Here is a 115343-nt window from a genome sequence, read left to right as displayed (position 1 = left end):
CTCAATTTATCAGATTTCTTTGAATGTGGATCAATAAATGATCTCTTTGAAAAATTAAGAATAAAATTATCTCAAACAAATTTAAACAGAATATATGATCTATCTCCATACCAGTGGAAATATATTGCAAATCAAACAGAGTTTGTCTATAAATCAATCTTTTAAAATAAAATATGATTTAGATAATACATGTCAATATTGTTAATCACACAATTTCATATAATATTTATTTTCTATCTTTACACATCATCATATTATTATCTACCAAAATGAAAAATATATTCTTATGTCTATTAATCATTACTTTTATTATAATTCTACAAAGCTGCGAAAAAAACATATCATCACAAATAGAAGGCAAATGGCAGTTACAAGAAGTTGACAATATAAATAATAAAAACTATAATGACTCTATATTTTTTAATTTCAACTTAAATGTCTTTAAAATTCAAATTCTCCCCCAAAATGGTATTCAAACTACAGATTCTTGGGGAATATACAACTTCCAAAATGATTCTCTCTATATAACACTAAAAAATATAGAAGACCTAAACGCATTATTAACACACCCAATATGCGGGTGGAATACCCTTTCAAAAAAATATAAAATTAAACAACTAAATCGTACACAACTTGTCCTATCTTGTAACGATACAATTTATAGTTTTAGAAAATTCTAAAGATTATGACCAAAATAAAAATTGTTATATATATTTTTTTTCTCCTCATTTCACAAATAGTATCCGCTCAATTCGCCTTACAATATAATATTGAAACAAATATCATTACAGGAAACGGAAAATATACCCCCTTTTATCTAATGAACAATCGGCAAGGCAAAATTTCTTTCAAGCCTAATAATGGATACTTACAAGCTTTGATACACAGGGATATTGATACTAATAAACGCTTTTCTTATGGCTTTGGCCTCAATATTATCGGTGCATATAATAACGGCTCACCAATATATTTACAACAATTATATGGAGACATAAAATACCGTTGTCTTGGGCTTTCAATAGGAGCCAAAGAAACCGGAAATCTCATACAAAACGACCAACTAAGCAGTGGGAGTATGATTTGGTCTGGCAATAGCCGTCCTATACCTCAAGTCTCCATCGGGATTCCTAATTTTGTTGAGATACCACACACTAATGGATGGATGCAAATAAAAGGAGAAATTGCATATGGGATATTTGTAGATAACAAATATCAAATAAAAAATAAGGCAGAAGGTATGCAATACTCCAAAAATGTTTTATTTCACAGAAAATATTTACTCATAAAAATTGACAATAAGAATAAGCCTTTTTTCGGCTCAATAGGAATTGATATGGCTGCTCAATTTGGTGGTACTGAGTGGGATACATATGGACGAAAAATACAATTTTCATCCAATCTAAAAAGTTTTATACATATTTTTATTCCAATGGCAGGAGGAGATAATACTCCAGATATAGATCAAGTTAATATAGAAGGTAACCACTTAGGATCTTACTTAATGGAATTCGGATACAAACAAAAAGACTGGAAATCTAAGATATATTATGAACATTTCTTTGAAGACCACTCTGGCATGATTTTTAAAAATAAGCTTGATGGATTATGGGGGCTTGAATTTTCAACACAACACCAATGGCCAATAACCGGATTTGTCTTTGAGGTAATGAACTCTACGAATCAGAGTGGACCATTTTTATGGGATAAAACAGATGAAATTCCCATCCAAGTCAGTGGAGGGGATTATTACTATGGTCATGCATGTTATAATGGGTGGACACATCAAGGTCATACGATAGGCAACCCATTCATAACCTCTCCAGGATACAATACCGACGGCTATCTAGGATTTAAAAGTTCAAGGGTAAGAGCTTTTCACGTTGGCTTTAATGGTTATGTAATCCCCGAACTGAAATACAGAGTTTTAGCTGGGCATCAACGAGGTTGGGGCACTCCATTTGTACCATTTACTCATATTGCACATGAATTCTCAACTTTAATTGATTTTGATTATCAGCCAAAGAAATTAAAAGGTTGGAATTTCAATTTGGCCGGAGCTTTTGATAAAGGGTCTCTTTTCGGAAACAACTGGGGAATACAAATCGGTATCCGAAAAGAAGGAATTTTATTTCAAAAAAAACAATAACTGGAGAAACAAGCATTTTAATATTTTCAATAAAAATAAAGGTGTATCAAAATTCAATTTTTGAAAATATGAACTTATAATTTGAAATTTGAGCATCCTAAAAGACTAAAGAAAGGGGCGTATCAAACTCTGTATTGAGTAATGATACGCCCCTTTTAAATGGTATAGCTACAATCTGTAACTTTTTGGAGTGGACATTTTAGTTTTGATACACCCCCATTTTTATTTCTCTCCTTCTTTTAACAAAAATTTTTCTGCACGCCCCGGTGTGAACAATTCCCAGAGAGAGGCAACTGTCCAGCCTGGTGCAAAAATATCATTATAAAAGCCTTTTCCATTTTTCCCATAATCCCAATGGGCATGCTGTACTACCTCTGGATAATATCCCTCACGGGCGATTCCGCATAGATGCCCACTGTATGGAACAAGTTGTCTCATTGAAGTCGAAATTACTTCAGCAAAAGATGAGAAACGTGGCTCATTATACTGTTCTGACAGCCATCTTAAAACATCAACAAAATCAAATATAAATACATCTATATGATTATTTTCGACCGATACATTACCCCAGCCTCGGCTCTTGAAAGAAAGATCTCCCAACATCTGTCCTTCAGCAAAAGGTACATCCCAAAGATAATACCAAGAAAGGGCAAAATAAGCAGCTTGACGTGTCAGTTCAGCATAATGTTTTCTCTCTTTTTCCTTTGTCACCAAAGCCAAATAATATGTTGCTGTCGCCGCATATAATGATGCCTCCTTATCTTCGCAATTAGCATCCAATGTCGATGAAAAATAATCGGCTTTAGAAATTATCTCATTTTCAAGATAAGAAGCTGCTTTTTTAGCAGCATTCAAATAATCTTTATCTTTAAAATAGGTATATGCCATAACTAACGGCAACACTGCCGATGGTGTACTTCCTCCACTATTATCAACAATTACTTGATTGTCTCTAAACTTTCGCGGGAAACTACCATCTTCTTTTTGAACTTCAAGTATCAATTTCAAAATATTTTTTACCCTTTTCTCCCAGTCCGGATGTACTCGGCCAGCATTACGTTCATACTCTAAATAATATAAAGTCGCAAAAATACCTTCACTTTGCCGACGGATACTTAAATTTTGCTCTTCCGTATTATCGTCAAAATTAACGAATTCACGAAAAAAACCGGTTGTGGTAAAACCATTCTGAAGATAACTATCAAATATTCTCTTACCATTACTAACCAACTCTGGCCGACCTATCTGTTCTCCATATTCAAGAGAATTAAAAGCATTCAATAACACACGCCCTACAAAACCTATTTCAGATATTCCATTTGGGCAGCAATCATCTATATTCAAATGAACACCAGAATTGTACTTTAACGAATGATTTCCAACATAACTTTCAACAAAATACTTACTAAGTATATTTTTCATATACTCTACTGTATAAGCGGTTTTCACTGGTTGTGGCGCCATGGTATCATAGCAATATTCCCACATATTTCGAACAAATGTAGAATAATCTTCTGCTTTACCATTTTTCACTTCCCACTTTAATGTAATGCTCTCCCCCTTATCAAGCTTATAAAAAGCCTTTGCCTCCGAAGCAAGAGTTAATTTACGTATATAAGAACGAGGAGTTTCCCAATAGGGAAAAGAGACACTGAGAGAGGAAATACCATCCTCATTTACAAATCCTGTAGCTCCAATTGAACTTTTACCTGACAAAATGACTTCTCCAGTATCATGAGTCGTCAAAGCATCACCATTCAATTTATCCAAACGCAAAACCGATATATATTCTCCATCTTTTTCATTAAAAATTCCCGTTAAAGGAGCACTCAACCTATCCTCTCTCACAGTCCAACTATCTGATGTATGAAAAGAGGGAGCCTCTTTAGGTGACCTCAAATTTTTTCGATACCAAAATCCTGGCATATAAAATAGACAATCATTGTGCCGGAATGTAGATTGTATTCTTTCAGAAAAGTTAAACCAAACTTTCTCTGACGCATTTATTTGTACTTCAATAGAACTTTTCCCATTTTCTGAAATGACTTTCTGTATAATAGCTACAGGTAACTTTTCTGACGAATCCAGCTCATAAACACCATTGTTTCTCTCTAAAAACGTCAACGGATAACTAATGGATTGATTACCCGGCATTTTAAGAGAAATCTGTGCATTCATCTGTTGTGGAACAAGAGTAATACCCCAAACAGGCATAATACTCAAAAATAAACACCCTAAAATAAACTTCTTCAGCATAATGCTCATTTTATTATCAAAAAAAGAATTTATCTTTCAACTCAATTATTTCGTGCCAGAAGGCAGTGCCAATACTTTATTTAAAGGTTTCGGTTTTCCAAAGTAAGGCATCCCTTTTTTATCAAAAGTAAATTTTTGTAATCGTATATCCCTATCCCATCCTGGAACTTTATCTTTTTTAGAGTGGTAAAGAATATAATTTTCTTTGCCATCCGGTGATGTTGTAAAACAAGCATGACCTACCCCATATACATCCTCGGTACCTTCAAAAATCGGAGACTTTCCCTTAACCCAACTTTCCTGTAACAAAGGATCTCCATCTTTTTTCAATTTCAAATACGCTAATTTATATGTATCAAGCCACGATTGTCCACAAGAGTAGATAATAAACACATCCCCATTATGAATCAAAACCTCCGGCCCTTCATTTAGAGGGAGTTCACCTTGTTCATAATACTTATCTGGAGAACTAATTTTTACTCTACTTGAACTGATTGTCCACGGGTTATCCATACGTGCAATATAGAGATTCTGAGATGTCTTATCTGTCTTTTCATTCTTATCCCAACCAGACCAAACAGCATACAATACTTTATTATAATAAAATACGGTCATATCTATTGCCCATATATTATTTTCCAAATCCGTTGGATTATCTCCTGTAAATATCATACCCTTATCCACATATTCACCCATCGGATCATCCGTCATAGACTCAAGAACACCTGTTCGTTGGTGTATAAATGGAGGTCCACCATATCCTCCCGCATAATAAATATACCATTTATTGTTAAGGTAATGAAGTTCCGGAGCCCAAATACAACTCGAATTCCATTTATTTCCTTCCGGGGCTTTCCATATTTGCTTTGGAGGATTTATCTGATGTAGATTTTTGGACTTGGATATACCTATACCATTATTCATACTACAACAATAATAGTAAAATCCATTTTGTTTTATTATCCAAGGATCTGCCCCCGAAAATATAACAGGATTTTTATAATGACCGGACGTTTTGCATCCGGTCATTATAAAAATATTGATACCTAACAAAATAAGCAGTCTAACCATATTTTTAATATATAGCTACTTTACTCGTATGTGTACTTCTTCCATCTACAGTCTCAACGATATATATACCTTTAGTCAAAGTCGTTGTAAACATATCCACATCATTAGCAGAAGAAACTAATACACCACTCGTATTATAAACATTAATACGAGATAAAATACCTGCAGGACTTTCTACTCGCAGTTCAGACCCAACAGCCACAACCTTTACTTGTTCAGCAACAGATAAAGATTCTATCGATTGGGGTGTTCCTAATGTAAATGTCTGAAATTTAGCAAAAGCTCCTCCCACACGGTTATAATTTATCGCTTGCACACTCCACTCATAAATTCCATCGGGCAATTCATATAATTCCCATCGCTTATTCGTAAATACATTACCTTGTTCCGAGACTTGACGAAAACCGTTATTTTCCCCATCAAAAACAGCTTTTGGATAATACAACCACTTACCAGTAGTTTTATTTCTCAATGCTACATTGTAAGTTTCGGCACCATTTGCTGCATTCCAAGATAGGGTAACCATACGCATCTCTCCTGAACCTTCAACTTCAGCATTTAAATTAGCCGGAACCTCAGGTTTCGAGCCAGATACAGCTGTTGTATTGGTGTAAATACCGCAAATATTCTTATTATATCCATTTGTCCCACAAAATCCCATCATCAAAAGATCCGGTTTTCCATCATTATTCAAATCTGCAATATCATAAGATTGCTCAGATATACCTGGGATTTCATTGCTTACAGTTTCATCTTTAGTAAATGTAAAACTTGCCGGATCATTCGTTTTATATAAGTACGTTGCCTGTCTGGCATCCGTTTCATTCCAACCACCTACAATGATATCCAACTTACCGTCATTATCCCAATCAACGAAACAGTTTCCCCCTCCTACACTGTTTTGACGGAAAGGCTCAAATGTCTGTTTTGCCACCATTGTCCCATTCTCATTTTTATATAACCGAACAATATTATTTGAACTTTCTCCATCTGCACCTCCATCACCATTTAACAACAAATCCAAATATCCGTCTCCGTCGACATCACCCCAAACAGCAGAACCATATCCTTTACGAATAATATTAGGTTGTGGATAAACAACAAATTCTCCAAATCCGTCATTCTTCCATGTTGATGAATAGCGACTACCTCCTACTTCATCCCATCCATTAACAAACAAATCCAAATACCCATCGTTATTAAAATCCATAACCGTTACATCCGGATCCGTAAAATGAGCATCTTTAAATAAATTTTCATTTACATTAAACGACCCATCAGCTTGTTGATAATAAACAAGAATACTGGGTGAACCTTCTGGTTTCGTATTCCCAGAAAAATAATAATCTAATAACCCATCATTATTTAAGTCTGCAAAACCACATGAAATGGTAAGAGCTACCTCCGGAACAGGATATTTATCTACAGGAGCCAATGTAAATACACCATTCCCATCATTTAAAGCAATACCATTAGATGCAGGAATACCATCACCCCCATTCCCATTAAAAATAATATCAAGGTCTCCATCTCCATCTATATCTCCAAATTGGAAACGTGCAAAATGTCCTACATTTAAGAAATCCATCCCGCTCTGAGCTTCATATACCCCATTACCTCTATTGATAAAAACCCCTCCCTTTACAACATTCTCTGTACGACCACTAAAAACTATGTCCAATAGTCCATCATTGTTAATATCTGCAGCGACAATATCTCCAGTCTGAGGATCTAAATCCGAACTAATTTCTGCAAATTGAGCCTGAGCTTTACCCGACAACAGCACAAATGCTGTAGCCATTAAAAATGTAATCTTTTTCATACACATTAAATTTAAAAGTCATAAAAAATTTATATATAAAACATTTAATATAGGATACCAGTAGACTCTATCTAGTATCCTATAAAAGAAAATTCTTACTCAAAATATGGCGCACGCTGCCGAGTAGTACTCGGAACTCCATTAGTAATCGTAGGCCACCCATCTACCCAATGAATTTCATCCATCATCAGTGGCCTGCGTGTTGCTCCCCCAGGTAACAACGGATTTGCAACATCAACAGCATGGTACAAAAAATAATCATGGCCTTTATCATCAGTAATAATTTCTGCATTATGACCTGGACCAACCCATTTTACTCGGCCATCACCTTTAAGGAAAGGTGAACCTTCCTGTCCATCATTAAGAATCGATTTACCATCTTTGGTCAAATAAGGGCCTTTTATGTCATCAGCAACAGCAATAGTTACATGATACTGACTATCTGCCCCATCACAACAAGAACCGCACGAACCAAAGAAATAAAATTTTCCATCTTTTGGATAAATATAACTAGCCTCAAATGCATTTCCTGCAATCTTAAATTTTTCTCCAGTGGTAGATTTTAAATCCTGTGTTAATTCGATTCCATATATACCTTGGAAACTTCCCCAAAACAAATATCTCTTTAAATAACGGCCTACTTTAAGCTCCAAGAAAAAAGGGTCAATACTATTCGCTACTCCTATACTTTGAGAGTCAAACAATTTTCCCTGATCTTGAAATGGACCATAGGGCAAATCTGATACAGCCACCCCTATACCCGGATTAGAATCTCCCCAGGTAGAAAAGCTATAAAACATATAATATTTACCATCATAATCATAATGGATAACACAAGGAGCCCATATACCACCATCATTTTTCCATGTCGGCCTTGTTGTAAATGCATCGGCCGCATATTCCCATTTCACAAGATTTTTAGATCTTAAAATCGGGACGAGCCTATTAATTCCGGTTGACCATTGATTTTCTGTTCCATACGCATAAAACCAGCCATCTGAACCTCGCACAATTGTAGGGTCTGCTAAATCGGGTTCAAAAAGTGGATTCTGGTACAGCGTATCTGCTGACGTAGGAGGCTCATTCCAAACCAATACCTCTTTATCTTCTTTGCAGGAAATAATAAAAGTACCAAGTAAAATAAGTATTCCTGCAGCCATGCTCAATATTATTTTTTTCATATTCTATATTCTTTTAATCAACATGCCATTACTATTATTAATATCCCGGATTTTGAGTCAAACCTTCTACAAGAGGTATTTCTCGATAAGGAATGGGGAATCGATTATGCACTCCTATTTTAAAATTACTGAAATCGTCATCACGACTTTTTAGATAAGCTATTTTTTCGGCAGACTCAAAATAACCCCACCGTTCCAAATCAAGCCATCGCCAAGACTCTCCGCACAATTCCGTCATCCGTTCGTGCATAATCTGTTCACGCATTTTTTCCTTATCATTACCAATACCAGTAAAAACTTTCGAATTTTCCAAATTACATAGCCCTACACGATTGCGAACTTTATTGATATAATCATAAGCCTCAGAAGTACGATTCAACTCATTTAATGCTTCTGCATACAATAGATAAATATCGGCAAGGCGAACCACCCGAAAATTGATTCCAGAATTATAGTCCTCATAAGTTTGTGTATCCCAATTTGTATATTTTCTCCAATATATATTATTCTGATCAAGTCCCCATTGGGTCCATGTTTTTCCATAAAACTTTTCATCAGGAGTAGACGCATCATAAAAGGCAAGTGTAGCTTTCAACCGAGGATCTACTTTCCCATCAGTTGTTTTCTCTTGCTCAAAATCTCCTTTTAATGCGGTCCGAGGTGTAGAATCATCCCAAGAGCAGCCATCTACCGGTAACCCCATAAATTTGGCCCTATTACAGCCAAGTTCATTTCCTGCTTGTATCCCATAAGCATATTGTACTTCAAATAAAGATTCTGAATTATTTTCATTTATAGCTGTAAAATTATCCGTATAATTATCGACCAACTTATAAATCTTCAAGTTAAATATTTCTCGGCACATAGCTTCTGCTTCTGCCCAATTATGCTGTTGCATCAAAACTTTTACCATCATTCCCAAAGCACTACCTTTAGTTGCTCTTCCCAAATCCGAAGAATTACTGTACTTCTCAGGCAAACGGTCTCTCGCATCCTTAAAATCTTTTAGTGCTTGGTTATACAAATCTTCTTGTTCACCAATAACAGGAGCATCTTCTCGAGCATAAGAAGTTAAAGTAATCGGTCCCCGTCCAAAGACTCCAGCCAAATTAAAATACTGCAAGCCTCTCAAAAAATAGGCTTCACCCATAATTCTGTCTCTTAATGTTTCATCCATCTGAATATTAGGTGCATTATCTAATACTTGGTTGGCCCAAAATATTCCTTTATAATTATCAAGCCATGTATAAAATACAGCTTCGGCCGAATCATCATTATAGCTTCCTATCTTAAAATTGGAATAGGCTTGAAAATAAGCATTAGGAGAATGGCTATAACCTTCATCAGAACGAGCAACATACAAAATATGTAACCAACGTGAATACTCACCATTAAATCTCAATGCCCGATAACAGGCATCAATACCTTTTTGAAGTTCTTCCTGTGTCTTCCAATAATCTCCGGTCGTCTGTTCATTAGGATTACTTAATTCCAAAAAACTTTCAGAACACGACGGAAATAACCCAAAACACACAAACACTATAAATAATATTTTGTTTTTCATAATTAATTCTCAAATGAGTTAAACATAGATGTTAAAATGAAACTTGTGCTCCGATAGAAAATGTCCTTACTGGAGGGAAATGCCCATTATCATTTCCTTGTCCAAACACATCTCCTCCTGAAATTTCAGGATCATAACCTGAATAACCCGTAATTGTCCACAAATTTTGAGCACTTACATACAAACGGGCAGAACCAATGAATTTAGTCTTTCTTAACCAACTATCTTTAAATGTATATCCTACTTGCAAATTCTTAATACGGAAATAGTCCCCCCGTTCAATCCATCGGTCTGTATAAGCTAATGTATTATCTGTGGTACCGATTACTGGGCGGGGAGTAGTCGTAGAATGATTTTCCTCTGTCCAAGGTTTCAAATCTTTAGGATAATTACTTGTTTCATCCATTCTTTCCAGCCAATACTTCCCAACATTATATATCTTATTTCCGAACACTCCAGTCATGAACAAAGAAAAGTCAAAGTTCTTATACTCAGCTGAAAATGTAATTCCCATTTCAAATTTAGGCAGAGGACTACCGACATACTGACGGTCATCCTTATCTATTTTTCCATCATTATTTGCATCTATATAGCGTATGTCCCCAGGATGAGCATCTGGTTGGATCAGTTTGGTAACCGTCTGTCCATTTTCTGTAACAGTTGTTGTATGTGCATAGACTTCATCCCAACTCTGAAAAATACCATTGGTTTTAATAACATAAAAATCTCCAACCGAACGCCCTTTTTCTGAACGGTTTACTCCATTCGTTCCCCCTTCTCTGAAACTTTCACCTAACTCCAATACTTCATTTTTAACATGGGAAAGGTTCAATCCAATGTTATATTTAAAAGCTCTTTTTGTCTCACGATATCCTAAATTAATCTCAACACCTGTATTTTTTAATTTTCCATAATTTGACCAAGGTGTTATATCTGTTCCTTCTGTCCACGAAATCGGAAGTTTCACCAATAAATCTTTTGATTTTGAATTAAAATATTCCACACTACCATAAAAGTGCTGATCAAACATAGAAAAATCTACCCCAATATTAAATGTAGCTTTCTGTTCCCAACGCAAATTGGGGTTGGCACGCCCTTTCTGAATAGCTCCAGGATAAAAAGTTTGGTCTGGGCCAAAAATAGCACCCTCTCCTACCGTTATATATGTGGCATAATCATAGTCTCCAATAGCCTGCTGATCTCCGATAACACCATAACTTGTCCTTAATTTAAGATCATCAACGACATTCTTGATAGGAGTAAAAAATTTCTCTTCGCTCATCCTCCAACCTAATGAAAAAGATGGAAAGGTTCCATAACGATAATTTTTCCCAAACCTGGAAGAACCATCGCGACGAATATTGAATTGAAATAAATACTTATCGGCATATGCATAATTTATCCGACCTAAAATAGAAGTCATTGCATAATCAGAGTCGGTACCAGTAACCGATGGTTCGGTTTTTCCGGCACTCAACACCCAATACCCTTCCGTCAGGTTTTTCACACTGGCCTCATGTTGTTTCCACTGAGTCTTCTCTGCCGTATATCCAAGTAATGCTTCTATACTATGTTTCCCAAATTTTTTATTGAAATTCAAAGTATTCTCTGATATTATCGTAGTAAAATCACCTTTACGTTCCAATAACTGATTATCATAATTTGAAACTTCAAGATAACGTATTTGCTTATAGGTTTCCTTCTCCCGGTCAAACCAATTATGGTATTCAACTCCTAAATTTGTCTTTAATTTCAAACATTTGAAAAACTCAAGTTCTGCAAACACATTACCGATAATCCGGTTTGATGTCTGACGATAATCTCGAGTTTCCTGTTGCCCAATAGGATTAGTTCCATAAGTCTGATACTGAGTACTACCAGTACCATATCCTCCAGCCTTCGTATCATCATATACAGGTATTACCGGAGGCATACGCAATAAATCAATAAAAGAAGTTCCTGTCATCGGACGAGTTTCCGTACGAGAAACTAACATATTCTCTCCAAAAGTAAATATGCCTTTTTTATATCCCGTATTCACACGTAAAGAATACCGTTTATGCCAAGGACCTTCAACAACTCCGTCTTGTTTAAAAAAGTTCCCACTCACCAAATAATTGCCATTCATATTACCTCCTGAAAGAGTCAAATTATAATCTTGAGTTGTACCCAATTTAAAAAACTCATCCTGCCAATCAGTATTAGTCAATATTTGGCCCTGCTCAGGTTCTCCCGGCCATTCCATATCAGCATTTTCATATGCTAAACGATTTATTTTCAAGAACTCAAGACTATTCATCATCTCTATTCTTTTAGCGATCTGTTGCACGCCAAAATTAGCCGAAGCCTCAATACGAGTAGGTCCCTCTTTTCCTTTCTTAGTCGTTATTATAATAACCCCATTAGCTCCTCGAGCTCCATACAAAGCAGTTGCAGACGCATCTTTCAATACCTGCATACTTTCTATATCATTCACATTAAATTCTCGTTGAGACCCATTTATAATCATACCATCTATAACATATAATGGTCCCACATTAGAAAAGCTTCCTATACCACGAATACGCACATCTGCTGATGTCCCCGGCTCGCCAGAAGTACTTACCGATACACCGGCAACCTGTCCTTGTAATGCTTGGCCAATATTGGGAGCATTCATCTTTTTCATTTCTTTTACATCAACTACACCAACAGCCCCTGTCAAGTCCTTTTTCCTTTGCGTACCATATCCCACAACTACTACTTCATCAAGAATCTCTACATCTTCCTTTAAAATAAATCGTATAGGCTTACCTGCCTTTGCCCTTATTTCAGCTTTTTGATATCCAATACTACTTATAACCAAAGTGACATTCTCATCATCCGGAACAGACAATGTAAACTTACCGTCAATATCAGTCGTAGCACCAACTGTTGATCCTTTTACCAAAATACTAGCCCCAATTACAGGTTCTCCCTTTTCATCGATAATAGTACCAGATATCACTCCTTTCTGCATAATTTCTGTTTCTACAGCTTTCGCATTAATGCTACCCAGCAATAATAACAAAAGCCATAATACATCTTTGAGAAACAGAGTTCTCAGCCTTGCACCATACATTCTTGCTTTCATGATGATTCAATTATTAATTTAAAGATTTATATACATATTTCATTATATCCTTTACAAAATTCCTCCTTAGTCTCCAATATGGAGAGACAAATTCTCTATGTAACTAAAGTTCCAAAGTTGTATTAGTTTTAACCGTAAGCCTCCAGATTCTCATACTATAATTCTCATCTATTCAAATTTTGATTTCCAGGCTCTACTCCTTCATATGAGGACTCAAATGCAGCTAATAACATTATTAATAAAAAAAACGTCTCATTCATAATTTCAGAGATTTAGATTAACTCTCGCAAAACTATGATAAGCATATAAAAAGAAGTAAAAAAATAATTTCAAATGATGAAACTATCGTCCCATCCCTATTGAAATTTCTCCATTAAGTCTTTTGGTAATACACCAAATTGTTTCTGGAAACATTTCGCAAAATATGAAGGCGAACTAAAACCTACCATATAGCATATTTCATTGATACGATATTTCCCTTCCTGCAATAATTGTGCAGCTTTTTTCAAACGCTCAAGTCTAAGGTAATCATTTGGAGTCATATCTAAAGCACCTTTTATCTTACGATAAAAACTGGAACGACTCATATTTAATGTACCGGCAATATCATCCATACTAAATTCCGGATCACTTAAATTAGCCTCTATAATTTCCTTCAAATTTCTGACAAATTCTTCATCCGGTTGAGATGTAGCCACCGTATTTACTGTAATAAAAGGCGAATTGGCAAAAGCTTCACGCAACTTTTCCCGATTTTTCAATAACCCTGCAACACTCGTAAGTAAATATTCTGTAGAAAACGGTTTCTCTATGTAAGTATCTGCGCCTACTTCTATTCCGGTTATTTTGGATTGCAAATTAGTCTGGGCTGTTAACAATATTACGGGAATATGACTATAATTTATTTTTGACTTTAAATGCTTACACAACTCAAATCCATCCATTTTGGGCATTACAATATCGCTAATAATCAAGTGGATATAATTATTATCCATTATTTCCAAAGCCTCTACCCCATTCGATGCTGTAAGTACTGTATATCTGTCTGATAACTGCCGTGCAATAAAATTCTGCATCTCCAAATTATCTTCAACAACCAATATCGTATAATACCCCGAAACTTTTTCTACACCCCCAAAGTTCTCTCGAATCTCTTCTTTATCATTTGCAACAGGTTCTAAAACATTTATGATATTCTTTTGTTCTTTAGGTAACGAAAGACAAAAACTATTACATCCCGGTTTTGGCTCTAATATTAAAAAACCAGAATGAAGTTCCGCCAAAGAACGAGCTAAAGGCAATCCGATTCCCGTCCCTGCAACAACCTTATCTGTCTCATTTTTATTATATTGCACAAAAGGCTTGAAAATATCTTCAGCTTTTTCGGCAGGAATAAGCATCCCATCATTTTGAATACGTACAGAAAAATACCCAATATTATTTTTACTTTCAAGCAAAAGCCAAACATATATATAAGTATCAGAATATTTCACTGCATTATTAAATAAATTACTGAGAATCTTGGTAAACGCCTCTTTATCCACATCTGCGAAAAAGTCTTTTTCAGGCAAAAAAATTGAAAAGTTCAGCTCTTTCTGTCGAACCATAGAAGAGAACCTGTGATATGTATTACGCAATATCTCCGAAATATTACAACGAGTAAAATTAAGACTAAAGCCCAAAGTTTCCGCTTTACGAAAATCCAATAATTGATTGGTCAAATTAAGGAGACGGTCAGTGTTCTGACTCATGATATCCATATCCTCCTTCAATGTTGATGTTACCTCACCTTTACCTAATATATTATCCAATGGCCCCTTTATTAAAGTAAGAGGTGTTCTGATTTCATGAGCAATATTAGTAAAAAAATCTATCTTAGCATTATAAATTTCGCGTTCCTTTTGTCGCTCAAAATCTTCTATTTGACGAAGTTGTTTGATTTTATTTTGCTTTCTAATAAAATAAATTGCCAGTAAAATGATTACAATAGCAAAAACGACATAAAATATATAAGCCCATATAGAGAGATAAAACGGTGGCAAAATATGAATATATAACATTGTGTATTCATTATGCCACAAACCATCTGCATCTTCTGATTTTATTTTTAATATATAATTTCCATAAACTAAATTAGAATAAGTAATTACTCCACTCGAAGGACGAGGATACCATTCCTCATCAAACCCTTCAAGTTTATAACTGATAATGTATCTATCAGGTGCTTGATACCCTAAAGCAGCAACTCGTAACGAAAATGAATTCTGGTCTGAAGCCAACTCTATACTATCAGAGAGTATAATACTCTTATTCAAAGGAGAATTTTTTTCTCCGACAACAGCTCGTTTATTAAATATAGAAAAATCTGTAATAACAATCGGCGGAATATATTTATTTTCACCAAAATCACGAGGATTAAACGAAATAAAACCTTCTATACTACCTAAATAAATAGTTCCATCTACAGATTTATACCCTGAACGATAGTTAAACTGGTTTACCGGAAGACCATCCGCAACTGTATATATTTTCATATCTTCTGTCTCAGGATTAAATCGAACTAACCCGCCATTTGTAGTTACCCAAAACATGCCGTCATTGTCTTCTATTATTTGATAAACAACATCATTAGGTAAACCTCTATTACTATTGTATGTAGTAAAAGTATCCGTATTCTGATTATATCTGCAAAAACCTCCCCCCTGAGTAGTGAACCATAAGATTGAACGGCTATCCTCGAAGATACTAACAACTTTATTATTAGGAATCTCCCCAGCTTGATTTCCTTTATAGGCATAATTTTTCCACCTCTTCCGAGATATCTCATATTTATATATTCCATTTGCATAGGTAGCCAGCCATATATTACCATGAGAATCTTCTTTAATATCATAAATAAATTTTCCCTCTAATTCTGGAATTCGTGTAAAATCATCAGTTTCTCTATTATAAAAATGTAAACCGAACAATGTTCCTATCCAAATATTGCCTGATACTGTTCTGCAAATCGCAAAAACACTATTCTCATTTAAGGTATTTTTCTTATCTCCTTTATAATAAGAGCGGACAATTTTATTAGTTCGAGTATCAATTACTTTCAAGCCTTTTGCAAAAGTTCCAACCCATAACATATCTCCATCCATACACAATGCATGTACATTACGAAAAGACTTACTTGGACCAAAAAAACAAAATTGACTTGTTTTCGGATCGAAACGATTCAAACCACCATCCTCTGTTCCAATCCATATTATACCCTTATTATCTTTACAAAATTCCCTTATCCGCATTCCATGAAGGCTATTGGAATCATGACTAGGATAATATTTTTTAAAATAACTATATTGCTGAGTCAGATAATTAACTCCTCCAAAATACGTACCAATCCAGACTCCTCCTTCTTTATCTTTACATAAACAATACACCGCATTATCAGAAAGAGAATAACGATCTCCCAATATATTATAATGATGACTATACTTATGCTGCCTAAGATTATAAATATAAACTCCAGACTCGGTTCCGATCCATAATTCATTATTAGAAAAAGGCAATATATCTCTTACAAATAGCTCTTCCCCTTTCTCATCTGTTTGTATAAGACTTTTTAATTGTTCTGAAGATAAATTTATTTCATATATACCTTTTGCCGTACCTACATATAAACAGTTATAAGCACCTTCAATGATTTTATTCACTATTCCTCCTTCAAAAGGTTCTTTTCCATTCGTCAAAAATGGACGTAAAGTTTTCAAATTATCTTTAGAATAACTTAAACCATCCTTAAAAAAACCTATCCATATAGTTCCATTATTATCAATAAAAAAAGATTGTATATTTGCTCTTCCTCCATTCAATTGAGTTAAAGTATATCTTATCAAACATTTTTTATTCAAATCAAAATAAAATAAGCCTTGTTCATCAACGGCTATCCATACCCCTCCCTTCTGATCACCATAAATCACCGTAATAGATTTGTCAATGACCGTGCCGTCTGCAGTCCTATATTCAAAAGCTGTGAACGATTCTTTTTGAGGATTATATAAATATAAGCCCGCATCCGTACCCACCCATATAATATGGTCTCTGTCTTCAAATAAAACATTTATAAAATTGCTTTTTAATCCATTTTTATCTCCTATTTTCTGTTTGAATACACGAAAATCAAGCCCATCATAACGATTTACACCATCTTTGGTCCCAAACCACATAAATCCAAAATGATCTTGTATAACAGTATTTACAGTATTCTGGGACAAACCTTTATGAATATCCAAAGTTTCAAAATAATATCTTCTATCTTGTGCCCCAACCTGTAAAAATCCTACAATGCACAATATATGTAATAATATATATTGTTTTAATTTTATAAGCATATACAATGAATACTTTTTATTCAAAATAAAGAATCTCATACGTTACAAAAATAATAAAAATCTACTTTAAAAATAAAATAGACCAACAATGGTTTTTCACTCTTATCATTAATAATATTTGATTATATTTCATATTTATTTTATTTCAAATAATTGCTATATATATAATATAGTTTTTCTTTGTATAAAAAATGATAATCTAATTTGTAAACACAATATCACACATGAAACTCATCAAATTAACTACTGCTATTTTTGTTTGTATACAACTAAGTACCTATACATCAACAGGAAAAGAAAATAAAATCCTTTATAAGGATTCCAAAGCTCCTATTGAAGCTCGTATCAATGATCTATTGAATCGTATGACATTAAGAGAAAAAATACTTCAACTCAATCAATATATCGTCGGTAAAAATACAAATGAAAATAACATCGGAGAAGTTTTAAATTCATATCCTAAAGAATCCGGCTCTTACATTTATTTCTCTGATAATGCTACTTTACGTAACCAAATACAAAAACAAGCTGTTGAAGAAACTCGATTGGGCATACCTGCCCTTTTTGGATATGATGTCATTCACGGCTTCCGAACAATTTACCCCATATCCTTGGGACAAGCTTGTTCATGGAATCCTGATTTAGTAAAAAAAGCATGCGCTATGGCTGCACAAGAAACTCGAATGTCCGGAACAGAGTGGACATTTTCTCCCATGATAGATGTTGCACACGATGGACGTTGGGGTAGAGTATCTGAAGGTTACGGTGAAGACCCGTATACAAATGCAGTTTTTGGAGTTGCATCTGTTTTGGGGTATCAAGGCAATGACTTGTCAAGCTCCAAACAAGTCGCAGCCTGTCTGAAGCATTATGTGGGATATGGAGCATCGGAAGGAGGTCGAGACTATCGAGCTACTGACATTTCCAATCAAACTCTATGGAGCATTTATATGCCTCCTTACGAAGCTTGTATAAAAGCAGGGGCAGCAACCGTCATGAGTGCATTCAACGATATAAACGGAACTCCAGCAACGGCAAATTATTACACATTGACCGAGATATTAAAAAAGCGGTGGAAACATGACGGTTTCGTTGTATCTGATTGGAATGCTGTAGAGCAACTGATAAATCAGGGAGTAGCTGTTAACCGAAAAGAAGCAGCATTAAAGGCTTTTTCCGCTGGGACAGAAATGAACATGACTGATAACTGCTATGCAGAACACATGGAAGAATTAGTAAATGAAGGAAAAATAAAAATATCTCAAATTGATGAAGCTGTCGGTCGTATATTAAGAATTAAATTCCGTCTAGGACTATTCGAAAAACCTTATACACCTGAATATCCTGAAACTCAAAGAGTACTTTTACCCGAAAATCGAAAATTAGCAGAAAAACTAGCTGAAGAAAGCATGGTATTGCTAAAAAATACAAATCAGATCTTACCCCTTAATCAAAAAAATATAGCCATTATCGGTCCTATGGTAAAAGACAAAGATAATATAATCGGGTCATGGACAGCACATGGGCGTACAAAAGATGTAGAAACTCTTTGGGATGGCTTAGAAAAAGAATTCACAGGAAAAGCAACTCTTTCTTACGCAAAAGGATGTGAATTTGAAGGAAACGATAACTCTAAATTTAACGAAGCAATAGAAATCGCAAAACAATCAGATATCATTATTCTATGTCTGGGAGAAAAAAGAGGTTGGAGTGGAGAAAACGGTTCAAGATCGACTCTTGCATTACCGATTATTCAAGAAAAGTTAGCAGAAGCTTTATACAAAACAGGAAAGCCAATAATACTCGTCCTCTCAAGTGGTCGTCCTATAGAACTTTGCCGTTTAGAACCTATGTGTGATGCCATCATTGAAATCTGGCAACCGGGAATTTGTGGAGGGACACCCCTTGCCGGAATATTATCTGGCCGTATAAATCCTTCTGGGAAATTAGCAATAACCTTTCCCTATTCTACCGGACAAATTCCTATATACTACAACATGAGACAAAGTGCTCGACCTTTTGACAAACAAGGCGATTATCAAGACATACCAACAACTCCTTTGTATGAGTTTGCTCATGGATTAAGTTATACCAACTATGAGTATGGAGAACTAAAAGCTTCAACTACACATATCAAAAAAAATGAAACAGTAAATATCTCAATTCCTATTACTAATATTGGGAATCGAGACGGAAAAGAAACTGTACACTGGTTTATATCTGACCCTGTATGTTCTATTTCCAGGCCAATAAAAGAATTGAAACATTTCGAGAAACACCTCATTAAAAAGGGTGAAACTATAACTTATACATTTACCATAAATCCAATAAGAGACCTCTCATATGTTGACTCTGATGGTAAACCTTTTTTAGAATCAGGAATATATTACATCTCAGTAAAAGATAAGAAAATCGCTATTGAAGTTGTCGAATAATCAAAAACAAGATAAAAAAGAACCCTGTAGTAACAACGATTACTACAGGGTTACATATAAAATCTAAATACAAAATGTCTATAAACAAAAAAAGGTTGTCTCACGACAACCAATCTTCATTAACCTTAAATCTAATACCATGAAAAACACAGTGCAAATATAAGTACAAATTCTAACTTGTCAATAGGTTTAGTAATAAAAAAATTATATATTAACTCATTTTAATATCTATATTCATACTACACCAATATTGGAACATTCTTTAAATGAATCTACTTTCCAATAAACAAATATTAAAATTTCATTTAATAACCTAAATATCAGCAAATAAAAAAATGCTCCATCATTTCTATGCACATACGACTATTATGATAGGGGCATTTCCAAAATCCAGCTTTATCATCCATACGATTTACTGTGTTATCGGCATATATACTCCAATACCACTCTCCTGTTGCTGCATCTATCAATCGTTGCTGCACATAATTCCACACATCACAAGCCCTTTCTTTAAATAAAATATTCTCCGAATTTTTATATGCATACATAAAACCTACTATCGATTCTGCCTGTACCCACCAATGCCGGTCCTTATCTTTTCGTCCAAATTCAGATTCATAAATCATACTACCATCAGGTTCCAAACCTTCCAATGCAGCCATAGCTATTTCTATCGATACCGGCATAACATTCTTTATCATCTGAGAATCACCTAAAACCAGAGCTGCTTCATACAGAAGCCATGACGCTTCTATATCATGCCCAAACGATATTGTAGACGATTTTTTATTCCATCTTTCATCGAAAAAAAGCTCCAAATGTCTGGTTTCAGCATTTAAAATATGATTCAAAAATATCGTTATCAGTTCCTGTTGTGCCACTCTAAGACGCTCGTCCGGCCATACTCGAAGAAGATTGGTATATGGCTCCAATATATGTAAATGGGTATTCATAGACTTCTTTTCATTAGCATCTTTATCACTTAGTCTCATATCATCTATCGGCTTCCAATCATCCGTAAATGCCTCAAAATATCCTCCATATTGCTTATCCTTATGTTCTTCTATAAGTTCAAACAATTGTCTTGCCCTTTCCAAAGCCATAATATCTTTCGTTGCCCGATAATACTCAGTAAAACCATACAGGGCAAATCCTTGTGCATAAGTCTGTTTCTTCCGATTCACAGGATTTCCCTTACAATCGAGCTCCCAATACACCCCGCCATATACCGGGTCAATAAAATATTTACAAATATAATTATAGGCTCTTTCTGCCATTTCAAGATAAACCGGAGTTTTCAATAATCGATAAGCAGCTGAGAATGTCCAAAGAAGCCGAGCATTCAGCACTGCTCCCTTTGAGGCATCTTTTATCAATCGGTTATGTCCGTCCATCCGACCATAAAACCCTCCATTCTCATCATCTACCATAAAACTAATCCAAAAGGGTAATATATGGGCTGTCAATTCTTTTTTAAATCCTTCCATATCAAACTTGTCTCTTTTCATTTAAATCTTTGGTTATCTCTTTTACTTTTTTCTCGGTTAAAGGATAAAACATTATAAATAGGACTGAAAATATAGCTCCTACAGCAGGCAGTATACTTAACATCATACGAATACCTCCCTGAGCTTCATTTGATTGCGCAACATTCGCCTGAAATCCAAAAAAACTTAAAAGCCATCCTGTCAAAGCTCCACCTATAGACCATCCAAACTTCTGTGACATCGATGATGATGAAAATATAAGACCTGTCGCCCGACGTCCAGTTTTCCATTCAGAAAAATCAGCAATATCTGCATACATAGACCAAAGTAAAGGAAATATACTCCCTGCACAAGCACTAATAAGCACTTGTAACAATAATATTCCTATAATATTGTCTTTTCCGAGAAAATAGAATACAATACTTAAAACCGTAGCAATAAACATCGCAGACAAATAAGTATTCCTTTTACCTATACGAGTCGAAATCGGCGTTACCAACAAGATTCCTAAAATATTAGCACCCTGACCTAAAACAAGATAAATCGTAGTTATAGACAATGCCGACCCGACAAATCCCAATTGTAAACCGTCTGGAACGACAGCATAATATTTAAAATAATAAACGGCAGCTCCGTCACGAATAGAGTTAAATATTAATGCCGAAATACCCGCACCTAACAATATCCACCACGGTTTATTCCGGAAAAGGTCAACAATATCTTCTTTTAAAGAATTCCCCTCATCTTTAATAGGCCGTATTCTCTCTTTGGTCCAGCAAAATGTTCCCATAAAAAAGAGCACGGCAACAACAGCAAAAGTAGCAGCAGCCATCGACCAACCAATTTGTAAATTGGTCATACTACTGTATAAATTTACCAATGGCTCTATAAGCAACAGCGCAAGCATACTTCCTAAAAACGCAAAAATCATGCGATAAGATGAAAGAGCCGTTCTCTCCTCAGGCTCAGCAGACATAACCCCCAATAAAGATGCGTATGGTACATTAATCAAAGAATATACCATCATCATTAATGAATAAGTGACATAAGCATAAATGATTTTACCTGTAACAGAAAAGTCCGGAGTAGTAAAAGTCAACACTCCCATAACACTAAATGGTATGGCTATCCAAAGCAAATAAGGTCGGAATTTTCCCCAACGGCTTTCGGTCCTGTCAGCAATAACACCTACAACCGGGTCGAAAAGAGAATCCCAAACCCGAGTAATTAAAAACATTGTTCCCACTATAGCTGCATCTATACCAAACACATCAGTATAAAAAAATAATAAATACATACCAAACAACTTCCAGAACATAGAAGAAGCTGCATCTCCAAGACCATACCCGACTTTTTCTTTCAGAGTTACTTTATCTGTCCTCATAATATTTTTTATAATTATACGAAAATATTTTATAATAACATTTTTACGTATTTACAAAAGTATCAATGCAATATTCATATTACAAATATTATTTTATCTAAACATAATACTTTTTAAACTCAATAAAACAAATGGAATTATTTTATACATAACAAAAAAATTAATAATCAATAATATATTAGCTATATCCACTCAAATACAGGGATATACTTTATTAACCAGAACGTATAATAGTAAAAAAGCGAACCGAAATAAATTCCGACCCGCTTCACACTATACCAATAATATACACAATCTTTCTATGCCATACGATTTTTATAATCTTCATAACCAAACTCCCGCCAAAGTTTCAATTGACCATCTACTGTCCATAATGCCAACGATGGATGGGGAATGCCATTAAACATATTTGTTTTTACGATAGTATAATGTATCATATCTTCAAATACAATACGTTCTCCAATCTGAAGCTCATGGTCAAAAGTCCAATTTCCCATATAATCTCCACTTAGACAAGAATTTCCTCCCAGCCGATAAGTATATTTCCCCGGCATATCAATCATAGCCCCTCTCACAACAGGCTTATAAGGCATTTCAAGACAATCGGGCATATGACATGTAAAAGAAACATCAAGAATAGCGGTTTTTATTCCATGATTTTCCACGATATCAACAACCGAAGATACCAGTACTCCCGTTTGCCAAACAAAAGCGCTTCCGGGTTCCATAATAATCTCTAAATTCGGGTACTTTGATTTAAATCCTTGCAATAATCCAATCAAGTGGTTTATATCATAGTCTTTCCGAGTCATCAAATGTCCTCCTCCCATATTTAGCCATTTCAAATCGGGCAAAAATCTTCCAAAGCGTTCCTCCACCTGAGATAACGTATTCTCTAAGTCATAAGACGAAGATTCACAAAGTGTATGGAAATGTAACCCTTCGATTCCATCCGGTAATGTATCGCCCAATAAATCAGAAACGACACCTAAACGAGAACCCGGAGCACATGGATTATATAACTCCGTTTCTACATCTGAATACTCCGGATTAATGCGTAAACCACATGAAATGGCATGTCCTGCAGTTTTTGTCAAAGGATAAAAACGTTCGAACTGAGACAGTGAATTAAAAGTGATATGGCTACTACAATGCATAATCTCAGGAAAATCTGCTTCCGTATAAGCAGGAGAATAGGTATGTGCACGACTGCCCATTTCCTCCAAAGCTAAACGGGCTTCAAACTTTGAACTGGCTGTAGAATATGGGATATACTCCCGAACAATAGGAAAAGCCTTCCAAAGAGCAAAAGCCTTAAATGCCAATATAATATTCACTCCTGTACATTCTTTCACGGAACGTATCAAAGTCAAATTCTGTCTCAAAAGTTTTTCATCAAGAACATAACAAGGCGACGGTATCTTATCTATATTCATATAATCAATTTATATTATTTAATAATGGTAAACTTAGCAAACTTAAGCAAAAGCTGCTTTTTACCAACCTGTTCAAACTCTACTCCAATTTTTCGATTATCCCCTTCTCCTGATATTTCTGTCACAATCCCCGATCCAAATCTATCATGTCGAATCCGAGCTCCAACGTCCAATCCTGTAATAGAAACCGACCCTCCGGATACAGACGAAGTATTCACAGCATCTAACCGTTTCAAACGAGGAGAATATGATTTAAGAGGCAAATCTTGTTTCTTAGAAGGTAAAACCGGCTCTTCCCGTTTAAAAAAAGATGAACGAGAAGAACTATACATGCCCAATGAACGAGAAGAAAAGCTATAAATACTATCTTCAACATTTTGTTTGGACTTCAATTCTGAAGGCATATTCAAATATGTCGGATCAATATCCTTTAAGAACCTACTAGGGGGCATTGCCGTAGGTTGTCCATTACGATAACGGGTAGCCGCATACGAAAGGGCACAATTCTCCTCTGCTCGAGTAATTGCTACATATAACAGCCTCCGTTCTTCTTCCAGTTCTCGCTCACTATTTTTGCTCAGTGCTGCCGGAAACAAATCTTCTTCTAATCCTACTACAAAAACATTCTTGAACTCCAGTCCTTTCGATGCATGAATCGTCATCATCGTAACCTTATCACTATCACCATCCTCTTTCTCATCCTGATCGGTAGCCAACGATATCTCAGCCAAAAAGTCTGTCAAAGCAATTTCTTCTACCCCTTCTTCTTGTCTCAAAGAACAAAACTCTTGAATACCATTCATCAATTCTTGAAGGTTTTCCTGACGGCTCAAATTTTCAGGAGAACGATCGGCATATATTTCTGTAAAAATCCCCGAACGTCGAATAATAAGTTCTGCGATGTCCATAGCATTCATCTTATTATTTGCATCGATAAACTCTTCAATAAGTTCCTTAAATTTTTGAATTCTATTCAATGTACCATTATTTACCGGTAAAGCATACTCTAATGGCGTAGCAATAACTTGCCACAGGCTAACATCATTATGTATACCACATTCGATAATCTTACCAAGAGTTGTATCCCCAATACCTCGTGCAGGATAATTTATCACCCTTTTTATAGCCTCCTCATCATGAGGATTAATTGCCAAACGAAAATAAGCAATTACATCTTTTATTTCTTTTCTCTGATAAAAGGATAAACCTCCGTATATACGATAAGGTATATTCTTCTTGCGTAATGCCTCTTCAAAAATACGTGATTGGGCATTTGTGCGGTACAATATCACAAAATCATTATATGCATATTTTGATAATCTTTTCATTTCCGACACACGGTTGGCAACCATATATCCCTCTTCAAAATCGGAATAAGCACTCAACACATCTATTTTATTTCCTACCGCGTTCTCCGAATATACTTGCTTACGTATCTGTTCTTTATTCTTATCAATCAAACTATTTGCTGCCCTGACAATGTTCTGAGTAGAACGATAATTTCGTTCCAACTTAAAAGTCTTGCATCCCGGATAATCACTTTTAAGATTCAATATATTACTTATATTCGCTCCCCTAAAAGAGTATATACTCTGAGCATCATCTCCTACAACACAAATATGATTATGGCCTTTCGACAGCTGATGTATAATAAGATGCTGGGCAAAATTAGTATCCTGATACTCATCTACCAGTATAAAACGAAATATCTGACGGTATCGTTCTAATACATCCGGATGATCACGAAACAATATATTTGTATACAACAGCAAATCATCAAAATCCATAGCTCCTGCTTTCTGGCAGCGATTCCAATAAGTCTGATAAATATCCTTTATCAAAGGCCTCTTTGCACGCTCATCAGATTCCACTAAATCTTTATTCTCCCGATAAGCTTGCGGAGTAATAAGAGCATTCTTTGCATTCGATATGATTGCTTGTACCGACGCGGGCTTATATATCTTATCGTCCAAATCCTTTTCTTTTATAATACTTTTCAACAAGCTTCTCGAGTCAGAAGTATCATAAATCGTAAAATCTGAAGTAAATCCCAAACGGTCGGCATTTACTCGTAATATCCTCGAAAAAATAGAATGAAAAGTCCCCATCCACAGCCGGGCAGCAGTCGGGCCTCCCACAATAGACGCAATCCGTTCTTTCATCTCCCTTGCAGCTTTATTGGTAAAAGTCAATGCCAATATATTATATGGAGCATAACCCGACTCGAGCAAAAAAGCAATCTTATATGTAAGTACACGAGTTTTACCTGATCCCGCTCCAGCAATCACTAGTGACGGTCCCTCATTATATAGCACAGCCTGCTGCTGGCTTTCATTCAAGTCCTGCAAAAATTCTTCCACTGCTCTTTTTCTTTTACTACAAAAGTACATAAAAAAGTAGAACCGGAAAATATGAAAAAATTGATTTAGGAAATAATGTGTTCAACTCATTTTAAATTCTCCATAAATTGAAAAACATAAAAATATTCTATTTTTTCATAGAAATCTATTTTATTTTTATCATTCTCGGATCATTAAATTACAAAAAATTTATATCTTTCTGAACAATATAAAAACAATACTGTTATATTAATGTAACAATTTCAATAAAGGCATAAAAAAATGTTTCGACAAAAAAAATTGCAAAAAATCGATTTTTTCCCGAACTTTTTTATCAAAGAATTGTTTATTAAATACAAGACATTAAAAACCGAACGTTATGAAATATGAATTACCTAAACTGCCGTACGCCGAAAACGCTTTAGAACCAGTTATCAGCAAACGGACCGTGGAATTCCATTGGGGTAAACACGAACAGACATACATAAACAATCTAAATAAACTGATTGAAGGTGCAAAATTTGAGAATGCATCACTTGAGAGTATAATAAAAGAAGCTGATGGTGCATTGTTTAACAATGCTTCACAAGCTTGGAACCATATATTTTACTTTTTCTCTTTTTCTCCTGACGGAGCAAGAGAACCCAAAGGTGAAATAGAAAAAGCCATCAAAGAACAATGGGGTACTGTTGAACAATTTAAGAAAGAATTTGTTTATACAGGTGTTGCCCAATTTGGCTCCGGCTGGGTATGGTTAGTAAAAAATAAAAACGGCAAACTGGAAATCATAAAAACAGGTAATGCAGGAAATCCCATGACTGATGGACACACTCCTTTACTTACCTTTGATGTCTGGGAACATGCCTATTACTTAGATTATCAAAACCGTCGGGCAGATCATCTACACGAATTGTGGAAAATCGTCGATTGGTCGATAGTTGAAAAAAGATACTTATAATTCGCACTTTTCTAAAAACAGTAGCGCGTGACGCGTAACTTATCTAGCACTTTAAAATAAGCATAATGTGATGAATTCTAAAAGAGAGGAATACTATGTGAATAGTCCCTCTCTTTGCTTTTTTATATACCTTTCTCCCAAAATAAAGTTTTATACTTGCAAAAAAAGATTCTTTTTTGTTTCTTTGCTTACAATTGATACGATTTATATATCTTTTACTTGCATTTTGCATTGATATAAAATCTGATATTTTTATATTTTCATAAATACGTCTCTTATTATGAGTACAAAAAAATTTTTATTAAGTGAGAACGATATACCTCGTGCGTGGTATAACGTAGTTGCTGACATGAAAAACAAGCCGATGCCACCCTTGCATCCTGGTACAAAAAAACCGCTCAAACCAGAAGATTTATATCCCATCTTTGCAAAGGAACTTGTGCATCAAGAATTGAATACAACAGACGCCTGGATAGAAATTCCTGACGAAGTTCGAGATTTATACAAGATATGGCGTCCTACCCCTTTAGTTCGGGCATATGGATTAGAAAAAGCATTAGATACTCCTGCCCATATATATTTTAAGAACGAAAGTGTAAGCCCTGTTGGTTCCCATAAATTAAATTCGGCTATTGCCCAGGCTTATTTTTGTAAAAAAGAAGGGGTTACCAATATTACAACAGAAACCGGAGCCGGACAATGGGGTGCGGCATTATCCTATGCCGCAAAATCTTTTGGCCTTGAATTAGCGGTATATATGGTAAAAGTAAGTTATCATCAGAAACCCTACCGCCGCTCTATCATGCAAACTTTTGGGGCGCAAGTAATAGCCTCTCCAAGTATGTCAACAAAAGCCGGCCGCAAGATATTAACTGAAAATCCGAATTATCAAGGAAGTTTAGGCACGGCTATATCTGAAGCCATAGAATTAGCGACACAAACTCCTAATTGCAAATATACTTTAGGCAGTGTACTTAATCACGTCATGCTACACCAGACAGTTATCGGTCTCGAAGCTGAAAAACAAATGGAAATGGCTGGAGAATACCCCGATATCGTTATTGGATGTTTTGGCGGCGGATCCAACTTTTCAGGTATTTCATTTCCCTTTTTACGTCATAAGCTTACAGAAGGCAAAGATATACGTATCATTGCTGCCGAACCAGCCTCTTGCCCTAAATTGACACGCGGTGTATTCCAGTATGACTTCGGTGATGAAGCCGGCTACACACCACTCCTACCCATGTATACTTTAGGTCATAATTTCGCTCCGGCTCATATCCACGCTGGAGGACTTCGCTATCATGGAGCCGGCTCTATTGTCAGCCAGCTAAAAAAGGATAATCTTATGGAAGCTGTAGATATACAACAACTCGATACATTCAAAGCTGCAACCATATTCGCCCAATCAGAAGGCATTATCCCTGCTCCAGAATCATCTCACGCAATCGCAGCTGCCATTCGAGAAGCTCAGGCAGCAAAAGAATCCGGGGAAAAGAAAGTTATATTATTCAATCTTTCAGGCCATGGGCTTATTGATATGGCAGCCTATGACCAATATCTGGCTGGTGATCTTACAAACTTTGAAGTTACAGATGAAGATGTCGCAAAAAATCTGGAAGCAATAAAAGATTTATAAATACAAAATCCTATTACTTAAAAGGCTTTCAGAGTTTGATTCTGAAAGCCTTTTAAGTATTCTATCTTTTCTCTTACTTATACCATTAAAAACTAAAGATTATTTTTCTGAACCTTTAGAACTCGGCTTGGCAATCGCTTCTCGCATCGTCGTGTCAGCCTCTATATTTTTCATCTTATAATAATCCATAATGCCCAAATTTCCAGAACGGAAAGCATCAGCCATAGCTCTCGGAACTTCTGCCTCCGCTTCAATCACTTTTGCCCGAGCTTCTTGAGCTTTTGCCTTCATTTCCTGCTCAAGAGCTATTGCCATAGCCCGACGTTCCTCAGCTTTAGCCTGTGCAATATTCTTATCAGCCTGAGCTTGATCCATTTGCAATCCGGCACCAATATTTTTACCTATATCGATATCAGCAATATCAATAGACAAAATCTCAAAAGCTGTACCAGAATCAAGACCTTTTCTTAAAACGAGCTTCGATATAGAATCAGGATTTTCAAGCACAGTCTTATGTGACTCTGAAGAGCCGATAGATGAGACAATACCTTCCCCTACACGAGCTAAAATAGTATCTTCTCCTGCACCACCTACCAATTGACGAATATTTGCTCGAACCGTAACACGCGCCTTAGCAATCAACTGGATACCGTCTTTAGCCACAGCAACAACCGGTGGTGTATCTATCACTTTAGGATTCACAGACATTTGCACAGCTTCAAAAACATCACGCCCCGCTAAATCTATAGCCGTTGCCATTTGAAAGCCCAAATCTATATTAGCTTTTGAAGCAGATACCAATGCATGAACCACACGTTCTACATGACCTCCAGCTAAATAATGCGCTTCCAACTCATCGCGAGTAATTGCTTTCAGTCCTGCTTTATGAGCTTCAATCATAGCACGAACGATAATTTGAGGCGGTACTTTACGTATCCGCATCAGGAAGAGTTGCAGCAAAGAAATATTTACACCCGAAACTCTGGCCGATATCCACAAAAGGAAGGGTACAAAGTAAAAAAATAAAATTACTAATACCACAACGGCTACTAACAGAAAATAACTGTATCCCAACATACTTACATTTATTATAGTTTATATTCAATCATCTTTTTTACGAACAATTACCGATGTTCGCTCAACACGTTCTACTATTACGGAAGAACCTTCATCAATAAAATCTTCCCGCGTCTTTCCCTCCACTTGTACCGTACCAATAAGGACAGTACCCATAGGATTCAAACGAGACAAAGCAATCCCCTCATCACCGACTTTTATAGAATCATTCACCTGTGTCGGGATAACAGAATCTATATCTGTTTTCAATGATATTCTATCCAAACTCTTTGAACGCATAAACCAAATAATACCGACAACACATGCAACAACCGACGCAACAATTGTAACATATCCCGCTGTAGTCCCAAGATTTACAAATGCATAATAAATACCTCCTCCAAAAAAAATCAGCGAACTAAAGCCTGCTACTGTAATCCCAGGAAGAAAAAATATCTCAAGAATAATCAAGACTACTCCTATCAAGACCAATAATATGATAATCAATATATCCATAACCGAACGATTATATCATTTCTTTTGCTGCTTTAACAATACATTTATTTCTGCTGCACGACTACGATTATCTAAATCTTCCGGCTGTCCATACAAAGAAACTAAAGAAGACTCTAATTTTTTTATTTCTCTCGATAAAGTTTCTTTATTCCCTTTCTGATTTACATATTGCTCTCTCAAACCAGACAATTGAGCCTCTATCTCTTCTATTTGTTTACGACATTCATTTGCTTTTATATACAAATCTTTAGCCTCTTTGCTCTCAAAATCAGCCAATAAAGTATAGACTATCTGATTATTTACAATAAATATAAAGTCTGCCTTAGGCTCATTTTCAACTACTTCTGAAGGATTATATATATGTTGCAAGATTTGTGCATAATTATTATTTTTTTTCCATGTCTGTTTTATAGAAGTTATTTTGCCCAAAGAACGAGCCCACTCTTCATCATTCCCCTGATAAACGACTTTTTCTACATTAGGAATAAACACATATATAATCACCTTATCTTCAGGCTGATATCGGTCAGAAGCAAACCATCCGATATTGTTCAATTCATCAATAGCCATCATATAATCATTAAAAGGAGAATTAAAAGGCATACCCATATTTTCCGGGGCCAAAAAATTTCCTGAATTCAGATTCATTCGGGTAACAAAAATATCATATCCTCCCAATGATTCATCTCCCGTAGATGCATAATAAAGTGTTACTCCATCAGATAATAAAAATGGAAAATTCTGGTCATCTTTATTATTTATATTCCCAGTTAAAGACAAAGCTTCTCCCCAACTGTCATCAACTAAACGACTTCGAGACATCAAATCATATCCGTTTTTTGCCGTTTTAACACCATACACAATCTTATCACCTTTTTGATTTTGATAAACTGATGAATTATTTTTAGTTTGGGATTTAAAAAAGGTATTATAGTCATGCAAACTTCCCGATTCCGGACTTAATTTATAATGTTTAAAAAAATCTTGTTTATCAACAATCATACTATCAATAATCTGTACTTCCTCAACACGTCTAACCATCTGCTCCCCCATTTTTGCTTTTGCAATTTTTGCATCTATCGCCTCGGTATCTTGCTTACTTTTTTGGAGCATCGCCTTATACTTTTCATAATTCTCAAGCGCATCGGAAAATCTATATTGCCGATTATAAAGATCACCAAGATACAAGTAAGAATCTTGTATCTTACGCGAGGCTGCCACTTTTAAATACTTTTCAGAAGCATTATACTCTCCTGTTTCATATAGACAAACTCCATACCACTGATTTAAACTCGAATTATTGGGAGATTTCTTAATCAATGTCTCAAAAATAGGTTTAGCCTGGTCATATTTACCGGCTTTATACAAATCCCGAGCCCGCTCTAAGCTCTGTGCCATTACTGTACAACCCAACAAATATAACACACCAAAAAGCAATATGAATTTTATACGACCCTTCATTATTCTTTTACTATCTCGTTTTCTTTTTGTTATTAACTTACAACATCCAAATATACAAAGTAATTTTTTTATACACTAAACCTCTTTAGAATTTATTTTCGTCAACATATGCCTATAAAAATATAGATACTCTTCATTTAGCCCAAAGGCATCTTTAGGAATATATATAAAACGACTCTTATCCGTATATAACAGGAAAGCAGCCTTTCTCATCTTAAAAAAACGTATATCGCTCCATAAAACCCGATCAAGACTTTTATCCGTAAAATGAAACACAATCTCTTTCTCATCAATTATAAGATATTTATCCAATATATTCCACCGATTCTGAGGATAAGCTATATATTCGAAATACTTTATCATTAAAAGAAATGGAAAAACTAAGAAAATCAGAATTAATAGAAGATAAAAGAAATCAAAATTCCACCATAAAGCTACAGATAATATTACGGCAATAAAAAATATCCATATTATTTTTCGACGCAAAAAAAGTATAAACAAAATCTTAAAATATTTGTCGGCAGGAAGCCTAAATACATCTGTTGTAATAGTCATATTCGATCTTTATTTTTACCCGTATAAAATTAAATATATTTTCTGCTTTCCTATAATCAAGTTTTACAAAATACACTACTTTTGCACAAAATTTACACACTTTGATATGACAATACCTGATGCTCGAGAAAAACTTTTAAAAAAGCTCGACCAAAAAATGAAAAAGGCTATCTTCGATTATCATCTGGTCGAAGAGGGGGATCGAATTCTTATTGCTCTGTCTGGGGGAAAAGACTCTCTAGCTCTCACAGAACTCTTAGGCCGTAAAGTCAAAATATATCAACCCCGATTTTCATTACTTTCAGCACATATCAGTATGAGCAACATTCCCTACCAAAGTAATATAGAATATCTACAACAATTCGCCAAACAGTATAATATCCCATTCATTCATCGACGTACCTCATTCAATCCTGAAACTGACACTCGCAAATCCCCATGCTTTCTTTGCTCATGGTATAGAAGGAAAGCCCTATTCGATATCGCAAAAGAATATAACTGCAACAAAATAGCATTAGGACACCATCAAGACGATATCCTACAAACTTTACTTATGAATATGACCCACCAAGGAGCATTCGGCACTATGCCTCCATTACTGAAAATGAGTAAATTCGAAATGACTTTGATACGCCCTATGTGCCTTATTACGGAAAAGGAGCTTAAAATATTATCTGAAATATCAGGTTATTTAAAACAGAAAAAAAATTGCCCCTATGAAAACTCTTCAAGTCGTATTCAAATGAAAACAGTCATTGAAATTCTCGAAAAAATGAATTCTCAAGTTCGCAGCAACATGTGGAACAGTATGACACATATACAACCCGATTATCTACCTTCTATAAAAAATAAATAAAAACTATGCAAGGCTTATATTCAATACTACTACTAATCATATCAAACATATTCATGACTTTTGCCTGGTATGGACACCTGAAGTTACAAGAAATGAAAATTATAAGTAATTGGCCTCTTATCGGAGTAATACTATTATCATGGGGTATCGCTTTAGCTGAATATATGTGCCAAGTTCCAGCTAATCGCCTCGGTTTTCAAGGAAATGGAGGGCCGTTTAGTCTAATGCAACTTAAAGTAGTACAAGAGGTTATTACTCTAATCATATTTACGCTGTTCTCAACCCTTTTGTTCAAAGGGGAATCTTTGCATTGGAACCACTTGGCAGCATTCATATGTCTGGTGTTAGCTGTCTATTTTGTATTTATGAAATAATCTTACCATAAAACAAGAATATATAACAAAACAAAACTTCAAGCCACATAAAATTTACTTATTGTTAGTTTTTTTTGAAAAAAAAAGACATAATAATACCTAAATAAAGGTATTGTTATGTACCTTTGTATATTGTATTTTTGTGCGAAAATAGTAACACGATTTCTTTTAACTGTATCTATTGGTCGGTAAATATATAAATATACCTTTCCTTTACTTGCATTTATTGGAGTCTCTATAATTATACTATGAATCAGGACTGTATCAAATGGAGTTTGAACGAAAGATCATAGAGCATGACATGATAGCTTTTCAAGAGCTATACAACAACAATATATCCGAATTAGTGGCTTTTGCATATCGTTTTACTTACGACATAGAAATTGCCAAAGATTTGGTACATGACGCTTTTGTATGGATCTGGGACCACCCTGAGAAGATAAATTGTCAAGGAAATATAGAGGCTTTACTATTACACATTGTCCGCTCAAACTGCCTAAATTACATACGAGATTTAGATATACAAGACAAGAACCAGGAAAAATTGGTAGAAGCAAGTATTTTTGCAGGTATGGATATAGATGATGATCCATATGGTCAAAAAGATGAACTCATAAAACGCCTGAAGAAAATTATGGGGTCATTACCCGAAAAGAGTCGTATCATTTTGGAAAAACACATTATTAATGGTACAAAGGTAAAAGATATTGCATCAGAAATGCACATCGCAGAGTCTACTGTTAAAACTCATTTAAAACGCACCATGAGAGTATTAAGAGAAAACATGGCTATCTTTTTGTTCACTTCAATTCTTTTTATCTATCTTTTTTCTTAAAAAAAAATATTTTCTTGTCCCCCATTTTTACATCTAATGTTTATTATATACAAAATGCTAATTTTAAAGTTCTGTACAGATAACTGACAAGTATGCGAAAAATTGACTGGAAAATCATTGCTAAAGATATTGACAACCAAACATCTATATCTGAAAAAAAGAAATTAAAAAAATGGTTAGATGCATCTGAACAACATTACAAATATTATAATAAAGTAAAACAAAATTATTTTAAACAGCCTTCTTTTGATAAAAAGTCTTATGAAGCTGACTTTTTAAAACTCAAAAAAAGACTGGTATCTCACTCTTTGAATATACAGTCATATAAAACATCCCGATTCCGTAATTTTATTATTTACTCTTCTGTCGCATGCATAGTAGCCGGATTGTTATGTGGAATATTCCAATGGACATCAAATCATAAACCTGATGATATTCAAATATTGAAAGAAATATCTGAACATCATTTACCCGGAACGAATAAAGCAACTCTATTCATCGACAATCACGAATACATTGCTTTGGGACAAAATCCTGTCTTGCTCGATTTACGTGGTGTAAAAATAACTAATAGTACAAAAGAAGGCCTTACATATCAGGAAACAGAAAAAAGTTCTCCTATATTAAATAAACTTGTAGTTCCTAGGGGAGGAGAATATAAAGTTATTTTATCTGACAGCAGTATCGTATGGCTTAACTCCGAATCTACTCTTGAGTATCCTTCCATATTTGAAGGAAATACACGAAGAGTAACCTTAATCGGAGAAGGATATTTCAAAATATCAAAAAATGAAAAAAAACCGTTTATTATTGAAACCGCTGACACAGAAATCGAAGTATTAGGAACAGAATTTAATGTATCGGCATACCCAGACAACTCGTATACAACTACTACTTTAGTAGAAGGTTCGGTCAAAATAGAATATAAAACAATTGACAGACAGGATATTCTCAAGCCCGGAATGCAATCCTATTACAACATCAAAGAAAATTCGAGCCAAATATCATATGTTGATACTGAATTCAACACCTCATGGAAAAATAAAATATTTAGTTTCAATGACACACCATTAGAAGATTTACTAAAAATTGTCTCCCGGTGGTATAATTTTAAATATACAATAAAAGACTCATCATTGCTCTCATATCATTTTTCAGGAGAACTAAGCCGTAAAAAAAATCTCGACTATTTATTCCGGGTACTTGAAGAGGTAGGTATCCCTATGGAAATCAGTTATAAAAATGGGACAGTAACATTAGATAAAAAATAATTTATAAATGAATATATCATATATATTACAAAAAGGTAAAAATAAGCAATATAAGCAATGGTTACAAATATTAATCATTTCTACTATCTGCGTTAATAGTTACGCCTCCGAAATAGAAACAACAAGCTCAGTCATATCACCTTACGCTATAGTATCACCAGGAGACCGAGTTATCAATTCAGACGAGCTAAAAAAGGCAAGCTTCACTAACTTGTGGGATGCCTTTCAAATACTCGAACCATCCTTAAAAGATGAAAGTCAGGATATTTATGGAGATATGCCCGGGTATCTACCATCTTCTGTCTCAATAAGAGGGAAAAAGATTTGGTCGACCAAAATAGATAATCCATACTTACCTTTATTTATCATTGATGGGGCAAGAGTACCTTTACGTCAAGCAATGAACCTCGACATCAACGATATTGATAAAATTATTATTTATAAAGACGCAGCCAGCCTTTCTCGATATGGAATTTATGGGGCAAACGGAGTTATCGAATTTATAACTCAAAAGCCCCAAACTGGAAAAATAAAAATCAATTATCTATTCGACGCAATCATACAAAATGCAGATTTGAATTCCCATAAAGTAATCGACGAATATGCTCAAAAAGAAGTTCACACCGACTGGTTACAACAGCCTATCCAAACAGCATTCCAACATAGGCATAAAATCAATATAGAAGGTGGAGACGAATATGTAAAATATAAATTCTCTACCCGATTTTCTCCTTCAGGAAATGGGGTAATGAAAAAATCGAAAAATGATATACTTGGGCTCAATTCCTACATCGAATATAATTTCAAAGCTTTACATATATCCAATGATATTGTATTCAATCAAATAAAAGGACACGCTTCTAATTATGGAACTTACGATTATTATCGTCAACTGAATCCCGAATGGAAAGCTACAGATGAAACTGGTATTCCATATACCGTATTAAATGAAAATGAAACAACAGAATGTATTAATCCGGTATATGAAGCGACATTAGGATCTTTTGACAAGACAAAATCAAACGAAATATACGATAATCTGAATTTGAGGCTTTCCTTGAGAAAAGGATTTACCATAGATGGGTCTTTCGCCTTTGTCAGAGAAACTAATCAACACGATATCTTTATATCCCCATCTTCCGGCCTATACCACAATGTTGAAAGCGGCAGTAATATAGGAAGATATGACATTTTAAGAGAAAATAGCTTATCATTCGAAGCTTCTCTTGCCTTACAATATCAGAAACATATCAAAAAATCAAATATAGGAGCGTCTGCCGGAGTACGAACATTCAGTGGAAAATATTACGACGAAGCTTATGCCGGAATAGGCATTCCTACCGATCGAATGGCTTACATATCATTCACTAAAAGTTACGATACATTAAATATGGCAACAGCTCATCGAGAATATGACAGGACCTTACAAAGCATATTATCAGGGCATTACACATATGACAACAGATACGGATTACAAGCTTCCATAAATTATAATCGCTCCTCGCTTCTATCTACAGGAGAAAGGAATGCATGGTTTTACAATACATCTATCTACTGGAATATTCATAATGAAGCATTTATGAAAAACTCCGGTATAAGTCGATTTATTTTAAATGCATCTATAGGAACCACTGGAGGAGTAGGATTCTCAGATGACGATTACAATGTAACCTATAAATCAGATATAGGCAATGAGTATATTTATAATTATTATCTTATTGGTTCATCTATACAGTCCATGCCAAACAGAAATATCAAATGGCATACTATAAACAATCGAAACTTATCTTTGCTGTTCGACTATAAAAAAATCTCTTTGACATTTAACTACTATAACAATCTTACAAAAAATATAATTGTATTTGATCTCCTTCCTTTGTCTACCGGATATGAAAATTCAATTTCAAACGGTGGTGAAATTCGAAATGAGGGTATCGAATTTTACCTTCATACCAAAATCATCGAAAACCTAAAGGGCTGGTCATTAAGTGCATTCATATCGGGGATGCATAACCATAATAAGATAGAAAAAGTTCCTGATTATTTTGCATCTAAATATAATAGTACGGTACGTAATAACTATTTACAATATGCCAAACAGTATCACCGACTTTCAGAATTACATGAAAATCAACCTTTAAATACAATATACAAATACACTGAATATCACACTGACAAAGATGGGCAGGACATTCTCGACGGAACCCCGAGCTATGTAGGCTCTACTGACGATAAATTCCGAGGGAATTTAGGGCTTACACTACAATACAAACAATGGTGGATAAATACAATCGTCAATTGTTCTTTGGGAGGTTATACATATGACTGGTTCAATCTGTTACCAATAGGNTTTAACAAATTGATTATGAAAAAGATACCATACATATTACTCCTTTTAGTATTCTATTCCTGTTCCGACTGGTTCGATATCCAATCGGACAATACAAGTGTCACAGATAAAAAGTTCTTTAAAGATGAGAACTCTTTTTATAACGCTTTGACCGATGTATATACACAACTCAGACAACCTTCTTTATACGGTGACAATCTTTCTATCGGGATGTTAGAATTTATGGGTCAAAATTTTACTCCATATGATGAAAGAACCACAGCTTTTTGTAAATACGATTACACTCAAATAGAACAGGCCGGTATCCTTTCTGATATATGGAGAGAAATGTTCAGGGCCATAGGTTCTTGCAATAAACTAATCGAAGAGATTGAAAAAACAAACGTTATTTTTTACAATAGTGGCCAGAAACAAATCATTACAGGAGAAGCTTATGCCCTCAGGGGGGCTTTACATTTTGAGCTGCTCAGGCTTTTCCATCCGAATATAACTAATGATCCCAGTTATAGAGCACTTCCATATATGACAACTTTCGGTACACAAGTAAGTCCCTCACTATCAACAACAGAATTATTAAGTAAAATCATCCAAGATCTAAAGTTTGCAGCAGAATTATTAAAACCTTATGACCCAATTCTGACTGGAATAAGTTCTTCCAGTATAAAACCGGGAGAAATAGACAGTAAACTAAGAACTTTTGAAATGAACTACTATGCTGTAACAGCAATATTGGCTCGAATTTCATTATATACGGGAAATTATGCTGATGCCTTCAGTTATGCAGACGAAACATTTAACCATATTCGAAATGTAGAAAGTCGAAATCAAGTATTTTACTATTTTACACCCGGAAAATACGGCAGTGATTTTAGCTTTTCTCGTGAACATATTTTCGGGATAGCATCTCCCCCTGAAGGACTAACTCAACTGTCCGAAGAAATGTTTAATGAAAAGAAAATCAAAACCCGCACAGGACTAAAAGATATATTTCCAGAAGCAAGCGATATCAGATATAGAGCTTGGTTCAACTCTTCAGGCAACAATGAATATATCATGTCCAACAAATTCGGAAAAGAATCTTTATTGATAGATTACAATAAAACAACTTCAGGCGAATCGACCAGCTTACCAGTAAGAATCCCTTTTATAAAATTAGGAGAAGTCGCACTTATTGCTGCCGAATCCCTAAATGAGCAAAATCAAATCGATGATGCAGCCCAATGGATTATAGATATGGAAACAAGTAAAGGAGCTTCTTATTTAACAAAAATCAAAGAGAATGGAGAACTCAACCAAAATACTTTACGTAAGATTATCCGGGAAGAATACGAACGAGAATTCTGGGGTGAAGGTCAATTGTTCTTTTTTCATAAAAGGATGAATGATACAGAAATAACATCATATGACGGAACTAAGATAGAAATGAGTAATAAACAATATACTTTACCTGTACCGCCAAATGCTTTTTAAGTAAACGATTCGGTAAAATTGTAAATCATGAAAATGAAAAGAAAACTAAAAATAGTTATTCCGGTAATACTCTCCCTATTATTCTTCTACGGAGGGAAAATACATGCACAAAAAAATATTACCGTACATATTAAAGATAAAACTTTTGCAGAAGCATTACAAATACTGAAAGAGGCATCAGGTTATCAGTTCTTCTATACCAATCAGCTTGTCGACAATAAAAAGAAAATTACAATATCTGCCGACAATATCGATTTAAGAATTGTACTAAAGCGCATTTGCCATCCGCTGAATTTACAATTTTCGGTCATAGACAATACTGTCGTTATCTCTAAAAATACACGTCCTACAGAAAAGGAAATACCAGGTAAATACAAAGTATCAGGAACCATCTTGGATGAAAATAAACATCCACTTTCAGGAGCTGTCATCATACAAGATGAAAATGGTTTTTCCAAAAATACAACTGTATCTGACGATGAGGGGAATTATAGTCTAATGCTTGACTCCCCCAATAACAAGATGACGGTCTCATTCATTGGTTATAAAAAAAGGACTTTACGTCCCAATGGGAAAATCGTACTCGACATTGAACTTGAGCCAGATGTTGTAGAAATTGACAATGCCGTTGTTATCGGCTATTATCCAAAAGCTAAAAATAGTTTTACAGGAACGGCAGTATCGGTCAAAGGCGATGAACTGAGAGCAGTAAACAACACAAATTTGTTCGAAGGGCTCAAGGTTTTCGATCCATCCTTTCAAGTCGTCGATGTACGTGGCGTGTTCGGATCAGATCCAAACCACATTCCTGACCAAATAGAGATACGTGGGCAAAACAGCTTTCCTGATATATCCCAAAGTAATTTACAAACCGTAACCAGTCTACCCATCTTCATACTCGACGGATTCGAGATTTCCGTACAAAAAGTATATGACCTTGACATGAACCGAATCCAAAGTGTCACTATATTGAAAGATGCATCAGCATCAGCCATTTATGGCTCTCGTGCAGCAAACGGTGTAATCGTTATCGAAACCAAAAGCCCTGAATCGGGAGTATTGCAAGTAAGCTATACTCTTAACAGTGGTTTACAAATTCCAGATTTAAGTTCCTATAACCTGATGAATGCCGCTGAAATGCTTGAGTTTCAAAAAGCTGCAGGAGTGTTCGACGCTACCGAACCAGGAGAAGATCCCGGAAACAAATTGAACTCATATAACTTAATAAAAAAAGAAATCATGAGCGGAACAGACACATACTGGTTGTCAAAACCCCTACAAGTAGGATTTCAACATAAACATACCATATTCATCGATGGAAGTGTAACCCGTATGAAAGAAGAAAAAGGAAATATGAGGTACTCTGTAAACTTGGGATACGGACAAACTAACGGAGTAATGAAAGGATCAACTCGCTCTACTTATGAGGCTGGAACAAAATTAATGTATAATTCTTCTAAGATATTCATTACCAATGACATGCAATTTAGTATGGTAAAAAGTACCGAATCTCCATATGGTTCTTTTTCAACCTACACTTCTGCACTACCTTACTTCAGAGAAAAAGATGAAAACGGTAATTATTATAGGACTTTGTCTCTAAATAATGTAGCCCCTCCCGGAATGGAACTCGGAGTATCCCCCATACAACAATCACCAATGTATGAAGCAAAATATCTCAACAGCTTCACCGCAGGTGAAACTATGAGTTTCACGAATAATACAGGTATCAATTGGTCGGTAACTTCTGATTTTAGAATAAAAGGAAATTTTTCTGTCTCATATGATTTCGATAGAGATGACATATTCCTTTCTCCTCAAAGCTTTACTTACATTAATAACAATGACAACAGCATCAATAATCCCGATGTCCTTTACAATCGAGGAAAATATGATTTAAGTAATTCCAATACTCTTGCCTACAACGGTAATATTGTGGCATCTTATTCACATTCATTCGGTAAACATGATATCCAAGCCATCCTCGGTGGAGAAATACGCCAGTCCCAAAGCAACAATGACGGTTATATTGTAACAGGATTCATGGGAGACGCTTTAGATTATCTATCTTATGCAGCTCAGTATGAACAATATGGGCGACCATCCGGAGTAGAATCTACGACGCGCTCTTTAGGTGCATTTACCAATTTGAATTATTCTTACGATAACCGATACTTAGTAGACTTGACCGCACGTATGGATGGTTCCTCCTTATATGGAAAAAACCAACAATCTGCACCTTATTGGTCTACCGGTATCCGTTGGAATATACACAATGAAGCATTCCTTGAAGGAAACGCCAATTTCAAAAAATTGGCACTACGAGCTAACATCGGGACCACAGGAAACCAAAATTTCAGCAAAAATCAAGCTATGAGTTTGTATTATTATCAGACTCCGGTATATGGAGGATATTTCGGAGCTATTATCAGCACTCTTGGAAATCCCGACCTGAAAGGACAAACTACATTCAATCGGAATATCGGAGTCGAAACTACTTTATTCAATAATAAATTGAACCTGGACTTTAACTACTATTATAATACTACCACAGGTAATCTGACCGATATTACCATCGCACCGTCTATCGGTTTCAGTTCATATAAAACTAATATGGGCGACCTTACAAATAAAGGTATAGATTTCAGTCTGAGCTATGCTCCTATACGTACCAAAAACATGTTATTAAACTTTACTCTCAACGGGACACATAATCAGAACAAAATCACAAAAATATCTGATACTCTAAAAAAATATAATGAAACGATAAACCAGAAAATAGAAGAAGATGAGAAAAATGAATACACTACAGTATTCCTCTTTAAAGAAGGTGAATCTATGAATACAATTTATGCTGTACGAAGTTTGGGTATAGATCCTGGTACTGGAAAAGAAATTTTTTTGGATAAAAACGGTGCTAAAACATTCATTTGGAGTGCAGAAGACCAAGTTCCCGTAGGTGTAAACGAACCAATTCTCCAAGGTTATATCGGTGCAAACTTTCGCTATAAAGCATGGGAATTCGGTACTAACTTCAACTATTCCTTTGGTGCTGATAAATACAATTATACATTACATCAAAGGATCGAAAATGTCGACTACATGGTCAATAATGATAAACGTGCTCTTACCGAAAGATGGAAACAACCGGGAGATATAGCTCGATACAAAGCAATAAACGATAACAGTGAGACAAAAGCTTCCTCCCGATTTGTGCAGAAAGAACGTCGCTTGAGTCTTACCTCATTAAGGGTAAGTTATACATTACCACAAGAACTCTTGAGAAATAAAGTATTATCAATGCTGCGTTTATCTGTAACTTGTAATGAGTTATTTTATTGGTCAACTATACGTCAGGAAAGAGGTCTATCCTATCCTTTTGCTCGTTCGGTAAATTTCTCAGCCCAAGTAAACTTCTAATCTGCGATTATGATGAAAAATATAATATACACAGCTTTATTATCCATGTTCATTTCCTTGTCATCTTGCTCATGGCTCGATGTTAACTCGAAATCCGAAGTTAGCATAGAAGATATGTTTTCTACCCGGGAAGGATATTACACTACGCTATCAGGTATATATATCAGCATGGGAGGAGAAAACTTATATGGAAATAATTTATGCTTGTACGCACTCGAACCCCTTACTCAACAGTACACCGTATCAGATACAGAAACAGATCGTACTAAATGGGTACAATTTCAATATTCGACAGACGAAGGTGAGGAATTGATAAGTAATATATGGTCCACTATGTACAATACTATTGTCAATTGTAATGTAGTCATTGAGCAACTCCAAAAAGATGATATGCCTACATTCGAACCAGGAGTAACAGATATATTATTGGCCGAGGCCCTTGGGTTAAGAGCCTACATGTATTTCGACCTTATCCGCATGTACAATGATTCTTACAAAGTAAATCCAAATTCGGCAAACGTCCCTTATAAAACCGATTTCGGTTTTTCTATCGGGAAAAAAATAACAACAATTGAATTACTGCAAGAATTGATGGCAGACTTAACCAAAGCCCGTAAACTACTACAAGATAACGATCCGATATTTACAGGAAAAAGTTTCAATGACAAATATGTATCGTACGACCGAACACAACGCATGAATTATTATGCAGTAACTGCACTAATGGCTCGTATTGAAATGTTTCGCGAAAATTATAAGGAAGCATATCTTTTAGCCGATGAAATCATACAAAGTGAAAAATTCAGGTTTATCAAACAAGATGAAATCATTGAAACCGATATTTATGGAAAGGAATTGAAAGTCGACCGTATATTCATGCCTGAAATGATATTCGGACTATATACTGAAACAGTGTTGACTGCATCAAAAGAAACTTACGAAGGACTGACTCAAGATTTTGTCAAGTCCGATGCTTGTTATGAAGAAAGTGATGTCCGGCGCAATTGGCTATACACCAATCCCAGTGCAAATAACAAAATAAACTTAATACGTTATCAACGATCCAAATTGACAGAAGATGCATCCAAATATGGACCTTCTGTAGTTCCGATGCTAAAACTCAGCGAAATGTATTTGATTGCAGCCGAAGCTACACTGAAAGATAATAGCACCGGAGGAAACTCTATATCCCTTATCAATAAAATAAAAAAAGAACGAATCTCAACAGAGCTCACGGACAACGCATCTGAAGAAAAAATACAAACAGAAATCACCCATGAATATATCTGTGATTTTAAAGGAGAAGGTCAATTATTCTATTATTACAAACGAAATAATATGACTTCTATCGATAATGGTAATTATAATGGAAACTACGTTATTATGAAATCTGAAAACTACAAACTTCCCCTACCGAAATATGAACAGGATTTTGGTTATGGAAGCTCAAACTAATAAAAATATGAAAAAATATATATTATACGTTTTACTATGTTCTGGTATTTTCTCCTGTAAAGAAGATAAACTGGAACTATACGATTCAACTCAAAAATCATTGAATTTTGCAAAAACTCTGACCGATAAAAATGGCAGTGCATTAGAAATTTTCGGTCCAGAAGAGGATTATCCGAAAGAGTATTCTTTCAATGCCCACTTTTTAGGGACAGACGCCAACGACTACATTGATACTATTCCGGTCCGACTGTCCGGACCTATAGATTATACCAATGACCGCACTTATCAAATTAGAGTCAATCCTGAAAAATCGAAAAACGCAATCAAAGATGTACATTATACCCTAAATGAAACACAAATATTCCGAAAAGGCTTATATCAAGATAGTCTGATGGTAACTATACATACAAACGCGATGGACGAAACATCCAGTTATAAACTATATATTGAATTGGTTCCAAATGAAAATTTCGAATCCGGAATCCCCGAATATCAATACGTTGAAGTCAGTTTTACCAAAAATCTTGAAGACCCACCAGCCTTTTGGACAAATTCAAATAAACTCAATAGGCTTACATATCATCCCAAAAAGTGTGCAGTATTTTTAGAGATTAGCGGTATAACCGACCCTAACTGGAGCGATAATGGAGCTACTATCCAGTTGGACTATTGGATAAGCTTGGCAACACAGTGGTTTATCGACCATGAAGAATACGATGAAAATGGAAACAGAATTTACTTTGATGAATAAATGATGAAAAAAATTATTAATATATACGGTATTATTATAGCTGCCCTATTTTTCGTCTCCTGTATAGATGACAAAGACAAAATCGGGACCTTGGAGTTTGACCATGTACTAGCTGTCGACGGAATAAAAAAGACCGAAGCTTATACTTTATATTTAGGTGATATATTTGAATGTAACCCGACTATTTCTTTTTCAGAAGGTTCTGATGAAAAAGACTTTGAATATAAATGGTTGGTCGGAAAAAGTGAAGTTATATCTACAGACAAAAATTTACATTGGGAAATAACCCTTCCCAAAAGTTATAATATCGATAAAGTGATTCCCGGAGTTTTCATAGTTCGTAACACTAAAAACGATTTAGAATTTCGGCAAACATTCAATATAAAAATTTTAACCGGATATACACCGACTTACGTCGCTTTATATGAAACTCCGGAAAATACTATCGAATGGATTTCTCTCCAGGGAGACCCCACCAACTTTACTCGGACATTCGAAAACATGATAGACCGTATTTACGGGACACAGAAAATTCAAGGGAAATATATAGGAGCCCTAAATTCTACCAACGAACTGGCCATATTTACAGATCACGCACCCGATTATGGATATTGCATTAGCATGAAAGATGCGGATCCCGAAAATGATATAACAAACAATATCGGAGAAATAATAGCACCTATATACGGGCGGGTATATCGAGGTAGTGCTCCTACACTGAACATCAAAAATGTTACCTTTGGATATGGAGCTTCAAAATACCTAATCAATAATGGGACATTACATGTATTTAACGGACTAGAAAAGAAACTACCTCTGTTTGACGAAAATACCTATGTAAAAAGTACAAATGTCGTTCAAACTATATCGTCAAAACAATTTATGAGATATAAAAAAGTATCTTTCGTCCGCCATAGCGACAATACAATCGGATACTTCCATACATATAATGACAATCTTGAACGTATCAATATAGATGGTCAGGCATTCAAATTAGACTCATTATGTGGAGAATTCACAGAAGCTACAGGATTAGGTTCTAACAAGCCCTATCACGCTTATTTGATAGGGAAAAACGGAAATGAATATAATATGTATGACTTTTATGTAAATTATATTGGCACAAAAGTGCAACCTATAGAATTAAAACAAATTATGCCATTACCTTCTCCTTGGATAAACAGTATAAAATACTGGTTCGGTTCTTTTGGAGAAAGTTACGGATTTTATGCAACTAAAAATGAAATTTATAAATTCGACTATTATGAAATGGAAGAATTCACCCCTACGGCCCAACCTTTAATTAGTTTTCCTGCGGAGTATGAAATTGTTGACATTTTTGTACAAATTGCCGGTTCAGGATTAAGAGATGAAGATTATTGCACGGTTGTGCTTCTCTATAATCAAACGAAACAGGCAACAACCATATACGTATACGATACTGTTTCAGGCATAAAACTAAACGAATATCCGGATCTGATTCCAGGCAAAGGGGTTTACTTTATTGAACGAGATATGTAATTAAAAAACAAAAAATATAAGAATCACATTATTGTATGGAAGAAACAAACTATGTAATTGAGTGTCGCAACCTGACACATTATTACGGGAAAAAACTAGTCTATGAAAATCTCAATATTGCAGTTCCCGAAGGCCGCATCATGGGATTATTAGGGAAAAACGGAGCAGGTAAAAGTACGACTATAAACATCTTGAACGGTTTTCTCGAACCTCGCTCCGGCCAATGTCTTATTTACGGAGAAGACACCCAAAACTTATCACCTGAAACCAAAAGACGTATCGGTTATTTAATCGAAGGTCATATACAATATTCTTTCATGAATGTGCATCAAATAGAAAAGTTTTATTCCGGTTTCTACAAAAACTGGAAAGCTGATGCATATTGGAATCTTATAAACCGCTTAAAAATCCTCCCCAAACAAAAAATATCGACAATGTCTTGTGGACAAAGAGCACAAGTTGCATTAGGACTTATTTTAGCACAAGACCCTGATTTACTTATCCTCGATGATTTTTCTTTGGGTCTTGACCCTGGATATCGCCGTCTTTTTATCGATTACATGAGAGAATACTGTAAAGCCAAAGGGAAAACTGTCTTTCTAACATCTCATATTATTCAGGATATGGGACGCTTGATAGACGATGTACTTATCATGGATTACAACCGCGTATTGGTACAAGGACCGGTAAAAGACTTTACCGATAAATTCAAAGGGTTTATTTTCGATTTAGAACGGGATGACATTACTTTCTCAGATTCTCTTGCGGTGAATGTAGAGCACATCAACAACCACTACGAATTTTATACTTACGGGGATGAAACTGAAGTTAAAAAATTACTTGAGGCACAAGGACTCGCATATTCCAACTTTACACAATTAGATATGACCCTTGAAGATGCATTTATTGGTTTAACCGGAAAATATTAATAACAATCATGATATTACATCTGTTTTATAAAGAATGGATTAAGACCCGCTGGGCTTTTTTAGGAGCATTGATAATAGGCATATGCATCGTATTCTATATATTCATTATGGTAGAAAACCGGATGACAATGCTCGGAGCCAAAAATTACACATTAAGTGTTTTGTATGATAATCCACCTGTAATTTATTACTCTTTATTGCAATATATCCCACTACTTACAGCTATCTGTATAGGCATATCACAATACATACCGGAAGTAAAAAACAAACGTATACGATTGACTTTACACCTTCCGATGAATAATCAAAAACTGATTGCTTGTATGGCTTTATTCGGTCTATTATTGATTACAGTCTCAAATGGGATTATCTTCGTCCTTTTTGAATGGAAAAACCAATTGCTATTTCCGGCAGAAGTGACACGACCGGTAACGGTAACGATTATCAATTGGTTCATTGCTTCATATTTGGCATACAACTATATTGCAATGACTGCTTTGGAACCAAACGGATATCGACAATTACTTTATGCAATAACCGGACTTATATTATTGTCCCTCTATTTCAACAATATAAATTTCCACGGTGCATATAAAGATTCAGCCCCCGTACTGGCTATTATTGCATTAGTATCTTGCCCTTTGGTATTATTCTCAGGTTACAGACTAAATAAAGGAGAACGATAATATGCTAAACAAATCTATACGTATCATTGCCATACTACTCACAGCACTCGCAACCTGCATTATCGTACCTCGATTTTTCAGGATGCTGTTCAGCACTCATAGTAATTATAAAGATGTAGTATATTCTGAAGTATTAAATGATTTTATCATATCAGAATACGAATATAAAAACATAAATGGAAAAATCTCCGGTATAACTATATATAAAGATAGTAAAGGTAACAGATATACTCGAGAACAAGCCGACTCATTATGTCCACTAAATAATGCTTCTCAATTGACTTACGATGGAAAATTTCCTGACTCCATTTGTGGGAAAAATATTTCTGCAAAAGATGCTGATGATGCAATTTTTCACATGAATATTGCAGGAAGATATAATGAATTATTCTACGGGCTATCTGAACTAAAAGACCAAAAAAGTTATTTATCTAACAAATATGAACCGAAAGACTTATTCCGAATAAAAGAAAACGGGATAGAGTTCATCGTCTCATCAACAAATACTATTGATGAGAAAAAAAGTAAACTATTCAATTCTGAACTTGAACAGCTCGGATTTACAGCTCCGGCAATTACTTGGTGGTCTCCTGCGGACCGAACCGATTTCGAAAAGATCGGATATTTCGTTCTTGACAGCAAAGGTGAACTATTCAGACTATCAATGAATGATGGACGTCCCGATATTCTACGATTGAACCGTCCCGATGAGAAAAAAATCCGCAACATCAATTTTTCAAATCGACCAGAATTCTTGGCTATAATTATCACAGAGGATGGAAATTCTTATGTAATGGATAGAAATTTCAACTATCAGGCTTTGCCTTTACCTTCGCTAAGAAGAGGAGCTTTTTTGCAAGGAAATCTAATGCATCTGACATTCACCACCCATGAAAAAGATGCCACAGCATATTATATCCTTGACAAAAATTACAAGTTAATAAAGCAACTCACAATAGGAGATAAGAAAGTCGCTTCTTTACAGGAAACAATCGGTTCTTATCTTTTTCCTGTCAAAATATCCCAAAACGCCAATTATGGCATACAGTTCCACTTTTCCAATCCTTTCCACTTTATTTGGCTAAATATAATACTTGCTCTCGCAACATTTTTTATAAAAAAAAGAAATGGATATCCAATAAACGATGCATTTGCTATAATTGATATCATAGTGGTACTGGTATTAGGTATATTCGGAATGGCTGGAGTATTTGCTATTCCACAACGCAAATCTAAACAAATCTAAATAAACGATTATCATGATAGAGAAATTAAAACACCTCATCTATAAAGAATGGCTCAAGACCCGCTGGTATGCAACAATAGCATTACTACTAAGCTTGGGAACAGTCATATATATATTTATCTCAATAAGAAGTGACCTCAATTTATTAGGTGCTCCACAATACTTTTCATCTCTAATTTTAGAAAAGTCTATATTTTTCGGCAAATTCAAATATATCCCTATTATCACAGCTTTATTAATAGGTCTTTCTCAATTTGTTCCGGAAGTCACAGACAAACGTATAAAACTGTCACTTCACTTGCCAATGGAAAATACGACTGTTATTTATTCTATGGTACTTTTCGGTTTCGCAATTATAACCGCAATACAACTTATCTCTGTATTATTGCTCACATTATTCATGTCGGTATATTTTCCCTCAGAAATTATAATCCCTTCCCTACAGACCATTCTTCCCTGGATATTGGGAGGTATGACTTGCTACTTTTTTATCGCTATGATTTCACTGGAACCAATCTGGAAATACCGTTTCCTATATATTATTTTCGTATACTTCGTCCTACGGTTATTTTACTACTCTTATGGATTAGGAAACGCTGTTACCATATATCCAATTTTATTCATTATTACACTTATATCCAGTGTATCGGTTATATATACATCTCATCGATTTAATAAAGGAGAACTATAATTATGGGAGCAAAAATAGTCAGAATATTACTTATACTGCTGGCGATATTTATTATGGCCTACTATCTGCCGTCTTTTTATCAAAAATCAGTAGAAAAACGGCCTTACAAAACAATGATTTATTTTAGTGAAGTGACTCATGATTTCATCATTGCCAAAGAGTCGGGAGACACGCTCAATCGGCAGGCAGAAATGCATTATTATGATGCCAAAGGCAATGAAATTCCGGAAAAAGAATATATGAAACTTCTACCTTTCAATAACACTCGCAAATTAAAATTAATGGGTGAAATGCCGGATTCACTAAACGGAATAGAATTAAACAATAAAATACTTAAAAGTGTCCGACGCAGTATACTTATTGCAGAACCTTTTTATTCACTGGCCTTGAATCCCTTATTCGAATCACAGCCAGAGCGTATAGGCGTTCAACTACCGGATGATGTTTTCAGAATAAACAAACACGGCATAGAATTTCTCAATTGTGAAAGTAATCGAATAGAACAGGAAAAAAGTAAAAAGTTCAATCAACCACTGATTGAAAAAGGATTCTCTTTTCCGGCCAAAGGCATATACGGTATACCTTCTACAATAAAACTAAAGGATGACGGATATTTCATTGTTGACAATAGTAATCGTCTTTTTCATCTAAAAATGATAAAAGGAGAGCCCTTCTGTAAAGAAATTAAATTCAATGGTACTATCAAAAATATAAAATGCCACTCTTCTGGAGACCTATTTTGCCATATTTTTGATGATAATAACCAAATATATGTTCTAACACGGGAATATGAACTTCATAAAATTCCAGTAGAAAATCCAAATGGGCGTTTCTTTGTCACATCAAATTATTTTTATAACACATACAAAGTGAATGATAAAGACAAGAGCACTCTTTATGTTCTTAGTCCTGAATATAAACTCATTGCAAAGCATACCGAAACGATAGACCATTATAGCCATTCCAAAGAAGCAGAAATCGAACGCTCTATTTTTCCGTTCAAAATTATGAGAACTCCGGGACTTGCACATTTTATTCCCATTCCAAATCCGGTGAAAGATTTCTATATCCTCAATTTGATATGTGCCGGAATATTCATTATTATAAAACTTATACGTCGCCGTAAAATATGGTTACCTGTAAATGTTGCTGATTTTACCATAATACTTTTGACAGGAATTTACGGATTCATAGGAGTATGGATATTTCCCAACAGAAAATAATAAATAATCAATAACAAATAATATGAATACAACAACAGAAAAAAAACACAGATTTATCGGATTTTCCGCTTTTATGATTGTGCTCTTTACCATGCCTTTAGGTCATGCTGTAATGATCATTATGGAAAAGACTCTTGAAAAATCATATTTGACTCCTGCAGCATTCCTTGTAGGTCTTATAGGTCTCATACTGGCTATTTGGGGATTTTATATGAAAAAAGAGACCCCCGCTACATTTGCCGGACTTTTTGGAGGATTACTCGTTTGGACAGGATGGATAGAATTTACTTTCGTATACTATGCACATCGTTATAATGTGGCTCCACTAATGGAAAACGGTGAAATTGTAACCAAGCCCGAATATCTGATTTTAATGTCATCAGTCGGGTTCTGGGCTATCATTACCCTTTTCTACATTTTCAGTGCCCGCACCGGTTGCCTATTTTATACTTGGATACAAAAAAAATTAGGGATTACACGTAAAGATGGTGCACTACATAACATTGTAAAAAATAATTCCATTACCACTTTCATGGAAACTAATATGCTATTATGGACCAGCTACCTCGTTTTGATGTTTGCTTATGACGATGTATTGCTGGGAGATCGTCACCCTGTAACAGCATTTATTGCTTTCGGTAGCTTAGCTTGGTCGGCCTATTTATTTTACAAATTGATGAAAATACAAAAAATCGGGTACGCTATTCGTTATGCCATACCCACTGTTATCATCTTCTGGACATTTGTAGAAATTCTCGGTCGCTGGGATCTATTCCATGAAATATGGGTAGAACCTATGAAATATAGTACTGAGATGATCATTATGTTTATCGTTATGATTCTATTCTGCATATTTCTATTCAAAACCAAAAAACATACAAAATAAATTATTCACTTTTAAATTTAAAAAAATGAGTATTAGATTTTTACTTTCCAGTGCTTTGGCATTATCAGTAATGACATCTGTAATGGCAGAAAGCAAAAATGTTGCAGTAACCGAAGCCGGTACTTTGCAAAGTAAGTTTACAACAGAAGAATTAACGACTGTCACAGAACTCGTTATATCAGGGCCTATCAATGCAACAGATTTGTCTTTTGTCAACAGTGAGTTAACAGCATTAGAAACGCTCGATCTTCAACAAACAAATATCGTTGAAGAAACGAAAACTGTAGATGAAGTTACAACCACCTATCCTGAGAATGAGATGCCCAGTAACATCTTTGATCACAATGCTTCTATAAAAACAATCAAGTTCCCTTCTGGCATGACAAGTATCGGAGATTACGCATTCCAATATTCTGCCATTCAAACTGTCGATTTTTCAACTTGTCCACAATTGCAATTGATCCGTGAATTTGCATTCTATTGTACTAATTATCTAAACGGAATAAATTTATCTGGTCTAAAAAATTTAGAAATAATTGAAGAAAATGCATTTAATACTAATGGACAAAAATTATCAGAAATCAATGTAAATGAAGTTACAATAGACCTATCAGGCTGTAGTTCACTAAAAACCATCTCAGACTATGCATTTACAAATACCAAAGCTGCATCTGTAAAAATTAATTTTACTGGATGTACTGCCCTTTCTTATATTGGAAATCGAGCTTTCAATAATGCAAAAGTTCAAATATTAGATTTAAGTAGCTGCTCCAGCTTAGAAACCCTAACTGGATATTCTTTTAATTTATGTACCAAAATTACAGATATAATATTGCCGATAAACCTTAAAATGATTGAAGCTAAAACTTTCCCTAATGCATCATCAAGCCTGGTATCTGTTAAATCATTAGCAACTGTTCCCCCGACATTAGTCTCTGGTGGTTTTTCAGCAACTGGAGTTACCAAGGCAACATTATCTGTACCTGTAGGAGCCAAAGCGGCTTATGAAGCTGACGAAGAATGGGCAAAATTTAATGAAATAGTTGAAGATGCAAGTCTTTCCGTTGAAAGTGCATATGCAGAAAGTCTTAAAGTATCAGCACAAAACAATATTATAAAAATATATAATATTGAAAATGGTGCCACTATAAATATTTATAATATGCAAGGAGCTCTTGTTTTCACTCAGATTGCAACTGATAACCATGCTGAAATTTCTCTTCCTGTATCAGGTATGTATATTGTAAAATGTGGAAAATCCATAGCTAAAGTCATGCTATAAATGTTTGTTAGAATTAAAACTTTAGAAGTTATATAATAGAAAGCAGGTTATCGAGCTCGATAACCTGCTTTCTATTATACCAAATATGTTCATTTATCATTTTTCGTCAACTTCCCGAAAATGAAAAGAGCTACAGCAGCTAATGCCCCAATAACAGCAAATACATACCAAATATAATGAGCATGCACAGATGCCGCCTGCCAAGCTTCATGAGTGGCATAAAGCTGCGGATCGGGACAATACTTCGACAATAAAAAGCCTGAAAGCCCAAACCCGATAAACGATGCTATACATGAATTAATATGGCTAAATCCTAAATAGAGGCCTTCATCTCCTTTAGGAGCTTGTAAAGAAAAATATTCAAGATAACGGGGCGAGATAAAAGTTTCAGCCAATGCCTGCACCCCAATACCGCATAACATCATAAAAGCCACGGGATGCAACCCCAATATATCATCAGAGCCAACAAGATTACCTGCAGCCATTAAAAGAGCGGAAAAAGGCATCAGCCACATACCTACCCCCATAGAAGTCACCGCCTTATATCGTTGCATAAGGCGAGTCACCAAATTAACACATAGCACAACAACTAAAGGATTTAAATTGGCATACCATGCAGGAGTAGCCGTATCTCCTGCCATACGCAGAACATATTTAGGCATAGTTGCATAAAGCTGCATATATATCATCCAAAATCCACTGGTAATCAATGTAATTGCAATAATACGTCCATTTGTCAATACGCGTAGCAAAGAACTTCCTATTTCTCTAATATTCTTCACATCTCCCTGTTCTTGACGACTATGATACAACATCCAGACTAAAATAAACGCTAATAAAGTCATAGCGGCAGAAAAATAATTCAGAACTACGAGTCCCTCACTTCCCATACCTCTGCGAAGGGGTTCAACAACGGTTTTCCCCGTAAAGCTTCCAATATTAACCATCATATAAAATATCGAGAAGCCTCGTGCCCGATTCGTTGTAGTCGTCTCCCTTGCTATTGTTCCGGAAATAACGGCCTTAATAAAAGACCCTCCTACTACAATAATCAAAAGAATGGGTATAACTGTCCATCTTAGCGGACTCTCTCTCAAACCGGTAAATGTCGTTATCAATCCATAATCTACCATTCCGGCACTCTGAAATAACGTGGGTAATACAGCCAACCCTAAATAACCGACAGAAAGTAATGCAAAAGCTAATAATAAAGATGAACGAAAACCAATCCGATCAGCTAAAGCCCCAGAAAAAGTAGGCAACAAAGATAATGTCGCTGAAAATATCCCAGAAACGATACCGGCTTCAATATCAGAGAAACCATATACATTAGAAAGATAAAGGGTCAAAACAATAAATACAGCATAGTATGCCATACGTTCCAGCAACTCTACAGACGCTGAAGTCCAGAAAACTCTTGTAAAACGATTACCAGAGGCCATAACAAACATTATAATTTTAATAACTAAAATGAAAAAACCACATCAAATCAGTATAAATGGTCTGATGTGGTTTCTACTATCTATATTTTAACAATTACTTTAAAATGCCAAGACGTTTGAAACATTTCTCAATCTTGTCTAAAGCAAAATCTACTTGCTCCTTGGTATGTGTTGCCATTAATGAAAAACGAATCAAAGTATCGCTCGGTGCTACAGCCGGAGACACCACAGGATTGACAAACACCCCTTCGTCAAACAAATCTCGAGTTACCCGGAATGTTTTTTCATTATCCCGAATAAACAATGGTATAATTGGAGTAGATGTATGACCTATTTCACAACCTAAATTGCGAAATCCTTCTAAAGCATAATTGGTTACCTCCCACAAATGGGCAATCCTTTCCGGCTCACTTTCCATAATATCAAGCGCTGCTCCTACAGCAGCCGTAGAAGCCGGAGTAATGCTTGCACTAAATATATACGAACGAGAGTTATGTCGCAAATAATTTGCTGTAATCGAGTCTGTTGCGATAAATCCTCCTAAAGATGCAAATGATTTACTGAATGTACCCATAATCAAATCTACATCTCCTGTAACTCCAAAATGGTCACAAGTCCCTCGTCCTTGTTTCCCAAATACTCCGATACCATGCGCTTCATCCACCATAACTGCCGCATTATATTTCTTTGCCAATGCAACAATTTCCGGCAAATTAGCAACATCGCCCTCCATACTGAAAACACCATCCGTAACAATAAGTTTAACCTTGTCTTCCGGACATGACTTCAATACTTTTTCCAACGAAGCCATATCATTATGCTTGTATTTTAATGGAGTTGAAAAAGACAACCGACGCCCTTCTATGATAGATGCATGATCAAGTTCATCCCAAATTATATAATCTTCTCTACCTGTAAGACAAGAAACAACCCCTAAATTCACCTGAAATCCAGTGGAATATATTATCGCTTCTTCTTTTCCGACAAAGCGAGCTAACCGGTTTTCCAGTTCTACATGTATATCAAGAGTACCATTCAAAAAACGAGACCCGGCACAACCGGTTCCATACTTTTTAATAGCTGCAATAGCAGCCTCCTTGATTTTGGGATGATTAGTCAGGCCTAAATAACTATTAGAACCAAACATCAATACTTTTTTCCCATTTATCAGCACTTCGGTATCCTGATCACTTTCGATTTTCCTAAAATAAGGGTAAACACCTAATGCCTTAGCTTTCTGCGGAGCATCATACTTCGCTAATTTTGCTTGTAATAGCTTCATAATATTTAAGAAGTTACAGTATTAATAATAAACTGTCTGCTTTTTCATTTAATTAAGTTTAAAGCTCTGAAAAAGCAGGCTGCAAAAATAACTATTTTATTTTAAATAACATATGATGAAGACAAAAAAAACGCTTCACAGTATATCTTAGTTACAAAATGAAAGATGTCTTCCTATTTGATGAAACAAAAAATCACAATAAGGCAATACAAAATTTATATAATAAATCTTTATTTCATACTTTAGCTTGTTAACTTCCCAAGCTGATATAATGAAAAATGGAATAAGGATATTCCTATTATTTGGAAAAAAAATACGTACTTTGCATATTATAACTTGTTTGTCGCTCACACAGCATAAACACAAACTATTAAAGTAAAATGGAATTTACAGCACAACAAATTGCAGATTTCCTGCAAGGGGAAGTTATTGGTGACGCCCAAGTAAAAGTTAATAATGTATCCAAAATAGAGGATGGAAAACCAGGGACTCTTAGTTTCTTAGCTAACCCTAAATACACTCATTACATCTATACAACCAAAGCTAGTATCGTTTTAGTAAACCGCGATTTCGAACCAGAAGAAAAAATTACGGCAACCCTGATAAAAGTTAATGATGCTTATTCCTGTATAGCTCAATTACTTAACCTTGTCAATCAAGCCCGACCAGAAAAAAAAGGTATCGATAGCAGTGCATCTATTGCAGCGTCTGTGGCTATTCCTCAATCTATATATATAGGTGCATTTACTTATATCGACGAAAATGTAAAGCTCGGTGAAAACGTAAAATTGTACCCACAAGTTTATATTGGTGAAAATGTAACTATCGGAGAAAATACGATTATATATCCGGGAGTAAAAATATATCATGATTGTGTTATCGGGAATAATTGTATCATCCACGCAGGCACGGTAATAGGTGCTGACGGATTTGGTTTTGCTCCTCATAATGGAAGTTATGAAAAAATTGCACAAATCGGGAATGTTGTCATTGAAGATTTTGTGGAAATCGGAGCTAATACAACCATTGACCGTGCTACGATGGGGTCAACAATTATACGCGAAGGTGTAAAACTCGACAATCTTATACAAGTAGCGCACAATGTAGAAGTCGGAAACAATACTGTGATTGCTGCACAAACAGGGATTGCCGGTTCTACTAAAGTCGGTAGCCATTGTATGATTGGTGGACAAGTCGGATTTGCCGGCCACATATCCATTGGCGATAGGGTCAATGTTGGAGCGCAATCGGGAATTCCTAATAATGTAAAACCCGACTCTACGATATTAGGATATCCTGCTGTACCGGCCCGCGAGTTTGCCCGCTCGGTTGTCATGATAAAGAAGCTTCCCGAATTGCGCCAGACTGTAGACGATTTGAGAAAAGAAATTGAGGCTTTAAAAAAGCAACTTGGTAAATAAAAATTTACATTGATAGTAATTTTTTTATATTATGAAGCAACGAACCCTGCAAAACAGCTTTTCATTGAAAGGAAAAGGCTTACATACCGGAATTGATATAACCATTACGTTCTTACCTGCACCTGAAAATCACGGTTATAAAATTCAACGTATCGATTTAGAAGATCACCCCATAATAGATGCTGTCGCTGAAAATGTAATAGAAACACAACGTGGCACTGTTGTTGCCAAGAAAGAAATTGCAGTAAGCACCATAGAACATGCAATGGCGGCTTTATTTGGTTTTGAGATAGATAATTGCTTAATTCAAGTAAATGCCCCTGAATTCCCCATACTCGACGGAAGTGCACGCTATTATGCCGAAGCTATAACCAAAGCCGGAATCATAGAACAAGAAGCAGAACGAGAATACTTTATTATAAAAAACAAAATAGAAGTAAAGGACGACGCTACCGGTTCAAGCTTATTAGTCTTACCTGATGAAGATTTCAGTATCAATACTCTCATTTCTTTCAACTCCCCAGTACTGAATAACCAGTTTGCAAGCCTCGACAATTTACAAAACTTTGCATCAGAAATAGCTAATAGCCGTACATTCGTATTTGTCCGTGAAATAGAACCTCTTGTAAAGAATAATTTGATAAAGGGAGGAGACTTAGACAACGCTATCGTCATTTATGATCAAAAAACATCCCAAGAAGAACTCGACCGTCTGGCAGACCTCATGGGTGTACCTCATAAACATGTTGACGAATTAGGCTATATCAATAATAACCCGTTGGTTTTCGATAATGAACCGGCTCGTCATAAGTTACTGGATATATTGGGAGATATTGCTCTTGTAGGTAAACCTATCAAAGGCCGAATCATTGCAACTCGGCCAGGACATAAGATTAACAACCAACTGGCTCGTATGTTGCGAAAAGAAATTAAACGCCAGGATATTCAAGCCCCTATATATAATCCAAACGTTGCTCCGATTATGGATGTCAACCGTATTAAACAGCTACTTCCTCATCGTTACCCGATGTTATTGGTAGATAAAATCATAGAATTAGGAAAAAATCATATCGTCGGTGTCAAAAACTTTACCTCAAACGAACCATTCTTTCAAGGACATTTTCCCAGTGAACCTGTAACTCCAGGAGTGTTACTTATAGAAGCAATGGCCCAAACTGGAGGATTATTGGTCCTGAACTCAGTAGAAGACCCTGAAAAATATTCTACTTACTTTTTGAAAATAGATAATGTCAAATTTCGGCAAAAGGTCGTACCTGGAGATACAGTAATATTCCATTTATCATTTATGACCGAACTCCGCAGAGGGTGCGCATATATGAAAGGATATGCTTTCGTAGGAGAAAAAATTACCACCGAATGCGAATTTATGGCCCAGATCATCAAAAATAAATAATATACTATATTGTATTCAAAATGAAACAACCATTAGCTTATGTACATCCCGAGGCGAAAATTGCGCCGAACGTTGTAATAGAACCATTTGTCACAATCGACAAAAATGTAGAAATCGGCGAGGGTACTCGTATCGGATCGAACGTAACCATTCTTGAGGGTGCTCGTATCGGTAAAAATTGCCAGATATTTCCCGGTGCTGTCATTGCAGGAATTCCCCAAGATTTAAAATTCAAAGGAGAAGACACAATTCTCGAAATTGGAGACAACACAACAATACGTGAATGTGTCACAATAAACCGAGGAACGGCTTCAAAAGGGAAAACGATTGTTGGCTCGAATTGCTTGTTAATGGCTTACGTACATATTGCCCATGATTGCATAATAGGAAATAATATCGTAATGTCCAATGCCACTCAAATAGGAGGCGAGGTACAAGTAGATGACTACGCCATCATCGGAGGAGGTACACTGGTACATCAATTTTCCCATATCGGATCTCATGTTATGATACAAGGAGGTTCTCTTGTAAATAAAGATATCCCTCCTTTTGTAAAAGCAGCTCGCAATCCCATTTCTTATGCAGGCATTAACTCCATCGGATTACGGCGTAGGAATTTTACAAACGAGACTATACGTGATATTCAAGAAATTTATAGATATCTCTATCTTTCAGGAATGAATAATTCTGATGCCATTGAGCGTATTGAAGCAGAACTTCCTGCAACGAAAGAACGAGACGAAATTATACTCTTCGTAAGAAACTCTCAAAGAGGAATTATCAAAGGATATCTATAAAAAACATCTGCTACATAAAAAATGATATGGAACTTCTGTTCCATATCATTTTTTATGTAACATACAGGATTCCGATACATCAAGAAAAACGAGTATCGAAATTTTTTAATAACCTTTTTTTGGGAATAGATATTTTTATTATTTTTACGCTACCAAACAAAATAGAAATAATAAATTTATCAATGCTATGATATATAAATTTTTGCTCATATCGGATGAAGTAGATCAGTTTGCTCGCGAGATAAGTATCGATTCCGAGGCTACATTCTTAGACTTGCACAATGCTATTCTCGATTCGGTAAATTTCACGAAAGATCAGATAACCTCATTTTTTATTTGTGATGATGACTGGGAAAAAAAGACAGAAATCACCCTTATGGAAATGGATACCAGTTATGAAGATGACTCTTGGGTAATGGAAGACACTAAATTGAGTGAATTACTGGAAGATGAAAGACAGAGACTACTTTTTGTATTTGACAATATGACAGAACGGGCTTTTTTTATGGAATTGAGAGAAATAATTCCTGGTAAAAATCTTGAAAAGCCTGTCTGTACAAAATCGATAGGCAATCCACCTCAACAAATCATGACTTTTGATGAGTTTGACAAAAATAATTCGGTTTCAGATTTAGGTGAAAATTTTTACGGTGATGAAACTTTTGATCCGTCAGAACTTGATGAAGAGGGATACAATGATTTAGACATGAGCAACGGTAACCCTTACGACGATAACAATAGTCAATTCTAACCATATCACAAAAATAGCATTAGTTTGTATCACCATTTTATACTTACTAATGCTATTTTGCTCAAATTAACCTTAAATCCAAAATATAACGAAATATAATCCGTTGTTTATAGTACTTGAACTGAGCCTGGATTCCTTTACAAGGAATCAATCTATTCTTTATATAACTTCAAATAATTAACGAATTGTATCAGACTCACATAATGAGATTAATTATAAAAAGAGCCACAAGAAAGATAAAATCTATCACTGATAATGTTATTATTTTATCAATATTCTTATCTTATGCATTTTTATCATTTTCTGCCGGAATCGAGAAAAAAATTATCTTTCAACAATTTTCATTAAATGAAGGGCTCTCTCAAAGTTCTGTTTTCTATATCACTCAAGACAAAAAAGGGTACATGTGGTTTGCAACAGGCGATGGACTAAACCGTTATGATGGTTACAAATTCACAATATATCGTCATAACAAAACCGACTCTGCTAGTCTTATAAACAACAACATCCGTTCTTTAGCTATCGATTCAAAAAATAGATTATGGATAGGTACACAAAGCGGTCTGTCCATGTACAACAAAGACAAGGAAGTCTTTGTCAATTATCCATGGAAAAATATAGGCTTCAAAAAACAGCTTATTTATAATATCTGTGAAAGCTCCGATGACCAATTTCTTTTAGCAACCGATCGAGGTCTTGTATCTTTTTCTGAAAAAGGAGGCTACCAACATACATCATTCCCGACCAGAAGAGTTTCTGCCATCCTAAAATTAAAAAATAAAATATTGGTCGGTAGCGATAATGGCTTATTTTATTATGACCCAGAAAATGATACATTCGAAATCGTCTACGACGGTCTTAGGAATAAACCGATTATGGCCATCCTTCCTCATAATCGCAATCATAATAAAATTTGGATTGGAACAGAAGGAGAAGGGTTATATCTTTATGACTTAGCCTATCATATATTAATTCCTTATACCCACCGACCAGATGATAATGAAAGCATATCATCCAACTATATTCGTTCCTTATCTTATGATAACCAACAGCGCTTATGGGTAGGAACTTTTGTCGGGCTAAACATTTTAAAAGGAGATGGAAAAGGGTTTTATCATTTATTTAATACCGAATATGAAGCAGACGAATTAAGTCAGAATTCTATTCGTGCCATCTATGCCGACTCTCAAGGTGGAATGTGGTGTGGAACTTATTTTGGAGGATTAAATTATTACCACAATTTAAAAAATCAATTTGAGCATCTGAAATACATACGATATGCCAATTCATTAAATGACAACGTCGTCAGCACTATGCTCGCAGAATCATCTTTAATATGGATAGGAACGAATGACAACGGTCTGAACGTATACAATACAGTTACCGACCATTTTTCTTATTACAAACATAAAGAAAATGACCCAGAAAGCCTATCCGGAAATAATATAAAAGCTCTGTTACGATTATCAAACGGAAATATGGCTATAGGCTCCCATGACGGAGGATTATGCATACTCCAAAAAAATAACCGTTTTAAACGGATCAATATATCATCTGATCAAACAGCCAATAGTAATGTATATTCTTTGTTCCAAGATGAAAACAATATTTTATGGGTAGGTACCCTAAATGGGTTGTTTTTATATGACTTCAAAAGCGAGTCCGGACAATCTGTTTCTACACTCATTAAGACAAAGGTTCTGGATGACAAACAAATCATGACACTATATTCAGATAGCAAGAAAAGATTGTGGATAGGTACAGATAACGGGCTGTATATTTATGACAAAACACAGAACCAATTATATAATGCCGAACCACAAAAAATAAACGACAAACAGATATGTTGCATTTTTGAAGATAAGCAGCACAGCATATGGATAGGGTCACAATCCGGGCTTTTTACCTATGATGAACAAAATAAAAAGCTTTTCGATATTGGTAATTATTATAAAATACCGGACTATAGAATATACGGCATTTTAGAAGATAGTTTCAATCGTTTATGGATGAGTTCTAATAGCGGACTTATATGTTTGAATAAAGAAAGTAAAAGTTGGCGAATATATACCGAACCGGACGGAATACAAAGCAATCAATTCAATATGTATGCTTATTGCAAAAGTTCTGATGGTAAAATGTATTTTGGTGGAACCAATGGTATCACCGCGTTTTTCCCTGAACGGCTTATTGACAACCCCTATACTCCAGCTGCAATAATCGATAATCTCACAGTCTTCAATAAAAAAATACTTCCAGGTGATGAAAGTAAGATTTTAGAAAAAAGTATCGACGAAACCAACTCTATTACATTAAAATCGTCTCAATCTCTTTTTGGTCTCGAATTTGTAGTTCCTAATTACCTGTCGGGAGGAAATAACTTATTCTCTTACACTCTCGAAGGATTCGATACAGACTGGTATAATACGACCAAGAACAGCGTTAGTTACTCCAACTTAAACCCTGGAAATTATACTTTTAAAGTAAAAGTTGCTAATAATGACGGTAAGTGGAGCAGCCAAACAACAGAATTACATATCACAGTACTTCCGCATTGGTGGGAAACATGGTGGGCTAAACTTATTTTTGCCTTATTAGTCTGCATTGTTGTATTCTATGGAATACACTTTTATACATCTCGTAAAATCATGAGAAAAGAGTTGGCTCTTGAACGAAAAGAAAAAGAGCGAACAGAAGAACTTAGTCAAATGAAAATCCGGTTCTTTATCAACATTTCTCACGAATTCCGCACACCCTTGACTCTTATATTATCACCTATACATGAAATACTCGAACGCGGGGTAAGTGACAAATGGCTCAAAAACCAACTACTTCTTATCCAACGCAACTCAAAACGGATGTTACACCTCATAAATCAAGTACTAGACTATCGTAGAGCTGAAATGGGAGCTATGGAACTTCACGTACAAGAGCACGAAATCAAGCCTTTTGTTCAAGAATTATTTGACATGTTCGCCAGAGCTGCATCAAATAAGAAAATAGATTATAATCTGGAATATAATATCGAAAAAGACAAAATATTCTATGATGAAAACTATCTCGAACGAATATTAACCAATTTAATTTCCAATGCGTTGAAATATACACCTGAATTTGGTAATATAACTGTAAAAGCAAAAGAAGATAAAGGTTCACTCATCATTTCCGTCAGTGACACAGGGTGTGGTATTCCCAAAGATAAACAAGACCGTATTTTTGAAAGATTTTATCAAGTTGAAGAAAACAGCGTAGGAACAGGTATCGGACTGTCATTTGTAAAACGCCTCATCGAACAACACCACGGAGAAATACATCTCAATAGCACATTAGGAGAAGGCTCAGAATTTACAGTTATTATACCTTGTGAAGCTAAAGCTTATAGTGAAGAAGAACGCTCTGACGGACAAACCATTACTAAAGCCCCAAATACTAAATATATTGACCCGAATATTGAGGAATATTCTGAAAAAGAAACAGCTATTTCTTATCAATCTGAAAATGAAGCACAAGATAAAAGTACACTATTATTAGTAGAAGATGATGCAGATGTAAGAAAATATTTATACGAAAACTTTTCTCAATCTTATCATATCTTACAGGCAGAAAACGGAGAAATCGCCTGGGATATATTAAACAAAGGAGAAAAAATAGATTTTATTATCTCTGATGTAATGATGCCGGTAATGGATGGGATAAAATTCTGTAAACTGGTAAAACAAAATATTCACTTTTGCCATATTCCTCTCATTTTATTAACAGCAAAGAGCACTGTAGGAGAACAACTTACCGGGCTAAATACAGGAGCCGATGATTACATCAGCAAACCTTTTGTCTTCTCTGTATTACGAGCAAAAGTCCAAAATATTTTGAAAGGACGACAACGAGCCATTCGAAACTATGCGGCCAATATAGAAGCTAATCCGGCACAAATAGCCTCCAACGGAATAGATGAAGAACTCTTGAACAAGGCTATCGGTATTATTGAAAAGAACCTGGAAAACCCCAATTTTTCTGCTGAAGAATTTAGCCGGGAAATGGGTATGAGCCGTTCAAATCTTCATCTCAAACTGAAAGCTCTTACCGGAGAATCTGCTGTAGAATTTATCCGCAGAATACGCTTTGGACATGCTTGCCGATTACTGAAAGAAGGGAAATATAATGTATCAGAAATAAGTACAATGGTTGGTTTTACACCTTCCTATTTCACTACCAGTTTCAAAAAATACATGGGGTGTTTGCCATCTGAATATGTCAAAAACAGTAAGATTTGACATATGCGAAAGTTTTTTCAACAAAAGTGAAAGTGTTTTACAATAACGTAGAATGAGTTTCAACATTTGTGAAGTCTTCTTTGAATTTTGATTTGTAATATTGCACTATTGAAAAATGCGAAATTACTAATTGAAATTCTATTATTATGAGGAACAACTTTCTTCTTATGGGCATAGCTGCCCTGTCCTTATTTGGGTGCAGTCAGAAAAAAACAATTACGGATGATTCTGCGTGGCTACGTAATGGTATCGAAACGGCACAATTTCAACTTAAAATGACAGCCGAAGCGATAGACAGTAAAAATATTCAGGATACTGCAGTATTTCCACGGTCTATCCTCAATCCTAAGCCAATGGCCGAAAAAAATCCTCAAAATTGGATAGATAGCCTCCGCTTAGAAAAACCAAGAGACTGGACCAGCGGATTCTTCCCCGGTTCCATGTGGTTGGCTTACGAATTGACCGGAGATGATACATTGAAACAAGAAGCACGGAAATATACAGAACTACTATCTGATCTTCAGTATTATACTGGTACTCACGACCTTGGATTTATGGTCTTTTGCAGCTTTGGTAACGCATACCGATTGGCTCCAGAGGCTGGAGATTCGGCTATTATAGTAAATGCATCCAAATCACTGGCATCACGATATAACCCTCAAAAAGGAGTCATACGTTCATGGGATTTCGGAGAATGGACATACCCCGTTATTATTGACAATATGATGAATCTTGAAATGTTATTCTGGGCTAGCCAAGCAACACAAGATAGTACATTCCGAAACATTGCGATAACTCATGCAGACAATACAATGAAGTTCCATTACCGACCCGACATGAGTTGCTGCCATGTAGTCGATTATATTGACCCAACAAATGATATCACCAAACAAATGACTTACCAAGGTTATTCTGATAGTTCTACTTGGGCTCGAGGACAAGCATGGGGATTATATGGATATACTCTATGTTTCGAAGAGACTAATCATTCTGCATACTTAGAAAGAGCACAACAGATTGCAAAATTTATTATGGAAAATCCAGCAATCCCTGAAGACCTTATTCCTTACTGGGACTATAATGCACCGACTATACCCGACGCTCCACGCGACGCATCGGCCGCAGCTGTAACTGCCTCAGCTCTATTTGAACTAAGTACTTTAGTCGAAAACGGACAAACTTATTTCGATTATGCAGAAAAGATCATCAAAGAACTTTCTACTCCAAATTATTTAGCGGAAAAAGGTACAAATAATGGATTTATATTAAAACATTCGACAGGCTCTCTACCTCATGGTTCGGAGATAGATGTTCCTCTTAACTATGCCGACTATTATTATCTGGAAGCACTAAAAAGATATATTAAACTCAAAAATATCGATTCAAAAGCCTTGCTATCCCAAAAATAAAAATCAAAAAACTCCATTAAATACTTATATGAAACAGATAGTTAAATATATATTGATATGCTTCACTATTTTGGGAAGCGTCCAAATACAGGCCCAAGAGCTCAATAAAGAAGCTTTCAGCCTAATAAATTTGGACACAAAAGGGTTAGAAGAGGTAAAACAATTCTATAATGAAGGCAAGTATTATGAGGCAGCCTCAGCATTACTTTCATATTACAAAAACAGAAAAGGGATTGTATTTCCAGATATAAATCTGAATAATCTAAAGATTTCTAAATCTGAGCAAAAAATGGCCGATGAAGCCCTTGAACATAAGTTTTTTGCACATAAAGGATACCAGCCATCTTTTTTCTACGGAGATGATATTGATTGGACTTACTGGCCGGTAAAAGACAATGAACTTCGATGGCAGTTGCACCGACAGAAATGGTTTATACCAATGGGAAAAGCCTATCGTATTTCTGGAGACGAAAAATATGCCAAAGAATGGGTTTACCAATACATGGATTGGATAAATAAAAACCCATTAAAAACCGGATTAACTTCAAAACGAAAAACAATTAGCAGTGGTGAAGTAGAATATGATGGAGACAATGTCTCGGACGATAATGTCCGTTATGCTTGGCGTCCATTGGAAGTCAGCAACCGTTTACAAGATCAAGCCAGTGAATTTTTACTGTTCAATACATCTAAATATTTCACTCCCGAATTCTTTACACAATTTCTGGTAAATGTGCACCGACATGCTGCCCACATTATAAATAACTATTCCAAGCAAGGTAATCATCTGCTTTTCGAGGCCCAACGCATACTCTATGCCGGAATATTCTTTCCAGAATTTAAAGATGCTCCTACATGGAGACAATCGGCAATTTCTATTTTAAATAAAGAAATACAAGTACAGGTATATAATGACGGAATGCAATTTGAGCTTGACCCGCATTATCATCTGGCTACAATCAATATATTCTTTAAAGCATTGCAAATGGCTGATGCTAATGGGTATCGTAACGAATTTCCACAAAGCTTTTTGGATACGATAGAAAATATGATTACAGTCATGTATAATCTTTCATTTCCAGACTACTCGAATCCATTGTTCAGCGATGCTAAAAAGAATAGTAAATCAGAAATGATCAAAAACTACAAACAATGGTTAAAAGTTTTCCCCAATAATGAGACAATTCAATATTTTGCCACTGAAGGAAAAGACGGAAAACTTCCAGACTATACATCAAAAGCATTTAAGACATCTGGCTTTTTCATTTTCAGAAATGGATGGGATATGCAATCTACCAGCATGATTATCAAAGCTGGACCTCCCGCTTTCTGGCATTGTCAACCAGATAATGGCACTTTCGAATTATTTATCAAAGGCCGTAATTTCTTCCCGGATGCCGGTTCATATGTATACGCAGGTGATGATGAAGTAATGAAATGGCGTAACTGGTTCCGCCAGACAATGGTACACAAAACTTTGACTTTGGACAACAAAACTTTGGAAAAAACTGATTCGAAATGCCTATTATGGAAAATCAATGAACCCACAGAGATATTAGTTACTGAAAATCCGAGTTATGAAGGGCTGAAACATCGCCGCTCTATTTTTTTCGTTGATAAAAAATTTTTCGTAATAGTAGATGAAGCCATCGGCAATGCTCACGGTAAAGTCGGGATTCATTATCAAATGTGCGAAGGTGATATCACGACCGACCCAAAAGCATTAAAAGCCTATACCAATTTCAAAGATGGTAATAATATTGTTTTACAAGCATTTAGTGACATGAAACCCAATATGGAAGAAGAAGAAGGCTGGGTCTCATATGAATATAGACAAAAGGTAAAACGAGAAGCTTTTTCATTTAACGTTGACAAAAAATCGTCGGACGGTTATTCTCGATTTATTACAGTCATCTTACCTGTAGAGAACAGCAAAAAAATTCCGACAATAGATGCGAAATTCGATAATAAATCATTCAACGAAAAGAGTATCGGCATAACGGTAAAAATAGGTAAAGACAAATACAAATTAGGATATAATCTTTAATTAATCATTTACAGTTTTTATAGCCGGAATCTATATCGAAATATTCCGGCTATAATCCTTAAATCTTATGAAATATGAAGAGCAAAATTTTGACCATATTATACTTAATGATATCGACAACAATATATGCTCAAATATATTCGTTCGAAGATAGTAGTGTACCCTCAAATTTCAATGTAAATATAGGTAGCATATCTATTTCCGGACAAAAATATAAATTAGGGAAACAATCTTTACAATGGGACTGGAAAAGTGGTTCTACATTGACAATTAACCAGCCAGATGGTCTAACCTCAGTTTCTACCACTAATTCCGGAGGATTTACATGTTGGATATATAACACTACAATCAGCAATAATAAAATCCAATTTTCTTTTTATAATAATAGTGGTACCGAAAAATGCAAATTATCTTTTAACTTGAATTTTTCGGGCTGGAGATACATCTGTTCCCGTTTTACAGAAGACATGGAACATGACCGCTCTACCCTATCATACATAAAAATTTTTGCTCCTCAATCAGGAAATGGGTCTTTATATTTTGATTATCTGGAATTTCCTAAAAATGTAGCCTGGGATAGGATAGATAATGCTCAATATTCAGTAAACCAATCCTACAATAATATTGACAATTTTCTTAAGTCATATAATGCAATTCCTCTAAATTATTCTCATTCGGCATCTTCTGAACAAAAAGAAGCTTTGTCTACAATAAAAGAGAGAATCGACAATTGGTTTTTAAATACTAATAATACTTCGACAATTTTCAACAAACGTAAAAATTCAATCAATAATTGGATAAAACGAGCTCAAAACAATTTCACTTCCATAAACTTAACTGTACAAAGTGACGGAAGTGTATTGGGACCTGGGTTATTTCCACAATATACATCCACATCAATCGACAATGAAAATATTTTACGATTCCGAGATACAAACGAAAAATATCTTATTCAGTTTGCATTGGATTATCGACTAAATCATAATGAAACCAGCAAAGAAAATTATCTCAAGATACTCGACTGGTACGCAGACCAAGGCTGGTCCTGTGGTAGTGCATTAGGGGCCCTTAGATTTGAAAAACTCAGAAGTGCAGGCTATTTTCATTCCCTTTACTTAATGAAAGACGAACTTGGAGATTCTCGATTCTCCCGAGAGCTTGAAACGTTAAAATGGTTTAGCCTTTTAGGAGATATTTATATTAATACCGATAATGATGCTTCCGGTGAAACGGCTGATAATTTAAGAACCCTTGCAATAGCCAAATTATACTGCGCATTAATGTTATCAGATGAAAATGCACAAGCTGAGACATTGCTGACCTTAAAAGAGTATTTTACAAATGCACTTTCTCCTGCTGGAGGATTTAGAGGTACATTCAAACCAGATTTTACAGGGTATCACCATAGAGGTGTATATTTAGGGGCCTATTATCCAGATGCATTATATATCGGATGCTTCCTTTTTTACTTGTTGCATGATACACCCTTTGAGTTATCTGAGTCTATATACATTCAGTTAAAGAACTCACTACTGATGCTGCGCAATATCGCGGCTTTATATGATGTCCCAGCAACTACCTGCGGTCGCTTTCCCAGCTCGAACACTGTTCTTGATGATTTAGTTGCAGCTTTTGCATATTTAATAGAATCTAAAAACGGAACAGACAATGAGTTAAATGCTGCTTTTGGGCGTCTTTGGAAACCAGAAGAATCTCCAATAAAAGATAGAATCTCCAGATCTGCAACTGACATTTGCTTTAAAACGACCTTAGGAGAAACAGCCATCTGTTTGGATGCAGCCACATATGTGTCAGAAGAAGAAAATATCCACTCAAAAAGTCTTTATCTTCCATATGCCGGATTATTTATTCATCGTACATCAGATTTCCACCTCAGTGCAAAGGGAATAAGCAAATATATCTGGGATTATGAATGTTCCGGTTTAGAAAATATTTACGGGCGATATATGAGTTATGGACAAATAGAATATACAACTTTAACTGATGGAAATAAAAATCATGAATACGAAAACGAAAATTGGAACTGGAGCTATCTTCCAGGAACTACAACAAAAGTTTTAACTCCTGATGAATTAGACTATAATGGCGAAGGAAACGATAAACATCGTAATTTTTCAGACGAGACATTTTTAGGAGGTACTAATATGGGTGATACAATAGGTATATTCTCAATGTACATGCACGACAACACTTTCGACCCTTCATTCTACGCCCGTAAAACAATATTCTCTTCCGGTTCGGTCATTTTGTGTATAGGCAGTAATATAAAGAATAGTGATTCTCAGCATACTACAGTCACCACCTTATTACAACAATCAGGAGAAATTACTATTAATGACAAAAGTCCAAATATTCCGGAAACAGTAAAAACACCCATAATAACAGATGAACAAAATATTACCTACGTCGTAACCCAGGGTTCAACAGATTTTATTCAAAACGGAGATTTGACATTGGCTTTTATCAACCACGGCAAGGCTCCACAATCAGGGCTATACAGCTATTTCATGCTCCCTTCCACCTCAAATCAGGAATTAATATATAAATATACAAATGAACAAACATGCCCGATGTCCATCATACAACAAAATGCAAAAGCTCATATCATTTCCGATTCAGAATCTGGAACGACAGCTTATGCTATCTTCGATGAAACATCTTCCATATCTTATGGAAAAATCAAAAAAGTAAATCGCCCAGTAATCATATTATCTCAAGAAAAAAACCAGATTCTGAACCTCGCTATATGTGACCCTGACTTAAGAAGGCCTTCCAGTACAAACATAGATAACCTGACAGAAGAACAAATAAAAGCAGAAAGTCAACCTGCTACTGTAGAAATAGAAATTTCCGGTATATATGAATATTTCGAAGAAGGAAATAATAATATAAATATTATCCAAAAAGGAGATAATACTCTACTTTCTTTCGATGCTGTAGAAGGAAAGACATATAAAATAAATCTAAGACCTAAAGAGTGGACTTCCGTTTCAGAAGACAAAATAGACTCCGAATTTCAATGTAAGTATAACAAACAAGAAAAACGATATATTATCATGCCCAAAGACTCGACTGTCTACTCCTGCTTTTTATCAAACATTGAAGGAAAGCAGATTCTTTCATATCAACACCTGACAGGAGTTCATAGCATAGATATGAACTCTCTCCCTAACGGAACGTACATAATAACATTAAAAAAAGATCAAACTATACTCAATAAAAAAATAATTAAGCAATAAAATATGAACAGACACGCATTATCCTCCATGCTTGTTCCGGTAGCCGCATTAGGCAGTCTTACTGGATGCTCTATGAAACCAAAAGATAATAAACCGGAAAAAAAGCCAAACATTATTGTCATTATGACAGATGACCATACCACCCAAGGTATCAGTTGCTATGGCAGCCAACTTATACAAACTCCCAATCTCGACCGCATAGCCAATGAAGGTATGCGTTTTGACAATTGTTATGTCAGCAACGCCATTTCCGGACCTTCAAGGGCATGTATATTAACCGGGAAAATGAGTCATATCAATGGATTTACTGATAACTCACAAACCTTCAACGGAGATCAAGAAACTTTCCCTAAATTACTACAGAAATCAGGATACCAAACCGCAATGATCGGTAAATGGCATCTCAATTCAGATCCTCAAGGATTTGATTTTTGGAGTATATTACTGGGACAAGGCGAGTATTATAGTCCTGATTTTAAAGAAAACGGAAAAGAAATACGGGAAAAAGGATATGTAACTGACATCATCACCGATAAAGCCATAAAATTTATAGAAAATCGGGATACTTCGAAACCATTTGCCATGCTTTATTATCATAAAGCCCCTCACCGCAACTGGATGCCAGCACAACGCCATCTGGGTATTTATAATGATGTCACTTTTCCCGAGCCAGAAACACTGTTCGATGATTACTCAACTCGAGGCAGAGCTGCAAAAGAAACCATGATGGAAATTGCCAACCATATGTGGAACGACTGGGATTTGAAAATAGCAACTCCCGAAGAATTAGCCGGAGAATACGACGATACACGCGCTGCCGATATCAACAAGGCTGAAGTTGCTCGTGCCAATCAACAAAGCAATGGTCTCCAACAACTACGAGCTGCCTATAACCGCATGACTCCTGAAGAAAAAGAGGTGTGGAATAAGGCGTATGCCAAACGAATCGAAGAGTTTCGTACAAAAGAAATGAAAGGGAAAGAACTTATTAGCTGGAAATATCAGCAATATATAAGAGATTATTTAGCAACAACGTTAGCTGTGGACGAAAACGTAGGTCGTCTGCTCGACTATCTTGAACAAATAGGAGAATTGGATAATACAATTATCGTTTATACTTCTGATCAAGGATTTTTTCTTGGCGAGCATGGATGGTTTGATAAACGCTTTATGTACGAAGAATGTCAACGAACTCCATTAATGATACGTTATCCTAAAGCCATAAAAGCCGGGACAGTATCTAAAGCATTAAGCATGAATATAGACTTCGCTCCTACTTTTCTTGACTTTGCCGGGATAGAAATTCCAAAAGAAATACAGGGTCGTTCTTTACGTCCAGTACTTGAACATGAAGGAAACATTCCCGAAAATTGGCGCAAAGCCGTATATTATCACTATTATGAATATCCCTCATGGCATATGGTAAAACGCCATTACGGGATTCGTACCGAACGCTACAAATTAATTCATTTTTATAATGATGCTGATTATTGGGAACTTTTCGATATGCAAAACGACAAAAATGAATTAAATAATGTATATGGAAAACCTGAATATAAAAAGGTTCAAGAAGATATGACAAAACTTCTTTATGAACTACAACAGGAATATAAAGATACCGATCCGACAGAACAGACAATTCAGTTTTTTAAAGGTGACGATGGAGCAAACAAACACTAAATTTATCATTAATCATTCATTATAAATTAGTTATCATGGATAGACGCAAATTTATCAAAAGTACAGGATGGAGTGTAATGGGACTGGCGATGTCAGGCACCCTATTAAGTGCATGCAATCCTAAAAACAGGGAAAAGACAAGAGCTTCAGCCAAGATAGACCCCAACGGAATGAAAGTTTTTTGGGGCGATATTCATAATCATTGTAATATTACCTACGGACACGGAGATATGCGGCTGGCATTCGAAGCAGCCAAACAACAACTCGATTTTGTTGCGGTCACTCCACATGCCATGTGGCCGGATATCCCCGGCAAAAACGACCCTCGACTGGCTTGGGTTATCGATTATCACGTCGGAGCCTTCAAACGCCTCCGGGAAGGAGGATATGAAAAATATCTGAAAATGACTGAAGAGTATAATCAGGAGGGTAAATTCCTGACATTTCCTTCTTACGAATGCCACAGTATGGAGCACGGAGACCACGTAGTCTTATCTTATGAACAAAATTTTCCTTTGGTCGAATGCACATCAGTAGAAGACCTGAAAAAGAAATTGAAAGATAAAAAGGTTTTCGTCACTCCCCACCATATGGGTTACGAAAAAGGATACCGCGGATACAACTGGGATTGCTTTACAGAAGGAGACCAGACTCCATTTGTCGAGATTTTCTCCCGGCACGGTCTGGCAGAGAGCGATCAGGGAGACTTCAACTATCTGCACGATATGGGCCCCCGCTCTTACGAAGGGAGTGCATTATGCGGGCTCGAGAGAGGTTTCAAATTCGGGTTTATCGGCTCCACAGACCAGCATGCAGGTTATCCGGGAAGCTTTAGCGACGGACGTATAGGCGTACTGGCCAAGTCTCTAAACCGGGACGACATATGGGAAGCCATGAAAAATCGTCATGTATACTGTGCTACCGGAGACAAAATCTACATTGATTTTCGCATCAACGACGCTATCATGGGAGACGTCATCAGAGGAAACAACCGGAATATTTACTTAAACGTAGAATCCGCCAATTATATCGACTATATCGATTTGGTGAAAAACGGGGAATGTATTGCCCGATTAAATGGTCCCATGCAAACTATCGTTCCAGCTGAAGATACAATCCGGGCCAAAGTAAAAATAGAATTCGGATGGAACAGGGAAGAAGAACCTGTCCGTTGGGACGGCTTCATAGACATATCCGATGGCAAAATCAATGTTGCCACTCCATGCTTCCGTGGTGCCGCATACACTTCCCCACAAGCAGACAAAGTGGGTCACGAAGATGAAACCAAAGTCAATAAAATACTGAATGCAACAGACAAACGGGTAGATGTGGAAATGTATTCTACAAAGAATCCGAATACGATGACTCCCGCCATGCAAGCTATAAACCTGGATGTTACCATGCCCAAAAATGGAAAAATCAGAGTATCCGTCAACGGAAAAGAATTCAGTTATACACTGGCTGAATTATTGGCCGGTTCCAAGTCTCATTTTATGAGAGGATGGCTGAGCGAGGCGGTTCTCTTCAATCGGGCAGCCCCGGAAAACGCTTTCATGATAGAACATGTCATGAGCGACAATCAACCGGCAAGAGATACCGACTACTATTATGTACGTGTCCGTCAACGTGACGGACAATGGGCATTCAGCACCCCTATTTGGGTAGAAAGGGTATAATCATGAAATATGCCATAGGAATAGATTTAGGAGGAACCTTCATCAAATATGCTGTTATTGACGAAGAGGGACATTTCCTGTACAACGGGAAACTGCCCTCTTTGGCAAGTACGTCCAAAGAAGCCGTTATCGGACAACTGAAAAGTGCCGCGACAGAATGCATTCATTTTGCAAATACAGCAAATATTACCCTTTGTGGTATAGGAATAGGAACTCCGGGTATTACCGATGAAACGAACCGTAGGGTATTGGGTGGAGCTGAGAATATCGCAGGTTGGGAAAATGTCCCTCTTGCCGATATTTTAGAAAAAGAGACCGGGCTTCCGGTCAGCGTTGCCAATGATGCCAACATGATGGGATTGGGTGAACAGGCCTTCGGTGCGGCTAAAGGCTGTTCGGATGTTCTCTTCATCACAGTCGGAACCGGCATAGGCGGAGCCATTATCATAGACAGTAAATTATATGGAGGATACAAGAACCGGGGGACGGAAATCGGGCATATCCCTCTCATTGCCAATGGAGAACCCTGTGCCTGCGGAAGCGTAGGATGTCTCGAAACCTACGCTTCTACCACGGCCCTCGTGCGTCGCTTTGTCCGTCGCTGTAAAGAAGAGAGTATTCAATTAGAAAGAGAACCTGATGGCAAATCGATTATAAAGCTTTATTTGGAGAGCCATCCTGTAGCCGTAGAATCGATGAACGAACATTGGAGCTTTCTCGGTCATGGCATTGCCGGATTGGTAAATATATTCAGTCCGCAAAAAATTGTCATTGGAGGAGGAATCTCTGAAGCCGGTGACTTTTACATTGCACGCATAGAACAGGAAGTTGCCCTATATTCTATCGCTGACTGTCGGGTAAACACAAAAATATGCGCTGCAATGCTTGGAAATAAAGCCGGTACTATGGGGGCTGCCCGGATGGCTTTTTTATTAAGTAAGAATAAAAAGTGAAAAATTTACGCTACTAACCAAAACCAGAAAATTTCATAATCTGGTTTTGGTTATACATAAATCATAAATAAAATGAAAAGGAATTACGGTATAGTAGCATTGATTATGCTTTTCTGGTTTGTAATATCATTTATTACAAATATTCTGGGTCCACTCATTCCCGACATCATCAGTAATTTCGACTTGAAGCAACTCTCTCTGGCAGGATACATACCTATGTCATTCTTTTTGGCCTATGCTGTCATGTCTATCCCTGCCGGAATCTTAATCGAAAAATACAGCGAAAAGACTGTGTTGCTCATGGGATTCTCTATGCCATTCATCGGCTCATTGATTTTTGCATTGATGCCCTCTTATCCTATTCTACTTGCTTCGAGTTTTATCATCGGATTAGGGATGGCGATGTTACAAACCGTTATAAATCCGTTGACCCGGGTTGCCGGAGGTGAAGAAAATTTTGCATTCTTCTCTGTAATGGGGCAGCTCGTCTTCGGCTTTGCATCCTTTGTCAGCCCTTTTATATATTCTTATTTAGTAAGGGAATTAACATCAATAAATACTCACACAGGAATTGTTGTGAGATTTTTATCAAACATTACACCTCCAAACTTACCTTGGGTATCTTTATATTGGATATTCACAGTCATTCTAATCTGTATTATACTTATTGTAATTAAGGTACATTTCCCTCGAATGAAATTACAGGAAGAAGAAAAATCCGGCTCTTTCGAATCATATAAAATATTATTACATAATAAATATGTCTACTTATTTTTCTTAGGTATATTAGCATACGTAGCTACCGAACAAGGTATAGCCAACTGGATATCTAAATTTCTGGAGCAATATCATGGATTAAATCCACAAACTGAAGGAGCTGCTGTAGTCGGGACATTTTGGGGACTTATGTCGTTGGGCTGTCTGGCAGGATTAGTCGCTCTCAAACTTTTCGATTCTAAAATAGTGCTTCGCTACGCAGGATTTCTGACTATCATTTTATTGTGCATCAGCCTATTCGGAACAGCAAAAATTTCCATGTTTTGTTTTCCGCTGATAGGGTTTACAATTTCTGTCATGTTTTCGATTATCATGTCCTTAGGACTAAACTCTGTAAACAAACACCACGGTTCGTTTGCAGGTATTCTATGCTCAGGTATTGTCGGAGGCGCCATCGGTCCGGTCGTTGTAGGTTCTTTGGCAGATACGTTCGGGTTGCGGATAGCCCTACTGTCGATGCTTATTACATTGGGATATATCATCAGTATCTCATTTTGGGCCAGACCTCTGGTTAATAATAGAACAATATCTATCAAGGAATTATTATCTCGGAAAAAAGCATAAATTTATTTTTTTAAATATTCTCGACTATGAATAAATATTGTTATTTTTTAATTTTCTTATTTTGTATATTATTTTCAGAATTACATGCTCAGACATTTTCTCATGACGCGAATTCCGATATATCTCTACCTGGAGATGCAAGAGGTATGTGTCTGAAGGAAAATATAATCTATGTTGTAGCAGGAAAAACAATATACAAATACGACCTTCACAAAAAAGAAGGTACTACCCTTATTTCTGGACTCAGTACACCTTTTGATGTCGATGTGAATAACGACGGTAAAATCTACATTGCCGAACGAGGACAAAACAGAGTCTCTATATACAATGCTGACGGCAGTAACACAAATGAGACAATTTCTCTCGAAGAAAAAGTTAATGGAGTAACATTCGGTCCAGATGAAAAACTATATATCGCATCAGCAAGCAAAATAACTATTATAGACGGTAATAATAAAACCGAAATTACTCAAACAGAAGGTGTTGATAATTTTAGAGAACCTCGAAAGGTATATTTTGATCAACAAAAAAATACTTTCATTGTTGATTATAATACGGGTGTTCTCAATATTTTATCATTCGACGGAAATGTCGCAAATGTCGGTTTCAGAATAAAACGAGAAAATAATGTCGATACCTATAACAGACTGGTATACATGACAAGTATATCAAATGGGAATCTAATTATAAACTCATTTACAGATACTTCGATGGGCGTTTATGAATTCTACTCCGATGGGACATTGAAAAATAAATTCGAAGGAGAATTTTCTGCTCCCTATGGTATTGTTACCGATGAAAATGACAATCTATATATTGCCGACGGAAAAAAGATTCAAGTATGGAAAGCAACAGATAATGAGGCTCCTATAATTTCAGAAACAAAAATTTCAAATATAACTCGCTCATCGATAGACTTCTCCTTCAAAAGCAACGAACTATCTACTCTTTTCTGGAAAATACAGAGTGCCGATTCAGAACCTTCAGAAGAAGAACTACTAAACAGCTCCCAACTATCAGTCAATACAACGAACCAAATTATCACCCAAACGCTAAACGCTCCTACTGCACAAAACCTAAAATTGTATTTTATTGCTCGTGATAAATCAGGCAATACATCTGACGTGCAATCAAGTTCCGTATTCTCAACCGAACAAAACTTAACTATCAAATATCTTTTCCCGCTAACGAAAAACTCTCAATCCATAACTTTAGAATTTTCTGCAAATGATGGTGGAACACTATATTATATTTCCAAGGAATATGAAGATAATATATCTACCCCATCTGTTGACGAAATATTGAACGGGACTCATATCGATTACCTGAAAGGAGGAATACCTCAAACTTTTGATATCAATACAAATGGAAACAACAGACATATCATATATGCTATTATCAAAACTTCTTCCGGAGAAAATAGCGATATCATATCTTGCATAGCAACCCCCTTTTCCGATATAGATATCATACGCAATCGTTATATGCAACTACTTACCGGAAATGATAATACGGATTATACCTATAATGCGACACTCAACCGATATAATTCTCTATTGAGTCGATTCAATCAGGCACACACAAATGCCCAGCAATATGATCCGAATGCAGAGGGTCTAACTGATTTTAATCTGGACGAAAATACATCGCCCAACGATATTACTCTTGTCCGGGAGCTATTTAGTAATGCATTATTTCCCTTAGCTTTAGCTTATAATCTAAAAGGACCAGACGATAACCCCAACCCAGATTATCACAATCCATCTACTCTTGCGGAAATTATGAAATTATATGAATACTTAAGTATACGAAATTTCAAATCAGGAAGAGAGTTACACTTTGCAGGAGGAGGTATCTATTTAAGATTAACAGGTTATTATTATGCATCCCTATTAATGCGAGAAGAATTAGAAAGAAGCGGACGGCTTGACGAAGTAACGAGAATGATGGAATGGGCAACCCGATGGGTAGTTCCCAATAGCCTTGAAATCGAAGGAGGAGAAAGTGATTGGTCAGCCGATGCAGAAGGTAATACAAGCCGTGCTGACGGAGTTCGTACTATGTATAATAACCGCCTAATGTATTTACTCACAGCAGCCGATTCTGTATTACAGAGAGAAGAAAAAATGTCTTACCTTATACAAGTGTTGAATAATGCCCTTACTCCCCACGGAGCTTGGGATGGATTTTTGAAACCCGACTACACCGGATACCATCATTTAGGAGTATGGGGTAACGGATATGTCACTGAAGCCATGCACGTTTCCGCTCAAATGGCTTTCGTACTAAATAATACATCGTATAGTATCAATCCTGTATCCGTCGAACACGTTGCCAAAGGCTTACAAGCATTCAGCCAATATAGTGGAAAATACGATATATCACGAGGCCTTTGTGGACGCTTCCCCAATCAGTTGAACAATATATTGAACCAAATCCCTGCTTATGCTTATATATACGAAGTACTACCAGAAGGAAAATTAAAAGACGAAATAGCTGGTATCTTTGCCAACCTATATGACCCATCATATAACTTAGTACAAACCAAAATGATTCGGAATGTAGCTTGTGAAATTAATTTCATAGGAGGTATAGGAACAATCGAAATGTGCAATCGATTAAAAGCATCAACTACACCCACTATCGAGACAGAATTAAATCGAACTTTTCCTTTTGCAGCAACACAAATACATCGTCGTTCTGACTGGTTAGCAACAGTTAAAGGTTACAGCAAATACGTTTGGGATTTTGAAACAAACGGTAGTGAAAACTGGTATGGACGTAATCAAAGTTTCGGACAGTTGTCTATATATAGTGGAAGAGATTCGAATGGAATAGTAACTGCAGAAGCCAGCGGTGTCGGATATGATGGATATGATTGGACTCATATCCCAGGAACTACCGTACCGAACTTATCCCTTGCAGAAGTATTAGCTGATGCTAAAAATTTTCAATGGCCTCGCTTCTCAAATGAAGCATTCGCCAGTGGTGTCACTGACGGAAAAAACGGAGCGTACGGATTTAAATTTTCTGATCGGACTAAAGGACAAAGTAGTTCAACTTGGGTTAAGCCCAAGCTGACAGCACTAAAATCATATTTCTTTTTTGATGACCTGATTGTCGCCTTAGGTTCCGATATTGATAATACAACTTCAAGTTACGACACCCATACTACAATATTCCAAAATTTATTACCTTCCCCTGATACACCAATTCAGATAAACGGAGAAAATATTACCGGTTTATCCTACTCTCAAGACTTAACAACAGAAAGGCCAGCTACGTTAACAGATATAGCCGGAAATGGATATTACATAGCCAACGCTAAAGGCCTACATATCCAAAGAAGTACACAAGAATCTATGGACGATAAAAACAAAAATGCCACCTCTGGAGATTATGCAACTGTCTGGATAAATCATGGTTCCCAAATAAACAATGGAACATATGAATATGCTGTGTGGGTAAGAGGAGGAGAATATATATCCGAATTAGCTTCTGATCCTGATAAATTTTATATTATTGAACGACAAGACAATATTGCACATATTGTTACACATGGTCAAACAAAAGGTTTGACTATCTTTACAGAAAATACAGATATAGAAGACAAATATATTCATCAAACTTCCGAACCTTGCCTTATTTGGATAGACTCAGAAAACGAAGATATTTCCCTTACTGTTGCCAATCCGGATTTAGGTTATTATGAAAAAGGAAACGAATTCGGGCAATTCCCGATTCAAGCTTGGTCGGTCCCTGCATCTAAGCAATATTTAGAAAGTGAAATAGAACCTGTGGAAGTCATAATAAACGGAAAATGGGATATTCTCGATACCAATGAAAAAGTGGAAAATCAAGGATACGACCCAGCAAACAACACTACCACATTGAGATTTAACGGTATCAATGCCGAATCTTTGTCTGTCAAATTAAGCCCACTGAATACCGGAATAGATTTTTTCAGTAAAGAAAACAACATATCAGTCTATCCCAATCCCACAACAGGCAAGCTCTTTATCGACCTGGCCCAACCAATAGAATCAAATATACGAATTACAGATATCAGTGGACGGGAAGTTTTGTCTATACCTGTAAACAATAGAAAAAATATAAGTATAGACTTATCGACACTCAATTCTGGACATTATTTGGTAATTATAGGAAAAACAGTAAAACAAATCATTAAAAAATAATTTGCAATGAAAAATAAAAATATAGTCCTTATTTCACTATGCCTATTCTCCGGACTAACAATTGCGGCACAAAACAAGACATTAATACCTATTACTACAAGAGTCGATATCCAAGGCTCCGTTGCTCCCCAAACTTCTGTTATTGACGGAGAGTGGGTTGCCGTTGGAAGCAAAAAAGAACATGCCATACAATATGATTATACTCGAACATTCAATGGTAAACCATCTTATCGATTCGAATTAAAACAAAATGACAATACTCTATCCGGATATAACGTAGGAGAGACCAAAGGTCGTGCAGAACTATCTTATTGTTATGCAACAAAAGAACATATAAAAAATCTCTCGGCAGAACAATTGGAGTATGCAATCAGAGCTAAAAAAGTGTATCATTATGGGAAAGGTGAATGTCCTCAGGGAAGTACAAAACACTATCAATTCTCTATATACGTTCCCAGTGAACTGGATGCTTCAGTAAACACTATTTTCGCTCAATGGCACGGTATGCCCGACCGTACACTATTAAAAACTCCAGAAGGTGTGATAAAGCAAGTATCAGATAAAGAATTCTCTCAAATTTGGGAAAAGGTAATTTTCAAAAAAGACACCGGTTATGATAAAATTGCGGTAACCAATGCTAATGGTTCTCCCAAACTTGATAAAAACGGAAACCCTGTTTACAAAGCAGGTAAGAAACCAAACGGCTGGATAGTAGAACAAGGGGGATATCCTCCTCTGGCTTTTGGCTTCAATAAAGGATTTTTCTATATTAAAGCCAATTCTGACCGAAAATGGTTAACTGATAAATCGGATAGATGCAACATTGACCCAGAAAAAGGAGAAGTGATGAAACCTCTTACATCAAAATATAAAGCATCTACTTTGGCATTTAAAGAACCTTTTTCAGATTTCCCTAAAAATACATGGGTAACTTTCAATATCACCATAAACTGGACAATATATGGAGGAAAAAATGAGAACATCCTCAAACCCGGAGCATTAGACGTCATTATGTCATATGATAAAAATGGTGAAAAAATAGACCGGCACATCGTAAATAACGAACAGATTCTCATTGGACGTAATGATGAAAACGGATATTATTTCAAATTTGGTATCTATCGAGTAGGAAATAGTACTGTTCCTGTTTGTTACAATTTAGCAGGATATAAAGAATATTAATCTGCAATGTTAAAAATCTATCAAAATTAGAATCTTATCTAAAATATTTCTTTATTTGCTCCGGAAAATTTTGACCGGAGCATTTTTTTATTTATTATCGCGTCATCGCATTTTACCAAAATAAGATTATTAATTAATGGCAAAAAGGTTATCTGACACTTTTTACTTTCAATAAAAAAGAAACTTTTAAAGGCTAAAAACAAGGCATTTCAACAAATGTAAAATTCTTTTCAACAACAGAGAAAGCCTCTTAATAAGAAAGTCTGTAAAATTGCAAAGTGAAAAATCGGTATTAATCCAATATAAGTCAGTTAACAAATTTCTAAATGAAAAACAATATGAATCGTAAAACAATTATTCTTATTTCAACAGCGTTATTTTTTAGTAGCACTCTTTTCGCACAAGGATTTGCAAACTTTAAAGTTGAAGGCGCACTTACTCAAACCCTCCTTAAAAACAATAACAAAACTGCAAGTGTGATCGAAACTATTATAGACGGAACTTTAGACATAAAAAATTTGCCTGTAAAGTATAAGCTATTAAGTAACTGTTCTATATCAGAATCAACTTCTCTGAATAATGATTATACAAAATCTAAACAAATAACAATAAATAAAAAAGATGGTTCTTCTAAAGATTGGAATATTATTGTACACCAACTTGTACCCGGAAAGCTACCTCTAAATATAGCTTTTTCAAAAACTAATCCTTGTAATACAGATTTTACCAATCCCAAATCTTGGGCAGGATATGGAATAGATTACAGCAAACCGACAGTAGTACGAATGGGAAATGATGGTATCGGTTTTTTTGTTGCATATGATAGTCCAGCCCAAGAAGCAACTTTTGAGCTTACAGTTGTCGGAGGAGCGACTTTTAACGGAGAATTTGATGTAGAAACATCTGTAGACGGAAAAAAATGGATAAACTTGAAAACTTATAAACCAGGGGATTTCACTGGGACAGAAAAACTAAATTTATCACTCCCTTCTGATGCTCGTTTTGTCCGTTGGGTATATGCAGCTCGAGAAAAACAGAATATAAATTTAAATAATATATATATAAAATAATACATTAACTTTAAATTATAATAAGATTATGAAGAAGAAATTTTTTACTCTTATTTCAGCTTTAATAATTGGAGGAAGTCTTTCCGCTGAAACAATAGAAACATTCCCATATACAGCAGACTGGAAATATGCAGACGAAAGCAATGTTGGTTCCAATACAGGTAAACCCTCAGATGATCAATCACTCTATGATTTAGGAGGATGGACTTCTATTGCAGGACAAGGAGATAAGCCATTCTATATTGCTTTTTCGAAAGGAGCACCATTAAGCAATACTATGGAATTTGTAGACGGACAACAAACCAGTATAAAAATATCATACTTAGTTTCCCCAGTATTTAATTTTTCAGATAAAACAACATCCCAAATAATATCATTCAAATGCGGAAAAGAAAATACAGCTATTTCTAATTTAGAATTGTTATATACGACAAACTATACCGGGGATGTCAATACTACAGAATGGACTCCGATAAAGACTAATCTTATCCCAGAAGACCAAAGTGGCCTTGGAGACAGTAAACTAACGACAATCTCTGTTACTACAAATATCACATCGCCAACAGTTGTATTAGCTATTCGAGCAGCAAAAGATGACAATTATTCTGGAGATGCTTCTGCTCAAACAAAAATCAGAGTTACAAAATTTCAAATCTCATTGGAAGAAAAAGAATTAATCGAATCCATTCCTTACGAAGCCAAATGGAATTATAAACCCGAACTGATAAATGCAGCAGATTCTACCTTTATCGATCAAAAGAGCTATTCCGAAATAATTAAGGAATCCTCTAATTGGGAATTCAACGGATGGGCATCACACAGAGAAACAAAAAGCCGTGATTTCTCAATTCTTACCAACAAAAACGACAAAGGTCTATATCGGCAAATACCTAATACTGTAGAATGGACAGATAATTGTAAAAATAATCCTGGTACAATAAATTGGTTCATTTCTCCTAAAATAGATTTATCTGCCGGAGGAACTAAATATATCCAATTTTATACTGGCAAAGAAGCAGCCGACCAATTGTATTCAAATATTGAATTGTTCTATTCATTAGATTACAAAGACAATTATCAAACTGCAACATGGATTTCCATTAAGAAAAATATAATACCAGCTGAACAAGCGGGTTTAGATAATACAACAATGGTAAATGTCAACGAACCATTAAACCTTGTCGCTAATAGTGTAACTTTTGCGTTCAAAGCTGCACCTCAAGAAAACGGAACAGTCGGAGCAAAACAGACTAAAATCCGTATTAAAGACTTTAAAATTCTTGACGAGGATACTACTACAAGTATCGAAAACACAAAAGCCAATGATACTTCTGTAAATATTTATCCAAATCCGACCCAAGGTATTTTGAATGTCTCAGCAGACCAAGCAATTACAAACATCATTATTACGAACATCGGAGGTCAAACGATTATGCAAATAGCTCAACCGGCCGGACAAATTTCTATCGCGAACCTACCGACCGGATATTATCAAGCCCTAATCATCTTATCAGATGGTAGCCAAGTTGTTAAACGCATTGTAAAACGATAAAAACACCACATATCTTAACTATACACAATTACTGAATTGCAAAGGCCCTGCCTAACAAAACTAACAGGGCCTTTTTTCTAATTCAAAGAAGAAAATATTCAATAAAAAACGATATAAATAACTCGGAATAATAATTCCAAAACTATAACAAAAGAATTCCCCACAATTGTAAAATACAATCGAAATTACAAAAATGGAATATAACCACCGGATAAAATATATTTATAACGTGCGAAATAATAAAAAACCTAATATTAACATTATGAAAAACAGTAGAAAATTGTTTTTTACTATCATGCTGTCTTTCTTTGCCATATTCCAACTTTCAGCTCAGACATCTGACATAATCGGCAAAGTCGTAGACGACAATAATGAACCTCTTCCTGGTGTAAGTGTCATAATCAAAGGTTCTAAAACAGGCACAGCGACCGATATAGATGGCAATTTTAAAATAAAAGCTACACCATCATCAACGCTTATTGTTTCTTTTATTGGAATGAAAACTCAGGAAATAAAAGTCGGCAATAAAAAAACGATGACTGTGAAACTCGAATCAGCTTCTGTAGAGCTGAATGAAGTAGTTGCTATCGGTTACGGTACAATGAAACGTAAAGATATTACGGGTTCTGTTGCATCTGTCAATGCTGAGGAACTGGCCAAAGCACCTGTATCTAACGTAGCAGAAGCTCTGGCAGGGCGCATCGCCGGAGTAAACGTACAACAAACTGAAGGTGATCCTAATGCCGGAATTTCAATTCGAGTACGCGGGGGTATCTCCATCACTCAAGATAATGAGCCTCTGTACATCATTGATGGTTTTCCCAGCGAATCTGCAGCTTTCATGGCATTAAATGCTGCAGATATCGAATCTATAGATGTTCTTAAAGACGCATCCTCTACAGCTATCTATGGAGCCCGTGGTGCAAATGGTGTTGTTGTTGTTACGACCAAGGGAGGGACTGACGGCAAAGCAAAAATATCATATGACGGTTATTTCGGAGTACGTAACATCGCTAAAAAACTCGAAATGATGAGCACTGAAGAATTTGTATACCTTGATTATGAACGTATTGCTATTAAAGACGGAAACTTTGATAACTTCAACAAATTCTATGGAGATTTTTCGGAAATCGGAACTAACTATGCCAATAAAGGCGTTAATTGGCAAGATGAAGTTTTCCGTACAGGATTTGTACAAAATCATAAAGTAGATGTATCAGGAGGAACTAAAGAACTAAAATACAGTGCTTCTTACAGCCATCTTAGTGATAAAGGCATTATGCTCGAAAGTGGTCTGAAAAAAGACAATATCCGATTGAAACTTGATCATAAAATCAACAAACGGGTACGAATAAATGTAAACCTTAACTACACTAATCAAAAAACAGAAGGTATGGGAACTTCCGAGGGAGAAGGTAACTTTGGTAAAATGAGTAGTATACTAACCTACCAACCTACAATCGGTAAAGACTGGAGCGATGAAGAATTTATCCAATTACCTAATAACCCGTGGAAAGACGATGATGATAATAGTATTCAAAATCCTAAGATTTCGGCCCGTGCAGAACAAATCAGCAAAGAATTAAGAATTTTCAGCGGTAACGGAGGTATCAATGTTGAAATATTAAAAGGTTTCACTTTTAAAAACTCAACCGGGATGTTATACCGTACACAACGTAATAATGCATTCTACACTTCAGAATCAACTACAGCAAAAAGAAGTGGTGCCCCTACAGGAAATATAGCTACCAGCGAAGCCGGACGCTTTCAGACATCTAACACACTGCAATATAATCTAAGATTGAAATCGGGTCATAAAATCGACTTTTTAGCCGGTCAGGAATGGGTAAAAACCTGGACTCGAACTTTAGGTATACCTTTAAGTAACTTCCCTGACGACCAATTGGGACTTAACAACATAAGTGTCGCAACTCCAGGAATTTTAAGCTCATCCTTTAACGATGATGACAAACTATTGTCATTCTTTGGACGTGTATACTACAATTATAAAGATAAATACATGTTAACGACAACTGTCCGCGCAGATGGTTCTTCTAAATTCAGTAAAAATAATAAATGGGGTTATTTCCCTTCTGTTTCTGCGGCATGGCGTTTATCGGAAGAAACGTTTATCAAACAATTAGATATATTCTCAGACTTAAAACTACGTGCGGGATACGGTATGGCAGGAAATAACAGAATTTCCAGCTATCAGTCTCTTGCTTTATGGGATTCGTCACAAACCCCTTCCGGTAATGGAACAACACCGGGATACTATCCAATGGCTATTCCTAATGAAGACTTGAAATGGGAAGCAAATAAAACATTCAATATCGGATTGGATTTGGGATTCTTCAACCAAAGGTTGGTAATTGCTCCCGAGTTTTACATCAATCGTTCAAGTAATCTGTTGCTGAATGCTAAACTTCCTCTATCATCCGGGCATTCATCCATAATTCGCAATATTGGAGCAACGCAAAATAAAGGTGTCGACATATCTGTTACAAGTACCAATATTACAAATAAAAATTTTACATGGACTACAACCCTAAATATCTCTCATAACAAAAATAAAATTCTGGCCTTGTCTGACGGAGATTCGTTCTTAACTTCGTCTAACTGGCAAAAAGATGGTCCAAGTGATTATTTAGTTGCAGTAGGAGAACCTATCGGGCTAATGTACGGATATGTAACAGACGGTTTGTATCAGGTAGACGACTTTATTACCGATGCAAACGGCCAATTTGTTCTTGACGCAAATGGAAAATACCAATTAAAACCCGGTATTCCCCGTGTCGCCAATAAAGACGTAGAACCGGGGTTCTGGAAATATAAAGATAATGGAGGAAAAACCGATAGTGAAGGAAACCCGATTATTGACGAAGAAGATAAGCAAGTAATAGGTAATGCCAATCCCAAATTTTATGGAGGATTAACTAATACCTTTACATTCAAAGGTTTTGATTTAAGTATTTTCTTAAACTTCAGTTATGGTAACGATGTATTCAATGCAACTAAATTTTATACGGGTCTTATCGGACAGTCAAACCGGACTTCAACAGCTATATATGATAGCAGCAATCGTTGGATTACCGTAGGTGCAGATGGACAGACTATAACTGATGCCAATGTACTAAGGACAGTAAATGCCGGAAAAACCGTTGCTCAAGTTGGAAATTTACAAAGTGGTGATAAATCGACAATACACTCATGGGCTGTTGAAGACGGTTCGTTCTTACGCATTAACAATATAACTTTAGGCTATACATTTCCTAAACATTGGACAAGTAAAGCAAAAATAAGTACATTGCGTATATACGCTACTGGAAATAATCTGTTTACATGGACCAAATATACCGGATTTGACCCTGAAGTAAGCACACGAAATTCAACGGGTCTAACTCCCGGTGTAGACTGGAGTGCATATCCAAGAAGCCGCTCTTTTGTATTCGGTGTTAGTTTGAGTTTCTAATCCATAAAATGTAAAACAATGAAAATACAAATAAAATATATATTTATTGCAGGGATAATAGGATTACTATCCCCAGCTTGTTCAGATACTTTGATGGAACATCCATCATCTTATGTCTCTACAGATGATATATTCGAATCAACGGCAAAAGCTCAATTAGCATTGAACGGTGTATACTCTATTCTTGCACAAGAAGAACATCATGGTTGTGATGAAATACCTATGCCCTCCTCCGATGATATGTATTATGCCAATGGTTCAAATAATGACGGAGCTTGGAGGGATATATCTCATTATACCCTTTCACCAAGCAATTCCTGGCTGCAATTAGTTTGGCAATATAAATATGAAGGAATTAACCGGGCCAATCACGTCATTGCAAATGTCCGGAAAATGAAAGAATATCAGAACAATGATCCCGAAGCAAAAAGAATTGAAGGGGAAGCACTCTTTTTAAGAGCGATGTTGGCCTACGATTTAGTTCGTTATTGGGGTGATGTTCCCTTCAAAACAGAATATACAAACTCTTACGAAAATGCTTATTTAGGCAGGTCTAAAGCTGAGGATATCTATACCCAGATTATTACGGACTTAAACACAGCTAAAGGGCAACTTGCCTGGGTAGATGAAGGCATCAGTCCAGAAAGGGCATCACAAGGTGCAGCCAGAGCATTATTGATGCGTGTATATCTACAACGTTCCGGATTTCGTCTCGATTCGGAGACCGGAAAATTTGTACGTCCCGATGAAGCTACCAGACAAGGATATTTTAACGAAGTGATAAATGAGTATACTGCCATTAAAGGGCACCATAGCCTTTATTCTCAGGCTCAGGGCGGATACGAAAGATTCTGGAAGAACTTCAGCGAAAATATTATCGATGGGCAGGAAAGCATTTATGAAATAGCGTTTCATACTCCTGATGGAAAAAAGAATGGAGCCGGACGCTACGGAACGTTTATTGGACCCATTCATAATGACGATTATGCATCAGGAGGACCCGGCAGAGCCCAAGGAAATATGAGAGTTCTTCCTGAGTGGACGACATACTATGATGATGACAGACAGGCTGTAAATATCGTCAATAACAGTGGATATTTTCCCGGGAAATGGCGGCGAGACTGGATTGGCCATGACAGATATACAGGAGACATGAATACAACAAATGTAAACTTTGTATTTTTACGATATGCGGACGTTCTGCTAATGGCTGCTGAAGCGTATAATGAAACCGACCAGCTAACACTGGCCATACCTTTGCTCAATGAAGTGAGAGAACGAGCCAATGCTACACCTCTTGCAGCTGACTTCAGTAACTTTGACGACATATATAAAAAACAAGGGTCCAGAGCTGCCGAAAATATGGATATTTCAACCTTCGAAAATGTAGAAGGAGTAAAAGAATTTGATAATGGAGACAACAAGTCTAAATTCAGAGCTGCCCTTTTCTGGGAAAGAGGATTTGAACTCTGCTTTGAAATGACTCGCAAATATGACTTGATTCGCTGGGGAATTTTATATCCAGCCATACAGAAACATGCTACCAGTAAAAATCAAAAAGGATACAATGCTCTTCGAAATTTTACACTTGGAAAACACGAGTTATTTCCAATACCCCTTGCCGAAATGCAGCAAAATTATGAATTGAATGGAAAAAATAATCCAGGATATTAATGGAAAAAATAAGATAAAATATACGATTATCAATAAGGGTTACCAGAAATAAAATTTATTTCTGGTAACCCTTACTTTTTACATTATTCATCTCTTCGATATATAAAAAGCATTTATCTCAATATACTGAAATCTAACTATTATAACATTCGGGCTAACAATAGCCAACAGATAAGAAGCAAAAAACTTAATATTTTCGCATCAATAACTACAATACATTCCTAATATTGAGATATTACCTGAATAAAATATTAAAACATAAATTATGAGAAGATATATATATTTATCAATCTTAGTGCTAATTTCTGTCTTACTGCTATCCGGGAAAAAAAATACGACCACTATTCAACTCGATCTTCCAACACTGATGCATGAAGTGAGAGAAACTCCTTTTCCTCTGAATGGAGCAACCGTCACTCAAAATCCTCCCGCTCTAATGTGGCCGGACCAATTTCCTCATCTCGGCCCAGTTTTGGATGGCGTAGAAGAAACAGCACATAAGCCTCATGTCATTTACAAAATAAGACTTTCTCAAGACCCCAAATTTAAAAAAGAGGTTATAGAAACAACACGACACTGGGCTTTTTTCAATCCCTTCCGTACACTCAAATCGGGAAAGTGGTACTGGCAATATGCTTATATAAATGGAAATAAGGAGACATGGTCTGATATATTACATTTTACCATCAGCCCACAGTCCAGCACATTTAACCCTCCATCTTTAGAATTTTTACTTCAAAAACTTCCCCAATATCATCCCCGAGTATTGTTGGATAAAAAAGATTGGGAAGACTTTCGTATCCGAAACGCAAAAAATAAAGAGGCCCAATGGTATATAAAACGGGCCCAAAAAGCAATACAGAATCCATTAAAACATATACAAGAAGAAATAGATACAACAAAATTATCTTCTTTAGACAATAGTGTGCAACGTAAATCATATCTCATCAGGGAAAGCCGAAAAATCGTAGACCGGGAAGAAGCCAATATAGAAGCTCTTGTCCGCTCATATCTATTAACTCAGGACAATATCTATTATAAAACTGCAATTAGCCGGATTACCGAAATATTATCATGGAAACATAGTCGCTATTTTGCTGGAGATTTCAATAGTTCTGTACTACTGTCCATCTGTACCTTAGGATATGATTCTTTTTATGATTTGATGACTAAAAACGAAAAAAAAATACTCTTAGAAGGTATACGGGAAAATGGGAATCAATTCTTTGAAGAATTTGTAAATCACCTTGAAAACCGTATCGCTGATAATCATGTATGGCAAATGACGTTACGTATACTCACAATGGCTGCCTTCACCACTTATGGAGATCTTCCGGAGGCTAACATTTGGGTAGATTATTGTTATAATATGTGGGTAGCTCGATTCCCAGGATTAAATGACGATGGAGCTTGGCACAATGGAGATTCCTATTTCCATGTAAATATACGAACACTCATCGAAGTTCCTGCATTCTATTCTCGAATTACAGGTTTTGATTTCTTCTCTGATCCTTGGTATAACGGTTCTGCATTATATACTATTTATCATCAATTGCCCGGTTCTATGTCTGCAGGACACGGTAACTCTCATGAAAATATGAAAAAACCTAATGGCTCTCGAGTCGGATATGCTGACGCTTTAGCCCGTGAATGCAACAATAGCTATGCTGCCGACTATGTAAAAAAAATACTGGAACGAGAACCCGATATTTTAAAAAAATCCTTTTTAGGAAAATCCGGAGACCTGACTTGGTATCGTTTGACAACTCATAAACAATTACCTCAAAATAGTCCTGGATTAGCAGAACTCCCACATACTAAAGTCTTCCCCCAAACTGGATTAGTAACTATGCACACCCATCCTGATAGAACAGAAGAAAATGCAATGCTTTCCTTTCGCTCAAGTCCTTATGGTTCTACATCACATGCATTAGCCAATCAAAATGCATTTAATACATTTTACGGAGGCCAACCAATCTTTTATAGCAGCGGACACAGAACGGGCTTTACAGATGACCATTGCATGTATTCCTACCGTAATACGCGAGCTCATAACACCATACTGGCCGATGGGATGGGACAAAAAATAGGAACAGAGGGGTATGGATGGATTCCCCGATTCTATGAAGGAAATAATATATCATATTTCATTGGAGATGCTTCAAATGCATATGGAGAAGTAACCTCTCCCCTATGGTTGGAGAGAGCTCGATTATCAGGAACAAAATTTTCTCCAGAAAACGGATGGGACAAAAATAAAGTAAAGACATACAAACGACACGTCGCCAAACTTGGAGACAGTGGATTATTCGTCATTTATGATGAATTAGAAGGCACAGAACCCATTACATGGACTTTTCTACTTCACACTGTAACCAATCCCATGGATATAAAAAAGAATGTTAGCTATACCTTGGTAAAAGGAGAGAATAAAACCGGAACATCAGATGCTTATATACTAAGTTCTCATCCCATTGATATTAAACAATCCGATGAATTTTTTTCTCCAGCAATAAACTGGCTAAATAAAACCGATGCTAACGGAAAACGTATAGAATACAAGAATCATTGGCATTTTTCAGCAACGACACCTAAAACGAAAAAAGCCAGATTTCTGACAATCATCGATACTCATAAAAAAGGAGAAAAACGTCCAACATTAAATTGTACAAACAATAGTATTTCTATAGATAACTGGAATATAAAATGTAACCTTACAGAAAATGACGAAGCATATTTGATTATATCTTCTGATACTTGTAAATCAGGGATTCTGTATAATGCTCCTAAAATGATTATAGAAAAACATAAAATAAAGCATAAAGTCGATGGATCGACCCTTATCATAGACCAAATAAAAAATAAACAAATCAAAAAAGTACTTGTCGATCAGCTTCCTGAGCTGGAAATATAATTTCCTCAATCAAAAAAATATGCGCTTAAAATATATATTTTTATATTTTAAGCGCATATTTTTTCACATTCATAGGCATCACTCTTCTTTTAAATGTCCACTCAGTAACAACAATGATATCTCTGATGATTTTGCCTGAAAAAGAGCATCCACTTTTCGAGTTACGGCATCAAGATAACTTCGTTGAAAATCACGAAATTCTATACCTGACAAGCTGCCCAATCGATAGCGGTCTAATGCAGTAGTTAAAGTTTGGTATGCTACATTTGCACTCTCAGTCTCAAAATCGACCATTAATAAACTATTCTGATAAGTATTATATAATTGCGCCAAATTTCCACTCATTTGTAATTCAACTTCTTGATAAGATAACCTACTATTTTCTATCGCTATCTTTGCATTCTTAACTTTGCGACGTGTTTCTAAACGATTAAATATAGGAACATTTAATGAAAATCCCCAAAACGGCCCCGTAGTCTGATTAAATGTCGACACTGATGACGGAGACTCTGTCCGAGAAAAACTGTAACCAGCTGAAAAATCGACCGTAGGAAAATAAGCCGATTTTGCCAGCTTCATATCCAACTCTGAAATACGTTGTTCTTTACGTGCCATCAACAAAGCCGTATTATTTTCAAGCATCATTGTTCGTATTTCCTCTCGGTCTAAAACCGGGCCTAATAATATCGTATCACAAATATATTCTACCCGATGCAAATCTTCATTCATCAACTGATTAAGATTTATATAAGCACTCTTCAAAAGTTCCTGTTGTTTTACCAATTTAGAACTATCTGTATTCAAGTCTATTTTCGTCTGTTTCAGCTCCAAACCAGACAAACTTCCTATACTATGTTTCTGACGAGCAATTTCATATCTCTGCATGGAAATATCCAGACTTTGCTTTGCTGCATCCAATAAGCTCTGCTGTACCAATATAGAATAATATCCCACACTCACTTGCGCTATCAACTCCTCTACAGCCATTCTTGTTTCCAGCTCACCAACAGCCCAAAGTTCCCTCATACGATTATGAGTAGTAAACATAGCCAGACCATCAAATAAGGTCCAATTCAGATTTATATTTGCACCATAATTATCACTCACGCTACCTTTAAAATCCCGTGTAATACCACTATTTGCATCTTTACGTTTCGAATCGACAATAGACTCTTTCTGAGTTCCTGAAGCCGATAATGTAGGCAAAAATACCGAATAATTAATATTATTTTTATCTATCAATTGCTCATTGCGAGCTATTCTGATACCATAGTTAGCATCTAAAGCCCGAGCAATACAATCAGTTAAAGATAATATTTGTTGCTGTCCCCAAACGTCTATCGACAACACAAAAGATAAAACATAAAAAAGATACTTTATCATGACTTTGTAAAGGTTTCTTCATTAACAACTCGTACTTTAGATGCAGACAAATATGTATAAATAGCAGGTATTACATACAATGTCAAACCTGTTGCACATATCATTCCTCCGACAACAGCAATCCCCATTGCAATACGACTCTCAGCTCCAGCTCCCGTAGCAAGAGCCATCGGTAATGTCCCCAGCACAGTAGACAAACTCGTCATCAATATCGGGCGAAAACGGGCAGCAGATGCATCAATGATAGCTTCCCTCATCGATAACCCCTCAGCCTTACGCTGATTGGCAAACTCCACAATAAGAATTCCGTTTTTCGAAACTAAACCAATAAGCATTATAATACCAATCTGGCTAAATATATTCATTGTTTGATTAAAGTACCATAAAGACAATAAAGCGCCCACCAAAGCCAATGGAACAGTAAGCATAATAATTAACGGGTCTCGAAAACTCTCAAATTGTGCCGCAAGTACTAAATATATAAATATTAATGCTAAAATAAATGCAAATAATAAACTGGAAGAACTCTCAACAAAATCTTTAGAACTTCCTGATAATGTTGTTTTAAAATCATGATTAAGGACTTTTTCTGCAATCCTATCCATCTCTTCTATACCTTGTCCCATCGTCTTTCCTTTTGCCGGCGAAGCAGAAACCGTAGCTGCAACAAAACGGTCATATCGATATAATTGGGGTGGTGTACTACTTTCATCTACAGTTACCAAATTATCCAAACTTATCAATTCATTATTTTTATTCCGAACATATATAGTAGCCAAATCAGCCGGCTTATTTCGCCGGGATTTATCAAACTCGCTAATTATCTGATACTGTTTCCCATTCAAAATATAATAGCCAATACGCTGGTCACTCATGGTTAATTGTAATGTTCTCGAAATATCTTGAACCGAAACACCCAATAAGGCAGCCTTATCCCGATTTATGCTGATTGACAATTCCGGTTTGGTAAATTTAAGGTTCAAGTCATAAGCTGAGAACATCGGACTGGCAGCAACTTCATTCATAAATACAGGTAAAATTTTTTTTAAATCTTCCAAATTTTTTGCCTGTATCACATATTCTACCGGTAATCCGCCCCTACGATTCCCAAAAGTTTGCCTTTGTGTTACCATAGTACGAGCTCCGGTAAGCTGACGCACTTTGGGTGCCAAATCATCTGCAATTTCCTGTTGCGTCCTGTCCCGGTCTTCTGGTGAAACCAACATTAAATTACAAAATGCTGAATTTGTCTGACCACCACGTCCGACTAAAGACATAGTCAAGTCCTGTTCAGGAACTTCATTTTCCAAATATTTTACCAAGTCATCAACGTATTGCTCCATATACTCAAAACTCGTGCCTTCCGTCGCTGTCGAAGTAATCCGCATTTGTGACCGATCCTCTAAAGGAGCCATCTCTGATGGTAAATTTCCCCAGAAATACCAAATAGCAACACCCGCCAGGATTAATATAATCGGAGCAATATAACGATGCCTCATAAAAGCCAAAAGAGTATTACGATAAGCCGATGTCAACCAAACAAAAAAAGGTTCGGTTACTTTATAAATTTTGTTATCCGTGACATTCTTCGTCAACAGCTTAGTTGAAAGCATCGGAGTGAACGACAAGGCAACAAAAGCCGATATTGTCACTGCTCCAGCAATAACAACACTAAATTCACGGAACAACCGGCCTGTCGTCCCTTGTAAAAATACGATAGGAACAAACACTGCGACTAAAGCTACTGTCGTCGCAATAACAGCAAAAAATATCTCTTGGGAGCCTTTAAATCCGGCTTCAAGTGGAGCCATGCCTCGTTCTACCTTATTATAAATATTCTCCATCACCACAATAGCATCATCCACCACCAAACCTATCGATAATACTATAGCTAAAAGAGTAAGAATATTTATTGTAAATCCGGCCAAATACATCACAAAAAATGTTCCTATCAGAGATATAGGTATTGTCAAAACAGGAATTAATGTCGTACGCCAACTTCTGAGAAAAAGAAATATAATAAGGACAACCAGTACAAATGCTTCAACAATCGTCGACTGCACTTCATTTATAGAATTACGAATGAATACCGTATCATCCATATATATGCCACATTCCATATCTTCAGGCAAATCACTCTTTATATCCTCAATTACATTATATGCCCGGTCAACAATATCTACATAATTAGCCCCTGGCTGCGGTATGATAACACATCCTACCATCGGTTTTCCATTCATCTTCATGATAGAACGCTTATTCTCTGCATCTATTTCAGCTGTTCCTACATCCTTAAAACGTACTACCTTATCTCCTTGGTGAGCTATTATCAAATTATTAAAATCATCAACGGTCATCAATCTCCCCAAGGTACGTACCGTCAACTCTGTATTATCTCCTTCAATACGGCCGGACGGCAACTCGACATTTTCCTTCGAAACAACATCGCTCACGTCCATCGGAGTAATGCCATAAGCTGACAACAGCATAGGATCCATCTTCATACGCACAGCCAATCGTTTTTCTCCCCATATCTCCACACTACTTACACCAGAGATAGTTTGCAATCTCTCTTTCACATGTAAATCGGCATAAGTACTCACATCTATAATCGATTGTTTATCGCTACTTAGATATAAGCCGAAAATAGGCTGTGCATCAGCATCTGCTTTCGTTACAACAGGGGGATCTATATCCTGAGGCAATTTACGTAATGCACCCGAAACCTTATCGCGCACATCATTAGCTGCAGTTTCAAGAGGGACTTCCAACTCAAATTCTATAGTTATATTGCTCCTCCCATCCCTACTTTGACTTACCAAAGATCGAATTCCCGGAATGCCGTTAATCGCTGATTCCAAAGGCTCGGTTATCTGGGTCTCTATAACATCGGCATTAGCACCTGTAAAAGTCGTACTTACTGTAATAATCGGAGGGTCCACACTAGGGTAATCTCTAACCCCCAAAAATGTAAGACCAATCATCCCTACAATAATAAACAAAATATTCATTACAGTAGCTAATACCGGTCTTTTTATACTGGTAGATGATAAACTCATAAAAATAATTGTTTAACAAATCGATTTAAACTAATATTATTCTACCTGTGAAAGCGTTACAGGAATACCTTCTCTAACTTGCATTAATCCTGATACCAATACTGTGTCCCCAATTGATAGTCCAGATAAAATCTCTATCTGATTTTCTGTTCTCTGAAAAGTTTCGACAGGGACAGTTCTTGCTTTGCCGTCTTTTACCACCCAGACACTTTTCCCTTCCATATCTGAAACAACAGACTGAGTAGGTATCAATAAAGCTCTATTAGAATGAGAAGTTATCAGGTCAATTCGCGCAAACATTCCCGGAGAAAGCTCATGGTTGGTATTTTCACTCAAAGCCCTCAACAAAATAGTACGTGTTTGAGTATCTACCCTAGGGTCTATTGCATACACTTTTGCTGGAAATAACTTTTCTGATGATTCTGTCTTAAATCGTACAGTAGCTCCTATTTTTGCATCCGAAGCATATTTCTCTGGAATAGAAAATTCAACTTTCAAACGATTATCATCTACTAAATGACTTACGATTGTACTCGGTTGCAAATATGCCCCCAAACTCACATTACGAAAACCAATAATTCCAGAAAAAGGTGCACGTAATTCGGTTCGTGCAATCTTTACCTCAAGCAAAGCAATATCAGCCTCTACCATATTATAATCGGTCTGTACTTTATCATACTCCTCTCTACTGACAGCATCTTTTTGAAAAAGAACACGCTGCCTCTCCAATTGCTCCGACAATAATTTCTGCTGGTATTTTGCTCTCATAAGCTGAGCCTGCAAGTCTGCATCATCTACCTTAAGTAATAGCTCTCCTTTTTTTACTCGAGTACCTTCTTCAAAATAAATACCTATAACTTTTCCCGTTGTTTCGGCTACTAAATCGACTTCTTCATTTGGCATCAATGTTCCTACTGCCTGAATGTTACTACTAAGTCCTTGAGCCTTTACAATATAAGCATTTACAGGTATCGATTTATCTCCCTTCTTATTACTTCTTTCTTGTTGGCCTACCGTAGGATAATAGTTCATTTTATATATGGCTAACCCTCCTACAATAACAATAGGTATACCAATCTTCAACAATAATTTTACTTTCTTATTGTTCATCGACGTTACACATTCTTTATACTCTGGTTAATAAATTCTCAAAACAAAACGCAGAACTGTATCATCTACTTTTGATACAATCCTGCGTTTTATCCTAAGGTTTTTTCTGCCTTGATTTTATCAAAAGACAGATATTGGACTAATTTAAAAGCAAAAGGTTTAACGAACCGGTATATTTTCCAACAAATTTGTCAAAAATCTCCAATACCGTTCAACTGATGCAATATTTACCTTTTCATCCGGAGAATGAGGATGATGAATAGTAGGGCCAAATGATATCATATCAAGATTTGGATATGTTGCCCCAATAATACCACATTCTAACCCAGCATGCATAATTTTAACTTCAGGCTTTATCCCTAATACTTTCGTATGTACATCAATAGCTGTTTTCAATATCGGGGAATCCAAATTTGGTTCCCAACCAGGATATCCCCCACTTTCTTCTACCTTAGCCCCAGCTAATAAAAATGTACTCTCAAGACTGGATGCCAACGCTTTTTTCCGACTTTCACTGGTACTACGTACTAAGATTTTTACTTCTATCAATTCTTCTTCTGCACTGACAATACCTAAACTCGAAGATGTCTCCACAACATCAGGAACTCCCGGAATCATTCTCTCCACCCCATTCTGGCATGCTACTATCGAATTGATCAAATCGTCTTGTATCTCTTCAGGAATAAGAGCTTTAGGAGTTTCGACTTCTTCTGCTGTAAAAGAAATAGCATCTTCTATCGTTGCATATTCATGCTTATACAAAAATTCATAATCAGCAACTTCATTTACAAAATCATCTTTCCACTCAGCCGGAATAATAACAATAGCAACAGCCTCTCTGGGTATCGCATTGCGCATATTTCCACCACTTACCCATGCCAAACGAGCCTCATATTCCTGTACTGCATATTTCAAAAAACGGAACATCAGTTTATTGGCATTTGCTCTTCCTAAATGAATATCCACACCTGAATGCCCACCCTTAAGCCCAGTCAAACGTAACTTCATTGCCAATTCTTCTTCCGACGCAATATAAGGAATCTCCTTGAACCGAAAACTTATATCAAGATCTACCCCTCCAGCACAACTCATATATATATCACCCTCCTCTTCCGAATCGGTATTTAGTAATATATCACCCTGAAGCAAATCGGGCTTCAGCCCAACAGCCCCATACATCCCTGTTTCTTCATCATAAGTAAACAAAGCTTCTATGGGACCATGTTTCAGTGTCTGGGAACCTAATATTGCAAGAATAGAAGACATACCTATTCCATTATCAGCCCCCAACGTCGTATCACGCGCCATTACCCATTCTCCATCGACATAAGCATCAATAGGGTCTGTTTCAAAATCATGTTCTACCAAAGCATTCTTTTGAGGAACCATATCAAGATGAGCCTGCAATATAACGGGCCTACGGCTTTCCATCCCAGACGTTGCCGGCTTACGAATAAGAACATTTCCTGCATCATCTTTTAAAGTCTCTAAACCCAGGCTTTTCCCATACTCCATTATATAACGGGTTATTTTTTCTAAATGCCCCGATGGACGAGGTATCTCACATATAGTACTGAAGTGCTGCCACAAAATTTGAGGTTCAAGGGATGCAATTTCTTTATTCATAAGAGATCTTTTTATGGTAAAACATTTATTTCCTTATGATCCATTTGAGGTTGCTCTTCGGCTTGTACATTCTTTTTTTCCAAAGCAATAGAGAACATCGTATATATACCTAAAATCATAATCAATATCATTTGTATTCCATGAGCTACCAAAGCAAAAGCCCCAGCAGCATTCTCACCAACACCATATAACGCCAAAGTTGCAATTATAGCTAAATGCCATGGGCCTAAACCTCCCTGTACAGGAATACCCATACTAATACTTCCCATAATGAAAAGTGCAAGGGCTGCCAAAATCCCCAAATGTTCTGTTGCAGGAAAGGCAAAAAGGCAAACATAAAGTTGTAAAAAATAGCACAACCAAATAAGAATTGTATAAAAAAAGAATTTATACTTCTGTTTCATTTTTAAGACTGTATTGAATCCAAACCAAAGATTCTTTACCATTCCCTTTATCTTAAGAACGTATTTATTTTCAGTCTTTTTACTAAATAACCATATTATAAATATGACAACGAATACAAAGCCTATATATAACCACGGGGAAGTAACAGTCTGCCATGCAGCCTCCTCTATTGTGGGAAATTTTCTTAAAAATTCCCGAAAAACAGGCATTTGCAGAAAAAATATAACCACCGTAAGGAAAACAACAGATATGGTATCAGTAAGCCTGTCTGAAAATACAGAACCTAAAACTTGGGTAAACGACATCTGTTGCCGACGAGAAACATAAGTACACCTCCAGACCTCACCCAACCGAGGAAATAAAAGGTTCATAGCATATGTACCAAAAATTGCATTCGTAAGAGTCCTCATCGTTGGATTCTGACCTAAAGTACGTAATTGCAAACGCCATCGATAAGCCCTTGCCACATGGCTTAACAAGCCTATAAACATAGAAAGAAATATCCACGAATAATTGATTTCAGACTTTAATATGGTAAAAATCTCTTTTGTATCGAGTTTGCTATACAGAAACCAAAATATGCCTACACCTAATATAAGAGGCACTAAAAACTTAAGTGTATTACGGAGTAATTTTTTCAACTTAGTCGATTTAAAAAATATTATTTCTTACCTTTGTATGAGGCAAAGATACTGTTTTATTATAAACTTTATGCCGGCCAAAAATGTTTATTTAGATTTCTCTTTACAATTTATACATTGATTAACAAAATTTCGATACAAAATTAAGAAATGATAGATACGGTTAGACCCAAAAAAGCCTTAGGACAACATTTTCTGAAAGATACAGATATTGCTTTCCGCATTGCTGACACTCTTTCTGAATATAAAGACTTTCCGACTCTGGAGATTGGTCCAGGAATGGGTATTCTTACCCGATTTTTACTTGAACAGGGACATGACCTTACTGTAGTAGAATTGGATAACGAGTCTGTTGCGTATCTGACTCAAAATTACAAGGAATTGGAAAACCGTATTATTGAAAAAGACTTTCTTAAATTAAATTTATCTGAACTCTTTGGTAATAAACAGTTTTGTGTCATTGGTAATTATCCATATAATATATCCAGTCAGATATTTTTCAAAGTCCTCGATTATAAAGACCAAATACCTTGTTGTAGCGGAATGATACAAAAAGAAGTCGCGGAACGTATGGCAGCTAAGCCCGGAAGTAAAACTTATGGAATATTAAGTGTCTTATTACAAGCATGGTACAATATTGAATACTTATTTACCGTTCATGAACACGTCTTTAATCCTCCCCCCAAAGTAAAATCTGCTGTTATACGCATGACGAGAAATAGCATTACACAGCTTGGGTGCAATGAACACCTTTTTAAACGAATCGTAAAAACCGGATTTAACCAACGACGGAAAACTTTACGTAATTCATTGAAACCATTATTATATAAAGAATGTGAACTCTATAATGACCCAATATTCGAAAAAAGACCGGAACAATTATCTGTTCAGCAATTTATCGATTTAACAAATCGTATGGAAAAATATGTATTAAAATAATCTAATATCCGTATTTTTTAACCGGTATTTTTTAATTATGGAAAAATTTTCTGAAGAATATATCAAGGAAATACAGCAGGTTATCGATGATAAAAACGAACAAAAAGCGAAAGAATATCTTAAAGACTTGCATCCTGCCGATATAGCAGAGCTCTACCAGGCTCTTAATCTTGATGAAGCAGAATTTATCTATCGACTACTCGATAGTGAAAAAGCTGCCGACGTACTTATGGAGCTGGATGAAGATGATCGGAAAAAGTTGCTGAAACGTCTCCCCAATGAGATGATTGCAAAACAATTTATCGACCATCTTGACACAGATGATGCTGTAGACCTTATCCGGGAACTGGACGAAGAAGCACAGGAGGAGATTCTCTCCCATATTGATGATGTAGAACAAGCCGGTGACATCGTTGACCTCTTAAAGTATGACGAAGATACAGCTGGAGGTCTGATGGGTACAGAAATGGTCGTCGTAAATGAAAACTGGAGTATGCCGGAATGCCTAAAAGAAATGCGTATACAAGCCGAAGATATGGACGAAATATATTATGTCTATGTCGTCGATGATGACGAACGGCTCAAAGGTGTATTTCCTTTAAAAAAAATGATTACCAATCCTTCTGTATCGAAGATTAAGCACGTCATGAAAAAAGACCCCGTGTCAGTCAAAACCGACACGCCTATTGAAGAGGTAGCTCAAGCTTTTGAAAAATATGATTTAGTTGCCGTGCCAGTTATCGACAGCATCGGACGCTTGGTTGGACGAATTACTGTGGACGACGTCATGGACGAAGTGCGTGAACAGGCAGAACGTGAATATCAATTAGCATCAGGTCTTTCCCAAGATGTAGAAAGTACGGATACAATCTTTACTCAAACATCGGCCCGTCTTCCCTGGTTACTTATAGGAATGTTCGGAGGATTGGCAAATTCCGTTATTTTAGGAAATTTTGAAGCCGGATTCGTTTCCAACCCAGCTATGGCCTTATTTATTCCATTAATAGGAGGTACCGGAGGAAATGTCGGTATACAATCTTCGGCTATTGTAGTACAGGGCTTGGCTAATGGGTCTTTTTCTTTGCGGAATTCCGGAAAACAAATTCTCAAAGAATTAGGAGTAGCATTGATTAATGCCTGTATGATTTCGGCATTAGTCTTTGTCTATAATTGGATACGTATGGGAAACAATGGAGTCACCATATCCGTATCTCTATCACTATTTTCTGTCGTGATATTCGCCTCTATTTTCGGAACAATTGTCCCAATGACACTGGAACGTTTTAAAATAGATCCCGCCATCGCTACCGGTCCGTTTATAACTATCACCAACGATATTATCGGAATGCTCATTTACATGAGTATATCTTCAACTTTAGCATAAGTCTTATATTCAAGCACTAAGATGAAAAAGAGAAATGTTTGTATATACAAACATTTCTCTTTTTCATCTTAGTGTATCTTATATAATACTATCTTTTTAGAAACGATAAGATGCCCCAATTAATATCCGACCATCAGCATCAAACTTTGCTGGAGAGACCTGACGGTCTATTTTATCTCCCCACACTGATATACGAGGTTCCGCATACAAATCTAAATAAGGTAATACTTTAATAGAGAACTGCGCTCCTGCTGTAAAATTATACGTTGTTTCACCCTCAGCTTTCCCTTTCGGAAAAGCAACACCTCCTCCGATTATACCCGACATATTAAAACGACTATCGACATCGCGCGAAATCAACTGTGTAAGGTTCAATAAATAATCTGCTCGCAATCCCAACATCGTCAAATTAAATCCTTTATCAATATTATATCTTCCCCCTACTTTAGTTGATGATGAAGCAAATGTCAAACGTAAACCGTTTACGGAGTTTATCCAACGACCAGCCGAAACTTCGGCATCGAACATCATCTTATCTGCGGCAGAATAATCACTCCTTACCATGCTCATGGCATACGCACCTGAACCTATGGACAAAGAAATAAAATTAGGATTATCAACAGACATATTCTTTCGTTGTCCTTGAGGAGACTTCGGTTTATAATTGATACCCAATAACACTGACGATACAGGATTTACCTTTCTTTTACCATCAAATTTTCCAAGATATCCAACTAGCTGAGGCTCTATATATAAGCCAAAGCCTGAAGTTACATTAAACAATCCCTGTAATGAAGCCGATATCCCTGGTGTTACATTAAACTTACCTTTATTCAAAGATAAAGCAGCATGTACGCCGGCAGCGGCATTGACATCAAAAAGGCGAGGTTTATAACCAGCAAAAAGAGTATTCAAGTTCATCATGTAATCCAACGAAAGGTCTCCAAATGTTGTCTGAGATGTCCCATAACTGGGTACAGCCCCACCCGATACCGACACCCTCCACGCAGACAAAGGAGTGTACCAACGGCCCAACGAAGCTCGTCCTATACCTCCGATTTGATCCTTTACTCCGGCACGCACCAAACGTGTATCAAAATATGAAGAAAATCCACCGGCAAGAGATACAAAGAATTTTCGGGAATCAGATTTCTCAAATTCTGCATGATAAGACGCTTTATCATATCCCACAAAACGATATGAAACACCTAAAGACGCTGAAGCAAAAACCATTTGATAGGTTGCCAAAGCATCATTAAAACCTTTTCGATTAGGAGTCCACCCAATTTTTGGTTCCAAGTATAAAGCCCAAGACGGTGTTATATTCCAAGATCCAATAAGACCAGCATTTACAACCGGATATATTTTCTGCGACCGCAACATCAAAGAAGGGCCCGCAAAAGCTGAAATTTCGAACTTACGTTCTGGATAATAACCAGACAACCACGAAGATAAATTCAACAAATAATCAACCTCACCACCTGCCACTGCTTCATGTATCAATTGTTTCTTTTTATTCAACGTCGACAAGCCAATCATACTTCCGGATAACCGCAACCCAGACACTGGTGTAAACCACTTTCCTACTGATACTGTTGCCATAGGGCTCAACCTGTCTACCGTCGACATTGATAACATCGGATTAGAAACCAAAACACCGCCACCGCCTGACAAAGAAATAAACATGTTGTCAAAAAAGCTGTTTTTTACAAACTTACCTTTATTATTTCTTAAAGCAGATTCTTCTCGATTATAAGTTAAACCGACATACACATTCCCTAAAAGATCAAATCGAGAGGAAGTTTCCCCAGCCAAATGTTTATGATACATTGTCAATTCCGGCTCTATAAACAAATCCAAATTTCTATTCAAACGGAGACTCCCTTGCAAGCCTGCACCAATTCCCGGAACAATATTCTTATCTCCATTTTTCACGCCATAAACCAAGTCCACCCCTGCAACACCAATCAACTCGAACTTACGTTCTTTATTGTATCCTCCAAAAGCAGAATTAAGATTCAATAAATAATCTAAACTTCCTCCAACAGTTTTTAGATAACGGCTTTTACCATAATTTGACTCAATCCATTTCGATGCACCTCCCTCTGCCGATAATCTTAACCCTGATACAGGATTGAACCAAGTACCAATTGACAAACGGGCCGCCGGGCCCAACCAATTTTTGACACTCATATCCACTACACGTCGAGATAACAACATTTGTGCACCTATTCCTCCCGAAATGAATAAATGTTCAAAGGCTCCTTTTCCAAATAAAGACAAAGATGCTCGTTGTTTATCCGGAACCATTTTATAAGTAACCCCTGCCATCAATGAGCCGGCCAAATTATATTGCCGCCATTGCGTAGAATAATCTATTTTATCTCCATATACACTTAACTTAGGCTCTATGAAAAAATCCACCAAAGGAGACAGGTTAAACTTTCCCTGTAATCCTATATTTGCACCTGATATATGTCGAATTTTTCCCGTTTTTAATGACGAGTGATAATTAACTCCTGCTATAGCAATTACATCGAAAAGACGTTCAGGATTATAACCTGCAGCAAATGCCGAAATATTCATCAAATAATCGGCATCGAGACCTAATGAGACAATGCGGGACACATTTCCTGTAGGTAAATAGGCTCCTTCTACTCCGACACGCATTCCTATTACCGGAGTAAACCAAGTACCGACATAAAGAGAAGCCTTAGGCCCAATTGCATTTGACAAACCAGAAGAGTTATCATTTTTCAAATATTCAGCACCTATTGCTCCAGATAAAAACAAATGGTCTTTTATATGATTTGACTCAAACTTTTCAGCTTTACGCCTTTTTTGTAACGTATAATCCAATGCATTTATCTGCGCAAATGTTTCATTTGCTACAAAAAATAACAGGACTATCAATGCCTGAATATATCTTTTTAATAATAAATTTTTCATCTTTGAAACATTACAACAAGTCCATTATATCTCCATCCGCCTTAGCTATTTCTTTTAAAGACGGATCCAGTTCAAACGCATTCTCCAGATGATTCATTGCATCCATTATACGATCGAGTCTATTTGCCGCAACAGCTTTTAGATACTCAGCCTTAGCCGAATCCGCAGGAAGTAATTTAGCTTTTTCCCATGCTTCTTCGTTCCTTTTTAATGCCAAAAGCAATACAACTTCATTTATTCCCCCATCTTTGGCATACCGATTCAACGCCTCTTGATAATTTCCATTCAATGCTCTTGTTACAGCTCTTATCTCTTCTATATCATCTTCTTCAGAAATCAAAGATACGATTGAATCAGCTTTAGAATATTGAAAGTCATTTAAAAGCATAAGCGTCTGATTTATAAGTACCTCCTCTGGGGCATTCTTGCTTACAAAAGGTTCCAAAATAGAGACATCCGTCCGATTTTGCCGAAGATAAAGAGCAGCCAAAGAGTTTGCCGCAAGTGTATATTTAGGATATACCTCTAAAGCCTGTTTGTACAAAGTCTCTCGTTCTTTATCATCCTTGGCCATTGCAAACATTCTCCAAAACTCATGACGTGATAACTCTTTATATCCTTTGGCTTCATACAAAGATTTTATCTCCTCATCAGTAAGATAACGATAAATAGAATATGAAAAATTGTACTCAACCTTTCTCATACGAGGTAAGATATTGGGAACTATTACTTTTCGATAAAAAGGAAGTTTAATAACTGCTCTCCACTGCATATCAGCTTTATTAGGATATTTATCTATGATAGCTTGCACTTTTTCGGCCTCCTCTGTCAGACCGTCATCTCTCATCATTTGTACTGCCGTATGCCAAGTGTCAACTTTTGCATCGGAATGTATATCCAAAAACTCAAGAGTTACCGGACTTAACCGAGAAGTAATACGAGATAAAGCCTCTTTCATTCTCTCTTGTGCCAATTTTTCATTCTGCGCCAGCCGTCCATCCGGAGATGACATTCCTGAAATATGGAATGAGAGCAACTTTGCATTAGGATCTTTTTCTATCTCAGAAAGTCTGTTATTAAGCTTCGCTATTTCTTTTGCGTTATTAGGGTTCTTGTCATCTATTCTTGATTTTCCTACAGCAAAAGTCAAGTGTACCTCCCCCTTATCATTTCGTAATTGTAATTCCGGTTTTGGCCAATATTTTTTATCGGTCATATCCCGACATACCACATTATATTCAAAAAAACGCATAGGATTCACCAACCCACGCGCTATTTGAAAACTATCGACAAATAATATTTTATTATAATTCTCAATAGTAAGTTTTACATCCGAGCGAAAATCATCTCGCATATTACTTACATATGCTGAATCATGATAAGCAATAACTTCTCCCTTTCGAGTCATTTCGCTACGCCGCTCATACGGAGCCAAAGGATCATTCTCTTTCATGTTGAACTCAAGCATACGATCCTGAGTGAGACGATACTCTCTTCCATCATTTACAACCGGAGTCAATAATTTACTCTCTTTTTTGGAAATATTATAAATAGTCGGTTGTATAATCAATCGGGTATTTGTACCAAACATCTCATCAGGAACTTTGAATCGAGTGCGTAAATGAAAGTAATTTCCCACAACCTCTATATCAGTCGGTTCAAAAATAATTTTATTTTTAAATTTTGCAGTCACGGCAACCTCTTTAATCTTTATAGCTGTCGACTTCAATATAACATCTACTACCTGCCGCCCATTAACTTTAATCTCATTGTCAGTATACCCCATAGAAGTAAACTTAAGAGTACTCTTGGGACTTATTAAAACCGAATATTTTCCGTCCTCATCAGTAATACCAATAACTTTACCTGACGCAATATCAGTCACTGTCACACCCACAAGTCTTTCCCCATTATTGCCTTTTACAGTACCATTTACCCTAATAGTCTGAGCCTGAACAGTAAATGAAAACAAAAACAGAAAGACTGCAACAAAAAATATGTGAATACAATTCTTCATAACATACTTATATCATTTTATAATATAGGATATTGTAACACCCAGCTTCACAGGAGCCAATACCCAACCTCTTTCATTAATATTTCCAGGCTTAGGGTCTTCTACTGCATATCCAAACTGTCGATACCGAAGGACCCCGATACCGACCGTCGCTTCCAAATTCCAACGTTTTCCCAAAACAAAATCATACCCATAGGTTATACCTGCTGCACCTGCATCCCCATAACGTTTTTTATTCTTAAAACAAGCATCATACGAAGAATAAAATGCCGTGAGGCCTAAAAAGTGACGTGCCATCGGACGACCAAACCAATAACGTAACTCAGGCTGCACTTTTACATTGTCGATTTTATAAGATGTAGGATTACCAAAATTACCTGAAATACCAAAATCAATGGACCAATGAGGCGCAATAGCAAATTCAGCACCGATATTAGGAGAAATAGTAGCCCACTCTAGCAAATTTGTTCTGACAGCCACTCGCTGTGCCATCGTTACAGCCGAAAAACTTCCACAAATAAGGAATATCAATAGAGTGATTTGTTGTACATAAGAATTAAGATATCGCACTATTATTTAGTTTTTATATTATACAAAAACATATATTAAATTACATTATTCTAAAAACGTTGCAAATATAATAATTAATATTAATGTTATTCTTAACAATATAAATTAAATAACAAAATCCCAAAACAAAACAAAGAGTCATCAAGGAAAAATAATCAAATTAGATTCTTCAAAAAATAAATTTTATATTTGTGTCTTCATTAAAAAATGACGTCAGAACACCTTTTGTTATGAATTTAATATAATCATAGCGATTTTAAACCAGAATAATGGCAATTGAAGATAAAAAATATACAGAAAATAAAAAACGAAAAAAATATGTACTGACCTTTGAAGATCTGCAATACATCATACCCGCTTTTCGTTCGAAATCCGGAGCATTGCTATTAAAGATTTTATATTCGTTAGCAGGTATTAATAAAATAAATGATTTATATTCTCATTCTTGTGATAAAAATGGAGCCGAATTTGTCAATTCCATCCTAAAGGAATTAAGTATTACTTATAATATACATCATAAAGAAGTACTTGACCAATTACCCCAAGGCGGTTTTGTTACAGTGTCCAATCATCCTTATGGAGCGTTAGACGGATTGATTCTAATACATCTATTAGGCTCTCATCGGCCAGACTATAAAGTCATGGTAAATTGGATACTAACTTACATTGAAGCATTGGCTGATAATTTTATAGCAGTAGAACCTACCTCTAATGAAACTCGTCGGCAAATTTCCATGGTCGGAATCCGAGAATCTCTTTCTCATATAAGAAATGGACATCCTATCGGATTCTTTCCTGCAGGAGCTGTGTCAAAAATCAATAGTCGATTAAGAATCGAAGACCGAGAATGGCAGCCCACAGTTATCCGCCTGATTCAACAATTTAAAGTTCCTGTTATTCCTATTTATTTTCAAGGACATAACTCTCTTTTTTATAATCTTTTAGGTATAATAGACTGGAGAATTCGAACTCTTCGTCTACCATTAGAAATTTTTAACAAACGAAATGTAACATTTGATATATCCATCGGAGAACCAATTTCAGTAGAGCAACAACAAAAATTCAAAGATCTCGATCAATTCGGAAAATTCTTAAAAAAAGAAACTCTGAAACTAAAAAAGAATAAATAATATTTTAAACATATATCTGATTTATTTATTTTGATACAGACCGGAATATCTATAAATAGAACAATTTATCATATTATTTGTATCTTTGTAAAAATGCAAGCAAAATAACAGTTATGACACCAGCTGATATACAACAAGCAAAACAACGATTTGGTATCATAGGTAATGCTCCCGGTCTAACCCGCGCTGTAAGCCGAGCATTACAAATTGCACCAACAGACCTTTCGGTACTTATTACCGGAGAAAGTGGAACAGGAAAAGAATTTTTTCCACAAATTATACATACCAACAGTCATCGTAAACATGGTCGCTATATCGCTGTAAACTGTGGGGCTATACCTGAAGGTACAATCGACTCTGAACTTTTCGGGCATGAAAAAGGCTCCTTTACAGGAGCTTTATCCGACCGAAAAGGATACTTTGAAGAAGCAGATGGCGGTACAATTTTTCTGGATGAAGTCGGAGAATTACCATTAACCACACAAGCTCGGTTGTTACGTGTACTCGAAAGCGGAGAGTTTATAAAAGTAGGCTCTTCAAAAGTACAAAAAACAAATGTGCGTATCGTTGCTGCTACTAATGTAAACATGGTAAAAGCTATCGGAGAAGGCAAATTCAGAGAAGATCTATTTTACCGATTAAATACCGTGCCCATAGAACTTCCTCCTCTTAGAGACCGAGTAGACGATATTTTATTATTATTTCGAAAATTCTCAAACGATTTTGCCGAGAAATATCGTATGCCTGCCATACAATTAACCGATGATGCCAAAGAGGCATTATTATCATACCGCTGGCCTGGCAATATACGGCAATTAAAGAATGTAACCGAGCAAGTCTCAATATTCGAAACATCAAGAGAGGTTACTGCTGAAGTGCTACTACCCTACTTACCGTCTTACAATATCGAAAAACTTCCAGTCATAAGCGGGCATGACAATAAAGATGGTGGTTTCCAATTCAGCAATGAACGGGAAATGTTGTATCAAGTCATTTTCGAAATGAGAAAAGAAGTCAATGAACTAAAAAATATCGTTCATGAACTATTGGCAAACCGTACAGTACCTAATAATGAAAGTTTGAAAGTTTACGGACAAGATACAACTACTCCTCTATCCAGTCCTAACATTATACACCCAGTAATAAAAACATATCATTTAGACGATAATAGTGTAAGTGATGGTGAAATCATTCATTCTGAAAACGACTATGAAGAAGAACCCTATACTATGGAAGATATAGAAAGGGAAACAATTCGTAAATCGCTGGAACGGAACAACGGCAAAAGAAAAAAGACAGCCGAAGAATTAAAAATATCGGAACGCACTTTATATAGAAAAATCAAAGAGTACAATTTAGAATAAATCTAATGAAGCATTTTTTAGTTTTCATACTCATCGTTTTGACATCATGCACCATATCCTATAAATTTAATGGAGCATCTATTGATTATACAAAAACAAAAACAATTACTGTTGCAAATTTCCCTATTCGAGCAACATTGGTATATCCGCCGTTAGCTCCCGCTTTTAATGAAGCATTAAAAGATGTATACACACGACAGACTCGATTATCTTTAGTTAACAGTGGTGGAGACCTTTTAGTAGAAGGTGAGATTACAGGATACGATCTTTCACCTCAAGCTGTAACTGAAGATGCCTATGCATCACAAACTCGGTTGACCGTCTCCGTAAAAGTCCGTTATACTAATAGTAAAGACCCTCAATTTGACTTGGAACAAACATTTAGTGCATACAGAGATTTCTCAAGTAGCCAAATGCTAAACCAAGTACAAGACGGATTAATCAAGGAAATTGTCGCTGAACTTGCCGACCTTATCTTTAACGCAACAGTAGCAAACTGGTAATTATGATAAGCGGAGACGACATGCGCAAAGAATTGTCAAACGAAAACCGACAATTATCAGCACAAGAAATCCAAAATATCTTGCTTGAATATCCATATTTTCAAGCTGCTCGATTACTGTACCTTGAGAAAATTAAGGAGACCCCTCTCTACAAAGAAGCTCTACACAAAGAAGCAATATATGCTCCGGATCGTAAAATATTATTTAAAATGACCGAAGCAGTACGTCACCGTTGGACCCAATTATATGAAGTTCCAAATACTCAAGGCTCAACTTATAACAATTCTTTCTCTCTAATCGATAAATTTCTTGAAAACTATTCTGCAGAATCTACTGAAGAACAATCGAAGGAGCAAAAAATATTGGAAAAAACAATATTCAATCCGGCAGTTGCCTCTACAGATTATTTCTCTACATTTACCAACAGTGAGAAAATTACATCCAATAACCAAGGCCAAATGGACTTAATCGACTCCTTTATCGAAAAAGTTCAAAATAATATTCCAGAGGTTCTCAATATAAAGAAAGACGAATCCAGCTCAACGGTCACACCTATAATAACAGAAGACGATACACTGACAAAATCCGGAGACGAAGCTTTTCTAACCGAAAGTTTAGCCAAAATTTATATCAAACAGAAAAGATATTCCAAAGCTTTGGAAATAATTAAAAAATTAAGTTTGAAATATCCGGAAAAAAATATTTACTTTGCAGACCAGATTAGATTTTTAGAAAAATTGATTATTAACATAAAAACTGAATAACAAAATGTATTTGTTCATCACCATTTTAATTCTCATTGCATCGATATTTTTGATTCTTATCGTATTGGTACAAAATTCTAAAGGAGGGGGATTATCTTCAGGATTCTCATCAACCAACCAAATTATGGGAGTAAGGAAAACCACCGATTTCCTCGAAAAAGCGACTTGGTCTCTAGCCGGTACTGTAGTCATATTGAGTATTGTCGCTGCGGCATTTTTACCATCCCAGAACGCTGCAAGTGGTTCTGAGATCAAAGATAAAGTTCAGCAAAGTCTTCCGGTAAATACTAAACCCGGGTTTGAAAACCAAGGTGCTCCCGAGCAGACTCAAGCTCCAGTTACAGCACCAGCACCGGAAACTCCGGCAACTCCCGCCAAATAATTTCAAGAAATTATTTACACTACATACAAGAGATTGCCCGGTAATATGGGGGCAATCTCTTTTGTTTTTATATATTATCAAGATTTGAAGTAATGAAAAAGAATCATCATAATCATAAAAAAGCATCACACATTCTCCCTGAAATAGAAAAAAAAATATTAACTTATAAACATTTTGGGTATAAAGTTCCTCCTCTTCGTATTATTCGTACCCCTGAGCAAATAGAGGGCATAAAGGCCAGTGCACGCATTAATACAGGTGTTCTTGACTGTGTAGCAGCAAACATCAAAGAAGGAATGTCTACTGCTGAAATTGACAAATTGGTATATGATTATACAACCAGCCATAATGCCATTCCTGCTCCTCTCAATTATGAAGGATTTCCCAAAAGCGTATGTACCTCTATTAATCAAGTAGTCTGCCATGGGATTCCTGATGAAAATGAAATCTTAAAAAACGGAGATATTATAAACGTAGATGTATCTACCATATATGAAGGATACTTCTCCGATGCTTCACGTATGTTTATGATAGGAGATGTAAAAGAAGAATGGAAAAGGCTTGTCGAAGTAACTAAAGAATGCCTTGAAATAGGAATAGCCACAGCACAACCTTGGGCCCGATTAGGAGACGTCGGAGCAGCAATCCAAGAACATGCCGAAAAGAACGGATATTCTGTTGTAAGAGACCTTTGCGGCCACGGTGTCGGACTCAAGTTTCATGAAGTTCCTAATGTTGAGCATTTTGGCAAAAAAGGGACAGGCATGCTCATTGTTCCAGGCATGACATTTACTATAGAACCAATGATAAATATGGGTAAATATCAAGTATATGTAGACGAAAAAAACGGTTGGACGGTTCTTACCGAAGATGGACTACCATCTGCCCAATGGGAACATACCATACTTATAACAGAAACAGGAAATGAAATTCTGACTTGGTAACTGTCAGAACTTCATTTCTGTCCTACTCCGTCTTCACCTATATTTTCTTCCCTTTTCATTCATACACTAAACTCTCAAAACCAAAAATTCCAACCGTTTATCTCAACTGAAAACAAACTTTTTTGTAAACAGGAATCACTTACAAAGAATATTCTCTGTATTCAAAAACATAATCTACAAATACATTTGAAAAGTACTACGACGTAATAACTCGAAAAAATATTAAGGTAAAATACTACTCACATATTTTAGTACTTTAAAACCCTTAAATAACAACATTAAATGAAATTCTATCTAAAACCTTATTTTTATGAATATTTTTATCTTTG

At 36.0% G+C, this 115343-nt stretch carries 74 protein-coding genes (1 of these 74 only partly in view); 49 read left to right on the top strand and 25 right to left on the bottom strand.

Annotated features, from left to right (window positions below; all coding sequences use genetic code 11):
* The 3 genes from BN2628_RS13770 to BN2628_RS13760 form a co-directional block, all read left to right on the top strand.
* Window positions 1-165 carry the end of a glycosyltransferase family 4 protein gene (locus BN2628_RS13770; protein ID WP_055097743.1) on the top strand. The gene continues 930 nt to the left of window position 1, outside the view, so 165 of the gene's 1095 nt are visible here — the last part of the coding sequence; its start codon lies off the left edge, out of view; the stop codon is at window positions 163-165.
* A 104-nt stretch (window positions 166-269) separates the two neighbouring features.
* Window positions 270-680, top strand: a complete 411-nt coding sequence (locus BN2628_RS17825; RefSeq protein WP_055097740.1) for a lipocalin-like domain-containing protein — start codon at window positions 270-272, stop codon at window positions 678-680.
* A gap of 5 nt (window positions 681-685) precedes the next feature.
* Window positions 686-2146 (top strand): capsule assembly Wzi family protein, encoded by a 1461-nt coding sequence (locus BN2628_RS13760; RefSeq protein ID WP_055097738.1) that lies wholly within the window; start codon window positions 686-688, stop codon window positions 2144-2146.
* Between the two features lie 222 nt (window positions 2147-2368).
* Here the strand turns inward: BN2628_RS13760 and BN2628_RS13755 are convergent, their stop codons facing one another.
* From BN2628_RS13755 to BN2628_RS13725, 7 genes are all read right to left on the bottom strand, one after another.
* The gene (locus BN2628_RS13755; protein ID WP_411267749.1) at window positions 2369-4402 is read right to left on the bottom strand and encodes a hypothetical protein; all 2034 of its coding nucleotides are present in this window, start codon (window positions 4400-4402) and stop codon (window positions 2369-2371) included.
* A gap of 45 nt (window positions 4403-4447) precedes the next feature.
* Window positions 4448-5473: a glycoside hydrolase family 43 protein gene (locus tag BN2628_RS13750; protein ID WP_055097731.1), complete on the bottom strand. Its 1026-nt coding sequence runs from the start codon at window positions 5471-5473 to the stop codon at window positions 4448-4450.
* 4 nt (window positions 5474-5477) lie between these two features.
* Window positions 5478-7295, bottom strand: coding sequence for a T9SS type A sorting domain-containing protein (locus tag BN2628_RS13745; protein WP_055097728.1), 1818 nt, complete (start codon window positions 7293-7295; stop codon window positions 5478-5480).
* A 95-nt stretch (window positions 7296-7390) separates the two neighbouring features.
* Window positions 7391-8476 (bottom strand): family 43 glycosylhydrolase, encoded by a 1086-nt coding sequence (locus tag BN2628_RS13740; protein WP_055097726.1) that lies wholly within the window; start codon window positions 8474-8476, stop codon window positions 7391-7393.
* A 37-nt stretch (window positions 8477-8513) separates the two neighbouring features.
* Complete coding sequence (locus BN2628_RS13735; RefSeq protein WP_055097724.1) at window positions 8514-10040, bottom strand: RagB/SusD family nutrient uptake outer membrane protein; 1527 nt, start codon at window positions 10038-10040, stop codon at window positions 8514-8516.
* A gap of 31 nt (window positions 10041-10071) precedes the next feature.
* Window positions 10072-13152, bottom strand: a complete 3081-nt coding sequence (locus tag BN2628_RS13730; protein ID WP_021931801.1) for a SusC/RagA family TonB-linked outer membrane protein — start codon at window positions 13150-13152, stop codon at window positions 10072-10074.
* A 356-nt stretch (window positions 13153-13508) separates the two neighbouring features.
* Window positions 13509-17528: a hybrid sensor histidine kinase/response regulator transcription factor gene (locus BN2628_RS13725; RefSeq protein ID WP_055100425.1), complete on the bottom strand. Its 4020-nt coding sequence runs from the start codon at window positions 17526-17528 to the stop codon at window positions 13509-13511.
* Window positions 17529-17752: 224 nt separating this feature from the next.
* On the opposite strand from BN2628_RS13725, the gene BN2628_RS13720 reads away from it, so the two are divergent.
* The gene (locus BN2628_RS13720) at window positions 17753-19963 is read left to right on the top strand and encodes a glycoside hydrolase family 3 N-terminal domain-containing protein (protein WP_055097722.1); all 2211 of its coding nucleotides are present in this window, start codon (window positions 17753-17755) and stop codon (window positions 19961-19963) included.
* Between the two features lie 320 nt (window positions 19964-20283).
* Here BN2628_RS13720 and BN2628_RS13715 read toward each other — a convergent pair whose 3' ends face one another.
* The 4 genes from BN2628_RS13715 to BN2628_RS13700 all read right to left on the bottom strand — a co-directional run bounded on the left by BN2628_RS13715 (window position 20284) and on the right by BN2628_RS13700 (window position 26660).
* Window positions 20284-21471 carry an AGE family epimerase/isomerase gene (locus tag BN2628_RS13715; protein ID WP_021931805.1) on the bottom strand — a complete coding sequence of 396 codons (1188 nt, stop codon included), beginning with the start codon at window positions 21469-21471 and terminating at the stop codon, window positions 20284-20286.
* Window positions 21452-22834 (bottom strand): MFS transporter, encoded by a 1383-nt coding sequence (locus BN2628_RS13710; RefSeq protein ID WP_055097720.1) that lies wholly within the window; start codon window positions 22832-22834, stop codon window positions 21452-21454. The genes BN2628_RS13715 and BN2628_RS13710 overlap by 20 nt, the downstream gene beginning before the upstream one ends.
* A 299-nt stretch (window positions 22835-23133) precedes the next feature.
* Window positions 23134-24270 carry a carboxynorspermidine decarboxylase gene (gene nspC / locus BN2628_RS13705; protein ID WP_021931807.1) on the bottom strand — a complete coding sequence of 379 codons (1137 nt, stop codon included), beginning with the start codon at window positions 24268-24270 and terminating at the stop codon, window positions 23134-23136.
* A 14-nt stretch (window positions 24271-24284) separates the two neighbouring features.
* Window positions 24285-26660: an ATP-dependent helicase gene (locus BN2628_RS13700; RefSeq protein WP_411267748.1), complete on the bottom strand. Its 2376-nt coding sequence runs from the start codon at window positions 26658-26660 to the stop codon at window positions 24285-24287.
* Window positions 26661-26988: 328 nt separating this feature from the next.
* Between BN2628_RS13700 and BN2628_RS13695 the strand changes: the two genes are divergently transcribed.
* Window positions 26989-27567 (top strand): superoxide dismutase, encoded by a 579-nt coding sequence (locus tag BN2628_RS13695; RefSeq protein ID WP_044230899.1) that lies wholly within the window; start codon window positions 26989-26991, stop codon window positions 27565-27567.
* A gap of 280 nt (window positions 27568-27847) precedes the next feature.
* Entirely contained in the window at window positions 27848-29206 is a 1359-nt protein-coding gene (locus BN2628_RS13690; protein WP_044230898.1) for a TrpB-like pyridoxal phosphate-dependent enzyme, read from the top strand.
* Window positions 29207-29305: 99 nt separating this feature from the next.
* Here the strand turns inward: BN2628_RS13690 and floA are convergent, their stop codons facing one another.
* The 4 genes from floA to BN2628_RS17820 all read right to left on the bottom strand — a co-directional run bounded on the left by floA (window position 29306) and on the right by BN2628_RS17820 (window position 32602).
* Window positions 29306-30283, bottom strand: coding sequence for a flotillin-like protein FloA (gene floA / locus BN2628_RS13685; protein WP_021931811.1), 978 nt, complete (start codon window positions 30281-30283; stop codon window positions 29306-29308).
* Window positions 30284-30307: 24 nt separating this feature from the next.
* Window positions 30308-30778: an NfeD family protein gene (locus tag BN2628_RS13680; protein WP_044230897.1), complete on the bottom strand. Its 471-nt coding sequence runs from the start codon at window positions 30776-30778 to the stop codon at window positions 30308-30310.
* Between the two features lie 15 nt (window positions 30779-30793).
* Window positions 30794-32176 carry a tetratricopeptide repeat protein gene (locus BN2628_RS13675; protein ID WP_157256278.1) on the bottom strand — a complete coding sequence of 461 codons (1383 nt, stop codon included), beginning with the start codon at window positions 32174-32176 and terminating at the stop codon, window positions 30794-30796.
* Between the two features lie 138 nt (window positions 32177-32314).
* The gene (locus tag BN2628_RS17820) at window positions 32315-32602 is read right to left on the bottom strand and encodes a YcxB family protein (RefSeq protein ID WP_370757461.1); all 288 of its coding nucleotides are present in this window, start codon (window positions 32600-32602) and stop codon (window positions 32315-32317) included.
* A gap of 298 nt (window positions 32603-32900) precedes the next feature.
* On the opposite strand from BN2628_RS17820, the gene BN2628_RS13665 reads away from it, so the two are divergent.
* The 16 genes from BN2628_RS13665 to BN2628_RS13590 all read left to right on the top strand — a co-directional run bounded on the left by BN2628_RS13665 (window position 32901) and on the right by BN2628_RS13590 (window position 54040).
* Window positions 32901-33650: a tRNA 2-thiocytidine biosynthesis TtcA family protein gene (locus BN2628_RS13665; RefSeq protein ID WP_044230894.1), complete on the top strand. Its 750-nt coding sequence runs from the start codon at window positions 32901-32903 to the stop codon at window positions 33648-33650.
* 5 nt (window positions 33651-33655) lie between these two features.
* Entirely contained in the window at window positions 33656-34024 is a 369-nt protein-coding gene (locus BN2628_RS13660; RefSeq protein ID WP_044230893.1) for a DMT family protein, read from the top strand.
* Between the two features lie 268 nt (window positions 34025-34292).
* Window positions 34293-34859 (top strand): RNA polymerase sigma-70 factor, encoded by a 567-nt coding sequence (locus tag BN2628_RS13655; protein WP_055097716.1) that lies wholly within the window; start codon window positions 34293-34295, stop codon window positions 34857-34859.
* Window positions 34860-34951: 92 nt separating this feature from the next.
* Complete coding sequence (locus BN2628_RS13650) at window positions 34952-36130, top strand: FecR family protein (protein ID WP_055097714.1); 1179 nt, start codon at window positions 34952-34954, stop codon at window positions 36128-36130.
* Between the two features lie 7 nt (window positions 36131-36137).
* A complete protein-coding gene (locus tag BN2628_RS17060; protein ID WP_082430176.1) occupies window positions 36138-39950 on the top strand; it encodes a RagB/SusD family nutrient uptake outer membrane protein in 3813 nt (1270 codons plus the stop codon).
* Window positions 39951-39977: 27 nt separating this feature from the next.
* Window positions 39978-43370: a SusC/RagA family TonB-linked outer membrane protein gene (locus BN2628_RS13640; RefSeq protein WP_052431649.1), complete on the top strand. Its 3393-nt coding sequence runs from the start codon at window positions 39978-39980 to the stop codon at window positions 43368-43370.
* A gap of 9 nt (window positions 43371-43379) precedes the next feature.
* Window positions 43380-44825, top strand: coding sequence for a RagB/SusD family nutrient uptake outer membrane protein (locus BN2628_RS13635; protein WP_257606490.1), 1446 nt, complete (start codon window positions 43380-43382; stop codon window positions 44823-44825).
* 7 nt (window positions 44826-44832) lie between these two features.
* Complete coding sequence (locus BN2628_RS13630; RefSeq protein WP_044230905.1) at window positions 44833-45576, top strand: DUF4843 domain-containing protein; 744 nt, start codon at window positions 44833-44835, stop codon at window positions 45574-45576.
* Window positions 45577-47097 (top strand): PKD-like family lipoprotein, encoded by a 1521-nt coding sequence (locus tag BN2628_RS13625; RefSeq protein ID WP_055097711.1) that lies wholly within the window; start codon window positions 45577-45579, stop codon window positions 47095-47097. It abuts the gene before it with no gap.
* A 35-nt stretch (window positions 47098-47132) separates the two neighbouring features.
* Entirely contained in the window at window positions 47133-48026 is an 894-nt protein-coding gene (locus BN2628_RS13620) for an ABC transporter ATP-binding protein (RefSeq protein WP_044230888.1), read from the top strand.
* A gap of 8 nt (window positions 48027-48034) precedes the next feature.
* Window positions 48035-48712, top strand: coding sequence for a hypothetical protein (locus tag BN2628_RS13615; protein WP_257606489.1), 678 nt, complete (start codon window positions 48035-48037; stop codon window positions 48710-48712).
* A gap of 1 nt (window position 48713) precedes the next feature.
* Window positions 48714-49958, top strand: coding sequence for a DUF4857 domain-containing protein (locus BN2628_RS13610; protein WP_082002339.1), 1245 nt, complete (start codon window positions 48714-48716; stop codon window positions 49956-49958).
* A 13-nt stretch (window positions 49959-49971) separates the two neighbouring features.
* Window positions 49972-50649, top strand: a complete 678-nt coding sequence (locus tag BN2628_RS13605; protein ID WP_044230886.1) for a hypothetical protein — start codon at window positions 49972-49974, stop codon at window positions 50647-50649.
* 2 nt (window positions 50650-50651) lie between these two features.
* A complete protein-coding gene (locus BN2628_RS13600) occupies window positions 50652-51872 on the top strand; it encodes a DUF4857 domain-containing protein (protein ID WP_052431647.1) in 1221 nt (406 codons plus the stop codon).
* Between the two features lie 22 nt (window positions 51873-51894).
* Window positions 51895-52758, top strand: a complete 864-nt coding sequence (locus tag BN2628_RS13595; RefSeq protein WP_044230885.1) for a hypothetical protein — start codon at window positions 51895-51897, stop codon at window positions 52756-52758.
* A gap of 25 nt (window positions 52759-52783) precedes the next feature.
* Complete coding sequence (locus BN2628_RS13590) at window positions 52784-54040, top strand: leucine-rich repeat domain-containing protein (protein WP_082430175.1); 1257 nt, start codon at window positions 52784-52786, stop codon at window positions 54038-54040.
* 89 nt (window positions 54041-54129) lie between these two features.
* Here BN2628_RS13590 and BN2628_RS13585 read toward each other — a convergent pair whose 3' ends face one another.
* Complete coding sequence (locus tag BN2628_RS13585) at window positions 54130-55482, bottom strand: MFS transporter (RefSeq protein ID WP_055100410.1); 1353 nt, start codon at window positions 55480-55482, stop codon at window positions 54130-54132.
* Window positions 55483-55576: 94 nt separating this feature from the next.
* On the bottom strand, window positions 55577-56764 hold the full coding sequence (gene spt, locus BN2628_RS13580; protein WP_044230883.1) for a serine palmitoyltransferase: 1188 nt from the start codon (window positions 56762-56764) through the stop codon (window positions 55577-55579).
* Window positions 56765-57144: 380 nt separating this feature from the next.
* Between spt and lpxD the strand changes: the two genes are divergently transcribed.
* The 19 genes from lpxD to BN2628_RS13485 all read left to right on the top strand — a co-directional run bounded on the left by lpxD (window position 57145) and on the right by BN2628_RS13485 (window position 93844).
* The gene (gene lpxD, locus BN2628_RS13575) at window positions 57145-58185 is read left to right on the top strand and encodes a UDP-3-O-(3-hydroxymyristoyl)glucosamine N-acyltransferase (protein ID WP_044230882.1); all 1041 of its coding nucleotides are present in this window, start codon (window positions 57145-57147) and stop codon (window positions 58183-58185) included.
* Window positions 58186-58213: 28 nt separating this feature from the next.
* On the top strand, window positions 58214-59599 hold the full coding sequence (locus BN2628_RS13570) for a bifunctional UDP-3-O-[3-hydroxymyristoyl] N-acetylglucosamine deacetylase/3-hydroxyacyl-ACP dehydratase (protein ID WP_044230881.1): 1386 nt from the start codon (window positions 58214-58216) through the stop codon (window positions 59597-59599).
* A 20-nt stretch (window positions 59600-59619) separates the two neighbouring features.
* Window positions 59620-60396, top strand: a complete 777-nt coding sequence (gene lpxA, locus BN2628_RS13565) for an acyl-ACP--UDP-N-acetylglucosamine O-acyltransferase (RefSeq protein ID WP_021931836.1) — start codon at window positions 59620-59622, stop codon at window positions 60394-60396.
* Window positions 60397-60583: 187 nt separating this feature from the next.
* A complete protein-coding gene (locus BN2628_RS13560; protein ID WP_021931838.1) occupies window positions 60584-61147 on the top strand; it encodes an IS1096 element passenger TnpR family protein in 564 nt (187 codons plus the stop codon).
* Between the two features lie 203 nt (window positions 61148-61350).
* Entirely contained in the window at window positions 61351-65418 is a 4068-nt protein-coding gene (locus tag BN2628_RS13555) for a hybrid sensor histidine kinase/response regulator transcription factor (RefSeq protein WP_055097704.1), read from the top strand.
* A 146-nt stretch (window positions 65419-65564) separates the two neighbouring features.
* Window positions 65565-66827: a glycoside hydrolase family 88 protein gene (locus BN2628_RS13550; RefSeq protein ID WP_044224319.1), complete on the top strand. Its 1263-nt coding sequence runs from the start codon at window positions 65565-65567 to the stop codon at window positions 66825-66827.
* Window positions 66828-66855: 28 nt separating this feature from the next.
* The gene (gene hepC, locus BN2628_RS13545) at window positions 66856-68874 is read left to right on the top strand and encodes a heparin-sulfate lyase HepC (RefSeq protein WP_044224322.1); all 2019 of its coding nucleotides are present in this window, start codon (window positions 66856-66858) and stop codon (window positions 68872-68874) included.
* A 74-nt stretch (window positions 68875-68948) separates the two neighbouring features.
* Window positions 68949-72134, top strand: coding sequence for a chondroitinase family polysaccharide lyase (locus BN2628_RS13540; RefSeq protein ID WP_082002188.1), 3186 nt, complete (start codon window positions 68949-68951; stop codon window positions 72132-72134).
* A 3-nt stretch (window positions 72135-72137) separates the two neighbouring features.
* The gene (locus BN2628_RS13535) at window positions 72138-73814 is read left to right on the top strand and encodes a sulfatase family protein (RefSeq protein ID WP_044224325.1); all 1677 of its coding nucleotides are present in this window, start codon (window positions 72138-72140) and stop codon (window positions 73812-73814) included.
* 35 nt (window positions 73815-73849) lie between these two features.
* Entirely contained in the window at window positions 73850-75490 is a 1641-nt protein-coding gene (locus BN2628_RS13530) for a CehA/McbA family metallohydrolase domain-containing protein (protein ID WP_044224328.1), read from the top strand.
* Complete coding sequence (locus BN2628_RS13525) at window positions 75487-76443, top strand: ROK family protein (RefSeq protein ID WP_087880304.1); 957 nt, start codon at window positions 75487-75489, stop codon at window positions 76441-76443. The genes BN2628_RS13530 and BN2628_RS13525 overlap by 4 nt, the downstream gene beginning before the upstream one ends.
* Window positions 76444-76515: 72 nt before the next feature.
* Window positions 76516-77784 (top strand): MFS transporter, encoded by a 1269-nt coding sequence (locus tag BN2628_RS13520; protein ID WP_044224334.1) that lies wholly within the window; start codon window positions 76516-76518, stop codon window positions 77782-77784.
* A 26-nt stretch (window positions 77785-77810) separates the two neighbouring features.
* Window positions 77811-81980 carry a polysaccharide lyase family 8 super-sandwich domain-containing protein gene (locus BN2628_RS13515; protein WP_055097699.1) on the top strand — a complete coding sequence of 1390 codons (4170 nt, stop codon included), beginning with the start codon at window positions 77811-77813 and terminating at the stop codon, window positions 81978-81980.
* Between the two features lie 6 nt (window positions 81981-81986).
* Window positions 81987-83162 (top strand): heparin lyase I family protein, encoded by a 1176-nt coding sequence (locus BN2628_RS13510; RefSeq protein ID WP_055097697.1) that lies wholly within the window; start codon window positions 81987-81989, stop codon window positions 83160-83162.
* Window positions 83163-83500: 338 nt separating this feature from the next.
* Entirely contained in the window at window positions 83501-84232 is a 732-nt protein-coding gene (locus BN2628_RS13505) for a hypothetical protein (RefSeq protein WP_021931849.1), read from the top strand.
* Between the two features lie 28 nt (window positions 84233-84260).
* Window positions 84261-85784, top strand: a complete 1524-nt coding sequence (locus BN2628_RS13500) for a T9SS type A sorting domain-containing protein (RefSeq protein WP_021931850.1) — start codon at window positions 84261-84263, stop codon at window positions 85782-85784.
* A gap of 262 nt (window positions 85785-86046) precedes the next feature.
* Entirely contained in the window at window positions 86047-89256 is a 3210-nt protein-coding gene (locus BN2628_RS13495; RefSeq protein ID WP_055100405.1) for a SusC/RagA family TonB-linked outer membrane protein, read from the top strand.
* Between the two features lie 18 nt (window positions 89257-89274).
* A complete protein-coding gene (locus tag BN2628_RS13490; protein ID WP_021931852.1) occupies window positions 89275-90930 on the top strand; it encodes a RagB/SusD family nutrient uptake outer membrane protein in 1656 nt (551 codons plus the stop codon).
* A gap of 265 nt (window positions 90931-91195) precedes the next feature.
* Window positions 91196-93844, top strand: coding sequence for a DUF4962 domain-containing protein (locus BN2628_RS13485; RefSeq protein ID WP_055097692.1), 2649 nt, complete (start codon window positions 91196-91198; stop codon window positions 93842-93844).
* A gap of 78 nt (window positions 93845-93922) precedes the next feature.
* On the opposite strand, the gene BN2628_RS13480 is transcribed toward BN2628_RS13485, so the two are convergent.
* The 5 genes from BN2628_RS13480 to BN2628_RS13460 all read right to left on the bottom strand — a co-directional run bounded on the left by BN2628_RS13480 (window position 93923) and on the right by BN2628_RS13460 (window position 102068).
* On the bottom strand, window positions 93923-95227 hold the full coding sequence (locus BN2628_RS13480) for a TolC family protein (protein WP_055097689.1): 1305 nt from the start codon (window positions 95225-95227) through the stop codon (window positions 93923-93925).
* Window positions 95224-98286, bottom strand: coding sequence for an efflux RND transporter permease subunit (locus BN2628_RS13475; RefSeq protein WP_055097687.1), 3063 nt, complete (start codon window positions 98284-98286; stop codon window positions 95224-95226). The genes BN2628_RS13480 and BN2628_RS13475 overlap by 4 nt, the downstream gene beginning before the upstream one ends.
* A gap of 36 nt (window positions 98287-98322) precedes the next feature.
* Entirely contained in the window at window positions 98323-99396 is a 1074-nt protein-coding gene (locus BN2628_RS13470; protein ID WP_055097684.1) for an efflux RND transporter periplasmic adaptor subunit, read from the bottom strand.
* A gap of 159 nt (window positions 99397-99555) precedes the next feature.
* Window positions 99556-101022 carry an aminoacyl-histidine dipeptidase gene (locus tag BN2628_RS13465; protein ID WP_021931857.1) on the bottom strand — a complete coding sequence of 489 codons (1467 nt, stop codon included), beginning with the start codon at window positions 101020-101022 and terminating at the stop codon, window positions 99556-99558.
* 11 nt (window positions 101023-101033) lie between these two features.
* On the bottom strand, window positions 101034-102068 hold the full coding sequence (locus tag BN2628_RS13460) for a lysylphosphatidylglycerol synthase transmembrane domain-containing protein (protein WP_021931858.1): 1035 nt from the start codon (window positions 102066-102068) through the stop codon (window positions 101034-101036).
* Window positions 102069-102221: 153 nt separating this feature from the next.
* Between BN2628_RS13460 and rsmA the strand changes: the two genes are divergently transcribed.
* Together rsmA and mgtE are read left to right on the top strand one after the other, a co-directional pair.
* The gene (rsmA, locus tag BN2628_RS13455) at window positions 102222-103007 is read left to right on the top strand and encodes a 16S rRNA (adenine(1518)-N(6)/adenine(1519)-N(6))-dimethyltransferase RsmA (RefSeq protein WP_154668498.1); all 786 of its coding nucleotides are present in this window, start codon (window positions 102222-102224) and stop codon (window positions 103005-103007) included.
* Window positions 103008-103044: 37 nt separating this feature from the next.
* Window positions 103045-104391: a magnesium transporter gene (gene mgtE / locus BN2628_RS13450; RefSeq protein ID WP_021931860.1), complete on the top strand. Its 1347-nt coding sequence runs from the start codon at window positions 103045-103047 to the stop codon at window positions 104389-104391.
* A gap of 96 nt (window positions 104392-104487) precedes the next feature.
* On the opposite strand, the gene BN2628_RS13445 is transcribed toward mgtE, so the two are convergent.
* The 3 genes from BN2628_RS13445 to BN2628_RS13435 are packed head-to-tail and all read right to left on the bottom strand — an operon-like array spanning window position 104488 to window position 109927.
* A complete protein-coding gene (locus tag BN2628_RS13445; RefSeq protein ID WP_055097679.1) occupies window positions 104488-107340 on the bottom strand; it encodes a hypothetical protein in 2853 nt (950 codons plus the stop codon).
* A gap of 10 nt (window positions 107341-107350) precedes the next feature.
* On the bottom strand, window positions 107351-109357 hold the full coding sequence (locus BN2628_RS13440) for a tetratricopeptide repeat protein (protein WP_055097677.1): 2007 nt from the start codon (window positions 109355-109357) through the stop codon (window positions 107351-107353).
* Between the two features lie 12 nt (window positions 109358-109369).
* Window positions 109370-109927: a DUF3575 domain-containing protein gene (locus BN2628_RS13435; protein WP_154668475.1), complete on the bottom strand. Its 558-nt coding sequence runs from the start codon at window positions 109925-109927 to the stop codon at window positions 109370-109372.
* 269 nt (window positions 109928-110196) lie between these two features.
* On the opposite strand from BN2628_RS13435, the gene BN2628_RS13430 reads away from it, so the two are divergent.
* The 6 genes from BN2628_RS13430 to map all read left to right on the top strand — a co-directional run bounded on the left by BN2628_RS13430 (window position 110197) and on the right by map (window position 115014).
* Entirely contained in the window at window positions 110197-111057 is an 861-nt protein-coding gene (locus tag BN2628_RS13430; protein ID WP_021931864.1) for a lysophospholipid acyltransferase family protein, read from the top strand.
* 113 nt (window positions 111058-111170) lie between these two features.
* Window positions 111171-112421 carry a sigma-54 interaction domain-containing protein gene (locus tag BN2628_RS13425; protein ID WP_021931865.1) on the top strand — a complete coding sequence of 417 codons (1251 nt, stop codon included), beginning with the start codon at window positions 111171-111173 and terminating at the stop codon, window positions 112419-112421.
* A gap of 5 nt (window positions 112422-112426) precedes the next feature.
* On the top strand, window positions 112427-112924 hold the full coding sequence (locus BN2628_RS13420; RefSeq protein ID WP_021931866.1) for an LptE family protein: 498 nt from the start codon (window positions 112427-112429) through the stop codon (window positions 112922-112924).
* A gap of 2 nt (window positions 112925-112926) precedes the next feature.
* Complete coding sequence (locus BN2628_RS13415) at window positions 112927-113688, top strand: hypothetical protein (RefSeq protein WP_055097671.1); 762 nt, start codon at window positions 112927-112929, stop codon at window positions 113686-113688.
* 4 nt (window positions 113689-113692) lie between these two features.
* Window positions 113693-114070, top strand: a complete 378-nt coding sequence (gene secG / locus BN2628_RS13410; RefSeq protein ID WP_021931868.1) for a preprotein translocase subunit SecG — start codon at window positions 113693-113695, stop codon at window positions 114068-114070.
* 92 nt (window positions 114071-114162) lie between these two features.
* A complete protein-coding gene (gene map, locus BN2628_RS13405) occupies window positions 114163-115014 on the top strand; it encodes a type I methionyl aminopeptidase (protein WP_021931869.1) in 852 nt (283 codons plus the stop codon).
* Window positions 115015-115343 lie beyond the last annotated feature (329 nt).

It is taken from the genome of Gabonia massiliensis, assembly GCF_001403595.1.
GTDB classification, from domain to species: Bacteria; Bacteroidota; Bacteroidia; order Bacteroidales; family Coprobacteraceae; genus Coprobacter; species Coprobacter secundus.
Note: the sequence above shows the minus strand (reverse complement) of the source record. Positions and strands in the feature narration are given on the sequence as shown.

What these genes read in the sequence shown, in the direction of transcription:
- BN2628_RS13625 (WP_055097711.1), top strand. Translation starts at nt 45,577, where the DNA reads ATGATGAAAAAAATTATTAATATATACGGTATTATTATAGCTGCCCTA.
- BN2628_RS13540 (WP_082002188.1), top strand. Translation starts at nt 68,949, where the DNA reads ATGAAGAGCAAAATTTTGACCATATTATACTTAATGATATCGACAACA.
- BN2628_RS13585 (WP_055100410.1), bottom strand. Translation starts at nt 55,482, where the DNA reads ATGGCCTCTGGTAATCGTTTTACAAGAGTTTTCTGGACTTCAGCGTCT.
- BN2628_RS13610 (WP_082002339.1), top strand. Translation starts at nt 48,714, where the DNA reads ATGCTAAACAAATCTATACGTATCATTGCCATACTACTCACAGCACTC.
- BN2628_RS13500 (WP_021931850.1), top strand. Translation starts at nt 84,261, where the DNA reads ATGAAGAAGAAATTTTTTACTCTTATTTCAGCTTTAATAATTGGAGGA.
- BN2628_RS13600 (WP_052431647.1), top strand. Translation starts at nt 50,652, where the DNA reads ATGGGAGCAAAAATAGTCAGAATATTACTTATACTGCTGGCGATATTT.
- BN2628_RS13440 (WP_055097677.1), bottom strand. Translation starts at nt 109,357, where the DNA reads ATGAAGAATTGTATTCACATATTTTTTGTTGCAGTCTTTCTGTTTTTG.
- BN2628_RS17820 (WP_370757461.1), bottom strand. Translation starts at nt 32,602, where the DNA reads ATGATAAAGTATTTCGAATATATAGCTTATCCTCAGAATCGGTGGAAT.
- lpxA (WP_021931836.1), top strand. Translation starts at nt 59,620, where the DNA reads ATGAAACAACCATTAGCTTATGTACATCCCGAGGCGAAAATTGCGCCG.
- BN2628_RS13675 (WP_157256278.1), bottom strand. Translation starts at nt 32,176, where the DNA reads ATGGCACAGAGCTTAGAGCGGGCTCGGGATTTGTATAAAGCCGGTAAA.
- BN2628_RS13655 (WP_055097716.1), top strand. Translation starts at nt 34,293, where the DNA reads ATGGAGTTTGAACGAAAGATCATAGAGCATGACATGATAGCTTTTCAA.
- BN2628_RS13730 (WP_021931801.1), bottom strand. Translation starts at nt 13,152, where the DNA reads ATGAAAGCAAGAATGTATGGTGCAAGGCTGAGAACTCTGTTTCTCAAA.
- lpxD (WP_044230882.1), top strand. Translation starts at nt 57,145, where the DNA reads ATGGAATTTACAGCACAACAAATTGCAGATTTCCTGCAAGGGGAAGTT.
- BN2628_RS13510 (WP_055097697.1), top strand. Translation starts at nt 81,987, where the DNA reads ATGAAAAATAAAAATATAGTCCTTATTTCACTATGCCTATTCTCCGGA.
- BN2628_RS13745 (WP_055097728.1), bottom strand. Translation starts at nt 7,295, where the DNA reads ATGAAAAAGATTACATTTTTAATGGCTACAGCATTTGTGCTGTTGTCG.
- BN2628_RS13640 (WP_052431649.1), top strand. Translation starts at nt 39,978, where the DNA reads ATGAAAATGAAAAGAAAACTAAAAATAGTTATTCCGGTAATACTCTCC.
- BN2628_RS13700 (WP_411267748.1), bottom strand. Translation starts at nt 26,660, where the DNA reads ATGTACTTTTGTAGTAAAAGAAAAAGAGCAGTGGAAGAATTTTTGCAG.
- BN2628_RS13660 (WP_044230893.1), top strand. Translation starts at nt 33,656, where the DNA reads ATGCAAGGCTTATATTCAATACTACTACTAATCATATCAAACATATTC.
- BN2628_RS13490 (WP_021931852.1), top strand. Translation starts at nt 89,275, where the DNA reads ATGAAAATACAAATAAAATATATATTTATTGCAGGGATAATAGGATTA.
- BN2628_RS13495 (WP_055100405.1), top strand. Translation starts at nt 86,047, where the DNA reads ATGAAAAACAGTAGAAAATTGTTTTTTACTATCATGCTGTCTTTCTTT.
- BN2628_RS13760 (WP_055097738.1), top strand. Translation starts at nt 686, where the DNA reads ATGACCAAAATAAAAATTGTTATATATATTTTTTTTCTCCTCATTTCA.
- BN2628_RS13635 (WP_257606490.1), top strand. Translation starts at nt 43,380, where the DNA reads ATGATGAAAAATATAATATACACAGCTTTATTATCCATGTTCATTTCC.
- BN2628_RS13725 (WP_055100425.1), bottom strand. Translation starts at nt 17,528, where the DNA reads ATGCTTATAAAATTAAAACAATATATATTATTACATATATTGTGCATT.
- BN2628_RS13480 (WP_055097689.1), bottom strand. Translation starts at nt 95,227, where the DNA reads ATGATAAAGTATCTTTTTTATGTTTTATCTTTTGTGTTGTCGATAGAC.
- map (WP_021931869.1), top strand. Translation starts at nt 114,163, where the DNA reads ATGAAAAAGAATCATCATAATCATAAAAAAGCATCACACATTCTCCCT.
- mgtE (WP_021931860.1), top strand. Translation starts at nt 103,045, where the DNA reads ATGGAAAAATTTTCTGAAGAATATATCAAGGAAATACAGCAGGTTATC.
- BN2628_RS13620 (WP_044230888.1), top strand. Translation starts at nt 47,133, where the DNA reads ATGGAAGAAACAAACTATGTAATTGAGTGTCGCAACCTGACACATTAT.
- BN2628_RS13515 (WP_055097699.1), top strand. Translation starts at nt 77,811, where the DNA reads ATGAATAAATATTGTTATTTTTTAATTTTCTTATTTTGTATATTATTT.
- BN2628_RS13430 (WP_021931864.1), top strand. Translation starts at nt 110,197, where the DNA reads ATGGCAATTGAAGATAAAAAATATACAGAAAATAAAAAACGAAAAAAA.
- BN2628_RS13740 (WP_055097726.1), bottom strand. Translation starts at nt 8,476, where the DNA reads ATGAAAAAAATAATATTGAGCATGGCTGCAGGAATACTTATTTTACTT.
- BN2628_RS13535 (WP_044224325.1), top strand. Translation starts at nt 72,138, where the DNA reads ATGAACAGACACGCATTATCCTCCATGCTTGTTCCGGTAGCCGCATTA.
- BN2628_RS13690 (WP_044230898.1), top strand. Translation starts at nt 27,848, where the DNA reads ATGAGTACAAAAAAATTTTTATTAAGTGAGAACGATATACCTCGTGCG.
- BN2628_RS13560 (WP_021931838.1), top strand. Translation starts at nt 60,584, where the DNA reads ATGATATATAAATTTTTGCTCATATCGGATGAAGTAGATCAGTTTGCT.
- hepC (WP_044224322.1), top strand. Translation starts at nt 66,856, where the DNA reads ATGAAACAGATAGTTAAATATATATTGATATGCTTCACTATTTTGGGA.
- BN2628_RS13605 (WP_044230886.1), top strand. Translation starts at nt 49,972, where the DNA reads ATGATAGAGAAATTAAAACACCTCATCTATAAAGAATGGCTCAAGACC.
- BN2628_RS13465 (WP_021931857.1), bottom strand. Translation starts at nt 101,022, where the DNA reads ATGAATAAAGAAATTGCATCCCTTGAACCTCAAATTTTGTGGCAGCAC.
- BN2628_RS13590 (WP_082430175.1), top strand. Translation starts at nt 52,784, where the DNA reads ATGAGTATTAGATTTTTACTTTCCAGTGCTTTGGCATTATCAGTAATG.
- BN2628_RS13470 (WP_055097684.1), bottom strand. Translation starts at nt 99,396, where the DNA reads ATGAACAATAAGAAAGTAAAATTATTGTTGAAGATTGGTATACCTATT.
- BN2628_RS13715 (WP_021931805.1), bottom strand. Translation starts at nt 21,471, where the DNA reads ATGAAAAGAGACAAGTTTGATATGGAAGGATTTAAAAAAGAATTGACA.
- BN2628_RS13415 (WP_055097671.1), top strand. Translation starts at nt 112,927, where the DNA reads ATGATAAGCGGAGACGACATGCGCAAAGAATTGTCAAACGAAAACCGA.
- BN2628_RS13530 (WP_044224328.1), top strand. Translation starts at nt 73,850, where the DNA reads ATGGATAGACGCAAATTTATCAAAAGTACAGGATGGAGTGTAATGGGA.
- BN2628_RS13475 (WP_055097687.1), bottom strand. Translation starts at nt 98,286, where the DNA reads ATGAGTTTATCATCTACCAGTATAAAAAGACCGGTATTAGCTACTGTA.
- BN2628_RS13595 (WP_044230885.1), top strand. Translation starts at nt 51,895, where the DNA reads ATGAATACAACAACAGAAAAAAAACACAGATTTATCGGATTTTCCGCT.
- BN2628_RS13425 (WP_021931865.1), top strand. Translation starts at nt 111,171, where the DNA reads ATGACACCAGCTGATATACAACAAGCAAAACAACGATTTGGTATCATA.
- floA (WP_021931811.1), bottom strand. Translation starts at nt 30,283, where the DNA reads ATGTTGGGATACAGTTATTTTCTGTTAGTAGCCGTTGTGGTATTAGTA.
- BN2628_RS13755 (WP_411267749.1), bottom strand. Translation starts at nt 4,402, where the DNA reads ATGCTGAAGAAGTTTATTTTAGGGTGTTTATTTTTGAGTATTATGCCT.
- BN2628_RS13750 (WP_055097731.1), bottom strand. Translation starts at nt 5,473, where the DNA reads ATGGTTAGACTGCTTATTTTGTTAGGTATCAATATTTTTATAATGACC.
- nspC (WP_021931807.1), bottom strand. Translation starts at nt 24,270, where the DNA reads ATGAATATAGATAAGATACCGTCGCCTTGTTATGTTCTTGATGAAAAA.
- BN2628_RS13520 (WP_044224334.1), top strand. Translation starts at nt 76,516, where the DNA reads ATGAAAAGGAATTACGGTATAGTAGCATTGATTATGCTTTTCTGGTTT.
- BN2628_RS13720 (WP_055097722.1), top strand. Translation starts at nt 17,753, where the DNA reads ATGAAACTCATCAAATTAACTACTGCTATTTTTGTTTGTATACAACTA.
- BN2628_RS13505 (WP_021931849.1), top strand. Translation starts at nt 83,501, where the DNA reads ATGAATCGTAAAACAATTATTCTTATTTCAACAGCGTTATTTTTTAGT.
- BN2628_RS13665 (WP_044230894.1), top strand. Translation starts at nt 32,901, where the DNA reads ATGACAATACCTGATGCTCGAGAAAAACTTTTAAAAAAGCTCGACCAA.
- BN2628_RS13445 (WP_055097679.1), bottom strand. Translation starts at nt 107,340, where the DNA reads ATGAAAAATTTATTATTAAAAAGATATATTCAGGCATTGATAGTCCTG.
- BN2628_RS13555 (WP_055097704.1), top strand. Translation starts at nt 61,351, where the DNA reads ATGAGATTAATTATAAAAAGAGCCACAAGAAAGATAAAATCTATCACT.
- BN2628_RS13630 (WP_044230905.1), top strand. Translation starts at nt 44,833, where the DNA reads ATGAAAAAATATATATTATACGTTTTACTATGTTCTGGTATTTTCTCC.
- BN2628_RS17825 (WP_055097740.1), top strand. Translation starts at nt 270, where the DNA reads ATGAAAAATATATTCTTATGTCTATTAATCATTACTTTTATTATAATT.
- BN2628_RS13710 (WP_055097720.1), bottom strand. Translation starts at nt 22,834, where the DNA reads ATGAGGACAGATAAAGTAACTCTGAAAGAAAAAGTCGGGTATGGTCTT.
- spt (WP_044230883.1), bottom strand. Translation starts at nt 56,764, where the DNA reads ATGAAGCTATTACAAGCAAAATTAGCGAAGTATGATGCTCCGCAGAAA.
- BN2628_RS13680 (WP_044230897.1), bottom strand. Translation starts at nt 30,778, where the DNA reads ATGGATATATTGATTATCATATTATTGGTCTTGATAGGAGTAGTCTTG.
- secG (WP_021931868.1), top strand. Translation starts at nt 113,693, where the DNA reads ATGTATTTGTTCATCACCATTTTAATTCTCATTGCATCGATATTTTTG.
- BN2628_RS13485 (WP_055097692.1), top strand. Translation starts at nt 91,196, where the DNA reads ATGAGAAGATATATATATTTATCAATCTTAGTGCTAATTTCTGTCTTA.
- BN2628_RS13615 (WP_257606489.1), top strand. Translation starts at nt 48,035, where the DNA reads ATGATATTACATCTGTTTTATAAAGAATGGATTAAGACCCGCTGGGCT.
- BN2628_RS13735 (WP_055097724.1), bottom strand. Translation starts at nt 10,040, where the DNA reads ATGAAAAACAAAATATTATTTATAGTGTTTGTGTGTTTTGGGTTATTT.
- BN2628_RS13695 (WP_044230899.1), top strand. Translation starts at nt 26,989, where the DNA reads ATGAAATATGAATTACCTAAACTGCCGTACGCCGAAAACGCTTTAGAA.
- BN2628_RS13650 (WP_055097714.1), top strand. Translation starts at nt 34,952, where the DNA reads ATGCGAAAAATTGACTGGAAAATCATTGCTAAAGATATTGACAACCAA.
- BN2628_RS13420 (WP_021931866.1), top strand. Translation starts at nt 112,427, where the DNA reads ATGAAGCATTTTTTAGTTTTCATACTCATCGTTTTGACATCATGCACC.
- BN2628_RS13550 (WP_044224319.1), top strand. Translation starts at nt 65,565, where the DNA reads ATGAGGAACAACTTTCTTCTTATGGGCATAGCTGCCCTGTCCTTATTT.